Raw genomic sequence first — 115,343 nt, forward strand, 5'->3', positions numbered from 1 at the left:
TCTGTTTGCGAAAGTTGTTCTTTTTTCAACTCAAGCTGTTTTTTTAAGAGCTCAATAATTTCCCCTTTTTTTAATAGATTAGTAAGCTCCAGATATTTTGCTGATGGAGCAGATACGAAAGTTGATTTAGGTACCTGAGCTGTGGGAGATATTGGAGGTGTGTTAGATGGCTTAGAGCCACTAGGTTTGGACGGTACGCGATTTCTCATCGTTCCAAAATTAGAAAGGTCAATTTTAATATCGGGTGGAAGTTTACGTGGTGGCTCATAGCCTTTTGGTGGTTTTGGTTTATAATTGTTGCTTGAATCGAGATTTCCTGACCCTATAGTAGGAACTGCAAAACGGCTATGACCTCCTCCTTGCTTAGTAAGAGTGTTACTTCTTGCTAAGTTTGTTGTTCCAAGAAAAGCACTAATCGCTATGATAATAATCAGCTTTTGCATATTTCACACCTTTTAATTTTCACATATTTAGAAAGACTGACCATTACATTATTAACTTCATAAATCAGTTTATGAGATTCCGTTGTCTCCTCGCTTGATTTTGGCAGGGATTGTTTTATTAATTAGGCACACGGTTCCTATCATTGGGCTGTTTTAGCTTTGGTGCTAATGCACAAGCCGATAAAAGGTTTGCAATCAAAATTATAAGAATGATTAACTTCATTTTGATATGACTCTTTTTACTGTTATATACATTCTGATATTTGTTGTCATTATTATAATTTTGACACTAAAGTAAAGTGTATAGTTTACGATAATTTATCTTTTCTTAATTTCATTTTTTAATTTATGAAAATAGCTCAATTTCAGTGCGAATATTTTTTACTTTAGGATTGGATATTCTTGTTATTTTGTCATATGGATATTAAGGGCGTCTGTTACGGGAACCATTGCTTTTTATCTCATCTAGTTTTTATGTCTCCATAGATGTCCAAATGTAATGCCTTTTGCGAGAGAATTGGCCATGCTTGATAGTTTGAGTAACAGCATGATGGATATAATGGACAAGATGAGAGCTCCTCCAAACATGTATGCTACATTCTGGTCGTAGTCGAGTTTCATATCACTCAAATAGTTTGCAAAGATATTCATCATCAGATTAAATACAGTTGCTAAGAGTAGAAAGAGGATTATATAATTGGCGACTTGGATTATCCATTGCTCGAAAAGGCGATGAGTTGGTTGCCAGAGTAGAGCAATAATGAAGATTGGTCCCAATCCTACGAGAAGTGTAATAGCGATTTTTGTCAGAAGGACGAGACCCCCACCGATTGCTACGACGAGGCTTGTTGCTAGCAAGATGAGGATTCCTAAGAGACTGTAAAGCAGTCCATTGGACTCGAAGAAGACGGTTTCTTGGAAAAGACGTCCTGCATATTGAAATCCTTTGGTTGCTGCTTTGTCAAGTAAATTCATTAATTGTGTATCATTGAGTGGATTTGTTATGAGCGCTTTTGATAACTCATAGGGCATTTGTGTTATTAAATTTGTGATTTCTGGTTGATAAAGTCCTGTGGTAAGAGCTATTGAAGTAATAATACTTATCCGTAGGAAACGGTTTACGAATCCGGAGAGAGGCATATCGATAGCGCCCCGGATGATGAGCCATCCGTAGATGATGAAAGCGATTGTGATACCGATTGATACAAAGGGTGTAATTGTAACAATTGCTTTTGAGGAAATATCCGTGACATATGTTTTTGTTATCTGATCAATTTTATTGAAAAGTTGCGTGAACACTGTAAAGTCCATGGAATTCCTCTTTAACGAATTTTCAACTTTTTATATGCTTTTTGAGCATTTTTCGTTGAATTTTTTTAAGGATAAAATGAAACTTCGTAGACCTTTTCGATCTATGAGAGAGAATTGAGTATTACGCATTAACTTTTTCTTTTTACGAGCATACAGGAAAAATAATATACAAAATATTGCTACAAAAAGCTTTACCTAATGAATCTTATGGTAGGCATGTTCGTGTTTTTACTATTCAAAATTTTTATGTTATGTTTATCTTTCTGTTGTTTGATAAGTGTATGTTCAGCATTGCGTAAATGTGTAACCATTTGTAGTTTTGCTGTTTCATTTTGTAGCATAGCAAGCATTCCAATTATATGTGCTTGTAACTCGGCAATACTTTTTAGATCTTTTGTTGTCGTGATCTCGTTTAATAGTTCTTCAATTTGCTGAAAACGATTGTTTGCTTCTTGAAAAGTTTTTAAACTTACGGCTTTATCAGTGATGGCTGCATATTGGATACGCTTGTTGATAAAACTGCTAGATTCATGGATAGTGACAGGAATTTCTTCTTCTTTTAAAATATTTTCAAGTGATGTAGATAGAGCAGAAGTTTTATTTCTATTGTAGAGATTCTCTGGATTTTTGAGAAAAAAGCTACTGTGATCTGTTTGTACATTTTTAAGTTTTTTAGTGTCGAATTTTTGGCTTCCCGTTATAGACTCGTGTATCTTTTTTACTTCCTCAAGGTGTTTTTTTAGCATATCGAGAAGTTGGGCATCAGGTGGCGCTTTCTTTTGCTGTGGAGTTTTTTTAGACTTTGATGTATTTGAAGATGAACTTCCAAAAAAATTGGGCCACTTCGTTGGAACGGATGCCGATAAATCCGCCGACCCAGCGCCCCAAACCCAAGCCATCGCTGGGTTTGAAACCCCTAAAGTTATTACAACTACTATTGAAATGACCTTTTTTTTCATGTTTCCCTCCTGTCATTTTTTGCGTGCTGTAAGAAAATTGGTAACCATATTGCCGGATCATCACCAACTTCTGCGATAATGCTTTCGGCTAACTCTGCGTTATCAGGCGTTCCTGATAACACTAAGAGCTCGTCACTAAAGTCGTGTTCGATGGTTTTTCCATCGCGTGTTAGATGGAATTTACCAAGATTCAGTTCTGCAAGCGCAGATTGATCACCCTGCTTAATGAGGAATTGGCGACTAAACTCACCAAGTCCTTTAACGAGTTCAAATTCGGCATCTGTTAGTTTAAAGCCTTTTGTATAATCTTCATAATTTGCTTTGGGATTGGCTAGAAAAATGTAAGTTGCACACTGTTGAATGAGTGTTTTGGCAATATTACTTTCCAAGGCATCGCTAGGCTCTTGTGTTGCATAAACAAAAATACCATTTTGTTTACGGATGGTCTTTTGTTTATTTTTGGCTAAATCTTCAAAGTACGGATCTTGCAAAGGCTTCCAAAACTCGTCAAAGATATACATAAACCGCTGTCCGCTAATCATGCCTTCTGTGCGGTAAAGCAAATACATCATCACTGGAGTGCGAGTTTCAAAATTATCTAAGAATTCCGTGATATCAAAGCCGTAAATTTGATGTGTTGAGAGATCAAGAGCATCATGGGGATTATCAAACAACCACCCATAATCACCACCTTCACACCATTTTAGTAAGCGAGCATGAACAGATGGGTGAGCATTATAATCACTTAAACGTGGATTTGGTAAAAATTGTACTAGAAAGGACAAACGACGGAGTGATCGGTCAATGTTAGCACTCATAACAGACATAACTGCTTTGTTAATTTCTTCTTCGTCGTGATGCGTGACTTCACCACCAGCTTCTGCCAATTTTTTAACAAATTGTTTCAGAAAAATAAGATTTTCTTGTGTGGGTGGGAGTTGGAAAGGATTGAAACCACTTTTTCTGCCTGGCTTGAATGTTAAATATTTTCCACCCATCGCCCGAATGGCAATTTCCATGCCACGATCTTTATCAAAAACAACAGTTGTCGGCTTAAATTTTTGTGCTTGTGCTAACAAAAAGCCGAGTAACACGGTTTTACCGGAACCAGATTGTCCGATAAGTGCGGTATTACCAAGTAAACGTTTATCTGTCGAGTCCTCTTCAAGTTTGGAGGCATGAAAGTTGAAATAAAGCGGTGTTTTACTGGTTGTTTTAAGAATTGTGACGGCTGGTCCCCATGGGTTGCCAGTGGGTTTTCCTGACATAAAATTATGAAAAGATGAAAATGACAAAAAGTTCAATGATGTAATCGGAGCAGGACGTGGTCTCCATTTCCAATTGCCAGGAAGTTGTGCCCAATAGCCAGCCTCTATCGCTAAGTCTACAGGTTTGGGCAGTACCGCAACGTCTAGTAATGCTGCACTTGCTTTGGCCATATGGTCGCGAACTTGTTGAATTGTATCACCATAGATCGTCAATGTGCAGTGATGTTCTCCCATGACAAAATGCCCACTGATAAGCTGGTTTAGTGCTTCGTCAATTTGTTCAATTTGGCTCGTTGCCACATCTCGTGCATCAATAAGATTACGCTGATGCCGTTGTAAATAGTCTTTAGCAGCATGTCGGGAGAGCACTGAAAAGCTCTGCGTCAATACGAACTCGAAGTCACTTTCCAACAAAACATTTAATTGTCCTGGTTTGGTTGTTGCATCATATTCTTTAATTTCAAGCATTCCAAATCGACGCATTCCACTGGTTGTTCGCAGTTCACCAAGAGCGCCCCATTTTGAGAAAAAAGGTCGATTGACAGACATATAGTCAGCAAAACGGTCATGGCAAATTGGCATAGGGCGATATTCACCATTGACAAGCATTCCAAGGAATTCAAGTGCAGAAGAATAAGCATGCCCATTTTTTTCATAAGCACCAAGAAGTTCTGCACCGTAACGGTTTAAAGATTGGCCTAAAGTACGATTGATGTCATTGAGTTCTTTGATACATGTGTCTTGTCGCATCTTTTTTTGATCAAGCGTTTCACGTTCATGTTTAGAAAAGAACGACATAATTTTATCCGCTATCGGTTGAAAAATGACAGTCAGATATAAATCATTGACCATCAAATTATAACCAGTAAAGCTTTGTCGATATTTTTCATCAAGTTGATAGCAAAACATTTGATCAAATGTTGAATCAGGATATTCATAAACACGGCGGCGCACAATATGCGTCCAAAATGATAAATTGGCTGATGCAAGACCCCGTAGAGTATTGTTAAGCTCTTTTATCCATTGAAAAATATCTTCTTCTGAAGCGCTTTGATGCGAACGCCCATCAATTTTCCAAATTGACAAATATTCCGCATTTTTAGTAGAAATAATCGTATCTGTAATATGATGTGAATAAGGCAGAAACAGGCTTACAGGTGTCTCTGATGCAAGGCGTTTGCTGCTTTCAACAGCTGTCATGTTTATCTCCTTTTACTATAATCAGAGGGACTATAACTTGATGCGCCCCAAAAACCTTTGTTGCGATTGCGAAATTTAGTATCGATCCATAACCACCAGATACGAAACGCCTTATCATCGTTTTTAGTAATTTGCACCATAATAAACCATAATGGAGGTGCTATAATCCACAAAAAGATACTTACTGTCATAGCAATAACAGCAACCCCCATAACCATAACGATAAATGGCATCATGGGGACACCCCATATCGTTGGAACACGTGTTGCTCCCTTGAATAGGGGGAATTCTTTTTTTTCTTGCGATTTCATGGAATGTTCTCGTCACTGGAGGTGAAATAATATGTGGCTAATATAAAAAGCTGCACCAGCAATAATGACACTGAATGCCCATCGCATAAATGTAGCTCTTGCGATAATACGAAATATATAAATAAGCAAAAGTAATAAAAGAATGATAGCAGCAACGATAGGAATAATTATACTTAATCCATATTGCATCCCTATGAAAACATCTAAACTCTTTGTTTCCGTCTGAGCATATGCAGATTGAGTTATTAATAACATAATCAAAGTTATAAAAATAGCACTAATCTTACATATTTTTGATTGAAGCGTATTTAATTGTTTCATATCTTTTATCCCCTTTTAATTAAAGTTGCTATAAATAATATTCCTTTTTCCGTAGTGTGAGCGATATTATTACTGGTACAAATCTATAATCAACGAACATTAAAAACATTACGTATTATACTAATTTATGCTTGACCTGTAAATAGCAGTTTAGCAAGTTGGGTTGCCGAGCCAGCAATGACAACGCCGATTGCCCACCGTACAAACGTATCTTTTCCTATGTAGCGGCCTGCGTAACCAATTGCTAAGCACAAAAGTATCACGGCAGCAGCAACAGGAATAATGTGATCAATAAGATCTTTTTTTAGAGCAGTCAGAGCTTTTTCAGCAGGAGCTAATTGCGCATTTGCATATGCAGACTGTGTTATAAAAAATGTAATTATAGCTGTAGAAATTACTATGATTTTGTTGTTATTTTGTGTTTGGAGATTAATTAATTTTCGCATATTTTACTTTCATTAAATTTTTATGAATATTTTATACTTTTTAAAATAAACAAATTGGTATCTTTATATGTTACAAATAGCAAGTATAAACTCTTACTTTAAAAACATTATGTGTTATATAAGCTTATTATTTACCTGTAAATAACAGTGTAGAAAGTTGTGTTGCTGAGCCAGCGATGACAACGCCAATCGCCCACCGTACAAACGTATCTTTTCCAATGTAGCGCCCTGCATAGGCAATTGCTAAACACAAAAGTATAACAGCAGCGGCGAGAGGGATAATCGCTTTTAAGTCATTTTGGAGTGCATCTAACGCCTTTTTTGCAGGATCTAATTTTACATTTGCATATACGGGATTCGTTATAAAAAAGGCACTTAGAGCTGCAGAAATTACGATAATTTTGTTATTATTTTTTAATTTGAGATTAATTAATTTTTTCATATTTTACTCTTATCAATACTTTGTATATTCTTAATATAAACGAAATATCACATAATATGTTTAAATTTATCAAACATAAACTCTCACATTAGAGACATTATGTCTTATAAAGACTCACACTTGCCCCTTGAATAACAGGCTCGCAAGTTGGGTTGCTGAGCCAGCGACGATAACACCGATTGCCCACCGTACAAATGTATCTTTTCCGATGTAACGTCCAGCATAACCAATTGCTAAGCATAAAAGAATAACGGCAGCAGCAACAGGAATAATATTAGTAGTAAGATCTGTTTGCAGAGTTTTTAAAGCATCTTCAGCTTTTAGTTTTGCATACGCAGGATGTACTATAAAAAATAAACTTATAGCCGAAGAAATTGCTGTGATTCTATTGTTATTTTTTAATCGGAAATCAATTAATTTTTTCATATTTTACTCTTAATTAATGCTCTTATTAATACTTTGTATTTATTATTATAAAACATATGAGATTTTTATATGTGTATAATAATTAGATATAAAACCTTATGATAAAAATATTATGCATTATATAGACTTACGCTTGCCCCTTGAATAACAGGCTCGCAAGTTGGGTTGCTGAGCCAGCGACGACAACGCCAATCGCCCAGCGTACAAATGTATCCTTTTCTATGTAGCGGCCTGCGTAACCAATTGCTAAGCATAATAGTATAACAGCAGCAGCGACAGGAATAATATTAGTATTAAGATCTTTTTGGAGTTCTTCTAAAGCTGTTTTTGCAGGAGCTAAACCGTTTGCTTGGGCCCATACGGGATGTGTTATAAAAAATACAGTTATAGCTGCAGAAAGTGTGATGATTTTGTTATTGTTCTTTGATTCGAAACTAATTAGTTTTTGCATATTTCTCTCACTAAGATTATAGATAACATTTTGTATTATAGCTATCATCTTTAATTTTAATTAACTGCACCTGTGAATAAAAGCTTAGCAAGCTGGGTTGCTGAGCCAGCGACAACAACACCGATTGCCCATCGTATAAATGTATCCTTTTCGATGTAACGCCCTGCATAGAGAATGGCTAGGCATAAAAGTATAACAGCAGCAGCAACAGGAATAATATTAGTAGTAAGATCTGTTTGTAGAGCTGTTAAAGCTTTGTTTGCATGTTCTATTGCTGCACATGCAGGATTTCTCATAAAAAATATAGTTACAGCAGCAGAAATTGCTGCAACTTTGTTATTACTTTTTGGCTGAAGGTTAATTAATTTTCGCATATTTCTCTCATTAAGATTTTAAATAACATTTTGTATTATAGCTGTCATCTTTAATTTTAACTAACTACACCTTTGAATAACAGTTAAGCAAGCTGGGTTGCTGAGCCAGCGACAACAACGCCGATTGCCCATCGTATAAATGTATCTTTTCCGATGTAGCGTCCAGCATAGAGAATGGCTAGGCATAAAAGTATAACAGCAGCAGCAACAGGAATAATATTTTTAACAAGATCATCTTGCAAAGTGTCTAGAGCTTGTTTTGCATTTTTTAATTGCACTGCATATGCAGGATTGCTAATAAAAAGTACAGTTAAAGCTGCAGAAATTATTATAATTTCATTATTATTTTTCTGGAAATTAGTTAATTTTCTCATATTTAGCTTCATTGATTTATCATAAATATTTTTTCTACGAAATAAGAAACAATTTCATTGATGCATAATGAAAGCATTGAAATCCAAAGTTTCTTTTACAAAAAATATTTCTTATTCCAAAAGATTTATCAGTTAGGTTTAAATAATAAATCGGCAAGTTCAGCTGCTGAGCCCGCGATAACGACACCAATTGCCCACCGTACGAATGTGTCTTTTCCGATGTAGCGTCCTGCATAACCAATTGCTAAGCATAATAGTATAACAGCAGCAGCGAGAGGGATAAGCAACTTTAAGTCATCACGGAGTTTTTCTAAAGCACCTTTTGCAGTTGTTAATTGTTGAGCATACACAGGATTGGACATAAAAAATACAGTTAAAGCTGCAGAGGTTTTAGTAGCTTTATTCCGAATTATTGTTTGAAGAACTTTTGATTTTTTCATATTGTTTATCTCAATTTAGATTTCGCTTTAGGATAAAAAGATATTTTATACAGCATGACTTTTTTATTACGCGCTTTTGAATAACATATTTGCAAGTTCAGCTGCTGAACCAGCGATAACGACACCAATTGCCCACCGTACGAATGTATCTTTTCCGATGTAGCGCCCTGCATAACCAATTGCTAAGCACAAAAGTATCACGGCAGCAGCAATGGGGATAATCGTTTTTAAGTCTGTTTGGAGTCCCTCTAAAGCAGTTTTTGCATTTGTTAATTTTGCTTGAGCATACGCAGAATTGCTCATAAAAAATACAGTTAAAGCTGCAGAGGCTTTAGTAGCTTTATTCCAAATTATTGTTTGAAGAATTTTTGATTGTTTCATATTGTTCAACCTTATCAAATTGTATTTGGCGCAAGTAGTTTTTCCATGAAATAGGGATAATTTCATTGAATTGATGTGGAATAAAAGTATTAAAGTCTAAAATTCTTTTTTCATGAAAGAAATACTTCGTGTTTAATAGGATTTATCAGGTGTTTTTAAATAACAAATTAGCAAGCTCAGCTGCTGAACCAGCGATAACGACACCAATTGCCCACCGTACGAATGTATCTTTTCCGATGTAGCGCCCTGCATAACCAATTGCTAAGCACAAAAGTATCACGGCAGCAGCAATGGGGATAATCGTTTTTAAGTCTTTTTGGAGCGCTTTTAAAGCGTTGTCTGCAGGAGTTAAAACTACTGCTTGGGCTAACACAGGATTGGCCATATAAAATACAGTTAAAGCTGCAGAGGCTTTAGTAGTTTTATTCCAAATTATTGTTTGAAGAGTTTTTAATTGTTTCATATTGCTTATTCCAATTTAGATTACAGTTAGTATAAATAAACTCTTTTTTCGATATAGTTTTTATTGTGCTAAATAAAAATACAGAAATCTAAGTTTCTTATTTCATGAAAGAAACATTTTATGTTTAAATAGATTTATCAGTTGGATTTAAATAATAAATTGGCAAGTTCAGCTGCTGAACCAGCGATAACAACACCGATTGCCCACCGTACAAATGTGTCTTTTCCGATGTAGCGCCCTGCATAACCAATTGCTAAGCACAAAAGTATCACGGCAGCAGCAATAGGGATAATCGTTTTTAAATCTGTTTGGAGTCCCTCTAAAGCTTTTTTTGCAGGAGCTAAACCCGCTGTTTGGGCGGATACAGGATTGGTCATAAAAAATACAGTTAAAGCTGCAGAAAACGCAGCAATTTTATTACGAGCTGTTGTGTGAAGAATATTTAATTGTTTCATGTTCTTTATCCTGATTAAGATTAAAACTCCCACAAATGACCCCTCTTTCATGAAGAAACTTAAAGAGATATTTTGGATCAGCCCAAGTTCTTAGTTTTCCTCTTTGTGTAAGTAATGTATATTTATTTGGCTTTCCGGTAATTGGATCATCAGAAATAAATGTGAAATACCATTCTCTTTCTGAAAGCATCACGACTGTAATCTCACGTGCTGCTTTTTGACTAAATGCCATATCAACGCTGTTTTGTTCTATCATTTTCATTATCTTTGCCCTCAATTAGAAGAGATTTTGTTCAATCTTACTAATTAGAGCTTTAACATTTTCTTATCTACCTTTCATTATAATATCCTATCAAAATTCTAGGTTTTCGTGAAAATATCAGTCATCACTCAGTGATCTTCTCGATGAAGAAAAATCTTCAGCTGAAAAAGCATCTCTGGCGCTACTTTCTTTATGTGTAAATGCATCTTCTTCTCCTTTTGAAGAGAGAGAAAGAGAATCTACTTTAGTTGTCTGTTCTGGTTCTTCTTTTTTAAGCTTTACAGGCTCCTGCAAGTCTTCATTTCCTCGTACAGCAGCTTTTACTCCAATATATGAAGTAACTTTTTGCATACGGGTGTGGCTTGAGTTTTCTGTATTGTAAAAATTCAGCACAGACTGCAAAGTCGCTTTTTCAAAGACGCACTTTGATGTTGTTTGTTCATAGCAGTAAGTTAAAGCGCTTTGTGCAGCTGTAAGATTTCTGCAAAAATCAAATGCATCAAAAAGAGAAAACAATTTCACATTTCCAACACCAATTTGCCCTAAAATTATGTTAAAATTATGTTCACTCTGTTCAGCTGTTGCGATTGTTTCCTTAAGCTGAGATGATTGATAGAAGAAGTTATCTTTATCATCTGTTACATAGACATTGTCCCGCGCTTTTTGTTTGGCGATAACTGAAAATACTATGGGGGGCGTATTGGATATGTATGCAGCAGCAAAAAATGTGAAATCTGGAACAATCATTAGCAATACACCTTATTACGAAGAATTTTATTAATACAAATGCTAATTCTGTGTTGTGCTTTTTCTCGTTGTCTTTTGATTTTATAAATTTGCAGAATGAGATTGTTTAGCTTAGAATATTCCTTGTGATTATTGCTTTGTTTTCTTCTAAGAATATTTCTAATATATGCGAATATCCAACCAACAAGATAAAAGTGTGGAATAAAATAGAGCACATTACGCCAACCAATATTATTCGAATCACGAAGAAAGGCGCTGCTTTTAAAAAATAATAATCTTTGATACTGTATTGAAGCTGCTTGTTTTATATAATCCTCTAGTTGCAAAAATCTTTTCAAAAAAAATTTATACGAAGTAAAAAGCCGTTGTGTATGAGGGGAGGTTTTCTTGTCATAATGAACTACACTATCATTATACAGAGAGGGCTTGTTCTTTGTTGCATATTGCCATAACTTATAGAGTGACGATTTATATTTACTTTTGACTACTGATTCATAAGATTCAGAGAGGTGTGATGGCGCTTGAGCACTGCATTTAGTAGTTTCAGCAATTGAACTGAAAAAAGATGCAGTGGTGGTAACTGATATACCAATAAACAGCTCTTTGTGGTCCAAAGCACATCTCCGTCAAAGTGATATATGTATCGTAATTTTAATTTCGATAATAAATAGACAGAAATTGTCTATAATTGTGTTTAAAATATGGCAAGAAAAGATTCTTTTTTGCAAGGGGAGTAATTAAGGTGAATGATCTCAAAAATATGAATTTTGATGAACTACAAGAGATGCGTACACAAATCGATGTGGAATTAAAAAAACGGCAAGCAAAGGAAAAGCAAAATGCGCGACGAAAAATTCTTGAAATTGCTAATGCCCATGGAATTGATATCGCTGATCTTGTGAGCAAAGAGCGCCATTATAGAAATCCCAATAACCAATGGGAATTATGGAATGGGCGTGGACGTAGACCTAAGTGGATTAAAGAGTGGTTGGAGAATGGGTATACACTTGATGAACTCGAAGTAACGTAACACGTGTGCGATCTTTACAAGATAAGGGAATACCAAGGAATGTAAATGCAAGAAGTATGCTCTTTTGGGTAATTTAATTGTATAAACATACTGAACGAATATATTAAAGTATTGAGTTACCAAATACAATGATAGGGAGCGTGAACAATTTATTTAAATGCAAAAGGTCTTGTTGTCATAATCTGGCAAGCATAATGATGATGCCAGATTGGAATATTGTAATTGCTTTTGGCATGTGAGAGAGGGGGGATATTTTACTTCTTTTTATCGTTTCATTAACGTTGCTCTTTTTAGTCTATGTAAATAAATAGTTTTATTGATTATTTACAAAAATGGTCGAAATGAGAATAATTTATTGCATAGGGATTTTAACTCAATATGTAAAATGATAATTTTATCAATTAATATGTTAATAAATTAGCATACTTATATTTTTGAAATACTGTTCTGTAGAACAAGCCTGATGTTATAGATTTTGTTTGGTCTTTTTTCTGTGAGATTATATATGAGGCATTTACTTTATTTATCGTTCGTTTAGTTGAGATGAGTGAGTATGTAGAAAAATGGAAAATTTCTATGGCTGTTATGGGTTTTATAGAATTTATGACATATTTCTGAGCGTTTGTGATTAAAATTCATTTATGAGCGTTTATGAATAATGAATAAAGAGTGTATTTGAAAATAAAAGGATTGGATCATTTCTATTGCGGTTTATCTTCTTTTATGGTGTGAAATAGGGGGTATGCAGGTTTACAATTGTGTGTGATGGTATAGAGTGCGGAACACTTTGTTATATATCGGAATATTTTTTCTAAAATTGTGTGGTATTCCACAATAAGTTAAAGAGTTTGTCTGAGAAGCAGAATGCCCCAAACGGAATACATTTATGTTTCCAATTTACGCGCTTTTTTAAAAGAAAATTTTTCAATGCAACTAAGCTTATTTTATGGCGCTTCTCATGAATAGTATAACGTAAAAGCCCCTATGATCATATAAAATTCATTGTACACCACCATTTTTACTTCAATAAAAAGTATAAGCCGGCGTCCTTATACACTTTACTCGCCTCCAATATTGCTAAAGTCCTTAGTTCTTGAGAGAGGGAGGCTTTTGTCGCTTTGTTTAATTGTTTTATTTATACGACACTTTCGCTTGTGATGTGCAAGCGAATGATTTTGATTGCTTCAACATGAGAGAGATTTGAAATAAGGGTATTTTATGATCTTTAGATTTCTCACTCAATATGAGAACAATGAACTTATTATTATAAATAAAAGTGTTGTGTGCTAAAAAGTCTTGTTTATTTTATTATGCCGTGAAATGGCTTCTTTTAAGGTGTGGTGATATAAAGCAACAACCTCTTTGAGATATTAAACGTTTTTTTCAGTGCGTAGTGAATACTCTCATAATGTAGCTTGCTTGTCGAGTTTTATGTTAAGTGAAATATGGGAGGAGGAAGTCAAGAAAAAATTACTCGACAGGAATCCGGTTTGTAAACAGATTGGATGAGATAGGAATTTTTTGTTCTTTGAAGGAGGAAGGGAAAGGTTGTAAAATAGTATGAATTTTTTCTTAAAGTGGGAAGCCGCGTAGAAGACGTGGGGCATTTGGAGAGAGTCCGGCAGCTTCTTGAATGAAGTATTTTTTTATTTTTGGTGCTTGATTAATGATTCCAAGGCCGGTATCGCGGAGCATCCGTAAAAGAAGGCTATCATTAGAAAAGAGTTTATTAAGCCAATCATTGCTTAAAGCCATACGGACAATTTCAAAACGTCTCCAGCTTTGATAGCGCTCTAAAGCCGTGAGGGAGCCAATGTCAAGACCTAGTCGTGCTGTTTCAATAATCACTTCAGCCAGCGCAGCGCTATCGCGTAATCCTAAATTGAGTCCTTGTCCTGCAATGGGGTGGATGGTATGGGCGGCATCGCCAACGAGAGCAAAACGTGGTTTAACGCATTGACGTGTTAAAGAAAGGCTCAAAGGAAAAGCTTGACGTTCGCCATTCCAAGAGAGTTTGCCTAATCGATGGCCAATACGTCTTTCGAGTTCTGTTTCAAAAATAAGTGCATCCGCTTTGAGATAATATTGCGCAGTTTTATGATCTTCATTCCACACAATGGCGGATCGGTTGCCTTTAAGAGGGAGAAGAGCAAAAGGACCGGCAGGTAAAAAATGTTGAATTGCTTGACCATTATGGGGTTTTTCATGTTCAACTGTGCAGATGATTGCTGTTTGTTTATAGGGATGAGAAAAGTTTTTAAGATCTGCTTTTTGGCGTAATTTCGAATGGGCTCCGTCAGCTGCAATAAGCAATTTTGTTTGCCAAACCTCTTCATTATTTAAAGTGACGGTTGTATGTTGGTCTTCTTGATGAAAATCAATGACACGGGTGTTTGTAATAACAGGGATATTGAGACCTTTGACACGTTTTTTTAAAGTGTTGATGAGTTCTCTATGCTCTACCATGGCAGCAAAGGGCTCGCCGGGATTAATGTCGCCTTCAAAGGTTAAAAGAGTGGGTTTGACAGGATCATTTGTGCTTGTATCTGTGATGATCATTGAATGAATGGGTTGCGCATAGAGTTTTATAGATTCCCAACATTGTAATTGTTTTAACATACGAATAGAAGCAGCAGCAAGGGCAATGGTTCGTATGTTAGAAGCAGGGGGATCTCCTTGTGGAGCAGCATCAACGATTTTTATTTTCAGATTAGGGGCTGTTTGCTTGAGTGCTATCGCTAGGGCTAAACCGACAGCCGCTCCTCCTGCAATGAGCAGATCACATTGTTTAGTTTTATGAGATTTAATTTTTTTATTGGGTTGTACGTCTTTATTGCGATTAGAACACACAATACTTCTTCCATTGTTTATAGTTTGCTTTCTTTTAAAAAGAATATCTTTTTACATTGCCTAAAATATCTTAACTTTTACTTTTCTCTCTGCTTTACAAAAACGAGGTTTCTTTTTAGCGCCAATCTGATGACAGATTGGTTTTTCAGAGTTTTTCTGCTTAATCATTTATGTGATTCATCTTACAGATTTATCGGATAAGCTTTTTTAAATATCTTCTTCAATTCTTTTTACACTTGGTTGATAAAAAAGAAAACTAAAAATAAACAAAGATGGTCGTGTATTTTTTAAGTTGTGTGAGTTACTTCAGTATGCTTGTCCTGAAGGGGGACATTTCGTTAGTATGATAGATAAAAATAGATAAAAAATTGTGGTCATTCGTGATGGTTAAAACAGTATTCATATTTCGCCGTTATCATGATGTAGCGTAAAAAATATTATTTGTTTAAGAAGGTGCCTATAGCACCCATGTAACACTTTACACATAAGGTGTTTTTTGGTTGATCGTGTGATAAATATTCAGGGAGAGCTTTTTGTGCGCCTTATGAAGGATTATCTCTTAGGGTGGTGGTATATGAATGATATGAAGTGGTTAGAAGGTAGAACGCGCTAGATAAGAAGTCGGATTGTTTACAGGCTATTTGTTTACAAATTGGTACAGAGTTTAAGCTTCATCCTTTTTTAAGAGAGAGAGGGAGTTATAACTCTTTAAAATATAAAATTTTTGTATTTGGAATTGATAGATGCACCGAAGTTCTTCTCCTTATGATTCATTAGAAGTGCGAAATTCTCAAGGTTCGCGTCTTATTGAGATGTTTTTACGTCAGATAGGAGTATTTATTGGGCTCGGGCTTTTGGGCTTTATTATTTTTTGTGTGTTTGCTTTGGCGACGTGGAATGTTGCGGACCCATCTTTAACTCATGCAAGTACAAATGAGGTTACAAACCTTATGGGGTGGATGGGGGCAATTTTTTCAGATTTTATTATGCAGTTTTTTGGCTTGGCAAGTCTTTCTGTTTTGTTGCCACCGTTATTTTGGTCTTTTCTCTTGTTGGCGCAAAAGAATATCTACAATTTGACTTTACGCTTTTTTTTATGGGTGCTATCAACGATTTGTTTTTTAATTGCTTTTGCTCTTATGTCACCTATTGCTTCTTTTACTTATTGGCCATTGCCAATGGGATTGGGAGGGGTTTTAGGAGATAAAGTTTTAAGTGTTGCTTCTTCAGTCTTTCCTCTTTTTCTTTCTCCTCCTTACACGGTGTTTTTCAGTGTTGTTTTTATTCTTTTAGGTTTTTTCACCGCTGCTTTTGCTGGTAATGTAATATGGCGGCGTCGAACAAAGAAAAGAAAAGAAAAAAGCATTCCAAAAGACGAAATCGTTAATCCAGTCTTTGAGTTGGAAGAAGATACGGAATATGCCGCAGAGGAGGATCGTGAAAATCATGGTTTTTTTGCGACAACTTGTGGCGCTCTTTTGCATCTTTTTTATTTTTTACAAGCGCGTTTTTTTCGTTTATTCTGTTTCAAAAGGCGTTTTCAGAGTAAAGGGCAAGGAAAGCCATTTGATCGGATTGAGCCAACTTTTTTAGGTGAAAAAGTAAAGTGTGAGGAAAATCAAAATAAAGCCTATGTTTCTCCTGTTAAAAATCGAAAGTCTTTAACAGCTTCTTCAAAGGGTGGTTTTGTTCTTCCTCTTGTAGATTATCTTTCGGTTCCACCACCGTCTGTTAAGGATGCAAAACTTTCTCCTGCTGTTTTAAGAGCAAATTCTCAGGAGCTTGAAGGGGTTTTGTTAGATTTTGGAGTCAAAGGAAAAATTATAGATGCTTGTCCTGGACCGGTGGTAACTTTGTACGAATTTGAACCGGCTGCAGGCATTAAGTCCTCCCGTATCATTGGTTTGGCAGATGATATTGCACGCTCGATGTGTGCGATTTCGGCGCGTGTTGCGGTGGTTCCAGGACGTAATGTTATTGGAATAGAATTGCCTAATGCAAAGCGTGAGATGGTTTATTTACGAGAAATGTTGCAGGCGCAAGAATTTATTGACAGCAAAGCCAAGCTAGGACTTGCTTTGGGTAAGACAATCGGGGGGGAAGCTGTTGTTGCAGATTTAGCAAAAATGCCCCATCTTTTGGTTGCTGGTACAACAGGATCGGGAAAGTCTGTTGCTATCAATACAATGATTTTATCATTGCTTTATCGTATGACACCTGAACAATGTCGTCTCATTATGGTGGACCCGAAAATGCTTGAGCTTTCGGTTTATGATGGCATTCCCCATTTATTAACACCCGTGGTGACGGATCCTAAAAAAGCCGTGATTGCTTTAAAGTGGGCTGTTCGTGAAATGGAAGAACGCTATAGTAAAATGTCAAAACTAGGCGTTCGTAATATTGATGGGTTTAATGCACGTCTTAGGGAAGCTGCAAGTCAGGGAGAGACAATGGTTCGGACAATTCAAGTTGGATTTGATCGTGAGACTGGTGAGCCTCTTTATGAAACGGAAACACTTGATTTTAGTCCTATGCCCTATATTGTTGTCATTATTGATGAAATGGCTGATTTGATGATGGTTGCTGGTAAAGATATTGAAGGAGCGGTTCAACGTTTAGCACAAATGGCACGTGCTGCCGGTATCCATGTAATTATGGCGACACAGCGTCCTTCTGTCGATGTTATTACTGGGACGATCAAAGCCAATTTTCCTACACGTATTTCTTTTTCTGTGAGTTCAAAAATTGATAGCCGAACAATTTTAGGCGAACAGGGGGCCGAGCAATTATTGGGACAAGGAGATATGCTCTTTATGATGGGAGGAGGACGTATTCAGCGTGTGCATGGGCCTTTTGTTGCGGATGATGAAGTGGAGCAGGTTGTTGCGCATCTCAAAGCGCAAGCACGACCGGATTATTTAGAAACAATTACGCAAGAAGTTGAAGAGGATGGTGCTGATGTTTCTTTGTCTTCTCCTTCAGAAGATGATCCCTATAGTCAAGCTGTTGCTATTGTGCTTCGTGATCGTAAGGCTTCGACCTCTTATATTCAACGCCGTTTAGGCATTGGTTATAACCGCGCTGCGACATTGATTGAGAGGATGGAAGAAGAAGGTATTATTAGTCCAGCAAATCACGCAGGGAAACGAGAAATTTTAGTGCCTGCTGAAGAAGAGCGCTTTTGAAAAATCTTTATAGTTGTTTTTTATAATACCTTGTAAAACAAGTGTTTATCCTATTGTATCGTAGAAAGTCTGCATTTTCATATACCAGCTCTCAATTTGCGATAGCTCTTTGGTACTTGAGACTCCTTATAAGGGGATTCTTTATCTTATATAACTTTTATCCATACACCAACCTTGTTTGTAACGTGCAAGCAAATGATTTGAATTGATTCAATATGAGAGAGTATGTGATGAGAGAATCTTATTGTCTTTGGCGTTATGATTTAAGTTAAAAAGATAAATTATTATAAATCAATATCTTGGTATAAAATAATGTTATTGCGAGTATAGGGGTGTAAAAGCATGTAAGACTTGATATTTTAGTGTCTTTTTAAGTGCGTTCTAAATATTTAGGGCAAGGCTGATCTGTCGAGTCTTAATATAAATGAATTATATGGGGTGGGAAGCTAAGTGAAATTTGCTAAACTCCAAACTGTTTACAGAGTGGTTCGGATGAAGATTTTTATTCTTTTGGGTGGGAAGGAAGTCAAAAAAGCATTTTTGACACTTAAAAGAGCTTTCAGGTTCGCGAGTAATATGTTTAGTCCTTAATCCATTATGTATTGACTATAATTTATGTTGCTTCATAGATTAGGGGTGGGAAAGAATATATTATGCGTTTAGAAAATCAGCAGAAAAGCAGGAAAATTTGATGATTTCGGAAACTTAAACGCAGACTGGTTATTTGGAAACGATACCGCAAGAAATAAAAAAGGATGTTTCTTTAGTTTTTTCTTTAGCAGATGATTCCTATTGTCAAGCTGTTGCTATTATGCTTCGTGATCGTAAGGCTTCAACTTCTTATATTCAATGTTGTTTAGGCATTGGTTATAATCGTGCCGCCACATTGATCGAAAGGATGGAAGAAGAAGGCACCATTAGTCCAGCTAATGATATGGGTAAGCGAAAAGTTTTGGAGACTGTCGAAGAAGAATACTTTTAAAAATCTTTTGATATTTTTTTCAAACAATATCTTTATCTTATAAAGAAGGGTATTTATTCGTCGTTGATCACTTAAGTTATGAATTATAAAGTCAATTAAGTATTGCTTGGGAGCATTTTTTATGAAAACGTCTTTTTTACTGCAAAGAAGAGTCTTTGGGTTGGTGGGAATTATTATCTTTTGGTGTTTAACTGTTCCTGCTTTTTCGCAAGCCTCTAATAAAGTGGCAAAGGCGCAGAATGTTGTGAACCATTTTGCGGCAATCAAAACAATGACAGGTGATTTTATTCAATTTAGTCCAAAGGGAAAGATGTCTCAAGGAACGTTTTATCTAGAGCGTCCAGGGAAAATTCGTTTTATTTACAAGAAAATGCCTTTACAGATTATTGCAGATGGTCAATTTGTGGGCATTAACAATCGGGCTTTGAATACTTGGAACTTTTCACAACTTTCGCAAACGCCAATGAAATTTCTGTTGGATGATAAAATTGATGTATCTTCTGGGCGCTTGTTCGCATTTCGCGAAGATCCAGGGGCCGTGACGATTGTTCTGCGTGATCAGACGATTGGGGCAGGGCAAATAAGGATGGTTTTTGATTCTAAAGGCTCTGCTTTGCGACAGTGGACAATTGTTGACCAACAAAATTTGGAAACTACTGTGCAGATTATGAATGTGCGGACAGACGTCCGGTTCGCTAATGGGATGTTCACACTTCCTTCGAAGAAATGAAGAAAGAGTGTTACGTCATTGGGATTAAAACAAATGTTCTTTCGTATTGCGACTTGGAATATTAATTCTATTCGTTTGCGTCTTGCACAGGTTTTTCAGTATTTGGAACTCTTTTCCGCAGATGTTTTGTGTCTACAGGAAACAAAATGTCCAGATGCTTTATTTCCAGTGGAGGCTTTTGAAGCAGCGGGTTATAAGCATATCGCATTGAGTGGACAAAAATCTTATAACGGGGTGGCTATTGTTTCTCGTTTGCCTTTTAAAAAGGTAGAAAAGCGTTTTTTTTGCCAAAACCAAGATTGCCGTTATATCTCAGTTATTGTGGAAGCCCATGGGAGAAGCTTGCGGATTCATAATTTTTATGTTCCTGCTGGGGGAGATATCCCTGATGCTGATGTGAATGAAAAGTTTCGTCATAAGCTTGATTTTTTAGAAGAAATGTCCTCCATTCGTGCGGATCAAGGCGATGGTCTTTCTTCTCTTTTGGTGGGAGATTTAAATATTGCTCCTTTGGCAGAGGATGTTTGGTCTCATCAGCAATTGTTGAAGGTTGTAAGCCATACTCCCATTGAAACCGAGCGTTTACAGGATTTGTGTTGTCAAGGTGGATGGGTTGATCTGATGCGGTTGCATATTCCTGTTCCTACCAAGCTTTACACATGGTGGAGTTATCGTGCTCGCGATTGGGCATTTACTGATTATGGGCGGCGGCTTGACCATGTTTGGTCTTCTCAAGATTTAGCCCCTTTTGTTGTAGATCTTTCGATTTTTCGTGATGCGCGCGGATGGGAACGTCCTTCAGATCATATTCCTGTGCAAACTGTATTTGATTTTTCACGTCAAGTTTGAAATAAGAGGTAAATAAAGTATTAATATTAAATAATGATTCTGAAAGAATGCGGGAGACTGGATGTATATCAGAAATCTCAAATGGGGCGCTTCTCGTGGATTATTTTTTAGTGTCTTGTTGTGTTTGCTTTTGTCAGGATGTATGGTTGGTCCTAATTACCAGAAAACATCTTTTCGTGTTCCAGCAGTTTGGGGAGAAAAATCTGCACAGACTGCACGGCAGCCCGTTGCGCTTGCCGGATGGTGGCGGCATTTGAATGATCCTGTTCTAGATGCGTTAATGGATTACGCGATTTCTGGAAATAATAATGTTGCTGTTGCCAAAGCTCGGGTACGTGAGGCGCGTGCGGGTTTAGGACAGGTTGTGGGAACTCTTTTGCCAAATGTGTCCAATTCAATTTCAGGAACCCGTAGTCGTTCTGGACAGTCTGATGCATTGTTAAACCAGTATAGTAGTGGTTTTGATGCAAGCTGGGAGCTTGATTTTTTTGGTGGGCATAAACGTGCGGTTGAAGCAGCGCGTTATGGCCTTGATGCGGCTGTGGAAGATATGCGCGCTACCATGGTGACATTACTAGGAGATGTGGCAACAAATTATGTGCAAATGCGTGGCTGGCAACAAAAGTTGTTTATTGTGCGGCAAATTGCTGTATCACAACGTAAAACTTATGAACTGATGCGCGCTAGATTAACAGCTGGTGATGTTTCTGAGCTTGATGTTTCAAATGCGCAAGCACAAATGGCAAATACAGAAGCAGATATATCACAGATGGAAGCGAATTTAGCAATGAGCGTTCATCGCCTTTCTGTCTTAACTGGTCGTGTGCCTACGGCATTGAAGGATCTTTTACAAAAAAATGCTAAGCATGCAAAGATTCCACAACCACGCTGGCCGATACCAGCAGGAATTCCAGCCGATATTTTGTTAACACGTCCGGATTTACGACGGGCAGAGCGTCAATATGCGCAAGCGACAGCACGGATTGGTCAACGTGAAGCAGATCGTTATCCATCACTTACTTTAACAGGTAATATTTCGACAGCAGCAACGGCAATTGATCAATTATGGAAAAATTCAACGATTGGCTGGTCTTTTGGACCTGGTCTTCGTTTTCCTCTTTTTAATGGAGGTCAGGTCGAGGCTTCTATTGCGGTAGCGCGCGCGCAGCGTGATCAAGCTTTTATTACTTATCGAGCTGCTGTGTTGGAAGCTTTAGAAGATGTAGAAAATGCGCTTGTAAGATTAACGAAGGAACATCAACGCTTAGAAAAGCTAATCGTTGCGAATAAAGCTTCTCTTCATTCCTTAAAACTTTCACGGAACCTTTTTGAGAATGGAAATACTAGTTTTCTTGAATTGTTAAATGCTGATCGCTCTTATTATTCTGCACAAATGGCGCTTAAAGATAGCCGTGTTTCTTTGGTTACGCAATATATCACGTTGATGAAAGCATTGGGGGGGGGCTGGGATGGCGTTGTTGATGTATCGCGTCCAGAAGTCGTTGATAATGCACCTCGTTCGCGTGCAAAGGTAGGGAAATGAAAAAAAACTTACTCAAAAATTTCATTACAAAACACAAAAAACTTTCCTTCTTTTTAACTGCTATATTTCTCATTCTCTTGTTGTTATGGTTACGTTCTGTTTTTTTTGGAACATCTACTCCAACTTATATAACAGCGGTGGTGAAACGTGGGGATATTGAGGAAAGTGTTTTAGCTTCTGGTCTTGTACGTCCTTACCGGTTGGTGGCTGTTGGTGCGCGAGCAACAGGGCGTGTGGTGTCAATGCATGTTTCCCCTGGGAGTGTTGTGAAAGAAGGCGATCTCTTGGCAGAAATTGATCCTACAGATCAGGAAAATGATTTAAAAAGAAAAAAAGCAGCATTATCGCATTATTATGCGAGTTTGATAGAACAAGAAGCCTATCTTTCTCTTGCACAGAAAAATTTAGAGCGTCAGAAAAAAATGATTGAAACACGTGCGGTTTCACGTGCGAACCTCGATGAGGCTACGACACAGGTGAAAATACGCGAGGCGCAAATTGAACAACTTCGTCAGCAGATTGTGCAAGCACAAATTGATGTGGAGAGTGCAGAGGTTAATTTAGGTTATACACGCATCACTGCCCCTTCAGCGGGAACGGTTTTGGCAACAGTTGTGGAAGAAGGGCAGAATGTGAATGCGGTTCAGTCGGCGCCAACGATTGTTATTTTGGGTGATTTATCAAAGATGACGATCAAGGCGCAAATCTCAGAAGCAGATGTTCTTAAAGTCCGAGCTGGACAACCACTTTATTTTACAGTTCTAGGTAATTCACAGCGTCGTTATGAAGGCGTTTTAGAAAAAGTAGAGCCGGCTCCTGAAGCAATTCGTGCTGATGTGAGTATTAATCCTGGTATGGTGAGTGGTTCTAGTGCTTTAATATCATCGGCTATCTATTACAATGGAATTCTACATGTTGATAATGCGGACAATTTTTTGCGAACCTATATGACTGCTCAAGTTCATATTATCTTAGGGCGCGCGCAGAATGTCTTGTTGGTTCCAAGTGATGCTTTACGCGATGAGACAAGAGAGCGTAAAGCATGGGTTTCTGTTTTGGTGGGGGAAAATAAGGTGGTTACTAAACAGGTGAGCGTTGGGTTGAATAATAAGGTTATGGCAGAGATTGTTTCAGGACTTAACGAGGGTGATGTCGTCGTCACTAGTTCGTCTGATGGAGTGATGCCAGAGTCTTCTCACATGCACAGCGAAGACGAGAGTTAAAGCATGAGCACAAATCAAGCAGATGCTGTCTTCGTCTTGGAAAATATTGTGCGCAAATTTCCTGCGGGCGAAGCGTTTGTTACCGTTTTGAAAAACATCAATCTTACCATTAAACGTGGTGAAATGGTGGCAATTGTAGGTGCTTCCGGTTCAGGTAAATCGACCTTGATGAATATTTTAGGCTGTCTTGATCGTCCAACTTCTGGTCGTTATTGGATCTCTGGTAAAGAAACAGCTTCCCTTTCTGCGGATGAATTGTCGGCTTTGCGACGTAATCATTTTGGTTTTATTTTTCAGCGTTACCATTTGTTGAATGAATTGACAGCTCTTGGTAATGTTGAAATTCCGGCTATTTATGCGGGATGTGCCGTGGAAGCAAGGAAACAGCGGGCACAGGATCTTTTAACGCGTTTGGGCATGGGTGATCGGATAAATCATCGTCCAAATCAGCTTTCTGGTGGTCAGCAACAACGTGTTTCTATTGCTCGGGCGCTCATGAATAATGCGGAGGTCATTCTTGCAGATGAACCAACTGGTGCATTGGACAAAAAGAGTGGGCAAGAAGTATTGCATATTTTGGATGAACTTCATCAAGAGGGGCGTACCATTATCATTGTAACCCATGATATGCAGGTGGCTGAAAGAGCAGAGCGTATTATCGAAATCAGTGATGGGGAAATTATTGCTGATAAGCAGTCAAGGGTTGCAAAAACAAAAGTTGGTGGAAAATCTTTTCAGGAACAACAAAATCTAAAAGGCCAACAAAAACTGGGCTTTTTTCGTTCTTTTGTTGAGCGATTCCGTGAGGCGTTTGTGATGGCTCTGTTGGCAATGAATGCACATCGCATGCGGACTTTTCTAACAATGCTTGGGGTGATTATCGGTATTGGGGCGATTATTGCTATGGTGGCTTTAGGGAATGGTACACGAGAGAAAATTCTGGAAAATTTTAAAAGTTTGGGTACTAATACATTAACCATTTTTCCTGGTAAAAGTTTTTCTGATCCACAAGCAGAAAAAATAACCAGTTTGGTTGAAGCTGATGCAGAAGCCTTGTCTGGATTACCTTATGTTTCTGGTGTGACACCACAGATTTCAGCAAGCTCGAAAGTGCGTTTTGGTGCAGTTGAAGTCAATGCCATTATTGCGGGGGTGGGAGAACAATTTTTTCAGACACAGGGGCTCAAAGTTTTCAAAGGACAGTTTTTTGATCAAAAAAGTGTCCATGATCGGGCGGTTGATCTCGTGATCGAGAAAGAAGCATTGTCTGTTCTTTTCCCCCATAGCCATGAAAGCCCCCTTGGAAAGGTGGTGAATGTGGGTAATGTTCCTGCGCGTATTATTGGTGTTGTTGATTCGCAAAATAATGCAAGTGGAGATACATCAAATACTTTACAGCTTTATTTACCCTATACAACAGTGCAGACGCGTTTTCTTGGTACAACAGAAGTTCGTGCAATTATTGTTAGGATTGCTGATGATATTGATTCATATTTAGCGGAGACCATGATAAAACGTTTTCTCATTATGCGGCATGGCGGGGAGGATTTTTTCATTAGAAATTCTGAATTTTTCCGTGAACGTGTTATGGAGAGTACAAATATTTTAACACTTTTAATTTCTTCAATTGCAGCTATTTCCCTGGTTGTGGGGGGTATAGGGGTGATGAATATTATGTTGGTCACTGTTTCTGAGCGGATCAATGAAATCGGCGTGCGTATGGCAGTTGGTGCACGGCAAAGTGATATTTTACAGCAATTTCTCATTGAAGCGATTTTGGTTTGTGTGATTGGTGGTGGTTTGGGAATCTTGCTTGGACTTTCTATAGGTGGCTTGTTTCTTCTGTTTAAGGCACCTATTCATTTGGTTTATACTATTGAATCGATCATTATGTCTCTTACTTTTTCAACCCTCATAGGAATATGTTTTGGCTTTTCTCCAGCGCGGCAAGCTTCACGGCTTGACCCTGTTGTCGCCCTTTCACGCGATTAAGCTTTATCAATTGGGGCATGTTTGTTCGTGATGCTTTCCACTTGGATGAAGCATTTATGAAGCGAAACATGAATGGAAAAAGTTTAGCATTATTTGCTGCTCTATTTTAGAAAACGCTTTGTTCATTAAGTGGAGCGTACCACTAGAGGTGAACGTTTTATAAGGCACCCCATCATGTGAGATATGGTAGGCATATAAGCCTTCTTGAGGCATTAAATGTTTTGAGAATGCATGATGAATATTTTAAATCTTTCTTGTCGAGTCTTATGGAAGTAAATCCTATTAAGGAGAAATTAAATAGAACCCGTTAGAATGAGATTGCTTGCAGACTGAATTTTGTTAAAAATTCTCGTCTTCTGAGATGTGAAGAGGAGGACAAATAAAATATACTGCGCGACGATTCTTAAGATTTAACCTAAAAAGAGGCGGGGGAAGTGAATAGTATATCTGCTAACAAACAAAAGAACAAAAAAGAAGGTTGATGCCAAAAACAGCTTAAACCTCCGTTCTTCCAAAAAAATGAACTGGTATCGAGATAGTTGAGCAGTTTAAGAGGTTTCGTTTAGTCTTTTTAAGATTTTCGGAAAAGAGGTTATGAGGATTTCTCACTTTTAGTTTTGCAGAAGGTGGTGCAAATTATAGGTGTTTAGGTTTATGCAAATAAATTATGATCGTGCTCAAGTTTTAAAATGTGACCTAAGACACAGCCATTTTCTGTTCCTTTATGCGAGTAACTTAGCTTTCTTTAGAATATTTTGTTTAAGGCATCGCTTTTTTCTGCCTTATCTCATGATTTTGGAGCTGAAGGATAAACAAGCCATTTGAGTTTCTAGGGTAAGGATGCCGTCAGATACTCGGTAGGGGGCGCGTGATCTTAAGAACTAATACCGTGAGATGCGGGTTTGATTTCATGAGTTTGGTGAGGACGACAAAAAGTTTGAGAGGCGGATGGCTTCTTATGTTGAATGATGTATGAATGAAAGGGGCTTTCATTTATTGAAAAAGAATAAGCTCATATTCAGCAGATGTGAGATGAAGTAAGAGCATCGTAATACCAAGCTGCAGTTATGCTGCTAAAGAACATAATGGCGCTAGTGATGAGCAATGGTATGTCTAGTTGGTATGGTATTCTTCCTCCTGCTACAAGTTCGATACAGAGCGCCATTGTGTTGCACATTAACACTCTTGTTTTAAAGAAACATTTCTCAAGGTATCCAAGCCTATTTTGCGACGCTGTTCATGGTAAATCTATTGAGCACCTCCATCTTTACGCTTATGAAGTAATAAGCCGGCACCATCATTATATTTGCCAGCTCGTGGGTGTTGCGATAGACCTTGCATTAAGGCGGCGGTTCATAAGAGCCATTTTTAGTCATTTCTTGTACAGTTTTTCTCCACACACTCATCCCGCTTGTGATGTGCAAGCAGGTGGTTTTGATTGATTCAAGATAAACAGATTTGAAATGAGAAAATCTTACGTTATTCAGAGTTCTAATTTAATATGAATGACGCTATATTATCATTATAAATCAATATATTGTACATATAAAAAAGAATTCTAAAACCACCCGCTATAAAGTATAAGAAGCGAATAATTAGTCTACGAAAGAACAAAAGAAAAAGAAATATTTCAAAAATCAATATTTTGAATATCACGACTAATATTTTGCGTATTATAGTGAAATTATATGCATGATCGTTCGTAAAATGCGCTGTTTTGTGTGTGGAGTTTCTTCCTTGGTGTCTTGTGTGTTCGCAGGTGTCCTATCCATTTCCTCCTCTCATTCTTAAGCTAAATCCTAAAATTATTGCGCACTTTATTGTGTATTCTTAACAAAAGGCAAAAAATATTTTCAAAATCATCACGCCTTACCGTTTATTTCCATAGGGATATAGACATCAATAAATGCATCATATGATTTGGGGGATACTCAAAAAGATCAAAAGATTCTCTCTTGTTGATTTAATTAAGCATAGAAGAAATATCTTAAAATCAAGCAATTTTAAGCTTTTTTTAAGTTTTTTGGGTAGAACAAGAGGCATTAATGAATAGGTCTAGATTCGATAATTGAAGATGTTTTTAATAGAGAGAAAAGCATGACGACGCTGCAATCGCTTTTACAGAGCTATCGTGATGAAGCGCGTACCGAACGAGATAAAGGTACATATTTTGAGCGTTTTGCTCTTGCTTATCTGACACATGATCCTCTTCAGTCTGGGTGTTATGAGAAGGTTCAAACCTTTAAAGATTGGGCTCATGAAAATGATTGGGATGGTCGTGATACTGGTATCGATCTTGTGGCAAAGCTTCGTGATGGAGGGGGTTTTGCGGCAATCCAATGTAAATTTTATGATGCAGCCTATCGGATTAGAAAAGCAGATATTGATAGTTTTATTTCGGCATCAGGGAAAGCTCCATTCAAGCGGCGTGTTATTATAGATAGTACTGAAAGTACTTGGAGTGATAACGCTGAAACAATGATACGGGGGCAGGATATTCCTGTTATACGGATTAATCTTTCCGATATACAACAAAGTCCGATCCGTTGGGAAACTTTTGCAGCCCAGGGCAAAGTTGTTTTGGAGGATAAAAAGAAAATCCGTCCACATCAATTGGAAGCATTGCGTGATGTGCGTGCTGGGCTTGCTCAAGCAGATCGGGGGAAGCTTATTATGGCTTGTGGTACTGGTAAGACATTTACCAGTCTTAAAATTGCTGAGGATTTGGCGGGTGAAGGCAAGTTTGTTTTGTTTCTTGTTCCTTCCTTGGCACTGATGTCACAGACGGTTCGTGAATGGACAACGGATGCAGGAATCGGATTGAGATCTTTTGCTGTTTGTTCCGATACACAAGTGGGAAAGCGTCGTAAAAATAGTGATGATGTTGCTGAAATTGATGTGTTTGATCTTGCTTTTCCGGCGACAACCGATGCTGCTAAACTTGCAGAACAGGTGGCGAAGAGTGTTGCAGATAAGATGATCGTGGTGTTTGCAACCTATCAATCTATTCAGGTGATTGCTGATGCTCAGAAAAACTATGGTTTGCCAACATTTGATCTTATCATTTGTGATGAAGCGCACCGTACAACAGGGGCAACGCTGGTGGGCGAGGATGAATCCAATTTTGTTAAGGTGCATTCCAATGATGTTATTCGTGCCAAGAAACGCCTTTATATGACAGCGACACCACGTATTTTTGGTGATAACGCAAAAAGTCGCGCGAATGAAGTTAATGCTGTTCTTGCTTCTATGGATGATGAAAAGCTTTTTGGTAAAACACTTTTTTATCGGGGTTTTTCATGGGCAGTACAAAATGATCTTTTAACAGATTATAAGGTTATTGTCTTAGCAATGGACGAAAAATTGGTCAGTTCCGCTGTTCAGAAGCGCCTTAGTGATAGCGATACTGAGCTTATTCTTGATGATGCAACAAAGATTATTGGCTGTTATAAGGCTTTGACAAAACAAAATATGAAGGCTGATGTTGGTGCGGATTTATATCCTATGCATCGTGCTTTAGCGTTTTGTAAAACTATTAAAAGTTCTGAACTTGTGCGTGATGAGTTTTCTACGGTTGTTAGAGAATATCTTGATTATACGAAAGAGGATACAGAAAATGAGCATTTTCTGAAGTGTGAAATTGAGCATGTTGATGGCACTTTTAATGCGAAGGATCGTGGTGCATTACTTGACTGGTTGAAAGCTGATAGTGGTGAGGATGTTTGTCGTATTTTGACCAATGCTCGGTGTTTGTCTGAGGGGGTGGATGTTCCGGCTCTTGATGCGATCATGTTTTTAAATCCACGCAAAAGCCAGATTGATGTTGTGCAAGCGGTTGGGCGGGTGATGCGTCGCTCTGAAGGTAAAAAGATGGGATATGTCATTTTGCCAATTGGTATTCCTCCTGATACTCCAGTGGAACAGGCTTTGAACAACAATGATAAATATCGGGTTATCTGGCAAATTTTAAATGCTTTGCGTGCGCATGATGATCGTTTTGATGCGACGATTAATAAGGCATCCCTCGGGCAAGATATCAGCAATGTGATTGAGATTATTGGTGTCACGCAGAGCACTGAGTTACAGGCTGTTACGGCTGTTGTAGACAATCTTCCGGTTCGCTCACAGCCTGCACGAGCGGGAATTGGAAGTCTGGAGCATGATTGCTTTCTTACAGAGCAGGTAAACGAGGAGCTTTCTTTCTGCGTAGATGAACTTTCTCGTGCGATTTTGGCAAAGATCGTTAAGAAATGTGGGACACGTGATTATTGGGAGGATTGGGCGAGCAATATTGCTGAAATTGCTAAGAATCATATCACGCGCTTAACAGGCATTCTGGCAGAGCCAAATACTGAGGCGCGTCAAGCCTTTGACAGGTTTGTGGCAGAACTGCGTGATGACTTAAATGATGCTGTTACAGAAGCTGATGCGATTGAGATGTTGGCACAGCATATTATCACGCGTCCTGTCTTTCAGGTGTTGTTTGAAGGCTATCAGTTCACACGTGAGAATCCTGTCTCGCGTGCTATGCAGCGTATGCTTGATGTGCTTGATGAGGCAAATCTTGATAAGGAATCCAAAGATCTGGAAAAATTTTACGCAAGTGTAAAATTACGAGCCAGTGGCATTACGGATCCAAAAGCAAAACAGAGGTTGATTGTAGAGCTTTATGATAAGTTTTTTCGTTATGCTTTTCCACGCACTGTAGAAAAATTAGGCATTGTTTATACCCCCGTCGAGGTTGTGGATTTTATTTTGCACTCTGTCAATGATGTATTAGAGCAAGAATTTGGGCAAACGCTTGGCTCATCGGGTGTGCACATCATGGATCCCTTTACTGGAACGGGTACTTTTATCACGCGGCTTTTACAATCGGGTCTGATAAAGCCAGAAGAAGTGAAACACAAATTTTGTCGTGAAATTCATGCCAATGAAATCGTGCTTTTAGCCTATTATATTGCAGCCATTAATATTGAGACGACCTATCATGGTCTGATGGGGGGCGATTATGTTCCGTTTGAGGGAATTTGTTTAACCGATACATTCCAGCTTTATGAGCAAGAAAAAGACCTGATCAGTGATTTGCTGGTGGATAACAGTACACGTCGGGCGCACCAGAAGGAACTGGATATTCGTGTTATTGTTGGCAACCCCCCTTATTCTTCTGGACAAAAAAGTGAAAACGACAATGCGCAGAATATTGGCTATCCTAAATTGGATCGTCGCATTCGTGAAACTTATGCTGCTCAATCCAAAGCAAGCAATGTTAATGGACTTTATGACAGTTATATTCGTGCCATTCGTTGGGCAAGTGACCGTATAAAAGACTGTGGTGTTATTGGTTTTGTGACAAATGCAGGTTTTATCAGTAGTTACTCTACGGATGGTTTACGAAAATGTTTAATCGAGGAATTTAGCAGCCTTTATATTTTCCATTTGCGGGGGAATCAACGAACTTCTGGAGAACTCTCTCGAAAGGAGGGGGGAAAGATTTTTGGTTCTGGGTCTCGCGCACCTATTGCGATTTCCATTTTGGTTAAAAATCCGGATGCACAACAGCATGGGAAAATATATTTTCGTGATATTGGAGATTATCTCACAGCAAAAGAAAAGCTCCGTGAACTTCAGAGGTTGGGGAGTATTGGTGGTATCACACGTGAACACAGCTGGCAGATGATTACACCTGATGAGCATGGCGATTGGCTGAATCAGCGCAATAATGATTTTGAAAAATTTCTAGCCTTAGGTGACAAGAAAGGCAGTGATAAAAGGCTCTTTGAAAATTTTTCTGGCGGTATACAAACTAGTCGTGATGCTTGGACATATAACTCAAGTCGTGAAGCTTTAGCAAAGAATATGAGCAATATGATTGCTTTTTATAACAGTGAAGTAGAGCGTTTTAATGCTGCGTATCTACATTCTGATCGCAAAGCACGTGCAAATGCTGTGAACGATTTTGTCAATACAGATTCTAGAAAGATTAGTTGGAGTAGTAGCCTTAAAGAAGAATTAATAAGGGGGAAAGCTTTTAAATTTAAAGATACGTATATTACTCAGAGCCTTTATCGTCCTTTTACACAACAGTGGCTCTATTACAATCGTGTTTTTAACCATAGAGTTTTACAAATGCCACGTATTTTTCCTCTGGAACAAGCGGCTGAAAATAAGGTGATACAAGTTACGGGAATTGGAGCAAGCAGTGGATTTTCTGTTCTGATGACTAAGAATTTATCTAATCTTCATGCAATGGATACTGGTCAATGTTTTCCACGGTATGTTTATGAAGATACTGTGTCCTTGAAAAATAAGGAGGGGGATCAGGTTCATTTGTTTGCAAATTTTGCAGAGGAAAGCAAAGAAACTGGTTTAGAGCGGCGTGATGCTCTTACGGACGAAGGGTTGGCTTATTTTAAGGCAGCTTATCCTGGCGAAATGATAACAAAGGATGATTTGTTTTATTATGTTTATGGGATTTTGCATTCTGAAGATTATCGTGCTCGTTATGCGCATAATCTGTCTAAACAATTGCCGCGTATTCCAACAGTTAAAAAGGTAGAGGATTTTTGGGCTTTTGTTACAGCGGGGCGAAAGCTTGGTGATTTGCATATGAATTATGAAGAGGTTGAACCCTATCCCGTTACCTATAAACAGGGTGATCCAAGAACTTGGGTGATTTCTGATGAGAAGAGTTTTTATCGTGTTGAAGCAATGAAATTTGCTGGTAAGCGTGGTGCTATTGACAAAAGCACCGTGGTTTATAATGCGAATATCACGATGCAGAATATTCCTCTTGAAGCTTATGAGTATGTGATCAATGGCAGGCCTGCTCTTGAATGGGTTATGGAGCGGCAGGTTGTCAAAACGGATAAAGCGAGTGGGATTGTGAATGATGCCAATCGCTATGCTGTTGAAACGGTGGGTAATCCAGCTTATCCATTGGAATTGTTTCAGCGGGTTATTACTGTAAGCTTGGAAACAATGAAAATTGTGCGCAACCTGCCAAAATTGGAAGTGAGAGAAACTGAAAAGGTTAAATTATCCATTGTGCGGTAAAATAGCGCTGTGTCGTAACAAACTGGCACTATCACACACCTTGTCAGCTCGTGGGTATTGCGACAGCCCTTGGCACTTGAGACACGTCCATAAGAGGCATGTCTTTCTTGTACAGTTTTACGCTGCGCAGGCTCTCTTCCTTTGTGATGTGCAAGTCCTATGTGATGTGCAAGAAAATGGTTTTGATTGATTCAATAGAGAACAGATTTGAAATGAGAGAATCTGATGATATTGAGAGCTCTCATTCAAGTTGAAGCGTAATAAATTTCATTATAAATCAATATATTGTATGTGATAAAGCACCTTAGGCAGTGAGGTCGCTAAAATTATGACGCATGAGCTTTAGCGGTAGTGATGAATATTCTCAGGCAGGGTTTTCTTGTCGAGCTTTATGTGAGTAAACCATATAAATGGGGAAGCTGAGTGGAACCTGTCCAGAGAAAGTGGATTGTTTACAAATCGTTGCTAATAAGAATCGTCGCCTTTTGAGATGTTGAGAGGAAATGACAATTCTCATGAAATCTGTCTTTTGAGGTGTTCTGATATTGAAGTGAGCAGGTGGAACGCGTTAGACAAGAAGCTGAGTTATTATTGTTTACAGATCAATAGAGTTTAAAAGTTTTCGTTCTTTTTGGGAGAGGAAACCAGACAAAAGGTGATCTTAGAGAGCGAAATGATTTCAAAAAAGATTGCGATAAAAAACGTAGGGTATTTGTCGCGGTGTGCGTTTTGAGCTTATTTCTATCTGTGATCTAAAATGCTCTTATGAAGATGCTTTTTAGAATAAGAGATTGTTACTAATATATTGACTTATAATGATAGTTTAACATTCTCTCTGTTGAATGAGAAATCTAAGTATTATAAATTTTCTCATTTTAAATCTATTAAAATTACTTCTTTGCATGTCATACGAGGTTGGTATGTTCGTGTTTAAGAAAGGCGTAATGCATGCCTCTTACCAATCATCCCAAGAGGTTTAAGAGCTATCGTAATACTTGGGAGGTGGCAAAATATAGGGTGAGGCGGTTTGCATTTTTTATGAAGGGTAAAGAGGGTGGTGTCAATAGATCTCCTATAATAAGTCGGGAGATCTTATAGTTGTCTGGGGACTCTATTTACAAGAGCTTATAATATTGGGATGGCATGTACAGATCCGCGCTGTGAGATATGTTTGGGATGTAAGAGATGTTTTGGGTGAACGTGCAAATACAGTGACACGTGCATTGGGATGTTCTGCGTTGTATGAGGGTAAGCTCTGTCGAGTTTTTATAGAGGCAACTCGTGTGGAAGGGTATGAAAGAAAGGTATGAAGAGGTCAGAAGATGGCAAGGTTTTTAAAAAGTCAGAAGGATAAAGATTAGAATGCGGTTCTGATATAGACTTGGAGCGTTTTAATATATTGGAATATAAGAATGCGGATTTGATTGATCTGTTGTATTGCACTTTCAGCATTGTTCTTTTTAACAGGATAGGCAATGAAATGGATATCAGGCATTAAATATTTAAGTTCTCGCATTGAGCGCCACACATGGTAATCATGGGTGACGATATAAAGGGTTTTATAGTGGTGTTTTTTGATCCAATCGGCGCTTTCTTTAGCATTTCCTCTGGTGTTAATCGCTTGATGCCCGATGTCAATACAACAGGAGATAAGCCGTGGGGTAATATGCATGTTGTACATGAGACTTTTCAGATTGGTTGTGGTGTTTACGCCACTGATGAGGAGACGTGAACCAAGCCCCCTTTGTAAGAGATTAAGTCCTGTCTCTATTCGGTTTTCTCCGCCTGTAAGCACGATAATGGCATCCGCTTTGGGGAGAGGTGTTGGGGGAGAGAGTCGTTCAGTTTTTTCAGAAAAAATAATAAAACCGCCCCAGAAAATTAAAACAATGATTGAAAGAGTAAGGGTTGTCGGTGGAAAATAGCGAAATAAAAGCCATGGAGACCAACTATTATAGTGGGTCCGTTTTGGAAGAGGACGTTCTAAATTGTTTTGCGTCAATGAGTTGAAAGTATTGTAAGTCATAAAATTAAAATAAACCGTTTTCACATTGATCAATTTTTTTCAGTTGCGCTAAAATAGTCATGCGGTTTGTAAGGGTGGTAAGAAAAGCAACGAAAATAATAAGAAAAATGATTTTTCCGTAGGGGATGGAACTTATGGAAAGATGTCCAAACAAAGCTGTTACTTGGCTAGCTTCTACTCTTCCCAAGTTATAATTCGTCCAGAGACAAAAGGCTGAAAATAGAAATATGCTTGTGAGACCACCATATAAAGCACCACGCAGCGCAGTTTTAAAAAAATGCCAGTCAAATTGGCGAGCAATGAAAAGAGTTTCAGTACCAAGGAAATATAAGACATTGATAATATGTGTATTTTCTGCCAATGCATTGCGGGTGGCAAAAATGATGGTGAGGATAAGAGAGCCTAAAACCAATGCTAAAATTGAAAAACCAATGAAAACAGTGGTGTGTGCCATGGTCGCAAAACGATGAACCCAAACACGGTGATCATCAAATTGACCTCCTGGAATTTGGGTTTTAATGGCGTGATTAATGGCTGAAAAATTGATTTTTTCATCCCCATTCAGGGTCACAATGATGAGGCGGGGAAGGGGTAGTTCATTGACATTGAAGCCTGTTCCAAGCCATGGCTCCAGTAACTTTTCTGTAGCTTTTTGGTCAACAATTTTTGCATCTTGTACACCAGAAAATGTTTTAACCAATTGTACGGCATCACGGAGTGCTTTGTTGATATCAACATTGTCAATGGGGCGTATTTGTATTGTTGCTTCATAGCTAATCTGATTACTCCAATTTTGGGCGGCACGTTGGACCAAATCAACACCGATTAAGGTGAGGCTTGAAAGAAATGTCATAATAGCAATCACGGCAACTAATGCTTTTCCAGAAATATTACCACTGGGAATAATCGCTGTTGTATTTTTTTTATTGCTTGTAAAAATGGGGAAAGACTTATTCATGAATCGTCATCCGTCCGTTATGGAGAAGCATACGCCGTGCTGCAACTTGTTCCATTAAGGCAATATCATGGGTAGCAATGATAACAGCCGTTCCAAAACGGTTTAATTCAATAAACAAACGGAGGAGGCGTTTTGCCAAGGGCGGATCGACATTTCCGGTGGGTTCATCGGCAAGTAGAATTTCAGGTTGATCAATGAGTGCGCGTGCAATGGCTACCCTTTGTTTTTCCCCACCGGAAAGAACCGGTGGTAAAACATGAATATGATCTCCAAGACCTACCCAACAGAGAAGATCTTCCACTTCACTGCGATAGGTTGCTTCTTCTTGTCCTTTAATGCGTAAAGGTAAGGAGACATTTTCATAAGTGGTCATGTGGTCGAGTAAACGAAAATCTTGAAAAACCACCCCAATACGTTGTCGCAGCGCAGGGAGCTCTTGTCGTTTGAGTAATGCTGTGTCTGTTCCAAAGAGATCAATATGACCGCGGGTGGGTTTGAGTGCCAAAAACATAAGACGCATCAGCGACGTTTTCCCTGCTCCAGAGGCACCTGTGAGAAATTGAAATGATCCAGGAGGAATATGAAAGCTAATATCACGAAGGACCTCAGGGCCCATTCCATAGCGTAGGCCGACATTTTCAAAATGAATCACTTTTTATTATTACTCCTGATTTTATATTGCATCATTTATTCTAAAAACTCTTACTTTCATTGCTTTAGATTTTTGTTGTAAGCTTGTTTATTTTAGATTTCATGGTTTTCAATATTTTTTATACACCCTCGTTATAGATAAATATTTTTGCTCAAGAATATTATCACTTATACTTTCTTTTTTTAGCCTTATTTATGATTTTAGCAGGAATTTCAAAGGGATTCTAGCATAAACATCAGAACTATTTTTCCTTCTTACTCAGAGGCTTTTTTTGCATTGAGTGGACATTGGGTGATTTTAAAAAGCTATGTTGCTCTTTTTATCTTACTTTCTTATTCTTGTTCGCATCCCAATCCTGAGGTTTTTGCTTAAATTATTTCTTACCTGTTATGAAAAAAAGCGTTTGTTGTTAGAATGATTGAGCTTCTCGTGAATTGTTTTATTTTTTATTCTCCTCGGTGGTTTTCGTAATAATGCTGAGATAATTTTAGCAAAAAAAAAACAAAAACCACCGTATGTTGTATTGCGTCGTGTTTTTTAGTTTTGCCGGTTGGCAATTAGATCTTCAACAACTTGTGGTTCGGCAAGGGTTGAAATATCTCCGAGAGTATCAAAATCGTTTTCAGCAATTTTTCGTAAAATACGTCTCATAATTTTCCCTGATCGCGTTTTGGGAAGCTGTGGAGCAAACTGAATTTTATCCAATATGGCAATAGAACCTATTTCTTGTCTCACATGCTTGATAAGGTCTTTTTGCAATTCTTCACTTGGCGCTGTTCCTTCCATGAGGGTCACAAAACTATAAATTCCTTGCCCTTTAATGGGATGCGGGTAACCCACAATAGCTGCTTCTGATACAGCGGGATGAGAAACAAGAGCCGATTCAATTTCAGCGGTTCCTAATCTGTGCCCCGAGACATTGAGAATGTCATCAACTCGTCCTGTGATCCAATAATAACCGTCGCTATCGCGCCTACAGCTATCGCCTGAAAAATATTTTCCTTTATAGGAGGAAAAATAAGTTTGAATAAAGCGTTCATGATCCTTATAAAGTGTGCGCATTTGTCCTGGCCATGAATCACTGATACAAAGAGTGCCTTCTGCTTCACCTTCTAAAACATTGCCTTGGGCATCAACAATTTGGGGTTGAACACCAAAGAAAGGACGTGTGGCCGATCCTGCTTTGAGGGGGGTTGCACCAGGCAAGGGTGTGATCATATGCCCTCCTGTTTCCGTTTGCCACCATGTATCGAGAATCGGACAACGGTCATTTCCAATTATATGATAAAACCATTCCCATGCTTCTGGGTTAATAGGTTCTCCTACTGTGCCTAAAAGACGCAACGATGTTCTGTCTGAGTGTTCAACAAACGAATTTCCTGCTCCCATTAAGGCGCGGATAGCTGTTGGTGCGGTGTAGAGTGTATTGACTTGATGCTTGTCGACAATTTCCCAGAATCTGCCTTTGTCAGGAAAGGTTGGTGTGCCTTCAAACATTAAAGTGGTCGCACCATTACATAAAGGTCCATAAACCAAGTAAGAATGGCCGGTTATCCAACCAATATCAGCCGTACACCAGTAAACTTCATCGGGGTGGTAATCAAAAACATATTGGTGAGTCATCGAGGCAAAAACAAGATAGCCTGCTGTGGTATGCAAAACACCTTTAGGTTTGCCGGTGGAGCCTGAAGTATAAAGAATAAAAAGTGGATCTTCAGCATTCATTGGTTCTGGTGGACAAGCTGTTTTGGTATGAGCTATCTCTTCGTGGTACCAAAAATCACGCCCCTCTACCCATTGAATGGGTCCACAAGTCCGCCGTATAACCATGACTTGGTCCACATGCACGTTTTGGCGTGCTGCTATCTCAATAGCATGATCAACATTGTCTTTTAAGTTGATCCGTTTGCCGCCACGCAAGCCGTGATCAGCGGTAATCATAAAGGTTGATTCACAATCGACAAGGCGTCCTGCTATTGCTTCAGCAGAAAAGCCTGCAAAAATAACCGAATGAACAGCACCAATGCGAGCACAAGCAAGCATGGCATAGGCTGCTTCGGGAATCATAGGAAGATAAATGGTTACTTTATCGCCTTTCTTAATGCCACGACTTTTCAAAAGATTAGCAAAACGACAAACATGTTCATAAAGCTCGTTATAGGTTATTTTTTTATCATGATAAGGATTATCTCCTTCCCAAATGAGCGCGATTTTGTCTCCATGGGTTTTCAGGTGGCGATCAATGCAATTATAGGTAACATTTGTTATCCCATCTTCGTACCATTGAATGGAGACATCTCCGTTAAAAGAAGTGTTTTTTACTTTTGTAAAAGGTTTAAACCATTCAATGCGTTGACCATGTTTGGCCCAGAAGCTTTCTGGATCATTGATGCTTTCTCGATACCATTGTTGATAAGTTTCCTCATCGAGTAAAGTATTTTTTTTGATCTCTTCTGATATTGGATAAATTTTTTCAGTCATGTTTCCCTCTTTTTATTGTTTGGAAAAATCTGCCTCTGTATTTTTGTATGGTTATATTTGTGGCAGAGTTTTCCCAAAAGCTTTTCATTATGAGGTTAGACTAAATGACAAAGATTAGAATAGTCAATTTTTAAATCTGATGTGATGATATTAAAGAGGGTATTCTATGTTTTTAGGATACTCAAATATAGCAAAACCTATTGCGGTATAGAGCTTTTTATAAACACACTAAGACATTTAAAAAATGTCTATTATAAAATATTTCTCAAAAGTTGATATAAACCAATATCGTTAAAGAAAAGACTCATAAGAAAGAATATTGAGCTTATTAATAATGATTTTTTTAGATAATCTTTCCAACTATAATAAATAAACTTATAATAAAAAAGATATATTAAACCAAAAAAAATGTTACTATAAGCGATTCAATAATTTTATGAGTAAAATCTGTCATTATAAATCATAACCACTCATTAATAGTATCGTTGCTACTTTATTCAGCGTGCTCGCAACTCATTCAATAAAGATTAATATAAACCGAAATATCTACGCAAAAAATTAGAAATAAAGAACATAATAAATGACGATAATGCCATTATAATAGACAATCTCCAACCTACGCCATTGAATATTTTAAAAGAAATGGCAATTATAGGAGTAATTATAATTAACATGCAAAACATTCTTACAATTTCATAATGAATATCCATTATAACAAAATCCTAGTTATAGTAATGAGATTAATAAATACTTATGAAAAAATTTGTTCAGTATACTCGAAACTCATCCGATAAATATTAATATAAACCGAAGTATCTACACAAACTATCAAAAATAAAAAACACAATAACTGACAATAAGGCTATTTTTATAGATAGTTTCCAACTGTAGCCACCAATTTTTTTTAAACCAATAGCATATATAGGGATAACGACAATGAGAATGCAAAACAGTCTTATGATTTCATAAAGAATATTCATTATAACAAAATCCTGATTATAAGAGGTGATCCGCAATAGATATCCCTGAAAAATATTTTATCCATAGATGTAGATACTTAACTTTGGTATATTCTTTCCAATATTTACAAAAATACTAATTTCAGAGATATCTTTGTCGCTATTCTCTATAAATTAGAACCAACATTCACGACCTTTTTCTATAAAGCCCAAAGATCATCTGCTAAGAATCCACCTGCGGCGCCTAAGAGTCTACCTGTAAATGCACCCGCTGGTCTTCCAGTTATACCACCTAGAATTGCTCTGCCTATTCCTCCATCAAAAGCTCCATGCCAACCCTCTTGCGCCTATGTGAGACATAAAATCATTAGTACTACATGTATTTCCATAAATGATAGGTGTTGAATCATGTATCGTATAAGTTAAACCTGAACCAAAATGTTTCAGTTTAATACTCCTAATATTATCTACATTAAAAATATTAATCATAATTATACATTTCAAATGTCTATCACGTATTTTTAGAGAAATTACAAATATAAACTTTAAAAATGGTGATAAAAATACTGTAATAAATAATAACTATATTGTATTAATACTTTTTTATATGTGAAATCTTCTTCTTAAGAAGATAATAATATTACTTATAAATTTTTAAAATATAAGTAATGACACCATGTTTTTCTTAATTAAAGTTTAAATTTAGAAAAATTGCGTGTATGAAAAGTTGAAGTTTTTCTCTTTGTTTAAGAGAACGACAAAGGAATAACGGCGAAGGAATATCGTTATTGAAATCGGTTTCATTACCATTGTTTTGCCTGCATGTATTATGCGCATATGCTTGGGATTAGTTCTTTTATTTTTCAGGCGGATATTGACTGTATTTACGCTTTGTAGAGCATAGAAAGCCTCTATGCTATCGTTGATCTTATAGATTGCTAGCATGTTGTTTAGCGCGGCTCTTGGTGCTCTATTGGGTATTTGAGATGTTTATTTTGCTCAAGTGACTTACATGAAAGAGTTTTGTTATTGTATTATGCAGCCATAAGCCTCTTTTGCCTGCTTTACGCCATTGGCATGCGGGGAAATTGTTTACGCATGTTGGAGAAGTTAAGAGAATGCGTGATTTTCAATGAAAATCATTGCGATAATCGTATTCAATATTCTTTTGCTATTAGTGATTTTGCGACAGTTTTTTCATTCATGCTCAACGCCCCTCTTATCATTTTGCTTTTATATAAGGATTTATTTTTTATGTTGCTTTTGCTGGAGAGGCGTTCAGAGGGGAGTAAAGTAGAGCCAATATGCGAGAATATGAGAGCCAAATTGTAATGCTATTTTGAAGCTATTGTACGTGTTGTGGATGTGCCGGTGAGAAATTTGAGAAGACCAGCTTTTTTGCTTATTTTGCTAACAGGATGAAAGAGGGACTGGAATCTTTTTTGCTAGAATTGCTCCTTTATTGAGATTGAAGGAAATATTTTTCTCATTTCTGCTGTTTTTGGCTTGTTCGTAGAATCTTCAATGGGAATTTATTGAAGGGGGAATAGATTTATATGAGGGGAAATTGCTTTACACAGGGCGTTTTCCAAATAAAGCGGAGCCAATGCGAAGGACATTAGAGCCAAACTGTAGAGCGGTTTTGAAATCACTGGACATACCCATGGAAAGCTTTGGAAGACCTGCTTGTTTTGCTAATTTTGCTAGAAGAGCGAAATAGGGACCGGGGTTTTCGTCGACAGGGGGGATGCCCATAAGTCCGATGATATCGAGTCTATAGTTGTTTTTGCATTGAGAAACAAAAGGGATCACTTCTTGGGGTGCAACACCACTTTTTTGCGGTTCTAACCCAATGTTGACTTGAACATAGCAGGGGAGATTCTTTTTTTGCTTTTGCATTTCTTCCATCAAAACTTTGGCTATTTTTTCACGATCAACCGTTTGAATAACATCAAAAATTTTGACAGCTTCAGCGGCTTTATTTGATTGTAGGGGACCGATGAGATGGAGTTTAATATTTTCAAATTGTTGACGTAAAGCAGGCCATTTTTGTGCTGCTTCTTGTACGCGGTTTTCTGCAAATAAAGATTGGCCTGCTTGCAAAAGGGGTCGTATATCAATAGCAGAAACAGTTTTTGAAACAGCGATAAGTTCAATTTCTTCTACAGGGCGTTGTAACTCTTGACATGTTTCAGCAATGTCTTTTTGAAGGTTTTGCCATGCTTCAATGGAAGGGGCATCGAGGGGCGTTTGTGTATTCATGTTTTTGTGCTTTACCTTTTTTGTTCAAGAGTTGGTCGTTTTTTTTAAAGTTTTATAAAATACTTAGGGAAATATTTCACGAAAATGTTGACGATGAGGTTAATCCATGGTCAAGCATAATAAAACAAGTTTTTGGTTCTGTTTTATTAAAAGAGTATAATGGGAATGACAATTGGACATTATAATATAGGCGAACGCTATAATCCACGTGCGAGAGAAAAAAAATGGCAAGAAATTTGGGATGAAAAGAAAATTTTTCAGACTCTTCAAGAAGATGCTCGTGAAAAATATTATGTTTTAGAAATGTTTCCTTATCCTTCTGGCCGTATTCACATGGGGCATGTGCGCAATTATGCCATGGGGGATGTGGTTGCACGCTATAAACGCGCCAAGGGGTTTAATGTGCTTCATCCCATGGGGTGGGATGCTTTTGGGATGCCGGCTGAAAATGCCGCTATGCAAAATAAAGTGCACCCTAAAACTTGGACCTATCAAAATATTGCGGTGATGCGTGGGCAATTAAAACAATTAGGGCTCTCGATAGATTGGACTCGGGAATTTGCGACTTGTGATGAGGAATATTACCACCGACAACAAATGTTGTTCCTTGATTTCTATCAAAAGGGGTTGGTAGCACGTAAAGTGGCTAAGGTGAATTGGGATCCTGTTGATCATACTGTTTTGGCCAATGAACAGGTTGTTGATGGGCGGGGATGGCGTTCTGGTGCGTTGGTTGAACAACGTGAGTTGACGCAGTGGTTTTTCAAAATTAGCGACTTTAGTGAAGATCTCTTGGCAGGGCTTGAAGAGCTGAACCAATGGCCGGAAAAAGTTCGCACCATGCAAAAAAACTGGATTGGAAAATCACAAGGTTTGCTGATTCGTTGGGCTTTAAAGTCGGCGGGTGATGCTGATGATGTTTGTGAGAAATTTGATGAGGTTGTTTGTTATTCAACGCGTCCTGATACACTGTTTGGCGCTTCCTTTTTGGCTCTGTCTGTTGATCATCCTATTGCACAAGCTTTGGCAAAAAAAGACAAAGCGTTGAGTGCTTTTATTGAAAATTGTCGGTGTGGGGGAACGACAACGGCAGCACTTGAAACAGCTGAAAAACAAGGGTTTCTCACGCCCCTTTTGGCTGTTCATCCTTTCGATTCAACAGTACATATTCCCGTTTATATCGCGAATTTTGTGCTTATGGACTATGGAACAGGGGTTGTTTTTGGTTGTCCAGCTCATGATCAGAGAGATTTCGATTTTGCGCGTAAATATGATCTTCCAATAAAACCCGTGGTTTTGCCAAAAGGAGAGCAAGCAGAAGATTTTGTCACACCTGAAACACCTTATACGGGTGATGGGGTGATGATCAATTCTAGTTTTTTGGATGGTTTGACACCCCGACAAGCTTTTGAAGAAGCTGCTAAAAAGCTTGAAAAACAAATGCTCAATGGGCAACCGCAAGGGAAGAAAACAGTGCAATTTCGTTTGCGTGATTGGGGGATTTCACGTCAACGTTATTGGGGGTGTCCCATTCCGATGATCCATTGTACAACTTGTGGGGTTGTTCCTGTTCCACGTGCCAATTTACCGGTTGTGTTGCCTGATGATGTTACTTTTGATCAACCAGGAAATCCTCTTGCACGACATGAAACATGGCAGAATGTTACTTGTCCTTCCTGTGGTCAACCTGCCAAACGCGAAACCGATACCATGGATACATTTGTTGACTCTTCTTGGTATTATGCACGCTTTACGGCTCCTTTTGCGCAGGAACCTGTCGACAAACAAGCAATCTCTGAATGGTTGCCTGTGCAACAATATATTGGTGGAATTGAGCATGCCATTTTGCATCTTCTTTATGCACGCTTTTTTATGCGTGCCATGAAATTGGTCGGTCATGTGACGGTAGATGAGCCTTTTAAGGGGCTTTTTACCCAAGGTATGGTGGTGCATGAAACCTATCGAGATGATCAAGGGTGGGTTTCTCCAGCAGAAATTTCGATTGTTGAAAAAGATGGAAAGCGGTGTGCTTATAAATTAACCGATCAAAGTGAAGTGACGATTGGTTTGATTGAGAAAATGTCAAAATCAAAAAAGAATGTCGTTGATCCTGATGATATTATTGCATCTTATGGCGCTGATACTGTGCGTTGGTTTGTGTTGTCAGATTCTCCTCCCGAGCGGGATGTCATTTGGACAGAATCTGGTGTTGAAGGTGCACATCGCTTTGTACAGCGTGTTTGGCGCCATGTGGCTGTGAGTGCTTCTATTTTAAAGGATGTGGCGCCTTGTGCAGGGCATCAGGGAGCGGCTTTGGAACTCTCAAAGGTCGCACATCGCACGCTCCACGCTGTAGAAGATGATTTGGAAAAATTCGCTTTTAATCGGGCTATTGCACGCCTTTATGAATTCTTGAATATTATGGCGCCGTTGTTAAATAGGATAGAAAGTGTTGACGATGAAATGAAAGCTTCTTTACGTCAAGCTATGGATTTTTTTCTTGCTATGATTGCACCCATGATGCCCCATTTAGCAGAAGAATGTCATGCTGCTTTAGGGGGAAAAAATTTAATATCTGCGCTTGCTTGGCCTATTTATGATCCCACGTTAACCGTTGCGGAATGCTATACTTTGCCAGTACAAATTAATGGTAAAAAACGCGGTGAGGTGAGCGTTGCAGCAACTGCTGATGAGGTGATGATTAAAGAAGCGGTTTTGGCGTTAGATTTTGTAAAGGCGCAGCTAATTGAAAAGCCTGTGAAAAAAATCATTGTTGTTCCACAAAGGATTGTGAATGTCGTTTTTTAGAAGTTCTATTCTTGTCATTTTAGCTGGTGTATTCACACTGTTGTGTGGATGCAAAGTTGAACCGCTTTACCGTCAAGAGTTGCAGAGTGCAATGACAATGGATTCTGCTTCTTATGGGAATCCTGCTTCTGGATACCCTTCTGGACAAGCTTCTTTGGGATTAGCGCAAAAGCTTGCTTCTATTGTTGTGGAAGAACCTTCGGATCGTTTTGGACAAATGGTGCGCAACCATCTGCTTTTTCTTTTGTATGGAAATGGTGCTAAACCTTCTCTACCTGCTTATCAATTGGCATTACAGATATCCGTCTTTACAAGAGAATCTATGCAGATAGAGGTTGATTTCGAGAAAAAGAGAAAGGGACGACCTTCTGTTGGAACTGTTATGAGCAGAGCTTCTTACACTTTGCAGGATATGAAAAATACTCTTGTTGCAAAAGGAACAGCAATGATGAATGCATCTTTTGAGCGACTTCGTCAAGAATATGCAACGCTGCAAGCAGAAGAAGATGCAAAAAAACGTGTTGCGGAAGAGTTGGCTGAACAGATCTTTTTGTTACTTTCAAAAGATCTTTCCAATAAAAATTCTAGATATTAAGCAATATTTTGTCCTGTTTTTTTCCAGTCGTCGAGGAATATTTGCAACCCTTTGTCGGTGAGAGGGTGTTTGACCAGTGCTTTTAAGATTGCTGGTGGAACTGTTGCAATGTCAGCACCACTGAGTGCTGCTTCTTTGACATGATTAACGGTGCGGATTGAAGCGGCCAAGATTTGTGTTTCAAAGTTATAGTTATCATAAATTGTGCGAATTTCATGAAGCAGTTCACTTCCATCATTTCCACAATCATCAAGTCTACCAATAAAAGGTGAAACGAATGTTGCGCCTGCTTTGGCGGCTAATAAGGCTTGATTGGCAGAAAAACAAAGGGTGAGATTTGTTTTTAGTCCTGCTGCTGTGAGGGCTTTACAGGCTTTTAATCCATCGAGTGTTAAAGGAAGCTTGATACAAATATTGTCGGCAATCTTTGCTAAAACAGCTGCTTCTTTCATCATGTTTTCAAATTCTGTTGCTGCAACTTCAGCAGAAACAGGTCCGCTAACGAGAGCACAAATTTCTTTTGTAACATCAAGAATATTGCGTCCTGATTTTAGGATAAGAGAGGGATTGGTTGTGACACCATCAACAAGGCTTAAATTCTGTAACTCTTGAATTTCTTCAATATTGGCGCTATCCACAAAAAATTTCATCTCTAACCTCTTCTTTTTAGCTTTATCCTATTTTTTGTTATGCGCTATTGTTGACTGCAAAAGCAAGAGAAAGAATTAATATCTGTGTAAAGAACAAGAATGCTATGGTGTTAATCATGTACCCGTTTTCGGTAAAGAAATATGATTTATCGTTTCCACACCTATTTCATAGTGTTGCTCGTGATAAGGCATAGAATTCATTGCGTACCAACATTTTTGCGTATTGGCATCTTTGCGTAGCGGTGTTTTTATATTTATGGAAATAAGCTAGCATTATCAAACACTTTGCTCATTTCCTATTTGCGATTGCTCTTGATATTTGAGAGTGCATCATAAGATACCTTCCTTTTTTAGGGGGTATGTTTAACTTTGTTTTTGATGAAAGCGGATGGATTTATTTTGTCGTAAAACACTGTTGAAGAACGCCTGTAAAATTTTACGCATGAAGGGTTTTTTTATGGTCAATTACATTGATTTATTCTGTGTTCTCCATTCTTCAACAATACGCTTTTGTGCTGCTTGTATTGTTGCTTGATTCTCAATCAAGCAGAAAGATGTATACACGTGTTTTCACGTTTTGGCACAAAGCCAAGGTGAATATTGTAACGGCTCCATTTGCAATATTATTCTCCCTATAATTAAAATCATGGGATACTCTTTCATCAATAAGGATTTACAAATGTTCCTCGATGGGGTTGAAATGAGAAAAATTCATCGTATTGAGGGTTTTATTACAATAGGTAAAATGATGATTATATCTTTATAAATCAGTTTGTTGAAGATAAATTGAGATATGAGGCGGTAAAAAAATAAAAGTGTGCGTTGGGAAGAAGTCATACTATGGGATCGCTTTGTTGAAGGATGCACTTAACCGATAGCATGTTGAATGCTTAATAGTGATGCGCTTTATTTGCACAGAAGAATGGCGCTGTTTTTTTTGCTATAGAGTTTTTTATTATAGACGATGAGATTGGTTCTTTTATTGGCACTTTGGTGATGAAATGAGTATTAAAAAGAATTTTTGTTAGAAAAGTGTTGTAATCGGGGGGATTGAATCCTGCAATGAATTTTATAAGAGTGTTTAAAGATTAAGGTTTAGGCCTGTTGGTGTTCAATAGGTCGTAGATTGGTTTAAAAGATGAATTCAAACATGATAGAGGAAAAGATTGTATCCGTATTGGTTCCTCTTCCTGTTGCTCACGCTTATAGTTATAAAGTTCCATCTTCTATGGAGGTGAACGTTGGTTCCTTTGTTCGGGTTCCGTTGATGGGGCGTGAGCTTTGCGGTTTTGTTGTGGACGTTGGAGAGCAGACAGCCGATGGGCAAAAGTCTGCTCCTGTGGCGCGTGAAAAATTACGCTCTCTGCTTCATGTTTTTGATTGTCCCCCATTAAAGGCAGAAATGATCACATTTTTGCGTTTTGTTAGTCGCTATACAATGGCACCTTTTGGTCTTGTAGCACGATTGGTTTTGTCGGTACCGGCTGCTTTAGAGCCGGAAGCGCAGATGCTGGGTTTGCGATATTGTGGTGGAAATGTAGAACGTCTCACACCAGCGCGATCACGGATTTTGGAATTGGTGCGTAATGAGAAGATATGGACACGTTCTGGTCTGGCACATGCGGCTGGAACTTCGGTTTCTGTTGTTGAAGGTTTAAAAGCGCTAGGAATTTTTGAAGATGTTAAGGTTCCTGCTCCTGATCTTGTGGCAATGCCTGATCCTGATTTTTGTCCCCCTCAGTTGCAGGGAGCGCAAAATGAAGCAGCAACATTATTGCGGGAAGGTGTTTTATCTTCTCAGTTTCAAGTTTTTTTGCTTGATGGTGTTACCGGATCAGGAAAGACGGAAGTTTATTTTGAAGCGGTCGCTCAAGCTTTCAAAGGGGGCAAGCAGGTTTTAATTTTATTGCCGGAAATTGCTTTAACTCAGCAGTTTTTAGATCGTTTTTATGCACGTTTTGGCGCTGCGGCAGCAGAATGGCATTCTGATCTGACGCCACGTCGTAGAGAACGCGTCTGGCGGCAAGTTGCAGAAGGGCGGGTGCGTGTCGTTGCGGGGGCTCGTTCGGCACTTTTTCTTCCCTTTCATGAGCTTGGCTTGATTGTTGTCGATGAAGAGCATGATAGCGCTTATAAACAAGAAGAGCGCATTTTTTATCATGCGCGTGATATGGCTGTTGCACGGGGCTCTTTTGAGCATTTTCCTGTTATTTTATCTTCAGCAACACCGTCGATTGAAAGCCAAGCCAATGTTTTAAAAGGGCGTTATCAAAAGGTGCATTTACCTTCCCGTTTTAAAGAAGTTGCACTTCCACAGTTGCGGGTGATTGATATGCGCCAAGGAGGAGTGCAAAAGGGGCGCTTTATTTCCTTTGCTCTTGAAAGGGCTTTAAAACAAACGCTTGATAAGGGCGAACAAGCTCTTCTTTTTCTTAATCGTCGTGGTTATGCACCTTTGACTTTATGCCGAATTTGCGGACATCGTTTTCATTGTACCGATTGTTCAAGTTGGTTGGTAGAACATCGTGCGCAAGGGCAACTGAAATGTCATCATTGTGGATATCATGAACCATTTCCTGAAGCCTGTCCTGAATGCGGAACCTTAGATCATCTTGTGGCTTGCGGACCAGGTGTGGAAAGAATTGCCGAAGAAACACAAATGCTTTTTCCTCAAGCGCGATCATTGATCCTCTCAACAGATCTCAAAGGAGGGATTGGGCAGTTGCGAAGCGAATTACAAGCCATTGCCAATGGCGATGTGGACATTATTATTGGAACACAGCTGGTTGCTAAAGGACATCATTTTCCCAAGCTCTCTCTGGTTGGTGTTATTGATGCTGATCTTGGTCTTGCCAATGGCGATTTACGCGCAAGTGAACGTACCTATCAGCTGCTTTCTCAAGTTACCGGAAGAGCAGGGCGTGTGGGATTGAAAAGTTTAGGATTATTGCAAACTTATCAACCAGATCATCCGGTCATCAAAGCCTTACTTGCATGCCAGCCAGAAGATTTTTACACACGTGAGATTGCAGCACGTCAGCATTATCATTTGCCTCCCTATGGGCGGCTTGCCTCTTTGATCGTGTCTGCACAACAGCGCCAAGCAGCAGAACATTATGCGCGCGCATTGCGTCAGGCAGCGCCACGGGAAAAAAATATCTCGGTTATGGGACCAGCAGAAGCGCCTTTGGCTTTGGTTCGGGGGCGTTATCGTTTTCGGCTTTTGCTGCAAGGACAGCGTTCTTTTGATATACAAGGGTTTATACGTGCAATGCTTAGCGGTACACCCAAAATGCCCAGTTCCGTTCGGGTTCAAATTGATATTGATCCGCAAAGTTTTTTCTAAAACCAGTATCGCATAAGTGAAGATCTCTTTGCTTAAGGTGCTTTACTTGAACTCTTATATTATTCAGAATAAGCATCCAGGCAGCAAAATATGATACATGTCCATTGCATTAAGTAGAGCCACGGGAAAAAATATCTTTGTTATAGAACCAGCAGAATCGCTTCTCTTCTTCGAGGGCACTATCATTTCGGCTTTCACTTCTTTTTTGTATGAGGGACAGTATCTTTTTGATAGGCGATTATAAGGGCTGAAAATGTTTAGCTGTACACCCAAAATACCCAATTCTATTCGAGTTCAAATTGATATTGATCTATGCTTCTTCTAAAATCAGTGCAATATAGTGCCATATAAAGTGAAGCTACGCGGGCTTAATGAAGGGCGTGATTTTGATAAAAAAATTTGAAAAGAGAGAATTTGTCGATATTTGAAGCTTATCCGGTATGAAAAATGATATATTATCATTATAAATCAAAGTTTTGTATATTTAAAGAGTGTGCTTACAAGAAAATATTACTTGGTGAAATTTTTTAAAAGGAGTGGGTATTTGAAGAAAAAAGAGCAATGTTTTCTTTAATTTTTAGGAGGATATTCATTGTTTTTTTCTTTCTTATCAGTTTGAAATAATAGACTTTTTCAATCGCAGCTGCATCTCATTAAAGGTCTTGTGGTGATAAAGGGAGTGTTTTTTAGAGAAGAAGTGTTTTGTTATGGTGGCAAGGGCATTTGAAGAAAAATCAAAGAGAGTGAAAAAATCGCTCAGAGAATGTCAAAAAGAAGCATAAAAAAACTGTGATGCCATCCTGTATATCTAAAAAAATGCTTTTCAAAAATATTTTGAATATTTTATTAAAATTTTTAAAAAGCAGCGATTTGTGGTGTTGCGAGTCGGCTATGTCTATGCTAGAAACCAAGTGATTTTTGTTCTAGGTTTTAAGAAAAAGATTCTTAAGATTGAGAATGTCTGTTTCATTTCATCTGATAACTATCAGAGAGTCGCTCAAGGGAAAGAGGCGGTATTTCGTGTCGGATTCATTTTCTCTCATACCGCTGCCGTTGGTAGATCAACGCTATGCGCAAGCGCTTTTTGATTGCGTTCAAGAAGCCGGAAACGTTGAAAAGGTTGAAAAGGCAGTAGAGGATCTTTTGCTTGTTTTGGAGCATAAGGATTTAAAATGCTTTGTGCTTAGTCCATTCTTTTCAGTTAAAGAGCAAATTAAGGTGATGCAATCTGTTTGTGCAAACATCAAATTTGCTGATAAAAACGCAGGGCAGGTCATTGGTAATTTTTTACGCGTTATTGCAATAAACCGTAGGCTTAGTGCCGTATTTGGTATTTTACGTGCTTTTCAGCATTGTGTTGCACGCGCTCGTAGGCAGGTTACTGCGCAAATTGTTTCTGCGTGCCCTTTAAGTTCTCAACAAAGACAAGAGTTGTGTGAGGCTTTGCAAGGTGTTGTTGGAGGAAAAGTCTTGCTGCACATCATTGTGGATCCAACAATTCTTGGTGGATTAATCGTTCGTGTGGGATCGTCTCAAATTGATACGTCTCTTCTCACAAAATTGTCTTCACTTAAGCTTGCATTGAAAAAAGAGGTCAGCTGATGGATATTAGACCATCTGAAATTTCAAAAATTCTAAAAGAGCAAATCAAAAACTTTGACCAAAAGGCTGAGGTTTCAGAAATTGGTTGGGTTCTCTCTGTAGGGGATGGTATTGCTCGCGTTTATGGTTTGGATAATGTCCAAGCAGGGGAAATGGTCGCCTTTCCAAACGGTGTGCGTGGTATGGCACTCAATTTGGAAGTTGATAATGTTGGTGTGGTCATTTTTGGCTCAGATCGTGATATTCGTGAAGGTGATTGTGTAAAGCGGCTAGGCGCTATCGTCGATGTTCCTGTGGGTCCCGCTTTGCTTGGGCGTGTGGTTGATGCGTTGGGAAACCCTATCGATGGGAAGGGGCCCATTAAAGCAACAGAGCGTCGTCGTGTCGATGTTAAGGCTCCTGGAATTATTCCGCGTCAGTCTGTCCATGAACCGATGTCGACCGGATTGAAAGCGATTGACGCACTCATCCCTATTGGACGGGGGCAGCGTGAATTGGTGATTGGTGATCGCCAAACAGGAAAAACAGCAATTTTGCTCGATACATTTTTAAACCAAAAACCTTTTCATGAGACAGGGGTTGGACGAGAGCAAGACAAAGTTTATTGTATTTATGTGGCTATCGGTCAAAAACGTTCGACGGTGGCACAATTCGTTAAAGTTTTAGAAGAACGTGGAGCGCTGGAATATTCTATTATTGTTGCAGCGACCGCTTCTGATCCAGCACCACTGCAATTTATTGCACCTCTTGCTGGGTGTGCTATGGGTGAGTATTTCCGTGATAATGGGCAACATGCTTTGATTGGTTATGATGACTTATCAAAACAGGCGGTGGCGTATCGTCAAATGTCTCTTTTATTGCGTCGTCCTCCAGGTCGTGAAGCTTATCCGGGAGATGTTTTCTATCTGCATTCGCGTCTTTTAGAGCGGGCTGCGAAGTTGAATGCGGAAAATGGATCTGGGTCGTTGACAGCTTTGCCGGTTATTGAAACGCAAGCAAATGATGTTTCTGCCTATATTCCTACAAATGTGATTTCGATTACTGATGGGCAAATTTTTCTAGAGACTAATTTGTTTTATCAAGGAATTCGTCCTGCTGTAAATGTTGGTCTTTCTGTATCGCGTGTTGGTTCTGCTGCACAAATTAAGGCAATGAAGCAAGTTGCTGGCTCGATTAAAGGTGAATTGGCGCAATATCGTGAAATGGCAGCTTTTGCGCAGTTTGGCTCTGATTTGGATGCGTCAACCCAGCGTCTGTTAAATCGGGGTGCGCGTTTGACAGAGCTGTTGAAGCAGCCGCAATTTTCTCCGCTCAAAACAGAAGAACAGGTGGTGGTTATTTTCGCGGGTGTGAATGGCTATCTTGATGCTTTGGCGGTTTCTGATGTTGCGCGGTTTGAGCAGGGACTTTTAGTGCTTTTGCGTAGTGATTATCAAGATCTCTTAAAGGCAATTGCTGAGCAAAAGCAAATAACAGATGAGCTGAAAGATAAGTTGATAACTGTTCTTGATACTTATGCGAAAAATTTCTCGTGATGAATTGATGGAATGCTTGAATGGCTTCACTAAAAGATCTTAGAGACCGTATCGCTTCGGTTAAAGCAACACAAAAGATTACCAAAGCTATGCAAATGGTTGCAGCGGCAAGGTTGCATCGTGCTCAAGAGGCAGCGCAGTCTGCACGTCCTTATGCGAAGAGAATGGCTGATATTTTGACCAGTGTTGCTGCTGATGTAGATGGTGTTGATGCGCCTACTCTTATGCGTGGTACGGGGCGCGATGATGTACATCTTTTGGTGGTGTGTACTGCTGAGCGCGGTTTGTGTGGTGCTTTTAATGTGCAAATTGCTCGTCGTGCACGTGAACAGATTAAGGCATTGTTGGCGGCTGATAAAATAGTAAAAATTATCACTGTGGGTAAAAAGGGCGCGGATATTTTATCGCGTGATTACAAAGGTTTGATAATTGACCATATCGATTTGCATGCTGTAAAGCGAATTGGTTTTGCAGAGGCAGTGATGATTAGTCAACGGATTGTTGATTTATTCAATGAAGGCGCTTTCGATGTCTGTACGCTGTTTTATTCTGAATTTGTTTCCGTAATTAATCAGCGTCCAACAGCTTTGGGTTTGATTCCAATGGTTGCTCCAAAAGCAGCTGTTGGGGCAATAGATGTTGTGGAGCAAACCGATCATAACACAGGTTCACAATCGATTGTTTATGAATATGAACCTGATGCTGCGTCTCTTTTAGAGGCCCTTGTACCACGTAATCTTTCGGTGCAAATCTTTCGGGCTTTGCTGGAAAATGTTGCTGGTGAAATGGGCGCCAAGATGACAGCTATGGATAATGCATCGCGCAATGCGGGTGAAATGATTAGTAAATTGACGGTGGCTTATAATCGTCAACGTCAAGCACAGATTACGACAGAATTGATCGAAATTATTGCGGGCGCTGAAGCGCTTTAAATGGAGAAGGTAAGAATTGATGGTAAAAGCAGTAACCTCAAGCAAAGGAACAGAAAAAGGTGAAAAAAAGAAACCAGCTGCTCGTTCCGGCGTGAAAAAAGCCGCTTCGAAATCTCAAGTGGATGTAAAGGCTTCCTCTGTACCTGCGCGTGATGCAGCTAAAGATACACCTGTAAAAAAAGATACATCCGCAAAAAAAGAAGAGCATGCAAAAGGCGCTGTTGGTGAAATCAAGCAGATTATTGGTGCTGTCGTTGATGTGCAATTTGAAGGTGAATTGCCAAATATTCTCAACGCTTTGGAAACAGAGAATTTAGGTAATCGCTTAGTATTAGAAGTTGCGCAGCATTTGGGTGAAAATACTGTGCGTACGATTGCTATGGATACGACTGATGGTTTGATGCGGGGCCAAAAGGTTGTGGATACAGGCACACAAATTAGCGTTCCTGTAGGAGAAGCAACGTTGGGACGTATTATGAATGTGATTGGGGAACCGGTGGATAATGTGGGACCAATCGCTTCAACCAAAACACGTTCTATTCACCAAGAGGCACCTGAATATGTTGAACAATCGACTGTTTCGGAAATTCTTGTCACCGGTATTAAAGTCGTGGATTTGTTAGCCCCTTATTCTAAAGGAGGTAAAATTGGCTTGTTTGGTGGTGCTGGTGTTGGAAAAACCGTTCTCATTATGGAGCTTATAAACAATATTGCAAAGGCACATGGTGGCTATTCTGTATTTGCTGGTGTGGGAGAACGTACACGTGAAGGAAATGATCTTTATTATGAAATGATCGAAAGCCGCGTGAATGTGAATCCAAAAGAGAATAATGGTTCAACGGAAGGGTCAAAGTGTGCCCTTGTTTACGGGCAAATGAATGAACCACCAGGAGCGCGTGCGCGTGTGGCTCTTTCAGGATTGACAATTGCAGAAAGTTTCCGTGATGAAGGACAAGATGTTCTCTTCTTTGTGGATAATATTTTCCGTTTCACGCAAGCAGGAGCTGAGGTGTCTGCTCTTTTAGGGCGTATTCCTTCTGCTGTGGGGTATCAGCCAACTTTGGCAACAGATATGGGGGCGTTGCAAGAACGTATTACTAGTACAAAAACAGGCTCTATTACTTCCGTTCAGGCAATTTATGTTCCGGCAGATGACTTGACGGATCCGGCGCCGGCAGCGTCTTTTGCTCATTTGGATGCAACAACTGTTCTTTCGCGCTCTATTGCGGAAAAGGGGATTTATCCAGCGGTTGATCCGCTTGACTCTTTCTCGCGTATGTTGGATCCATTGATTGTGGGGGAAGAGCATTACACGGTTGCTTGTCAAGTGCAAACCATTTTACAACGTTATAGAGCGCTTCAGGATATTATTGCTATTCTTGGAATGGATGAACTTTCTGAAGATGACAAATTGCTGGTGGGGCGGGCACGTAAAATTGAACGTTTCCTTTCGCAACCTTTCCATGTTGCGGAAGCCTTTACTGGTTCGCCGGGGAAACTCGTTCCTTTGGAAGAGACAATCAAAGGCTTTAAGGGGCTTTGTGCTGGCGATTACGATGATTTACCAGAAGCTGCTTTTTATATGGTTGGTTCGATTGATGAAGCACTTGAAAAAGGAAAGCGTCTCATGGCAGAGGCTTCTTAGTAAGAAGCTTCTTATTCAAGAGAAAACTGTCATGGGTATTTTTCGTTAAAAAGGACGAGTCGTTGGAGAAAACGGAGAGTCCTTATATCGGGTATTGTGGAGACTTTTGTGGAAAACAATAGAGAAGAGCATTTTTTATTTGAGCTTGTATCGCCTGAAAAAATTGTGTTTTCAGAGCAGGTAGTGTCTGTTGTTCTTCCTTCAGCCTCAGGTTATTTGACAGTTATGGCGCATTATGCGCCATTGGTGGCAAGTATTGTGTTGGGCAGTGTTCGTGTTCGCACCTCTGTGGGTGAAAAATTATTTGTTGTATGCGGGGGTGTTGCAAATATTACCTTTTCAGGCTGCTCTTTATTGGTAGAGCACGTTGTGGCTGTAGAGAATCTTTCTTTTGATGTATTAGAACAGCAGATTTTGCAGATTCAAGCGACGTTAGAAGGAGGGACAAGTGATGAGGACAATCATAAAATAGAGGCTTTTTTCCAGCAGTTGTCAGCTGATGGTGCTGTGTTGATAGAAGCGTAGCAGAGTATACAGGAAAAGATGACATGAGCGGAAAAAAGAGTACGGTTGTGTCTGCTAAAAGGAGTGCAAAACCTTTTCCTCATCCTGGTCGTGTCTTTGCGGGACCTTTGCCAAAGTGCTTTGTTTATATTTTTGCTTCTCTTATTTTGCAATGGGCTTATGGTTTAGGGGCTAATATTGTTCAGTCTAACATTGTCCATCTTACGGGTGATTTTCATGCAACTTTGGCCGAGACGACATGGCTGGTAGCGGCTTATATGGCGCCAAATGTGAGTGTAGCGATTATGTTGATCAAAATCCGCTATCAATTTGGGCTGCGCGCTTTTGCTGAATTATCAATTCTTGGCTTTGTTTTGGTTTGCGTGTTGCAGCTCTTTGTTACGGATTTGCGTTCTGCATTGATTATTCGCTTTTTTGCTGGGATTGCTGCTGCTCCTTTGGCTTCGCTTGCGCTGCTTTATATGATGGAGGCTTTTGCTCCAGCAAAGAAGTTTACTGTTGGTCTTAGTTTGAATTATATGAATGCGGCTTTAGCGGCACCTTTATCACGTTTGATTTCTCCTGATTTGCTGGAAAATGGTGGTTTTTCCAGTCTTTCCGCTCTGGAAATGGGGTTGGTTCTTATCAGCTTGGTCTGTATCTATACTTTGCCTCTTACTCCTGTTGTGCGTAGTAAGGTTATTCAAAAATTAGATTGGATAAGCTATGGTTTGATTGCTCTTGGTCTTGGATTAAATGCTGTGATCATGTCTGTTGGCATATTGTATTGGTGGTATGAAGCACCATGGATTGGTTGGGGGCTCGCACTTGCTATTTTCTCGTTGGCTATTGCTATTATTATTGAGCTTAATAGAGAAAAACCGTTGATTGATCTCCGTTGGATTTTCAGTAAAGAAATGGTCCAATCTGTTTTTATTTTATTTATTTTTCATGTTTTTTTATTGGAGCGGTCAAATTTGCCCGTAGGGTTTTTTAATCTTTTTGGTTTGCTCAATCGTGAGATGGCGCCCATGTATCTTGCGGTGACATTAGGGATTCTGTTAGGGGGGGCTGTTTGTGTCTTTTTTTTACGGGCGGGGCGTGAGGATTATTTTTATTTGTTGTCTTTGGGTTGTTTGGCGTTAGGAGCTTATTTAGATAGTCATGTAAACCATTTAACGCGCCCACAAGATATGATGTTGAGCCAAGGGTTGGTGAGTTTTAGTTATGCACTTTTTTTGCCTCCGGCTCTTTTCAAAGGGTTTGTGATCGCTGGTGAGCGAGGACCGCGTTACGTTTTAAGTTTTATTGCTGTTTTTTTGCTAACGCAAGTGACAGGGGGATTGATGGGGTCGGCTTTTTTTGGCAGCCTTCAGTTTTATTTTGCCCATAAGAACTTTGAGTCCTTAACACAAAATATTATTATTACTGATCCGCTTATTTCTGGTGAGATGAATACTTTATTTTCGCCTTCTTATGGTGTTTCTGTTCCCAATGGCTTGAGAAGTGAGCAGGGTACTTCTATGTTGATAGAGAAATTTAAGTTAACAGCAAATATTTTTGCTTATGATGACGTTTTTCGGCTTTATTTTTATATTTCAATGGTTGTATTCGTTATTTTTCTTGTCACAATGATTGTTAAGTCATGCTCTTTGCGTGCATTAGAAAAGTAGAGTAATGTCATAGAAAGAGGGGTGCAAAAAATGATAAAAAAATTACGGTCAAAAGCTACGATTGTTGCATTCCTATCGGGCATTACGGGTGTTTTGCTGATTTTGTGGGCTTGGAGGCTTCCTCCTTTTGTGAGTAACATTCAAATAACGGATAATGCTTCTATTAAGGGCAATGTTACTCTGGTTAGTTCACAGATCTCTGGGGTGATTGCACGGATTTATGTGCAAGATTATCAACGTGTTGAAAAGGGAATGCTGCTTTTTGAGCTCGATGATTCTCTTTTTCGGCAGCAGCTTGCACGGGCACAGGCTGTTCTCGATTCAAAAAATGCAAAACTGGCAAGTATTGAATTACAAGCACAGCTTTTGCAGGGCGAAATTAATACAGCAGAGGTGGAATTGGCGCGTTCACGAGCATTTTCCAATGTTGTTCCAGATAGTAAAAAGTTAGGTTTTGGTGATGCGGCAAGTTCTGTTTCTCGTCCTCTTTCACAACTCTTGACAGCTCTCGAAACAAAACGCCAATTGCAAAAACAATTGGATCTTGAACGGCAAAGTTTACAGTCAGAAGTTTCGGGAGCGAAGGTGAGTGTTGAGTTGGCAAAACTTAATCTCGATCATACAAAGATTTTATCTCCTAGAACAGGCTATGTTGGATTGGTTGGCGCTAGGGTAGGGCAATATGTTATGCCAGGGACACAATTGGTCTCTGTTATTTCTGATGATATTTGGATTATTGCTAATTATAAGGAAACGCAACTTTCTCAGATGCGTGTGGGACAACCGGTTGTTTTTTCTGTTGATGCATTGAACAACAAAAAGTTAACAGGGCGTGTGGTTCGTTTTGCACCTGCTACAGGCTCAGAATTTTCATTGTTAAAAACGGATACGACAATTGGTAATTTTATCAAAATTGCGCAACGTATTTCAGTACGGATTGCTTTAGATCCTGGGCAGGAAGGGATTGAAAAACTCATTCCTGGCATGTCCGTGGTTACCTATGTAGATACTTCGCAGCGAGTCGATTCTGGAGGATGAAATTTTGGGTTTTTTCAGTTTAATTTTTGCGTCATTTACTTATAGCAAGTGGTTGTTTACGTTGGAAGATTTCGTTTGGTTTGCTATACTACATGTTTTAAAGCTCTTAGGCTTCTTATACTTTTATGTCATGATGTAAAATAATGTTCCTTAGAATATTAAAGCGCATGCATCTTTACTCACTTCCATTTCTTTTGAACTAACTCAGTAGGGGGATGGAGTATTGGAAGCTTTGCCTGTGGTTTTGCACAACACTGTCCTTTGAGGTGTGGTATCATCGCATGTTTGGAAGATGGGGGTAGGGGGATGCCAGATAAAAAACTGGATTATAGACTGCTCGGATGGGTGGGAAACTTATCCTGTTGGGAGAGGGCATAAAGTTAGGAGGAAGATGTAAAGTTTATATTTTGTAAACCATAAAAAATGCCCGCTTTGAGTCGGGCATTAAAAGGGAAGGTTATTGGTTGTGTTATTAATTTTTACGGATCAGCAAGAAGCTTACTAAAACGGCTCCTGCTGCTAATGCGAGGGTTTTTTTAGGATTTTCTTTCGCTTTTTTCTTTAATTCTGTAGCATGTTCGTTGAGGTGATAAAGTGCGTGACGGCCTTTTTGTTTCCATGTATTAAACAGCTCAGAAATGTTTTCAAAGCTATCATTTTGAAAACTCCAATGATTTACGGGGACCAGCTCTCTTTTTAATTGTGCTATACGTTTTTTAATTTTAGCATTTTTTCTATGGGGTGAAAATAGACACATTTATTGACTCCTTCATGTGTTAAATTGTTGTGTGACAGTTGGAATTGTGTTTGGGGTTTTGCTATAACGGCTTGAAAATTGAAAGGTTGCATTGATAATGCCGTGCGTGGGTGAGATGAGAATTAAAAGTTTGGGTTTAATGAGGCATTTCTTAATGTACTCGAGTTCATTTCGTGATGGTGTTTGTTAAGGATGTAAGGTAAAAATTTTTACAAAATGGTGTAAGATTCATTCATAAAAATGGTGGGCGATGTCTTCATTTTTTTGTTTGTTTAAAGTGTTGGGATAGCTTTTGGCACTTGAAATAGTTTATAAGGAGTTTTTATCTACCTATTCTCTTGTGGCTGTAGGGAGTGGTATTGATTGATTCAATTAAGAAGATTTAAAATGAGGAAATCTTACGATATTTGGGTTTTCCATTCAAATTTGTAAAAAATAGATTATTATAAATCAATATATTGGATTAATTTGGCGATGTCTTTCATGCATTTTTAAAAATGGCGCTTTGATGGGTGTTATTTGTTGTGTTGTAAAACACTGTTTTGTGATGACATTGATGTCAGGTATCGGCATGCAACTTAAAAATACAGTATTGTCTCTGTTTTGTTTCAGTTTCTTTTTGAAGCAACCAAGTGTAGAAGTATAAACTTGAACAGAAGTAGTAGAACTTATCCGGTACGTCTATAGAATGAATACACCTATGAGTTGTATTGCATCAGTGTTAGTAGGTCGAACCTTTTGAGAGCAATCTGTTAAGATTGGTGGGCGGTGTAATTTTCGTCCTTTGAAGCGCGGAGGAAATCAATGTAAATAATGATTGATAGCGCAGGTTTTAAAAATTTGAGGACTTGATGAGTACGACCTATTTTTTATCTAAACCACTTGAGCGTCGTCGATCTGTTGGTGTTGCTGTTGGTGATGTGATCATTGGGGGGCAGAGCCCGATAGTTGTACAGTCGATGACCAATACAGATACCGCTGATGTTGATGCAACTGTTTCTCAAGTAGCTGCTCTTTGGCAAGCTGGCTCACAATTGGTTCGAATTACTGTTGATCGCGATGAAGCGGCGGCGGCTGTACCAAAAATACGGGAGCGATTGGAGAGGTTAGGATTTTTTGTACCATTGGTTGGGGATTTTCATTATATTGGTCATAAGCTTTTATCTGAGCATCCTGCGTGTGCTGAAGCGCTTGCAAAATATCGCATCAATCCTGGAAATGTTGGTTTTGGCGCAAAAAAAGATCGTCAATTTGCAGAAATTATTGAGATTGCTTGTCGGTATCATAAACCTATTCGCATTGGCGTGAATTGGGGCTCTCTTGATAATGCGTTGTTAACACGGCTTATGAATGAAAATGCACAGCAAGAAAATCCTTTATCGGTTGCTGAAGTGATGCGGGAAACTGTTGTGCAGTCGGCTTTGCTTTCGGCTACTTTAGCAGAAGAGTTAGGGTTGGGGCGTGATAAAATTATTCTTTCTGCTAAAGTGAGTGATGTCCAAGATCTTATTGCTGTTTATACCACCTTGGCGGCGCGTTGTGATTATGCTCTTCATTTGGGGTTAACGGAAGCTGGGATGGGAACAAAGGGCATTGTTGCTTCTTCGGTGGCTTTGGGTATTTTATTACAGCAAGGGATTGGCGATACGATACGAATTTCCTTAACACCAAAACCTGGTGGTGATCGGACACGAGAAGTAAAGGTGGGGCAAGAACTTTTGCAAGTGATGGGTTTTCGGCAATTTTTGCCTGTTGTTGCGGCTTGTCCTGGTTGTGGGCGCACAACCTCAACGGTCTTTCAACAATTGGCGCAAAAAATTGAAGCAGATTTATACAAAAATATGCCTGTTTGGCGTAAAAAATACCCTGGCGTTGAAAGTTTGAAGGTTGCTGTGATGGGATGTATCGTCAATGGACCGGGGGAGTCAAAGCATGCGGATATTGGAATCTCTTTGCCTGGAGTGGGGGAAAGTCCTGCGGCACCTGTTTTTATTGAGGGACAAAAGGTAAAAACTTTGCGGGGTGATCACATTGCTGAAGAATTTGAAGCGCTTTTGAGTGATTATATTCATACACGCTTTGGGCAAGGTTGAGGTAAAAATCGCATAAGGTTGAAGTAAAAAGGGTGTGTCGTTTTTTTTAAAACAAGCTGTCTTCAATGTGAAGAGGGTGCTGTTGTATGCTGCTTTAGCTATGGTCAATACTGTTGTTGGTTGCTTATTATTTTAGGTAAAACCAGATGATATGCCTGTTTTAGAATCAGAAGCTTATGAAGGATATTAATGAGTTTGAGTGTGTTAAGACTATTAAGCAAAACGATATGAATACTTTAAATGGATCCGTAAATGTTGTTGCTGGTTTTTTGGCTGCTCTTGAGACAGTAAAATATTTAACGGATTCTTCAAATATCAAATTATAGAAAGAACATTGTTTATTGATTTTTCAGGCATTTTCCCAGCATTTTTTGGGGTATCAAATTGATAGGATTGGAAATCCTTATAGCGATTATAGTCCTATTTGTCGTAAAATGTAAGCTTTTATATTGATATAAAATGATGTATACGGGTGCCTTTTTTGGCGTTATTGGGGGAGTGCATGACAAGTATATTAGCGTTTGGCTTTTTATTTAACGGTATAAGGATTTTAACTGGCGCCTTTATTGTCTTTTATATGCTTGAAAAAGGCTTAACGCTTATTGATATAGGTGTCATTAAGTCGTTTCAGGCTTTTATTATGATGGTTACCGATATTCCTCTGGGATATTTTGCTGATCGAAAAAGTTATAAAATATCGATCGTTTTGGCAGCGGCTTTTGCTGCCACATGGCTCTTTCTCATGGGATTTTCTACAAGCTTTTATGGTTTTCTTTTGGCAGAAACTTTTAATGCCTTATCGCTGACATTAATTGCTGGAGCCTATAATGCTTTACTTGTTCAATATGCAAAAGAAAAATTGACATCCACTAAAAAAGTGCTTGGTTCCAGCTCTCAATATAATTACATCGGCATGTTTATATTCAGTTTAATCGGGGCATATTTTGCTGATTATTCTAGCCAATATATATGGTATATCGCGGCGTTTTTAATGTTGATGACGACACTATTTGGTTTGTTTTTTCTTGATGACTTGAAGGGGGAGAAAAAACCAAATAAAGCGAATTCTCTCATTTGTGAAGCTAAGGAGATGTTATCTATTTTTATTAAAGTTCCTTATATCTCTTTATGCTTTTATTTTTCATTGATTTTTTTCAATATATTCTCGCAGTATTGGCAGTGGATATTTAAAGATCATAATATTAATGTCACTTATTTTGATCTTGGTGTGACATTTTCATTGATATTGCTCTCTCAGCTCTTGGCTAGTTTTCTCTTTACAAAACTAAGTGAAAGAGTGAATTTTATTTTACTGTTGTTTCTTTCGGCTTTACTGATTTCTACAGTCGCTTTCTTTGAACCAAGAAAAGAAATGGCTGTCATTTTAGTCTGTATGATTTTTTATCTCATTAAGTATACATATCTTCGTGTAGAAGTTATCTTGCACGATAGTATTAGTGATCATTTCAGGGCTACATATGAATCTTTCTTGTCAACCGTTGGGAGATTTAGCTTATTGGTATTTTTTTTACATGTGTGCGTATATGGTCAATATATTTGGCTTTTTCTCACTCGTTTATATTTTTGCTATTTATTTATTGATTTACTTGTTGGCGGTATTTTTTTTTTAGAAGGAACTCTCAAAAAAGTTCAGTGAAAATATTAACTTATTACGATACGTATTTTATAGGGTTTCATAGTGGGGCAAGGCTTTTATTTATTAAGGCGCATCGTTGTTTTTGCATGTTGAATGAGAAAGCTGAATAGTCTCAGTTATTCTTATTTAAAATCTATGTATGTTGAAGCAATCAAAGTCATCTGCTTGTACGTTATAAGTGGGCGTGGCATAATAATCGTTAAAAGGGAAATAAAAATGCTGCTCATGAATATTGCACAAAGAGTTGCTGATAAGATTGGACGCTGATAAAGAAAATGATTGTGCCAGATTATATGCTTATTAAGGAATGGTGATGAAGCAGTTTTCCCCATTTTCATTGGTTCCTTGCTGCTAACCCTTTATCTCATTAGAGCTAATTTAAGCAGTCGGACAATTTATAGCCTGTTCAAATAGGCTTTCCTCATGACGGATTTTATTGTTGATATATTTAACGCGTTTTATTGCTGTTTTCTTTAAAATATCAATCATCTTGTTGAGATAATTTTTTTACGTTGTACATTCTCATTTTTGAGTATTTTCTCTTTGATTGTGGCGTTAGCTCTGTATTTTCTGATGTTAGAAAATACTCTTAATCCAGATAATAAACTTATCTATGGAAACTTTGAATGACAGCCCCCTCTTTGAGAGGGAATAAAACCAAGTACAGAAATATTGTTGAGTACAATTTGCTATAAATAAGCCACAAGAAACCAGCATATATTGATATATTTGATAGGAATCTGTTAAGCCGTACAAATTATGGTCATTAAAAGGTAAAGCGATGAAATCGTTATCCATAACGCATATTGTAACATTTATAACTCTTTTTTTTGTATCTGTGTTGTTGGGATGTACGCGCGTAGATAGTCTAGAGTAGTATAATAAACTTTACGAAGAATATATAAGTGAAAATTACGGCGCTTTTGAACATTTTCAAAAGCAGGAACAAGCAAGAAATTTCGTCTATAGCCGTGGCTATCAGAATATCGTACCAAAGTTTGACATTATACGGCATCGTCACATACTGATTGTTTTATGTGGACGTTTTGTTAATTTATTGCGTGGTGATTATAATGAATGGATATCAGCAGATATGTTACTCAATGTCATAAGCAGTTTGCGTAATGACTATAACTAGAGAGAAAACGATTTTATTTGGGCCTATAATATGTCTATGAATGCTACCGACCCCATGATTGATTACGCGAAAAAGTTTCTTAATTCTTCAAGTGAAAATGGCATGAGTTTCAAAACACAAATGATTGATCTCGTGTCGAGTATGAGGACCGGTGATGATGAAAATGTTAAACAAATAGCGCGTTTTTGCATAGAGCTAAACACGATATATGACATGATGAAACCAAGAAGAATTTACAAATGACATTGAATGGATAATGAGAAAAATTCTCTCGAAGGATATTCAATGGCTATAATACTCTTGATAATCGCGGCATTTTCTTGGCCATGTTGCATGTTTTTTTATTATGGCTTCAAAAGGTGGACATATTTTCCAGCTTTTACAACAGGCATAGGTTCACTTACAATGATGCTTTTCATCTTAATAAGAAAATTGCATTTAAAGGAGGAAATTTGCACTTGGATTGAAAAAACTACTTATCACAAATTAGATTGCGCTATTATATATAATAATAAGGACTTTTTTTATCTTTCTGTTGCAATGATCATTCTCTGTTTAATCTTATCAATTTTCTTTTTATGTGATGAATTGAATAAACGAGATAAAGAGCGTGATGAATTAAAGTTGTACAGTGATCATGATTATTATTCAATTGAAGTTATTACACACTTTTGTAAATAAAAATGTTTCTGCTTTTGAAGGAGCATGCCGACACAATTATTCACTTTGCTAGCCCCTAATGTTGCGGACAGCCCTTGGCTTTTAAGACGGTTCATAAGAGGCAGTTTTTAGTCTTTTCTTTGATGTTTTGCCCCACACGGCTTTTCCCGCTTGTGACGTGCAAGCAAGTGATTTTGATTGATTTAACATACACAGATTTGAAATGAGAGAATCTTACGGTATTCAGGGTTCTTATTCAAGTTAAAAACCGCAAATTATCATTATAAATCAATGTATTATATATTTCTTGCTAAGAAAAGAGAGATCGGTAATAATATTTTTTTGGTCTTTCGTTCTATTGAAATTAATGGCTTTATTTATCCTGTTATGCCGTAACATACTGTCATTTGAGGGGTGGTGAAGGTAGCCTGTTTGATACATTAAGTATTTTAAGAAGTGCATGGTGAATATTCTTAAGTCTGTTTATCGAGTCTTTAGTTTAAGTGAATCGCATGCGTGGAAAGCGAGAGAAACCTACTCGGTAGGAAACTAGACTGTTTACAGAGTAGATTAGGTTAAAAGACTTTGTTCTTTGAGGGTGGCATAAAAATCAAAATAGCCATTATGTTCATTTTTTTCTGATATTTTAAATACGAGCTTCAAAAAAATGATGCCTAAACTAAACAACGAGCACTTTTGTAAAAGTGTTTTTAGAGAGCAAGTAATACACGAGTGAATTTACAGAATGTGACCATATTTGATCTTTTACAACAAGATAGCGTGGAAAGGCATAAAAATTACGACTCTTTACTGAGGGCAGTGTACTCCTAGGGTTGGCAATAAACAACAGATGACTTTGATAAGGCTACAAAGCCAATCGGCATTTTTATTGTTTTTTGCGGGTTTATAAAATGCCTGGTTTTATACTTATTCTGTTTATTTTTTGCCTTATCGTTAGAAGATTAAAGATATAAAGGAGAAAATGAGTTTTCCTCTTTCCGGTTGTTTTTTATTCGGCTTTAAAGCATCCACTGTAATATCTTTTAAAACATGGTGATTACGCATTTTCACATTTTGTTTCTTTCAGTCTTTAATGGAAGGCATTTTTTATGCAAAATAGGATACCCAGAATGCATTTGTGTTATAAATTTACGCGGCTTGTTTTAATGAAATTCCTCTTAAGATTTGTCGCACCCATTTCATGATAAGGACTATAATGGAGATTAATGGTAATGTTTCTTTGAAAAATCTATTATGCATTCAATAAATATGATGGTGTACACTATGTACAATAGGGCGGATGAAGTTTAATTTTGGCGTATTGCACTAAAGTGTGCTGCTTGTTGGAGGGGGAGTGCTTTAGCGCCAAAAGGATGTAAGAATGCTTCTGCTTTACTGATGAGTGTATCTCGCTTTTTTTGGGTTTCTTTAATGCCGTAAAGATGAACAAAAGTGGCTTTTTGTGCCGTTTCATCTTTTCCAGCCGTTTTTCCTAGGGTTTGCGTGTTGGCAGTGACATCAAGAAGGTCATCGGTTAATTGAAAGGCTAAACCAAGATAGGTCCCAAAATCAGTAAGTTTTTCAGTTAATTCTTTAGATGCATTGCCAATGATGGCACCTGCTTGGCAAGCAAAGCTTATCAGGGCTGCTGTTTTCATGTGTTGTAGAGTGATGATGTCAGTACTTTCTTGCGGTCTTTTTTCAGCTTCAAGGTCCAGCATTTGTCCACCTAACATACCGCCAAGTCCTGCCGATTGTGCAAGAGACGTGATCAGCTTGATTCTAATATCTGTAGATAGATTACTAGCTTTATGGGCAATGATTTCAAAGGCAAATGTTAAGAGGGCATTGCCTGCTAGAATTGCTGTTGCTTCATCAAATGCTACATGGACAGTGGGTTTTCCACGCCGGAGTATATCGTTATCCATAGCGGGAAGATCATCATGAATGAGCGAATAACAATGGATACATTCTAAGGCACACGCAACATCAAGAGAATGTTCTACAGGGACATCAAAAAGTGCAGCACTTTGAATTACAAGAAAAGGACGCAAGCGTTTTCCACCGTTCAGCACACCATAGCGCATGGCTTTGATTAAGTTTTTAGGGCGTGAAATTTCACCAGTTTGGATTTGATCACTTAACAGGGTATCAAGCCGCTTTTCAACGGTATTTCCATGTTTTGCAAGAAGGGTGGTAAATTCGTGCATTCTTGCTTCCTTTGTTTTTACAAAAATGAAATTATGAAGTTTAAAGAGAAAGGTTGTTGCTTTTTCTTGTTTTCATAAATTGGCGTCGTTTTTTATTAAAAATCAACTTCTCTTTTTATCTGTATCTCTACTGTATGCGCAAATCCCTTTTTAAACCAAATAAAAATTGAATGAAGGGCTTATAAAAAAGCTTTCATTGGTGTATAAAATTCTTAAATTTTGCAGTGTTTTTGATATTCATTTGATTATTGTGACACCATTTTTGATAACAGGAAGGTCATTTTTGGTAAGAGGAGGATCATTTTGACATTGCCTCTTCTTTTTTATCAGTGTATAATATCCTCGAATTTTATGGTGTTTTAAATGAAGCATTGTCATTTTTGACATTGCTTTTTCTGTTTTAATGGATTTGGAGTGTCTTTTTATGGCTGTACCTAAACGAAAAACCTCTCCAGCGAAGAGGGGCATGCGCCGTTCGGCTGATGCTCTGAAGGCGCCGACTTATATCGAAGATAAAAATTCTGGTGAATTACGTCGTCCTCATCACATTGATTTGAAAACGGGAATGTATCGTGGGCGTTCCGTTTTAGTGGTTAAAGACTGAGCGTTTTCTTTCTTTTCCAGAGGTCAACTTCTTTTATTTCATCGATCAATGCACGCTTGGGGCGTGCATTTTCGCTTTAAGATGAATGTTGAGGTTCCCTTGCGTCGTCTTCTATCGATGTGGAACAGGGAATGTATCGTGGGCGTTCTGTTTTAGTGGTTAAAACTTTAGCGTTTTCTTTCTTTTCCAGTGGTGGATTTCTTTTATTTCATTAGTGAATGCATTGGGTAAGATGCGTTTTTCACTTTTTCTTGAGAACATGTGTGGGATAAAGTTTTGCTGTAGAGAAATGATTCTATTGTGGGAGATGATTTTCTTGTTTTCTTGAGAGGCTATAAGGGATTGCTTGTATCAGTGTCTTTTATGATGACTTCGTTAAGAGCTTGGGTATTGATATAAGTTAGTTCAGTAATAGAATCATTTTGTATCGCACTTAATCTTTATTGACTATAGAGAGAATCCTATTAGACCGTAAAATATCATCGTTTAAGGCGGTTGATCTATGTAAGGATTTAAGCATACCGGTGTTTTCCGGTGTTTGTTATGAGAATATTTAAGGCAATGGTTTGTCTATAGACTTATATTGTGACATGTGATTCTCCTTAAAAAAATAGAGATCGACATCACATTGATTTATAAAGATCATTTGTTGTTTTGCGCCTTGAATGGAAGCTCTATCGTAGGATTTTCTCATTTCAAATTTTTCCCCATGTTGAATCAATGACAATCACTTGCTTTTCGGTCACAAGTGGGGCTGGCATGTGGGTAAAAACTCTATAAAAAAGGAAAAAATGTCTATAATGAATATTTTCAAATGTAAGAATTGTTGTAACATTGGGGTTAAGTGTATGCTGATATCAGCGTGCTTTCTTATGAGCAGAAAAGAGAAAACCGTTACAAGACAAAAGCTATACAGATTCAATAATCTTTAGTGCTTTTTATGATAAAAGTGCATGAGACTTTTCTATGAATATCACGCTGTCTTTTCATATTTTTGAACTAAGAATTGTCCATATATTTTTCGTATTTTTGTGAATATAAGGGATTTGTTGCGAACAGCTTGTAAAAATAAGTAAACTTAAAACCAGATATGTTATGTGTGGGGGTGAGCAAAGTATTTTATCAAAGCCGGTACGATTCTCCAGTTCATAGCTGGTTTATGAATGATTTTATAGTGTTTCTTACCTAAGTTTATGATTTTTTTGTTATCTGTTCATCACTAGACAACATATTGATTTATATATATAATTCATTGTTTTTCATATTGAATTAGAACCCCGAATAACGTAAGATTCACTTATTTCAAATCTCTCTATCTAGAATCAATCAAAACCACTCGTTTGCACGTCACAAGTGGGATGAGTGTGTGGATAAAATTTGTATAAGAAAGGACTAGAAATGGTTCTTATGAATCGTCTTAAGAGCCAAGGGCTGTCGTAACACCCACGAGCTGGAAAATATAATGATGGTACCGGCTTGCTTCTTCACAAACGTAAGAGATGGGGGTGGTCAATGGATTTACCGTTATACCTTTCACGGGGGCCGCGAAATGGGCTTGGGAGCGTTGCGAGATGTTTCTTTAAACAAGTCCGTGAATTGGCAATTGGGTGGGGTGCTGTTTTACGTGAGGGGCGTGATCCCATTAAAGAACGTGAGAAACAAAAGCGTGAGGCAATGCGCAATCTCCATTATTTAAAAAATATTGCTTTAGATGCTTTTGAAAGCCGTAAAGCTGAATTAAAAAATGATGGTGAGGCGTGTGATTGGTTTTTACACTGACGCCTTTATATTCTCCCCAAATTAGGTTGTCTGCCCGTTTCAGAGATTACGCAAACAGAGATACGCAATACCCTTGCCTCTATTTGGCATGCAAAAGCTGCAACAGCAGATAAAGCACTGAAGCGTCTTAATCGTTGTCTTAAGCATGCGGTTGCTTTGGGTTTGGATGTTGATTTACAAGCAAAAAAAGCACGCGCACTCTTAAGGTAAGCAACGCTATAAAACTATTAATAGACTAGCCATGGATTGGAAAGATGTTCCTGCCTTTTATCAGTTACTCTGTAAAACACAAAACATAACACGACTGGCTTTGCGTTTGCTTATCCTGACAGGCGTTCGTACTAATCCTTTGCGTCATATTCGTGAAGATCAGATTGAAGATGATAACTGGACAATTCCTGCTGAGAATATCCAATCTTTAGCGGTCTGTTTAAAATAGAGATTGAGACTTTTAAGAGTTCTATGAATCGTTCTAGATTTTTTGTGTCCGATTGGAGTAAGAATATTGCATATATTTCGTAATCTCTGAAATAAGAAACCTCATTTTGGAAAAATATGAAATTGAAAGGGGCAATGCTAACGTTCATTTTTATTGTTATTTTTTAAGTTAATTTTACAGCTTTCAAAAGTATTTGGAATGCCTTTTACAGAATGGAGATGATGGTTTTAGTTCATGCTTTTTTTATCGCGTTCTTTAATGGGGGGAATGCTTCTCATGCAAAATAGAGCGCCCAAGACAAAATATCTTATGTTGTACTGTCACGCATTTTTTTAAAGGAATATTTTTCAATATTTGTGGCATCCATTTTATGACGGCGTTTTTGAATGTTACAATGGTTTTGTAGAAGGGGGTCAATGGTAAAGTTTCGGTGTAGTGTATAAACGGCACTATGATCTTTACGCTTAATAAAAAAGCAAGCCCCGTCCTTACACATCTTGCCAGATTCCAATGTTGGTATATCCTTTGGTGTTTGAGACAGTGTCTCGCTCTTTTTGTACAGTTTTTACCCACAGATCAACTCCACTTGTGATTGACAAGCAAGTGATTTGATTGCTTCAACATGAGAGAAATTTGAAATGAGAAATCTTACCATATTCAAGATTCTAATTTAATAATGAATAATGCTAGATTATGATGATTAATCAGTTTATTATCTATGAAGAAAGAAAATGAGGAAGAGGAATTTGTCGAAAAGTTAGATTGTTTATAGATTGGCGCTGGTTAAGAAACTTTGTCCTTAAGGGCAGAGAGGATGTTAAAAAATAAAACCAGCTTTTCGCTGGTTTTATCGAAATATCATCATTATGATGAAAGAGTGTATTATGCAGCGTAGACAGCTTTACTGTTTTCATCTGTTTCTTCTCTCTCAGTTTTAAACTCGCGTTCCGGCTTGTTGGAGAGATGCATCTCTATGAGATTGATAGCTTCTGTTTCAGAAAGACTATTAATAACCGCAATTTCGCGGGCCATTCTTTCAAGAGCAGCTGTATAAAGTTGGCGCTCAGAGTAAGATTGTTCAGGCTGTAGATTAGAGCGGAAAAGATCACGGACCACTTCGGCGATACAAATAAGATCTCCTGAGTTGATTTTAGCATCATATTCTTGTGCACGACGTGACCACATGGTCCGTTTAACGCGTGCTTTTCCACGTAAAACTTTTAAGGCACGTTCGACAGAATCACTAGCAGATAATTTACGCATTCCAACGGAAAGGGCTTTTGCAATGGGGACTTTGACATCCATCTTATCTTTCGCGAAATGAATGACAAAAAGTTTTAATTTATGTCCTGCAACTTCTTGATCTTCAATCGCTATAATTTGTCCTACTCCATGCGTAGGGTAGACGATATATTCAGAGGTTGCAAATTCTTTGGTCTTGGAAGACGTTCCATGTTGGGATGCCATATTTTAGTTTACTCCCTTATGATCAACAAATGTATCGGAAAACAGGTTATAAACCTGAGGGTTGAGTTTTCTTTAACCAAGTATATTGTACCAATTAAGTGAGCATAAAAGCCGAGTACTTTTAAATCAAAAAAATACACCGCTTTACTATAACAAGCAAAGAAAAATACTTAGAAAGATGATCATGTTAAAATAACACTAACATCAAAATTTAAAAGAATCAATCATTTCGCTTAAGGATTTTTTATTTTTACAAGAGAAGTCTTTCAATCGTTGAAGGAGGAGAGTGTACACTTTATCATTACTCTTCGCCACTTCCTGGATTTTCTGAAAAATACTTTTCTAATTTATTTGGAACACCATCCATTTCTTTTGCTTGAGGAAGAGGATCTTTTTTGGTGGTTAGATTAGGCCATTTGTTTGCATAATGAAGATTGAGTTCTAACCACTTTTCTAATCCTGGTTCTGTATCAGGTAAAATCGCTTCTGCTGGGCATTCTGGCACGCAAACACCACAATCGATGCATTCATCGGGGTGAATAACAAGCATATTTTCCCCTTCATAAAAACAATCAACTGGGCAGACTTCAACGCAATCCGTATATTTGCAGTGAATGCAGTTGTCGGTTACTACGTGGGTCAAGATCAAACTCCATTTGTTACTTTAATTCTCTTTAGAGGAAAGTGTGTGCGTGTTTTTATGATTGGTGAGTTGATCGCGTAGTACAGCTAGTTTCGCAAAAGGTGAATCAGGATTAAGGCGCTTTTCTTTTTGAAAGGGCTTATGATTTGCATGTTTTCCTTGGGATTTGTGGAACTTATGAGAGCGTTTTGCTTGTGATGGTGCTTCTTGAGGGGAATTTTCATTTTTGTATTCCGCTTTTTTTACAGCGTTCTTCGATTTATTTTGCCACTTATTTCCTAATTTATCACGTTTTTTTTGTGCATGGTGGGGAAATTGATGCTTATAATGCCATAACAAAATAACTTTATCTTCTTCTGTAGAGCGAGGGGATTTGGCGAAATTCCCAACAGGTTCAGCTGCTGGTAAACGATTGGTTTTATGGAGATGTTTTTCAATACCAGAGGATGAAGTGTTTGGGAATGAGGTATTTTTTTCTTCTCGTGTTGTTTCTAAATCGCTTATTGTTTGCCATTGACTTCCAACGCATTCTGCTGCAGGAACATCTTGCATTGCCCTATTGACAGGGGAAGAGGCTTGGTGTGCAAAGAGATTTTGTTCAAAAACAGTATTGCTTATGCTGTACGATTGATAACCAAGTCCTTTGAGGATTTCTTCCATATCGTTTCCATTGGCCCCAAGAATGGACATCATGGCTGGTGTAACAAAAAAACTTTTGCCATCATAGGCTCCATCGGGTTTAGGATCACTTCCTTGTTTCCAATGAAGTGCGGGACGGATGAGATTGGCAAGACGTTCTAAAATATCAATCCGTACAGCACGTTGTCCTAAGATTCGGTAGCCGGCTAATTGATAAAATTGGCGGTTATAGGTAGGGTCAACAATTAAAGAGGTTCGACCAGCAGATAATGCTGAAAAAACTTCACCCAAACCAGTTTGATCTTGTCCCGCATTTTGAAGATTCCACAGGAGAGTAATGGCTTGAACCGGAGCAGGTTTAAGCATTCCGGCAACATAGATATGAAAAGCGCCAAAACGCACGCCTAGACGCCGAAGAACGGCACGTGATTCTTGCGCAAGGTTTTTGACAATGTCTAAGACTTCGCGGCGTGGTAAAATCCCTAAAGAGTTAAAAAGTTGTAAAGCAAGACTGTTTGTTGAATCCGTTAAATTATCAGCATTGCGCAAATCAAACAGGGGTTTTAAAGTCGTTTCAAAATGAAAGGTGACAAAGCGTTCTAATCGTTTCACAACGTTATTGCGGGATTCTCCCGTGAGTTGTTCATCTGCTAAAACAATCAGTTTTGGTTTAAAAAAATCTTCTGTTGCTACAAGTTGTCCTACGGGTTGACCAATCCAGCGCACAATTCCATCAGAACTGAGGGTAAAATCTCCATTTGCAGAAGCACAAAAACGTGTCGCGCGTTTGGAAAAAGCAAGAATCAAATTCTCATTCTCTGTTGAAATTTGCTTCTCAGCTATTTGATCGGTACTGTTTTTGTTGGCATAAAAACGAAAACCTTCAAATTTACCCCTTCCGTGTTTTTCAATGAGAATATCATCTTGAAGAATCTCATTCTGTTGAACAATCTTGCTATCCATGATCATTTTCTTTCTCAGTGTGACACTGGTCAAAAGCTTTTTGCGACAATTTCATAATGGTGCTCTTTCTTTAACACGTTTGTTGCGTTTGCTTCAATCACTCTTGTCATTTTTTGCTGTTTCTTTGCGCCTTTAAAACTTGAATGATTCTTTTTTCATTCAGTTTTCATTCAGTTTGGATGCTTTATATTTGCAAATTACACTTATTAGTTGTATTGTAAAGCTAAAAGCATAAATAAATTCTTCAATTTAAAAGGAAACGGAACCGGTTATCAAAAAACGGCATTTCTTTTGCATGATCACTTTATTTTTTTGCTGTTTTGTCATGAAAAGTGAAGAGAAAGTTTTTTCAAATATTTCATAGGCTAAAAGGCATATTGTAAAGGCATTTTGCAGGTGAAATTGTGTCTTATGTCAAGAAGTTTTACCATAACAGTAAAAAAACAATTGCGATTATAAAATTACACGTTAAAGTAGTGGTCACAGAAGTTAACAACTTTTGCGTTCTTTTTAAGCGAAGAACAATGATGTCGTTGCCAAATCAATTTTGATAATTTTAATCGCAAGGGGTTATTATGGGTAATCTTTCAAATGCTGTTTATAAAAGCAGCAAAAATTATAGCGATGCAGACAAAAGCTTAGGACGTAATATGATGCGTTCTGCTATGCAAGCACCTTATCTTGAACGACAAAAAGAGCATGATTTGGCTCTGCGGTGGAAAGACAAACGTGATGATGATGCCATGCATCAAATTGCAGCGGCTCATATGCGTTTAGTGATTGCTATTGCTAATCGCTTTAAACGTTTCAAAATGCCATTGGGGGATTTGGTACAAGAAGGGTATGTGGGACTATTGGAAGCAGCTGCACGTTTTGAACCTGATCGGGAAGTGCGTTTTTCAACATATGCAACGTGGTGGATACGCGCTTCTATTCAAGATTATATTTTGCGAAATTGGTCAATCGTTCGAGGGGGAACGAGTTCTTCGCAAAAAGCACTTTTCTTTAATCTTCGGCGTTTGCGTGCAAAACTGATACAAGATGATAGTGCTTTGTCAAAACAGGATATTTTTCGCACAATCGCTGAAAAACTCGGTGTTTCCGTGCGCGATGTTGAAACGATGGATTTTCGTTTTTCCAGTTCTGATAATTCCTTGAGTGTTTCTGTTTCTGAGAACAGTGATAATCCCATTGCTAAGATGGATGTTTTGGTGGATGAGAGTCCTCTTCCTGATGCTTTAATTGAGCAAGTCATTGATGGTCAACGGCGTACACAATGGCTTTACGATGCGTTGCAAATTCTCAACGAACGGGAGTTGGAAATTATTCGCTTTCGTCGCTTAAATGAAGAGGGGGCGACTCTCGAAGTTTTAGGTGAAAAGTTAGGAATCTCGAAAGAGCGCGTGCGTCAAATTGAAGCTAGGGCTTTGCAAAAATTGCGCTCTGCTCTCCTTACGGTTCATTCAGAAGACGCTTACGATATATAAGCAGTGAAAGGCTTTGGGGGGGGGAGGAAAGAGAATGTATTAAGTGGGGGCATATGAGAATATGATAAAGTCAGTTTTAGGGGGTGTTCATATTTGTTTAGGAATATGCCTCCTTGGGGGCGCTACTGATAAACAGAGGAAGATAGGGGGCTGTTAGTTGGAGGAAATATATATATCAAACGGAGACCTATAAAGGCATGATGAAGTTGGATTTTAAAGTGTTCCTCTTTATTTTCGAATATGCTTTAAGGGGGAGGGCGTGATACAGGCAGAAAAGAATCAAAACTGTAACGGATGAGAAGAAAGGCTTATTCTGTAATAATTTTCACTTTTGTACCTGCGGGTAAAGTTTGCGTTGGTGAGAGGGCGTTGAGGATGCGAAAGAGTTTTTCTTTATATGGTGTGTATTGCATTTTATCTGCAAGATTGGCAACGGTTTCTCCTTGTTTAACACGGACAACACGGATTTTTAAGGGCTGCAATTTTTTTAACTGTGAAGATGAAAGAGAATGAAAGCTTTGTAGCGTTTTTTGGGCAACCTCTGCAAAATTTCGAGAATTATATGGAGCGGCCGTCAAAAAACGAAAGATGTGGTTGTTGAATGGAATGACAACCACATCAAATTGCCATTGATCATTGGTAGCATAGGCCCGCGCTCCAAGTAAACTTTGGCTTTGGGATTCTTGGCGCATAAATTCTTGATTGGGGAGCCCTTGAATTGTGATGGGGCGGATAGATGATTGATCTAGACCGATAATCCAGCCGCTTTTCAAATAATCACTCGCAGATATTTCAGCAGGATGTGGAATAGCATCAAAACGAATCGCAATTTTATCTGGTCCACTGGCCCAAACAGTGTGTGCTGAATGTTCTATTGTAAAATTGTTTGGAACAGAAAAAGCTATGCGCAATTGTGGGTGAATAAATTGGTTGCCTCGTACAAAACCTGTATAAAAGCCTCCTCCAAAAATTATGCCATCAATGCTTTTGAGAAAAGAATCATGATCGGATATTTTACTATTCCCTTTACTGATTTTACGCGCTTTTTCTATCGCAAGCCGAATGCGTTGAGGGGTAGTTGGGTGGGAGGCTAAAAAATCTAGAGAGGCATTTTGGGTGCCAGAGATATTACGAAAAGCACTATAGGCTTCCATTGTTTGAAGAAAGCGTGGTGAAGCAAAAGGATCATATCCTGATTGTTGGAGCATTTCGAGCGCAAGGGAGTCAGCTTCCAGCTCTTGATTGCGGGAAAATTGCGCGAGTTGTTGCTTGTTTTGCATAGGGTTATGAAGTTTTTTGCCAATAGAAGAAAGAAGACGTGAAGACATGTGATTGGTCATCTTTAATTGGGCTTCTTTTTGCAGGCGTAAAATGCCATGATTGGCTCTGATATGTGCTATCTCATGGGCTAAAATGGCTGCAACTTCTGAAGAATCATTGGCTAATGCCAGCATACCACGAGTGATGTAGATCGAGCCGTTGGGGAGCGCAAAAGCATTGATAGTTTCTGAGTTTAAAATTGTTACAGAATAGTTTTGATGAGAACTATGGGATGCAACTGCTAGTTTACGGACAATCTTTGCTAAAAGGTGTTCAAGTTTTGCATCATGATAAGCGCCACCATACATTTGCAAAATACGTGGGTGTTGCAGAGCGCTTAATGTGACATAGATATTGTGGTTGTTGGTACGTTTGATCGTTTTAGAAGAAGTGGAAGAAAGCCTATCATTTTGAGAAAGTGGTGTATGACAAGCCGAAAGGAGAAACGTTAGACTTATGAAAGTTGCTTTATACAGGCAAGAGCGAAAAAGAAAATTGCGGTGAAAAATGGGGTGCGTTGGACCATGGTGCACATTATTTCTGCGGAGTAATTTGGCAAATTGCATTTGTATCTTTGTATCGTATGTTTCTTTAAGAAAGGCATTAGGGATAAGGATTCGTTTGGCTATATCATGCTTTTTGTTTATAAAAAATGACTCTCACTTATAAAAAGATGCACTGTAAAGAAAATTTTGTGAAAGGCAAAGTATGGCATGACAACATTTACGATATTATTAAATGGGGATGTTCATATCACTGATCGTTTGCTTAATCAAATTCAAAACAGTCGGGTGATTGCTGCGGATGGTGGTATGCGTCATGCGGCAACGCTTAATGTAACGCCTGAGTTGTGGTTAGGAGATTTTGATTCATCAGATGAGAATTTAATCCGCCAATATAATCATGTTCCGCGTGAAGTTTTTCCCTCTGATAAAGATATGACAGATAGTGCTCTGGCATGTGAAAGAGCGCTGCAAAAGGGTGCTAAAAAGCTTATTTTATGCGGTGCTTTGGGAGGGGAGCGAAGTGATCATAGCCTTTCTCATATGACGCAAGCGTTGATGATGGCTGAAAGGGGTATTTCAGTGTTGTTGACAAGCGGTTTGGAAGAAGGTTGGCCGGTTTTGCCAAAGCCTTGTTCATATGATTTGCCTAAAGGGTGTTTGTTTAGTCTTATCGGTTTTTCTGATTTAAAAGGTTTAACGCTTAAGGGAGTAAAATGGCCAATTTGTGACAAAAATGTGTCATTTGGCTCTTCTTTAACACTTTCTAACCGTATTTGTGGAACCTTTTCTTGCCATTTAGGTTCTGGAAAAGCTATATTGCTAGTGTCTGTACCTATTCCATAAAGCTCTTCCAATATATTTTGAATAAGGCAGGGGGGGGCCTAGTGATGAAGTGCCGACATAAACGATATATGTATTGATCTTGAGAAGGAAAGGTTTTGATATGTTAAAATCAATTTTTAAAGTGGCCGTTGTTGCAGCCATTGGTTTCAGTTCAGTCGCTTGTACTACAAATGATGAACGCGTTGCACGTTACGGCGTAGGAGGAGCAGCAATCGGTGCTTTGGCTGGAACTGCTATTGCTGGAAGTACGCCTGGAGCAGCACTTACCGGTGCAGCATTTGGTGCTTTGGCTGGAACAGTAACAGGTGCAGCTGCAAATCAAAGAAAACAACAAAGACAGGCATCACAATTGTGCACGTATCGTGGTCGTAGAGGGCATGTTTACCAAGCACCTTGTAGACAAAGAGTTCCTGTACGGCAATTGTGTGCTTACCGTGATGCAAGAGGGGTGATGTATCAAGCACCTTGTCCGCGCCGCGTTCGTTAATGGCGGTGCCGCTTCTGCGGCTTGACCGCATTTTCTTAAATTTTGGAAAAACGCCTTTGCTCAATCAAGCTTCTTTATCGGTTGAGCAGGGGGCGCGTATTGCGTTGGTTGGCCGTAATGGTTGTGGAAAATCAACCTTATTAAAAATTGCCGCAGGAATATTAGAACCTCATGGTGGCGAAATTTTTCGCCACCCGCGAGTAACGCTCCGTTATGTCTCACAAAATCCGGATTGTTCAGGATTTGAAGATATTAATGCTTATATGGAAGCGGGGCTGGATGATATATCTGATGTTCAGTGGATTAATACGCTTCGCACAAATTTAGGGTTTTCTGGGACGGAAAAATTGGAAACGCTTTCGGGAGGCGAAAAGCGGCGTGTTTCATTGTTACGGGCCATTGCTGCAAAACCCGATATTTTGTTCTTAGATGAACCAACCAATCATCTTGATTTACCAACCATTGAATGGCTGGAAGCTGTTTTGGCTTCTTTGCGTTCAGCGATTGTGGTGATTTCCCATGATCGGCGATTTTTAGAAAATGTTACGCGGTCAACGGTATGGCTTGATCGTGGCACAACCAAAAGACTGGAAAAGCGTTTTTCTGAGTTTGAAAATTGGCGTGATAAAGCACTGGAAGAAGAAGCCATCGAACAGCATAAATTGGGGCGCCAAATTGCTCGTGAAGAGCAATGGTTGCGTTATGGCGTGAGCGCACGGCGTAAGCGTAATGTACGGCGCTTAGGCGAATTAAAAGACTTAAGACAGCGTCATCAAACCTATAAAGGGCAGCCAGGAAATGCACTTTTGACAGCAGCAAAAAGTCATGATTCTGGGCAATTGGTGCTTGAAGCAAAGAAAATTTCAAAATCCTATGGTGATCGCATTATCGTGAAAGATTTCTCTTTGCGCATTCAGCGGGGTGATCGAATCGGTTTGGTAGGACCCAATGGAATCGGAAAGACAACGCTCCTTTCTGCATTAATTGGGCAAGAAGCCGTGGATAGTGGAACGGTGAGGCATGGCTATAACCTCTCTATGGCATTGCTTGATCAGCAACGTATTTTAAATGAAGAAGAAACTTTAGCGCATTATTTAATGGGGGGAAGAGGTGATACTCTTGTGATCAATGGGTTGGAGCGGCATGTGGTTTCTTATATGAAAGACTTTTTATTTTCACCGGAACAAGCACGCACTCCCCTTAAAGAATTTTCTGGGGGAGAAAGAGCACGCCTCATGCTTGCACGACTTCTTTCTCGTCCTGCAAACTTTTTGATTCTTGATGAACCGACCAATGATTTGGATATGGAAACTTTGGATTTGTTGCAAGAATTTATTGCTGATTTTGCGGGGACAGTATTGTTGGTCAGCCATGACAGAGACTTTTTAGATCGTACTGTAACGCATATGTTGGCACCTCAAGGTGATGGTCATTGGGTTTTGTATGCGGGCGGCTATAGTGATATGATGGCGCAAAACCAGCATGCTCTTCGCTTACAACGCAAAAGAACAGAATTATCGCAACGTAAAGCACCTTCAAAATCTCATGCGGGAGAGCTTTCAAAGCAGGACACATCAACAGATGATCGCTTGATAGGGCGGGAGAAAAAAACACGAGGTAAATTGTCTTATAAGCAGGTTTATGCATTGGAAAAATTGCCTGAAGAAATTGCTGTTTTACAGGACGAAATCAAAAAAATTGAGCAAGAACTCTCTGATCCAGCCCTTTATCGCAGTGATAAAGAGCGTTTTGAACGTTTATCAACAACGTTGGCAAAAAAGAAAAATACTTGCACACAAAAAGAAGAAGAATGGTTAGAACTTGAAATTTTACGCGAAGAAATGGAATCGTGTTCACGATAATGTTTCAGATATTAATATCTAAACATTTTAATTCGTATTGCATCATCGCTTTTCTTTAATTTGTTACAAGAGTTTGTCGCTGATTTAGCGGGAACAGTGTTGTTGACGAGTTATGGCAGAGACTTTTTAGATTGCACTGTAACATATAGCATCTCAAGGCGATGGTCATTGGGATTTGTATACGGGGGAGCAGTGATATGGTAGCGCAAAACAAGCATGCTCTGAGCTTACAAGGCAAAGAAACAAAACTATCTTTGCCGTAAGTTTTTTCAAAATTTCGTATATGGAAGTACGCCAATTCCCTTGCATACTTTGCCAGTCCCCAATGTTGCTACAGCGCCCCTTAGAACTTGAGAGCATTCATAAGAAATATTCCCCTGTCTTTACCTTATGCTTTAAACATACCACCCCCACTTATGACGGAAAAGCAAAAGATCCTCATTGATTCTAACGTAAGAAGTGTTGTGATGAGAAAAGCTTACTGTATTCGACATTATGATTTGAGTTTAAAAATGATGATTTGTTAAGATAAATCAACGTGTTATTGTGACATTGTCTAGGAGGAGAAAATGATGGCAATTAAAACAAAGCGAACAATTTCCACATTGATCGGTTTAGAAGATGCAGCTGAACTGTCTTCTTATTTCCTCCGTAATGCGAATCATCTGCGTCCTTTTGAACCTGTTAGATCTGATGGTTACCACAGCCTAACAGCTTGGGAAACACGAGCCAATGCATTTGCTTATGAAAGCGCACAGGGACAAGCATACCGATATGCTGTACGATTAAAAAATGAAAACACAGTCATCGGTGTTGTGAATTTTACAAATGTGGTTCGGGGTGTTTTTCAAGCCTGTCATCTTGGTTTTTCTCTTGATGAAAAACAACAAGGCAAAGGTCTCATGTTTGAGAGTTTATCGGCTCTAATACGCCATATCTTTCATGTTTATCATCTGCATAGAGTGATGGCAAATTATAGACCTGAGAACATAAAAAGCGAACGTTTATTAAAACGCCTTCATTTTGAAAAAGAAGGCTATGCCAAAGACTATTTGATGATTTCTGGAAAATGGAGAGATCACATTCTAACCTCTCGAATCAATGATCTTTATGAGTCCGTTAATAGATTCGAATAAAGTTTTGTTAAGGGTCTTTTTATCAAATGTGTAAATATGCTGCACTTTTCCCTATCCTAAAAGACGAAGATCCTTAACCACCTCTTCTTTTGTAAACGGTTCAGACTCTCGTTTAGCGGATTTCAACGGCTGACCGCTTTCATATGTTTCTTTTCGTAGATAAGAAATTGATTTATCATCATAACTCATTTTTTTAATTTGAAGAGAGTCCTCAATATCGGAAGACTTTCTCATTTCAAATTTATTGATGTTTAATCATAAAAAACACCTCTCTTGCACATCACAAACTGAGTTGGCATAGGTTGGCATACAAGTGAGGGTTTATGTGGATAAAAATTATTGAAGAACAAGAATAAAAATTCTCTGTATAAATCCTTTTAAATGTGAGGGCTGTTGCAATATTGTGTATTCTGTGACCGATAGTCTCGTTACAAGTTACACAAACGGCTTATTGTTGGGTGAAATTTTTATACATTCATTTGTTTTTTGCATTTTCTTTTCTTAAAAAAATTTCCAACGTTATCAATGGTTTTAATTCATACCAAGCGCATTTTTATAAAGTTCAATGATTGCTTCTTCTTCCATTCGTTCATGTTCTTCTTTTTTACGCAGCCGTATAATGCTTCGAACAGCTTTACTATCGAAACCAGAGCCTTTAAGTTCAGTGTAAACGTCTTTAATATCATCAGAAATGGTTTTTTTCTCTTCTTCTAGCCGTTCAATACGTTCGATAAAAGAGCGTAATTGGTTTACGGATATAGCGTGTGTTTGATCGGTTACTGTATCGTTCATTGTATTTTTCTCCAGGTTATATATTTTAAGTTGTTTTTCGACGACGAATTTATGTTAAAAAAGCTTGAAAATAAAAAGTAAATCAAGCTACACAGCTTTTTTACAAATTGACTTTAAATATTTTGTAAAATTTTTAAGATATATGCATTGATAAAAGGGCTATAAAAAGAAAAATATAAAAATATACGTTTTAGATTTGAAAAGCTTTAAAAAAAAGAAATGTGTAATTTGTTTTGAGAATTTGGCATTATAGAGGAAGTTTTGTGATTTTAAAAAAGCGATATTGGGTGTTTCAGAAAGGATTAAAAGTTTTTCTCTTGAGCATTTTGCTCTTGTTTCCCCTTGTTGTTTTTGCAAAAGCTGACTTTAGAGTTTGTAATACAACCCAACAGTCTGTAGGGGTTGCTCTTGGATATCGTACATTTTCAGGGTGGGTGAGCGAAGGCTGGTGGACGGTACCAGTGACGGAATGTAAAACTTTAATTGAGGGGCCTCTTGCTTCACGGTTTTATTATTTTTATGCGGAAGGGGCACAAAAAAAAGGGAACTGGGCAGGCTCTGTGACCATGTGTGTGCAAGATAGCCAATTTACTATTCAAGGGGTTCATGATTGTTTCCCTCGAGGATATCAAAAGGCTGAATTTAAAGAGATCGATACCGGAAATCAAACCAGTTGGATGGTACAGTTGACGGATGAGTCTTTGTTAAACAATTCAGTTATACCTTCTCTTTCAGGAAATTCTCCACCGTGAAACGTGCACGTAAAGTAAAAATTATTGCGACTCTTGGTCCTTCTTCTTTTTCTCGTTTGATGATTGAAAAGCTTTTTAGGGCAGGAGCAGACGTTTTTCGTCTTAATATGAGCCATACTGATCGTGATATGCTGGGTGATTTGGTCGAGTCTATACGAGAAGTTGAAAAAACAGTTCGACGTCCCATAGGTATTTTGGTGGATCTTCAGGGGCCAAAACTGCGTGTGGGGCGTTTTGCTAAGGGGCAAGAAGATTTGCGTGTTGGGCAAAGCTTTACATTAGATAATCGCGATGTTCTTGGCGATGCGCAGCGTGTTTTTTTCCCTCATGAGGATGTATTTGCGGCTGTTAAACCAGGGGACCGGTTGTTGATTGATGATGGAAGGGTGGAACTGCGCGCGCAAGTATGTGATGGTTATTCTGTCCAGTGTCGTGTGGTTTCTGGTACCCGTATTTCTGATCGAAAAGGTGTGAGTTTTCCCGATACAATTTTGCCTTTTGATTCGATGACGTCAAAAGATAAGGAGGATCTTCAGGCTCTTTTACAGCAGCCTGTTGATTGGGTTGCTCTTTCTTTTATTCAACGTCCAGAAGATATTATGGCGGTGCGTCAGTTGACGAAAAGTAAGGTGTCTTTGATGGCTAAAATCGAAAAGCCTCAAGCCTTGGAGCATATAGAGAAGATTATTGAAATTTCCGATGGTATTATGATTGCACGGGGTGATCTCGGTGTGGAAATGCCTCTGGAAAAGGTCCCTGCACTTCAGATGGAGTTGATAAAAGCTTGTCGTTTAGCTGGAAAACCGGTTGTGGTGGCAACACAAATGCTCGAATCAATGATCACATCTTCTGTTCCCACACGCGCAGAAGTGTCGGATGTTGCTACAGCAGTTTATGCAGGAACAGATGCGGTGATGTTGTCTGCTGAATCTGCTTCTGGTCGTTATCCTGAAGAAGCTGTGCTTATGATGGACCGAATCGCGCGACAAATCGAACAGGATCACACTTATGCCGCTCAGGTTGGAGCACAACATCCAGCACCAGAATCAACAGGAACGGATGCGATTTCTCTTGCTGCGCGTCAGATTGCTGAAACACTTGCTCTATCCGCTATCGTTGCCTATACGGCTTCAGGAACAACGGGGGTGCGCGCCTCTCGTGAACGCCCTAATAGACCGATTATTGCTTTATCGCCCATTGTGGAAACAGCAAGGCGTTTGGCTCTCGTTTGGGGGCTTCATTGTGTGGTCACGCAAGATGCTCGCAATTTAGAAGATATGGTTGATCGAGCAGCAGCCATTGCATTTCAGGAAGGCTTTTGCCAAGGAGGGGATCGTTTCCTTGTAACAGCCGGTGTTCCTCTTGGAACGCCCGGTGCGACAAATCTCTTGCGTATTGCTTCTGTCTCTCAAGATGGAACGAAAGGGATTTGAGCCGTTTACGCATGGTGTTTTTTCATGCGCCTTTGAACAGGCTTTAAAAACAACGGGTGTGCGCTTCTTGTGAATGCCTCCATAGACCCATTATTCTTTTATCTCCTATCGTAAGATAGCAAGGTGTTGCATTAGGTCGTCCAGTTTGGGGATGGAAGCAGATGCGGTGATGTTGTCTGTTGATTTTGTTTTAGTTCTGAGGAAACTGCTTTTACGGTAGGCATTTAATGGGAGCCCCCCTTTTATTTCATTGAGACAGATTGGGGATTGCTTTATTGATGTTTATACGAGCGAGATGTTTATTGATAATGAGAGTTCATTCTTTCGCTTTTTGGATAAGAGCCTTGAAATTTTTCCCATTTTAAACTTTTGCAAACAGAATTGAATAAAATTAAAATTATGTGCCTAAAAAATCGTACTGGTATGTTATGAGAAAAAGTGATGGGTGAATGTGTTTTTAAAATATGCTTTGTCGAAGCATTTGCAACATATTGATTTATAATGATAATTTATCGTTATTAAACTTGAATTAGAACCCCGAATTCCGTAAGATTTTCTTAAATTTATTTATGTTTTGTTAATCATAACTCTTTGTTTGTACATCACAAGCGGGTGGGTTTTATGGGAAAAAGCTGTACAAGAAAGGCGTCCCTCTTATGAATCGTTTTACGAGCCAAGGGGGCTATCGCAATATTGAGGTCTGACTATAATGATGATGCCGACTTGCTCTTTCTTTTATTAAGCTTGGAGATTTTGAGGGGTGGGGAGAGAAATATGGATTATTTGTTATAAGGATAAAAATAGCGGTAGAGGATGTTTTCAAGAGCTATTATTGTTGTTTATGATGTTTGAGGTTGTATGAGATTAACATACTCTTCGGGTTTGACTTTTTTCCTGCTCTAAAGGATGAAAATACTTAATTCACGCTGGTTTATAAATGATACGGTTCTTTTCGGTGGGTTTCATCGGATGGACATCTCAGGTGCAAAGACTCCATGGTGCTTATAGTATCAAATAGCGGTGTTTTACGGTATAATAGATAAGGTTATTTTTTAATATATATTGAATCTGCTTGATATTATCTAAGGGGCAAGGATTTTTGGGCATGCATTCATAGGGAACATGAATATAGCTCTTTTTTTCGAAGGGTGCTTTATTTGTTTGTTGCTGTTGTCATTTATATGATTTTTTTACAATGATGTTGATTTTGTTATCTTATTGCGCGGTTAAAAGACATCTCATTTGAAATGTGGTGATATAAGGCAGTCTCCTTGATGTAGGAAGCGTTTGTGCGGAGGTGAAATATTCAGGGTAGGGCTTTCTTGTTGAGGTTTAAGTTAATCCCATAAGTCGTGAGTAGCTGGAATCCTTCCTATAAAAAACCAGACTGTTTACACACTGGTGTGGGTTTAAGAATTTTTATCCTGTGAGATGTGGCGGACAAGTCAAATCTCTGGTTTATTATGCGCTGATGTACTTTTTAGAAATCTTCCTGTTCCTGTTCTTGTTCTTGAAGGTTTGTGCGGTTTTGATCATCTTTGAGCAATTGGTTTGTGAGATTTTCAATGCGTTGTGTGGTGTCACGCATAATTTTCCCCATGGTGCGGTCTCTTTCGTTGTGGAGTCGTAAAAGAGTATTGTAGTCTTCTTGTAATTTTTTATTTTCTCGTTTTATTTCTTCCATTTCATCAATAATCATTATGCCAGCCATAACCGATAAACGATGGTCGCCAATTTCACCAAAATTGTTCTTTAAATGTGTGATATATTGATCCAATTGAGCAGCAAGCGCAATAAGACGACGTTCTTGTCCTTTGTCACAAGCCATGCGATAAACTTTACCATCAATGGTAACGGAAACAGTTTCCATACATTCAAACCTTTATCTATCAATGACAACACGAATTGTTTCCATTGCTTTAATAAGACGTTTGGAAACTTCTTTGTTTACGGACTCTAAGCGTTCAATTTGGGCTTCAGCTTTGTCAAGCGCTTGGGCAAGATGGCTGCGGTCAGCATTCATTCGTTGGATTTCTTCTTCCCATTCGTTATTTTTATCAATAACGGCATTGCGGTTTATTATGGTGATCTCTAAAGTTCTAAGTGCCTTTTCTAGGTGCTCTAAAGCATCTTGTAGAACTGTAGTCTCTTGGTTCATTGCTTTTATCCTTTGGGTAATTGTATCCTTTATCAATGTGTTATGCAAAAACGAATCACTTTCACTCTTGTGTTGTGTGCATTTTATTTTTAAGTATGTAGGATATTTTAGCAAGCAAAGCAGGGGATAGATATAAATTAAAAGCTGGATTTTTTGCGCGTATTGGCATAAATGACATGGATATACAGAACGCGTGAGGGGAATGTTATTAATATTATTGAAGTGGTGGCAAAAAGTCTCACGCTAATGGTTAGAAAATAGTATTTCTTGAGAATTTTAAGAGAATACGGAAAAAGCAACAGAATAACGTATTTAACGAAATGGTCGAGTATTCATGACAAACACCCACCAACAGAATCAGATGGCCAATGCTATCCGTTTTCTTGCTATTGATGCGATTGAAAAAGCAAATTCTGGTCATCCGGGCTTGCCAATGGGAGCAGCCGATATTGCTACGGTTCTTTATACAAGATTCCTTGCTCATGACCCCAAAAAACCTCGCTGGCCTAACCGTGATCGTTTTGTGTTATCAGCAGGACATGGGTCTATGTTGCTTTATGCTCTCTTGTATCTTTCTGGTTATGAAGATATTGGCATTGAAGATCTCAAAAATTTTCGCCAATTAGGAGCAAAGCTTGCTGGGCATCCAGAATATGGGCATGTGGCAGGAATCGAAACAACGACTGGTCCTCTTGGACAAGGGTTGGCTAATGCTGTGGGGATGGCTCTTGGAGAGCGTTTGCAAAATGCTCGTTTTGGTGATCTTATCAACCATTACACTTATGCGTTGGTGGGCGATGGATGCCTTATGGAAGGGATATCTCAAGAAGCACTTTCCCTTGCTGGTCATTTGAAACTCAATAAGCTTATTGTGTTGTGGGACGATAATAATATTTCTATCGATGGAGAGATTTCCCTTGCTGACAGTACAGATCAGATTGCGCGTTTTAAGGCATCTGGTTGGGAGACACATAAAGTCAATGGGCATGATCAAGCAGCAATTGCGCGGGCTATTGAGGCGGCACAAAATTCCGATAAACCAACTTTGATCGCTTGTAAAACAACAATTGGCTTTGGAGCACCCAATAAAGCGGGTACCAATAAAGTTCACGGAGCCCCTTTGGGCGCACGAGAAATCACTGAAACCCGTATCGCGTTAGGGTGGGATGCTGAGCCTTTCGTTATTCCAGCCGATATTCTCGATAATTGGCGCTTGGCTAGTCTCAATGCTGCTAAAAAACGCCAAAAATGGGAAGAAAAATTTGCTGATCTTCCTGTCTCAGAGCGTGTGGAGTTTGAAAGATTGATGCGGGGCGATCTCGTGGGCGGATTTGATGGCGCTATTGATACTTATAAACAGAAATTGGTTGAAGAGCGCCCCGTTGTTGCTACGCGTAAAGCTTCGGAAATGGCTCTTGAAGTGATCAATGAAGTCGTTGTTGAGACTATTGGTGGTTCGGCTGATTTAACCGGATCTAATAATACAAAAAGTAGCCAGATGAAAAGTATCTCTGCTGAAGATTTTTCAGGGCGCTATCTGCATTATGGAATTCGCGAACATGCAATGGGAGCTGTGATGAATGGTCTTGCCCTTTATGGCGGCTTTATTCCTTATGGGGGAACCTTTTTATGCTTTTCTGACTATATGCGTCCCGCTATGCGGCTCTCTTCTCTCATGGGGTTGCGGGTGATTTATGTCATGACTCATGATTCTATTGGTCTTGGTGAGGATGGGCCGACGCATCAACCCGTGGAGCATTTGGCTTGCCTGCGTGCAATGCCTAATCATCTTGTGTTCCGCCCTGCTGATGCTATGGAGACAGTCGAGTGTTGGCAATTGGCTTTGAAAGCACGCGGGACGCCTTCTACCTTGGCTTTAAGTCGACAAAATCTACCGCTTTTGCGTCAAGAATATGAAGAAGAAAATCTCTGTATGCTCGGTGCTTATGAATTCCTAACAGCTAGCGATGATGCTCAAGTGACTCTGTTTGCTTCTGGTTCAGAATTGCAAATTGCAGTGGAGGCACATACGGTGTTAGAAGAAAAAGGCATCCCAACGCGTGTGGTTTCTGTGCCTTGTTTTGAACTTTTTTCTCAACAATCTCTCTCCTATCAGCGTGCTCTCATTGGAGATGCACCAATTAAAATTGCCATTGAAGCTGCTGTCGCCCAAGGATGGGATCGTTTTATTGGCTGTGATGGTGTGTTTATTGGTATGGAGGGCTTTGGGGCAAGTGGAACAATTGATGCCCTTTATGCGCATTTTGGTATTACTTGGGAAAATGTTGTTGCCACCGTTGAAAAAGAGCTGGAAAAGATCAAAGAGGAAAAGACAAAGTGACAGCTTGTGTTGTCATGAATGGGGTGATTGTAGGGCATCATATTCTGTGCAGTATTGTGGATGATCTTGTGCATTATTGTGGATAAGTGAGTGAGTGATCAAGATATTGACATTGTGGGAATTAATGATTTTGGATTGGTGAAATACCCATTTATTGTGTTTTAAATGTTGTGCTTAAAAAATTGATGAGGAAACATGTGAAATGACAGTTCGTGTTGCAATTAATGGGTTTGGTCGTATTGGTCGCAATATTTTACGTGCACTTGTGGAAAGTGGACGACAAGATGTTGAAGTGGTTGCAATTAATGATTTGGGATCGGTGGAAACAAATGCCCATTTATTACGCTATGATTCAGTTCATGGGCGTTTTCCTGGGATCGTTAAGGTGGTAGGGGATGCTATTGATGTGGGAGGTGGTTTAATCAAGGTATGCGCAGAGCGTGATCCTGCTCAATTGCCTTGGAAAGATTTGGATATCGATATTGCTTTGGAATGTACGGGTATTTTTACTGCGCGTGATAAAGCAAGTGCTCATTTAGATGCGGGGGCAAAGCGTGTTCTTATTTCTGCGCCTTCTGAAGGAGCAGATCTTACGGTTGTCTATGGGGTTAATCATCAATCTTTAAGCAGCGAGCATCGCGTTGTTTCAAATGCTTCTTGTACAACCAATTGTTTGGCGCCTGTTGCACAAGTTTTACACAACACGGTGGGCATTGAAAAGGGCTTTATGACAACAATCCATTCTTATACGGGTGATCAACCTGTGTTGGATACAATGCATCGGGACCTTTATCGTGCACGTGCGGCAGCTCTTTCTATGATTCCTACATCAACAGGAGCAGCAAAAGCTGTGGGACTGGTCTTGCCAGAATTAAAGGGGTTGCTTGATGGTGTATCGATTCGTGTTCCGACCCCTAATGTTTCTGTCGTTGATTTGACATTTATCGCTAAGCGTTCCACAACAATCGAAGAAATTAATACAGCTATTGCTACTGCTGCACAAGGTTCTTTGAAGGGCGTTTTGGACACGACAGAAGAAAAGCTCGTGAGTTGTGATTTTAATCATAATCCTCATTCAGCTATTTTCCACAATGATCAAACCAAAGTGATTGATGGTAAGCTCTGTCGCGTTCTGGTTTGGTATGATAATGAATGGGGCTTTTCTAACCGTATGAGTGATACTGCTGTAGCTTTTGCTCAGACAATATAAGAGGACCTCAGGGTCCTCTTTTTATAAGGAAAAGTCTCATTTTTGTGCAATTTTGAGAAAAACAGTTAGAGGCTGTTGTTCTCATGCGCTAGAGAGAAGAGGCTATTGAAACATTGATGATGTGTTTTGTTTTAATACTGTGTCAATACGTGCTTTTAAAAGATGAATGAAAGAGTAAACTTTTAAAAAGTAAGATCTGAACGAGATACCCTTTGAGAAAACGTTAGAAAACAGGAGATGTAAACTCTTTTTCCTAGAAGTAAAAGGAAGCTTTAATAGAGATCAAGTTGAGCCAGTGCATTTGTTTGCCACAATGGAATATGAAGATTAAGAGCAATGGTGGGCTTTTGTACATTTGACGATAAAAGCTTTGGATTTTTATTAAGCAAAGGGTGAGAGATAGGCTGTCGTGGATCTCTTGTAAAAGCAAAGAGGGGGATAAGTGGAAAGAAAAGTGGGCAGGGTTGTTGGATGCGTTTTTATTTGAAACAATGGAAAGTGAAGAGGAAGCAGTGATGGGGTTTCGTACACTTGATGATGTTGATGTTTTGGGCAAACGTGTTCTGGTGCGCGTAGATTTTAATGTTCCTATGGCACAGGGCAAAGTTTGTGACGAGACGCGTCTTGTACGGCATAAAGAGACACTCATTGAGCTACAAAAGTGTGGTGCTAAACTTATTCTGCTTTCTCATTGTGGTCGCCCCAAAGGAAAGGTAGAGCAAGAGTTTTCACTCCGTCCTGTTGTGCAAGTGCTGGAAAAGATCATTAATCAGCCGGTTGCTTTTGCTCCTGACTGTATCGGTTCGGCGGTGCAGGTTGCAGTTGAGTCATTACAAAATGGTGGTGTTTTACTGCTTGAAAATGTTCGTTTTTATGCTGGTGAAGAAAAGAATGATTGTTCTTTTGCAGAAGCTTTGGCTCATAATGGAGATCTCTATGTTAATGATGCTTTTTCAGTTTCTCATCGTGCCCATGCTTCGGTGGAGGGAATAACGCATTTATTGCCTTCTTATGCAGGACGCTCTTTGCAAGGTGAATTGCAGGCATTAGAAAAAGGACTTGGCAATCCAGCACGTCCTGTGGTTGCCCTTGTGGGAGGAGCAAAGGTTTCTAGTAAGCTTTTTGTGCTCAATCATTTGGTGGAAAAAGTTGACTCCTTAATTATTGGTGGGGGGATGGCTAACAGTTTTTTAGCTGCGCAAGGTATCCATGTAGGGAAATCACTGTGTGAACATGCATTGATGGAAACGATAAAAAAAATCATTAAAAAAGCGCAAGAGTGTCACTGTACGCTTCTGCTCCCTCAGGATGCTGTCGTTGGATTTCGTTTTGAAAAAGATGCACCGCATCGTCTTTATGACATTGAAGATATTCCACAAGATGGCATGATATTGGATATTGGGACGCGCTCTATTGCGCATATCAATGCTGCGATAGATGAAGCTGCTACTCTTGTGTGGAATGGACCCCTTGGTGTTTTTGAGATGTCTCCCTTTGATAAGGGAACCATTGCCGTTGCACGCCATGCAGCAGAACGTAGTTTGACGGGAAAGTTGGTTTCAATTGCGGGAGGGGGCGATACGGTTTTTGCCCTTAATCATGCCGGTGTTGCCAATGATTTTACTTATCTTTCGACTGCTGGAGGAGCTTTTTTGGAATGGATGGAAGGAAAGACCCTTCCTGGTATTCTTGCCCTCATGCAGGCTTAAAGGGCTTCTTTGAAGGGAAGGTTAAAGAAAAACTATACAGTCGTGTAGAGTGTTTTTGATAGTGTTGCGCATTTTTAGAAATTAAGACAAAATAAAGAGGAATTTTTTATGAATGAACGGCTTGAAGATATTTCACTTGCTTTGGTGCATGCGGGTAAAGGTATTTTGGCGGCAGATGAAAGTACGGCGACCATTGGAAAGCGTTTTGAAAGCATTGGTGTTGAATCCAATGAAGATAAGCGCCGTGCTTATCGTGAAATGCTTTTTAGTACAAAAGAAGCGATGGAAAACGCCATCTCTGGGGTTATTTTATTTGATGAAACCATTCGGCAAAAAGCATCAACTGGGAAAATGTTGACGGATCTTATTCGGGATTCAGGCGCTTTGCCAGGGATTAAAGTTGATACCGGTGCAAAACCCTTGGCTGCTTTTCCCCAAGAAACAATTACCGAAGGGTTGGATGGTCTTCGTGAGCGGCTAAAAGATTATTATGCTTTGGGAGCACGTTTTGCTAAATGGCGTGCGGTAATTGCTATTGATGAATACACTTTGCCAACAAGAGGCGCCATAAGACAAAATGCACAAGCTCTTGCACGCTATGCTGCCTTATGTCAGGAGTTCAATATTGTGCCCATTGTTGAGCCGGAAGTGTTGATGGATGGATCATCGTGTGGGCATTCAATTACACGCTGCTTTGAGGTGACACGCACTGTTTTGCAGGCTGTCTTTAAAGAATTGTTTGAAGCTCGTGTTCTTTTGGAGGGGATGATTTTAAAGCCCAATATGGTGATTGATGGAAAGGATGCACGCAAGGCTTCTGTTGAAGAAGTTGCTGAAAAGACCGTCCAAGTGCTTAAACAAACTGTTCCTGCTGCTGTTCCAGGAATTGCTTTTCTTTCTGGAGGGCAGTCTGATCAGGAAGCAACGGCGCATTTATCTGCTATGAATTCTTTGGGCGTATTGCCTTGGAAATTGACCTTTTCCTATGGACGCGCATTGCAAGCAGCTGCCTTAAAAGCATGGGCAGGAAAAGATGAGAATATTGCTGTTGCACAGAAGGCATTTCGTCATCGGGCTCGGATGAATCATCTTGCGGCTTTGGGACAATGGACAAAAGAACAAGAAAAAGCGTGCGCTTGAAGCACAAGCTCTGTTTTTAAATGCGGAGAGATTTTTCATATTTCTGCGTGATTTTTTGTGCCCTCATCATGATAAAAATGGCGGGGGCATTTTAGGCTTGAAAGCTTTCTCAGAGAGTTTTTTCCTTGGACCTTTTAAAAGTCTTTAATGGGTGCTATCAAGAGATAAAATTGCGGGAGAGGTGCAATTTCGAGAAGGGGAGACAATGCTAGGAAATTTGTGAATGCACAGCACTTTAGTATGGTGTCGTTCATGGGTGGGTACTTACTTTTTGCGTGAAAATCATAAAGCTCATACTGTATTGAAGAGTTTGATATTATGATATTTTTTCTTTTTCATGTTATCATTACTTGTCATCAGCAGAATTTATTTGATTGCAGTTTCAAAGGTGGATTAAGCGGGTAGATTAGAGAGTTGCGATTTCTGAGCGGATTGGAATACAGCTTATGAAGCTTTTCTGCGTCAGGATAGCTTCCTCTTCAATGGGGGTAGTTTTTCTATTGGCGAACGAATTGAATAACTCTTGCGAAAGAAAATAGATTTGCACCTCAATAAAACACCTATTTTTTCGTTAAAATGGATAAATTTTTCTTGTATTTTTTGATGATATAATTACAAATGTCTAACTTCATAGCATCTTGGCTTAAAACGGGGGGGGAGTTGTGGACGGTATATCTTCTAAAAATAACAGTATATCTTCTAAGAATACAAGCATCAAAAGAAAAAATCGATACGCAGAACAGAGCTTTTCTGCAATTATGATGCGAAAATTGTGCAATATGGTGCGTGGGGTATTCGAAGGGATCTTTGCAGTATTTACTTTCACAATTTTTCTTATCCTGTTCAACATACGTGGACCGGTTCATGCCATACTAAGCTTCTTTTCGGGTGCGAGTGGATTAGCGTGCTTTTTCTTTTTTGTCGGATACTACTTACAACGCCGCGAAGCAACAGCAGATGAAGCCGGTATATCGCTCACATTAATCTTAGCAATTGGTGAAGGCGTTTTTTCTATTTGCTGCATGTATGCTATGTGGGGTTACGACGCTCTCTTGTTCCGTTTAGCACCTCCTGGGTATGTTCTTATTCTCCCTGAATAAATAGAGTGCAATTCGTTTGCATACAAATAAAAATGAGAGGCTGTCTGCCTCTCAAATTCTTAATAATCGCTCTCCAAAATCATAACATCAAACCCGCTTTTAATGAAGGGACTAACAAGCCTTGGGTCCTTAAGCCTCAAGGCAACCCTTTACAAGGGCGGTGCGCCTAACGGCATCCTTGACCTTAAGACACTCAAATGGCTTATGAACAAACTCTCTTATTAAGCCACATCATCTTTTATTCTTCTCATGTGGTTCTGAAATCATGATATAAGGGGCAAGCTTCTCATCGTGCCTAAATGGTAACTTATCGTGTGTTAAATGGAAAAATGAGAAAAAGCATCTTTATGCAATATAATCCAATTATAATTTTTTGATTTGAAGGTAAAGGGTTTAAAGTTCTACAAGACTGATACGATAAAGGGGGGAAGTTGCCTATCTTAGAAACTAAGGCGTATTTTAGGTGCTCTTGATATAGTTACCAAATGGTTTTGAAGACTTATCCTTTTAGCTCTATTTATTAAAAGGTCATTTTGAGGGGGCTTGGCTAATGAATGTAAAGGAAAATTAGCACGTAATATTTCGCTTTGCTGGTATAGATGCTGAATGAGTTAATTATCTAGAGGATCACTGAAGAGGGAGCGCTAAAAAATGATGAAAATCCTCCGTACTTCGGTGAATTCGTGGTTGAAGATATAATCGTATAACTTGGCTTATCTGTTGCTAAAACAGCTGAACGGTTTGAAATGGTTAGGGTGTCAGTGCTGCATATGCTTGGCTCGCTATGCAAAAAAATTATGATTTGGTGCAAGCTTTAAAACATAAACACCTTAAAGATATATCCTCTTTGTACATGTTCTTATCATCGTTAAAATGCCTTCTTAAAGCACGACAGGGGGTGGCTATAAAATTGAGAGCTGTAAATATAAATGATGGCGTTGGTGGTGGTGTGAGAAGATGGTGTTCAATCGAAGTACTCTATCCTTATTTTTATGGGCTATGACTGGAAGAGCTAGCTGGAGAGACAATTTATGAGCAAAGAGAAAGTGTTTTGAGGTTGCGTGTCTGCAAGAGCAGAACAGTGGTCGTGGTGATATTTACAAACAATAAATTTGATAAAATTTTACGATTTTGCCAAAAGCCAGTTTATTATAAAAGCTGTTGCTTATACGCGCTCATACAAAAGTTATAAGAAGCCCAAAAGTGCTAAAAAAGTCTTTGCTCTTTTTTAATAAGACGGATCTGCAAACAATATTCAAAAAGTGTTCGTGTTTTTGAAAGAGCATAAAAGGATACTCTTGCAATAGAGAGAAGCGTATTTGTGAGTTACAATTTGTCATGATTTTCGGTAAACACTATTGTTTAGAGCGGTGAGAGAGGGCATGAAAAAATTTTAATATTCAGTTTTTTAAAGAGTGTGGTCAGTCTTTAGGATAGAGCTTGTGTCCCTAGAGCCTATCAAGTAAGCCCGCATAAAGGCTTCAAGAAAGCGAGCACCTATTATACTTTTTGCCAGCGGATACTCTTTTGTCAGCGCCCCAATGTTTTGACAGCCCTTAGAACGTAAAGGGGCAAGGGAGGTATTTCATTCCTTTCTTGTACCGTTTCACTTCACACGTCAATTCTGCTTGTGATGTGCAAGCCAAGAGATTTTGTTTGACTCACTATGAGGGTTTGACATGAGAAAATCCTATGGTATTCATGATCTTTCATGAAAAACAATGAATTATCCTTATAAATCAACGTGACAGTGCTGTTATGAAGAGAACTCCTTGCACATCTTAATAGCCCATAGCGATTTAACTGGGTATTATTTTATATTCTGTACACAGAAGTGTCTTTATAAAAATACTCCATCTTGCGCAGAAAAAAGAACAACCCGTTAAGACTTTAAAAGAAAAAAACTCAATTTTTTTCCCTCTTTTTTCCATGAGCCCTTAAATTAATAATTCTCTACCTGTAAAGCGCGGTATTCACGCCCAAGTACTGCTCTTGTATCAAGATCACTCACTCAGGTGAAAATTGCAATTTTGCGAGGTAAGCATAAACGCCATTTTTTGCCACAAGTTCGGCATGGGTTCCTTCTTCCACAAGGGCGCCTTTATCCATCACAAGAATGCGATCTGCTTTTAAAATTGTTGCCAAACGATGTGCAATGACCAAGGTTGTGCGGTTTTGCATCAACCCTTCTAAAGCGTCTTGCACCAACTTTTCACTGTTTGCATCCAAAGCCGATGTTGCTTCATCAAGCAGCAACAGGGGTGCATTTCTTAAAATTGCCCGCGCAATACCAATGCGTTGTTTTTGTCCCCCAGAAAGCATGGTACCGCGTTCTCCTACTTGCGTATCCAAGCCATCTGGTAAAGCTTGAATAAATTCAAGTGCATTAGCCGCTTTAGCGGCAGCAAGGATTTCCTCTTCATGGGTATTTTCAGTTCCAAAAATAATATTATCACGCAATGTTCCATCAAAAATGGCAACATCTTGTGGAACATAGGAAATTGCACTGCGTAAATCTTGTAAAGAAAGGCGATTAATTTCCATGCCATCCAACCGAATTGTTCCATTTGTCGGATCATAAAAACGAAGGATCAAAGAAAAAATGCTGCTTTTTCCTGCTCCAGAAGCCCCAACAAAAGCAACCGTTTCGCCTGCTTTTACAGAAAATGAAAGCGAGCGTAAAACCTTCTCTTGTGGTCTAGAAGGATAGGTAAAATCAACCTGATCAAAAACAAGTTCACCTCGAATAGGTTGCTCTAATGATAAAGGATTTTTAGGTGCTACAATAGTAGGTTGTTCTTGTAATAATTCGGCAAGCCGTTCAGCAGCGCCTGCTGCTTGGATTAATTCTGCCCCAAGTTCCGATAATTGCGCAAAAGTAGAAGCTCCAAAAACCGCATAAAGAACAAATTGCCCTAATGTCCCTCCTGTCATCGTTCCATTCAAAACATCGCGCGATCCAATCCATAAAACAGCAACCACACTGCTAAAAACCAAAAAAATTGCAAACCCCGTAAAAAAGGAGCGCAAGATTACAGAAGCACGTGCTGTTTGAAAAGCACGTTCTATCAATTGTGAAAAACGTATTGTAACGCGTTTTTCAGCGGTAAAAGCTTGCACAGTGCGAATAGCACTTACCTGCTCTGTAGCAACAGCATTGGCATCTGCGAGACGATCTTGCGCCGCGCGGGTACGAGAGCGAACTTTACGTCCAAAGACTACCAAGGGAATGGCCACAACAGGAATAGCTGCTAAAACCAACAAAGACAATTTAGCATTGGTGATCACCATCATTACGACGGCTCCGATCACGATAATCAGCTGACGCAAAGCGGTAGAGGCGGTAGAGCCCACAGCTAATTTTATTTGTGTGGTATCTGTTAGAAGCCTTGAAACAATCTCTCCTGAATGTGATCGATCAAAAAAAGCAGGAGAAAGTTTCATAATATGGACAAACACATCACGCCGTAAATCGGCAACAATCCGTTCTCCCAAGGTGATAACACAGTAATAACGGGCTGCTGAAGCAAATGCGAGAAACAAGGCTAAGATAAACAAAATTCCAAAGTAAAAATTGATATGTCCATGGCTTGAAGTAGAAAACCCATGATCAAACATTTGGCGGATAGCCACAGGCAAAGCTAATGTGACTAGAGCAGCAACAGATAATGCTAGAAAAGCAAAGATAAACAACCAACGATAGCGCAAAATATAGGGAACAAAAATTGCAAGCGAAGAGAATGAAGATTTTTTAGGGGAAGACTTTGTCGATTTTTCTGAACGAGAACGTAATGTCATAAAATTTTGCTCACTGTATTGGATTTGTAACACTTGATACAATGATGTATCTTGAACACTTGTTTTTTGATGCGTGCTCAGTTATAGGAATAAATACTTTAAATCAATGTATCAAAAAGACAAAGGAAGTGCACTTAAAAAAACAAGCAAGTGCTATTTCATTCTATAAACGCAAAAGGTTTGACGCATGAAAGCGAATATTCACCCCAACTATCATAAAATTACCGTTGTTATGACGGATGGAACCCAATATACGACGCGCTCTACTTGGGGAAAAGAAGGCGATACTCTTAATCTAGATATTGATCCAAGAACGCATCCGGCATGGACAGGTGGCTCCCAAACACTCGTAGATCGTGGTGGTCGTCTTTCTAAATTCAAAAATCGTTTTGGTAATATTGGCATGTAAAAGCCTCCTTTTTATGGGGAACAAGGGTTTTAAACAAATCGATTGCAAACGATGAGTTTTTTATCCTATCAAAGAGTGCACTTTAAATATTAATTCAAAAACGCATCCGACATAAACAGATGGGTCTTAAACACTTATAAATCATTGTGGTTGCGTTTTTAAATTCAAAAATCATTTTGAATATATGCATAAATCCTTTCTTCCCTAGAGTATAAAGACTTGAAATAAAATAATTGTAAACTTTTCTTCTTTTTTTGGAACTGAACATACCCATGGAGAGGAAATTTTGGCCACTTCTAAAGCTGCCAATGCATTTGAATTTATTCAAGCTTTACCAGATGGCTTGGATACGCAAGTAGAAGAACGTGGTACTATGCTTTCTGGGGGGCAAAAACAACGCATTTTTTAAGAAATGCAGCCCTCTTGTTGCAAGCTGGCACCGTCATTATATTTGCCAACTCGTGGATGTTGCTACAGCCCTTGGCACTTGAGATAATTTATTATAGGCATTTTAAGTTCTTTCTTAATAGTTTTTTATTCACGCGGGCTCTCTCCGCTTGGTACGTGCAAAAGACATGGTTTTGATTGGTTCACCATGGAACATGGTTTGAAATGAGAGAATCCTACGGTATTCGGGATTCTCATTCAACCTATAAAATAATGAATTATTATTATAAATCAAAATGTTGCTGCTTGATGAAGCAACATTTTCTTTAGATGCAAACAGTGAAAAGTTGGTGCAAGATACCTTAGAAGGATTGATGCAAAATCCTAAATCCTAGTCATTGCACATCGTTTGGCAACAATTTTAAAAGCAGATCGCATTCTTGTGATGGATAAAGGCGCCCTTGTGGAAGAAGGAACACACAACTCATTATAAAAAATAATGTTTATGCGCATTTGGCTCAACTGCAATTTTCATCTGAGTAAGTGATCTTGATACAAAAGCAGTATTTTTAAGGGCATAAACAGCACTCTTTTCAGACAGGCTTATCAATTTAAATCTCTCATGGAAAAAAGAAAAGCAAGCATTGAGGTGTTTTTCTTTTTTAACGGGCTGTTCTTTTTTTGCCTGAGATGAAGTATTTTTATAAAGACACTTCTGTGTATAGAATGTAAAACGATGCCACGTTAATCTCTATGAATAATTAAGGGGAGAGTTCTCTTCATAACAGCACTGTCACGTTGATTTATAATGATAACTCATTGTTTTTCATGAAAGATCATGAAAAACATAGGATTTTCTCATGCCAAATGTAGTTATATTAAATCAATCAAAACCATGTCTCTTGTATGTGGCAAGCAGAGAGAGCTCGCGTGAATAAAACACTTTAGAAAGAATAAGTCCTCTTTATGAATCGTCTCAAGTTTCAAGGGCTATCACAACGGGGGGCGCTGGCATAAGAGTATGATGGTGCTGGGCTACTTAAAGAAGAACTGCTAAATAGGCAGAGGCGCTTTTTATTGATGTTATAAAACAGTGCGAACAAAGCACGCAGTTTGTTTTGCTGTTTGGTTGAGTTAAGGTTTTTATTACTTTGAAAATCAATATTTCATGGATCATGCATTTTGAGGGCTTATAAGGCTTTTCTTTAAAGTACATAAATCATTAAAACAGCATTATTAAATACAAATTGTTTTATTTTACCAATAAAAACATCTATATTTTGTGTATTGTTTTTATTAAAATAGAATATGTAGTGATTTTCAAATCAGATATACACATAATGATGCAATATCGAGAAGTCGATAAAAGAGCTGCGTTAAATGTTGGTGAGGATAGAAGAAAGCAAGAATGAGTGATCACGATACTTTCATAGTTATAGTAGGAATAGTTATAATAGGGAGCATAATCTATAGTCTTTGGTTAGCAAATTATCAGAAAAAGCAATTAAGTGAACAACTTGAGCAATATGAGAAATTACTGCAGCTAAAAGATCGAGAGTGCGCGATATACCACGATATTATTGCACAATGGGAACAAAGGCTTGTTAAAAAAAACTCAAAAAATATCGCCAAAATGGATTAAACAATGGGATGAAGAAGCAAAGCATTGGGAAAGAGATTTACTGGAGATAAAAAATCCTGAACATTGGCTATCTTCTGAATCGAGCGGACAATGGCCTTTGATGGTAAAAGATATTTGTATGCAAGGATATGGAGAAGCGTGGTTTTTGTATGAAAAGGCGCTGACAAAAGAACTGACTGATGAACATATCAAAAAAATAAATGAATTAATGATGCGTCCAATTTTTAAAGAAACTTATCCTAAAGTTGTGCGATTCATGAGACAGAATGGTGTCACATTACGAAAGTTTGTGGACCCTTTGACGAAAAAAAAGCGCTATAAGCCTACAATGCTGTTGTTTCATTGGTGGTTATATATGATTGATGATATGATTACGGCTGAATATGAACAGCAACTACAAGACAAGGCTTCAGGATACTATGAAGAGTTAAAGTCTTTGGAAATTTATTATGAAGATATACCTAAATATACAGAATATGAAACGCTAGAAGAGATACTGTCTTGTTGGTATCTTAGTCTGCCTAGAGATGCTGAATTACTATGCATTTGTAAAAGAGAGCTTCTAGCATTATTGTATGATATTTCCAGTGCTTATAAAGCGGCAAGAAAAACTTTTATTTACTATAAGCAGCTTATTGATACGGTAAAAGAAGGATATATGGCCTTTGATAAGGATTGTCGTTACTCCACGGTTAGAAATGACATTGATGTTTGTAGAGAGAAAGATAAAGAAAAGAAAAAGGGGTTGCGTATTGCTAAAGAGACTCCAACATATGAAAAAGCCTATAAATTAGGAGTCATAGAATGGATGAAGTGGTCAAGTAAGAAATGTGATAATCAATGGATCTTTTGGAAAATGCTTGTCAAAATAGGAAATTCAAAAGAAAAATTAAAAATCATTTTTGGTGATGAAAAGGTAAATGCACTGGAAGAGGCTATCAAAAAAGATCAAGAACAGTTCGTGAGCGAATTTCAAGAAGCAATTCTCGAGAACAAAAATGTGCATTTTTATAAATCCCATGCCTATTTGATACATACTTTAGAATAATGCTGAAAAGAAGGAGAAGCTGATAACAATTGTATGAATTAATATATTAATGGAAATTGGCATAATTGCGTATTTTTGTGAAAAGAGAATAGAGGTATATGCCGCAGCTCTTACCAAAAAGGAGAGAGTGGGCTCTTCTAGAGTCAAGTTTTTGCGCGCAGTGTAAGAGTGATCTCTCAAGAGAAGTAGGAGAGGTTTTTGCCTCAGGTTCGATAATTGCTTTTTGGGGCGTTTGTTATGATGGGATTTGTTTTTATTGCCTTTTTCAGTTTGTTTGCAGGGGAATTTGAATAACAGAAACGTCAATAAGGTAAGCTATTGGGGATTGCTTTTGTGGGGGGTATAGCAAGTACATTTTTTGTTCGTGGTGATGTTTTTTGTCACTATCTAATCAGTTATTTCCTATCGTTTTCTGTAAAGAAAATTAAAAACTCTTTCTTCATGTGTTTGTTTAAGGTTCTAAGGGTTTTGTAAAAAACTGTAAGAATTAAATGCTTTTTTGAAGTTTTTTTTATAGTTTGATGCGAATGTGTTCATTTCCGGCAATGATATTTTTTTTGCGAAATATATCGCTGCTGCCTTCTTTATCAGTGACAAAAACACCGGTTTTGCGAAGCATCAGTATGCTGGTAGTTTTATCAAAAATGTGCAGGTTATCTCCCCAAAAACCATCGGTTTTTTCTGCGGCGACATAAGATAAACTCAAGAGCAGCGCCAAAACGGCGCAATCCAGTAACTTCCATCATTATATTGCGTAATTCAATAAGATAGGTTCCATGATTTGGGCGACCAAAATGAGGCATTCCCGTGGCAATGACACAATCTTCCAGTCTGCGTCGAGCAGAAACGCGACAGCGTCGGTTATTGAAAAAAGCACCATACCCGCGTTCTGCGGTGAAGAGTTCATCACTCACGGGATTGTAAATGACACCACCAACGATTTTTCCTTGGCTTTCTAAGGCAATGGAAACAGCAAAAAAAGGAATGCCATGGAGAAAATTTGTGGTGCCATCTCAAAGGGTCAACAATAAAACGGTGTTGTGAATCTTCTCCAATGATTTCTTCTGACACTTCCATCAGAAAACCAAATTTGGGGCGCGCTTTGCTTAATTCATTTAAAATAATTTTTTCCGCTTTGCGATCTGCTTGGCTGAGGTAATCTGCTGGATTTTTTTAGGCTTAAATGCCTTTTTTGAGGGTTTTTTCTAATTTTAGGCGAATGTGTTCATTGCCGGCAATGATATTTTTTTTGCGAAATATATTGTTGCCGCCTTCTTTATCGGTGACAAAACCACCGGCTTCACGAACCATCAATATTCCAGCAGCCATATCCCAAATTTGCAGGTTATCTTCCCAAAAGCCATCGGTTCTTCCAGCAGCCACATAAGCTAAATCAAGAGCAGCAGCACCAAAACGGCGAAGTCCGGCAACCTCTGCCATCACATTACGTAATTCAATAAGGTAGGTTCCATGATTTGGGCGACCAAAATGAGGCATTCCTGTGGCAATGACACAATCTTCTAGTCTGCGTCGAGCAGAAACGCGACAGCGGCGGTCATTGAAAAAAGCACCACACCCGCGTTCTGCGGTGAAGAGTTCATCATTCACGGGATTGTAAATGACACCACCAACGATTGTCCCTTGGCTTTCTAAGGCAATGGAAACAGCAAAAAAAGGAATGCCATGGAGAAAATTTGTAGTACCATCTAAAGGGTCAACAATAAAACGGTGTTGTGAATCTTCTCCAATGATTTCTTCAGACTCTTCCATCAGAAAACCAAATTTGGGGCGCGCCTTGCTTAGTTCATTGAAAATAATTTTTTCCGCTTTGCGATCTGCTTGGCTGACATAATCTGCTGGTCCTTTCAAAGACACTTGCAAATTTTGCACTTCACCGTAATCACGTACCAACGAGCGTCCTGCTTTCATTGCAGCTTGCACCATGACATTCATGACTGCAGAATGGGCCATTTTTTATTCCTTTATTTATCTTTTTCATTTGCGCGACGCAAATAAATCAACTCATTGGTGTCTACAATGATACGTTCACCAGCATTCATAAAGGGGGGAACAAGAATACGAATCCCGTTTTCAAGAATGGCGGGTTTATAAGAGGAGGTAACCGTTTGTCCTTTGATGGCAGGATCGGCTTCCGCAATTGTGACAGCAACTTGATCAGGAAGTGAGATGCCAATAGGCTTTTCTTGATAAAGTTCAACTGTGACAGTCATCCCATCTTGGAGAAACGCAGCACGTTCACCAACAAAATCCTTTTGAAGTTCAAGTTGTTCATAAGATTCTGAATCCATAAAGACCAAAGCATCCCCTTGTTGATAAAGAAATGTGAAATCCTTTTGTTCAAGGCGCACGCGTTCAACTGTCTCAGCAGCACGAAAGCGTTCATTAAGTTTTGTACCATCAATCAAATTTTTCATTTCAACTTGGTTAAATGCACCACCTTTTCCTGGTTTTACAGCGTTACATTTAACAGCAACCCATAAGCTTCCTTGATGTTCGATCACATTACCAGGGCGAATTTCATTGCCATTAATTTTCATCGTTTCTATCCAATTCTATTCTTGCAAAAAGAACTCTCTTGTTGTTTTTATGGCGCTTTTCTTTGCTGCCTTTAACAGTCAAGCTCTTTTGTTATTTTCGGGCTAAAATCCCTTTGATTAACCTTGCGGCTCTCTCATGGTCCTGTGTGCTCTTTATGGGCTTTCTCCTGCTTTTTGCAAAGAGAAAAGCTTAAGTAAAAAAGGACCTTTATGTATTTTTGCTTTTCAGTTCTTTGCAAGACCATAAAAAGCGCTCAGACGCAAGCTTTTTAAAAATTTGCACAAAAATTTTTTAGAATTTTTGGGGAAATTTATCCCGTTGTGTCGTAAAATATCATCATTGATGGCAATAATATAATTGATGGTAATGATATAAGTTCCCTAAAACCATGAGGTGTTTTTAATTAAGAATATGTGAATACGGAGTTTATTATGAGTGTCTCATGGGATAGAGCGTGGTGTGTGTTATCGCGGGGTGTTCGTTTGTATTCTTATCAGAGATCAGCTGTAAAAAGGCTTTTTTATCGAGGTTAGAACTCTAAATCTTTTGAGCAGCAGGTATTTTTCTGTACTTGATGCGATTTCATCATGAGAGTACGGGGGCTGTTGTTTTGTTAAGATATCAGCATAGAAAAAGACAAGTGGAGCATTTAGGATATCAGAAATTTCTTTTAAACGCCCTATGCTGACACGATTTAAGCCGTTTTCATATTTCTGGATTTGTTGGAAAGTGGCACCTAAATGTTGACCTAATGTTTTTTGAGACATTTTAAGCATTTTTCGTCTCAAACGAATTTTTTTGCCAATGAATTTGCCATTGAAAATGTCGTTATAAGGATTTTTACCAATACCCTAGAAAATGCTACACAGGATATAGAAAGCTATTCAGCCGCTTCAATCACAGATAAGCCAAGTTTTGCATTTATATCTTCGCGTAATAATTTGCTAGGGTATGGGGCATTTTCATTATTTTTAGTATTTTTCTTTCCTTAAATCTTAAAGCTATAACTTACACTATTTTGTATTGTTACAATCTATAATAAAATTTATCCACTCTGGCTAAAAATGAGGTTTTTTATTGAGGTGCAAATCTCTTTGCCTTTCGCAAGAGCTTTTAAGTCTTTACGTGTAAAATATAGAGAATGTTTACATTAAATAGCGGGTTCATTTGGGCTGAGTACTTATATGAGCACGTAGTTCTCCGTTCACACTATACTGAAAAAGAGACACTATAGTGCTACTATTTAATTTTATTCTATACCTCAAATTCACACCCATGTTTTGTTGCTTTTGAGGTTGATCTGTATAGATCACATTATATCCATTCCGTCGCAACAGATTGATAAATAAAGGAGTAAAGTTGTCTGCTGTATTATTTTTCTTTATAAGAAATGTGGTTGTAGCTGGTGGTAGAGGTCTCTTGATATAGCTAATAAATTTGTTAGCAACTAATTGTGCCTGACGCTTTGTAAGACTTTGATCAACATAATTTGATGAATAATTGCCTACAGATGCGCAACTAGCCACCAACACAACCGGTGACAGCAATAAATATTTTAACATCTTTAATTCCCCTTACTTATTGTTGCTCTTTATTTGCGAAGCTCCTCTTCCAGAAATAAGAGCAACTTTACGCATAGCTACTTAACAACATATTGGTATCTAATCAATCGGTTAATTAATCGATGAATAATGGTTTCAGCTGTAAAGGCTGCTTGAAGTGCTTCTGGTGGCGTATATTTTAATAAACAGCTGCTTTTAGTGATTATGATAAAAAAGCAATTTTTTGCGTTTGCATGTTAAGATCATATCCTCGATCACTATTATAAAATGATGCGTTAGGTGCTGTTCCAGATCGACCAAAAAAATTTTCAAGCATTGCTTTTTAAGGGCTATCTTTTTTTAAATACGTATGAATGTTTATTCTGTTTTTTTTAATACTATCGTTTGAGGTGTGGTGTTTGTAAGGCATCAAATTTTGTACATGTGATGTTTTTATGAGAGTGTGTGGTGAATATTTGAGGGAGAGCTTGTCGGGATAATTTTGTGAAATGAACCACATAAAATGGGAAGCTAAAAGAGTTCTGTCCTTTGAGGGGTGGGAGGCAAGTCAAGAATAGAGAGTGTAGCGCCCTATATTATGATGTTAAAAGCTTTCATTTTGATCAGAGAGTAATTGTAAAATGGCTCTTTGTTTTATCGAGGTTAGAACTCTAAATCTTTTTAAAAGTAGGTATTCCTCTGTACTTGATGCGATTTCATCATGAGAGTACGGGGGCTGTTGTTTTGTTAAGATATCTGCATAGAAAAAGACAAGTGGAACATTTAAGATATCGGCAATTTCTTTTAAACGCCCTGCGCTGACACGATTTAAGCCGTTTTCATATTTCTGGATTTGTTGGAAAGTAACACCTAAATGTTGACCTAATGTTTTTTGAGACATTTTTAGCATTTTTCGTCTCAAACGAATCTTTTTGCCAATGAAAATGTCGTTATCAAGATTTTTGGCTCGCATTTTAAAGCCCCCGCCGGTTGCGAGCGCCCTCGCGTTGGTATTCCGGGAGCTTGAAAATACTGAGTTCTAGTCAGCCTTTTTGCTTTTAGTGCTGAAAGCACTTGGACATAGCAAAATCTCCCGGAATCCCGGGATACCCGCAAAGTGGGTTCATCTTTACGCTAGAACTTAGGGTTTTCAAGGCCCCTTTTGGTCGTTGCGTATGCGACCAAAACATCTTTTAATTTATAAAGTAATTTCAGGAAATTTACAATAAAAATTAAAATAGCGTCTCTTAACGTGTCGTTTCTTAAAATGGAGGGGTGGCATGTTTTGCATTTAAGCAATAAAGTGTTCACAAGGGGGGCTTTGAATAGCGTACGCTATCGCGTGATGTTAGCTTGCATTCTCATCAGAGATCAGCTGTAAAAAGGCTTTCTGTTTTATCGAGGTTAGAACTCTAAATCTTTTGAGCAGCAGGTATTCTTCTGTACTTGATGCGATTTCATCATGAGAGTACGGGGGCTGTTGTTTTGCTGAGGTGTCCGCATAGAAAAAGACAAGTGGAACATTTAAGATATCGGCAATTTTTTTTAAACGCCCTGCGCTGACACGATTTAAGCCGTTTTCATATTTCTGGATTTGTTGGAAAGTAACACCTAAATGTTGACCTAATGTTTTTTGAGACATTTTTAGCATTTTTCGTCTCAAACGAATTTTTTTGCCAATGAAAATGTCGTTATCAAGATTTTTGGCTCGCATTTTAAAGCCCCCTCCGAGTGCGAGCGCCCTCGCATTGGTATTCCGGGAGTTAAAAACACTGAGTCCGAATCAGCATTTTGCTTTTAGTGCTTAAAGCACCTGGACATAGCAAAATCTCCCGGAATTCCGGGATACCCACAGAGTGGGTTCATTTTTATGTATCGGACCTTAGGGTTTTTAATCCCCGTTGATCGTTGCGTATACGATCAAAAATACCTTTAAATATGTAAAGTAATTTCGGAGGCTTGGCAATAAAAAATAGTTTTTTTATAAGAGACGGCGTGTTTTTCGTCCAAGCAAAAAGAATGAAAAAATAGAGCTTGCGGAATTTTCGGGATAGTCTAGCTCTTTTGCTTATTGGATATTGTTTGTTAAGCAAATGATACCAGTGCGTTTTCTTTACCAATGAAAATGTCGTTATCAAGATTTTTGGCTCGCATTTTAAAGCCCCCGCCGGTTGCGAGCGCCCTCGCGTTGGTATTCCGGGAGTCTAAAAACACTGACCTCGAATCAGCCTTTTTGCTTTTAGTGCTTAAAGCACCTGGACAGAGCAAAATCTCCCGGAATTTCTATAAATTTTATCTTTTTGAAGCAGAGAGGAGTATTTTAAAAAACAGGAAGGAGCTTTATTGCTTCTTTGTGCGCTTTTTCTAGTTGTGCCTTATCCATGCCTTGGAGCATTATTTCAAGATCAGGAGCTTGCATTTTTGCCTCCTTTGCAAGCATATACCATGCCGCTGCCATTATTGTATCGCCTTTTGTTCCTGTGCCATCTCGATAAAGCCTTGCAAGGGAAATCTGTGCTGGTGCAATCATGTTGACGGCATTTCTGTGAAGTAAATGAAAAGCACGCTGAAAATCTGTTTCTCCTCCACGCCCTTGTACAAGCCATTGTGCTAAATGAAGTTGAGCTTTTAAGTGGTTGTTTTGAGCTGCTACTTCCATGAGCTTGCGGGCATTGTGATCATCTTTTGGTCGTTTTAATGTGCCTAAGGAAAGAATTTTTGCAGCAGAAAAAGCCGCTTCAGCATCGCCAAGAGCAGCACCTTTTAAGTACCATTTTAAGGCTTGCTCTATTGCTTCATTTTCACGACTTTGGGAAGAAACACCGGGGAGAGCTTGTTTTTCCTGTGAGGCTTTATAAAGAAGCAGTTGTCCATAATAAAAATAGGCTTCCTTGACGCCTGCTTTGACAGCTTTTTGAATGAATTGCGCACCAAGTTCTTGATTTTGTTTTATAAAGTGACCATCAAACAACATAAGTCCATAGCGTAGTTGTGCTTGGGGTTCCCCCTGTTTTGCGGCGCGTTCAAACCATAAAGCAGCACGCGCACCGTCAATAGGAACAGCACATCCTTCCATATAAATTCGGGCAAGAAGAGTTTGTGCAAAAGGATCATTTTTTTCAGCACGTCGGAGTGCTTCACGAAAAGCTTTTAAATAATAACCTTGGATGTAATAGTCATAGGCTTGGTCATAGTCTCCAGCTTTTAAGGGCTGAAAAGGTTCTTGAGTGTTTGAAGCTTCTTGAATCGTATTGAAAGAGCTTTCAGAATTTGAGATTTCTTCAGTGTTTCCCGCTGAACTTACAGCAGAACTTGCAAGCCCAATCACGCCTAAGATAAGCAGCTTCACACTTCTCTTGATCATGGTGTTTTCTCCTCATTACCGATCAGAATTTTCACATTTTTTTTTCATCATTACAAGCCGTATAAGAATTTCATTTCTATATTACTTTTTATCTCTCAGTTTTTCGTCTTGGTTCAAGGTAGGGTTGGGTAAGTTAAAAAAGTAGCATAAATGTCGACGAGAGACAGACTGTTTAAAACAGTTCTGTTAAAAGTAATAATGATGAAGGGTTATCGTATGTAAAGATGCTTATCTTCTATTATATCAAGGGCTTCTCCTCTTAAAATGAAAAAATGCTTACAATGGAGGTTGCTTTTTAAAATACGTATGAATGCTTATGAATAGCGCACGCTATCCGTGTGATGTTAGCTTGCATTCTCATCAGAGATTAGCTGTAAAAAGGCTTTCTTTTTTACCGTTGTTAGAACTCTAAATCTTTTGAGCAGCAGGTATTCCTCTGTGCTTGATGCGATTTCATCATGGTGGTATGGGGACTGCTGTTTTGTAATGATATCCGCATAAAAAAAGGAAAGTGGAACATTCAAGATATCAGAAATTTCTTTTAATCGCCCTGCGCTGACACGATTTAAGCCGTTTTCATATTTCTGGATTTGTTGGAAAGTAACACCTAAATGTTGACCCAATGTTTTTTGAGACATTTTTAGCATTTTTCGTCTCAAACGAATTTTTTTGCCAATAAAAAGATCAATATTAAGATTTTGAGATTGCATTTTTCCCCGCCGGTTGCGAGCGCCCTCGCATGAGTATTCCGGGAGTTAAAAGCACTGAACTCAAATCAGCATTTTGCTTTTAGTGCTGAGAAGCACTTGGACATAGCAAAATCTCCCGGAATTCCGGGATACCCACAGGAGTGGGTAAATTCATGTTTGAGTTTTTCAGGCTTTTAATCCCTATTGGTCGTTGCGTATGCGACCAAAACATCTTTTAATTCATAAAGTAATTTCAAAAAATTTACAATAAAAATTAAAATAGTGTCTCTTAACGTGTCGTTTTTTAAAATGGAGGGGTGGTATGTTTTGCATTCAAGCAATAAAGTGTTACAAAGGGGACTTTGAATAGTGCACGCTATCGCGTTATATTAGCTTGCATTCTCTTCAGAGATCAGTTGTAAAAAGGCTTTCTTTTTTACCGTTGTGAGAGTTCTAAATCTTTTGAGCAGCAGATATTCCTCTGTGCTTGATGCGATTTCATCATGGTGGTATGCGGGCTGTTGTTTTGTAATGATATCGGCATAAAAAAAGGCAATGGGAACATTCAAAATATCAGAAATTTCCATTAAACGCCCTGCGCTGACACGATTTAAGCCGTTTTCATATTTCTGGATTGTTGGAAAGTGACACCTAAGTGCTGACCTAATGTTTTTTGAGACATCTTCAACATTTTTCGTCTCAAACGAATTTTTTTGCCAATGAAAATGTCGTTATCAAGATCTTTGGTTTGCATTTTAAAGCCCCCCCGCCGGTCGCGAGCGCCCTCGCATGAGTATTCCGGGAGCTTGAAAGTACTGAAATCTAATCAGCTTTTTTTGCTTTTAGTGCTTAAAGCACCTGGACATAGCAAAAACTCCCGGAATTCCGGGATACCCACAAAGTGGGGTAAATTCATGTTTAGATTTTCGGGCTTTCAAGACCCTCTTGGTCGTTGCGTATGCGACCAAAACATCTTTTAATTCATAAAGTAATTTCAGGAAATTTACAATAAAAATAGTTTTTTACTTACAAAATTTGTTTTTTAATGAGAGGCTATCTGCCTCTTAAACCTCTCTGGAATGATTACCAAAATCATGACAACAGCCCCCGTGTTTTTTGAGAGGGTTAAAAAGCCTTAAGTTTTAAGATCAAAAGAACTTTGGACGCTTAAAAGTTAAACATTTTCAATTCGCTAGTATTGACAACATAGCCAAGAGTAATTATCTTCAATATTCAGGAATAGAAAGGACATATGTTATAAAGATCACCCTTTCTCTGCTAATTTCAGAGTTCGAAACCGTTGAACAGGAAAGCAGTTACACTGCATGGCTGCGCGATAAGGTAGCGAGCAGTCTTGCAAATCCATATCCTCCTATTCCGCATGATGAGGTTATGGCTGAAATGGAAGTTATAATCAGTCAGCTTGAAGCTGAACAGGAAAAGTGATGCTTCCGGTTGTTTGGTTGTCTTCGGCGCGCGACGATTTGCGTCAGATTTTAACTTATATTGCTCGCGAAAATCCATCTGCTGCGCGCCGAATGAAAAGGTTTTTGGAAGCATCCGTACTGCCATTGGCTGAACATCTATATTTATACAGACAGAGTGAGAAGGTATTAGGATTACGAGAAATTGTAGCGCATCCAAATTACCTTATATTGTATCAAGTAGCTGCACATCAAATCGAAATTGTAGCTGTAGTACATGCCCGACGTGAATTTCCTATTTTTCTTTAATCTAATCAGAGGCTATCTGCCTCTTAAACCTTTCTGGAACGATTACCAAAATCATGACAACATCCCCGTGTTTATTAAAGGGACTAAAATGATTTCTTTCACGGTAATGAATACACACGCGGTCTCTTCACTAAAATTTGCACAATCGCTTGCTGTTTGAAGAAGGGTGGGGGGTGGATCGTTTCTTTGAGCCTATAGGATGTGTGTGTCTGTGGAATGTGGTGGGGTGTCTTTTGGTTTTGGGCGTGCGCTTTAAAAAATAAACATAAGCATTATTCAAATTTAACGTGATGCTGTAGCAAATTTTTTTGCATCTAAATTGTAGCCGGCTTCACATAGTCGATCAAAAAGATCCGGAAGTGTTTCTTTTACGTGTTTTTTAAAAGGAATGTATTTAAGCCCACCAAAATCTGAAGGGAGTTCAAGGTCTTGTTTTTTTAGAATAGCGACATTTTTGCGAGAAAGTGCAGCGGTTAACATGCCCATTTCAAAAATAACGTTTTGTCGTGCACGAAATTGTTCTTTTTTTTCCTTGTCAGATCTAGCATAGCCTATATCATCGGGAGTAAATAGCACAATACCAAATCCTATAGAATCGTTACAAGCTTCTTTTTCCAAAATTTCAATGAGGGTTAAACCATTACCACCAGTATTTTTTAAGATGTATGGTTCGAGACCAAGCCTGCGAAGAATAAGTTCAAGTTGCTCTAGAGCAATATGGTCATGGCCATGAACGATAAAGATTTTTTTATTTGAAGGATTGGAAGCAGTTTTTGAGGAAGGAATCGTTGATGTTTCTTCTAGATGCTTTGCTAAATCTTCTGTTAGCTTTTGTTTTATGTTTGCGCTGCCTTGAACTTGAAGTTTTCCTGTGCTTTTAAACCAATTAGTAGTGCCTCCTTCGGAGGTTTTGATCTGATATCCTTTAGAAGAATTAAGTGATAGAAACTTAGTTTCTATGATTTTATATCCAGCTGTTTTAACTATATCTTTAAGGTCTTCGAAGGTGCCGCTATATTTCACTGTTTATATTCTTTCAATATCGCTGGTTATTAATATAAAATGTTGATTTATTTTTATAACTATTTGAATTTAAATAGCTTTATGATTTCATTTTCTTATACAATGCACAAAAAGAGACGGTCACCTTCCATTCAATTGATTGAAACGTGGGAAAACTTGACTAAATGATGGGAAATTTTACTGCGTGATGAAGCGATCTGATTGAATTGTGAATAAACGAAACGAATTTTTCTCCTATTTATATATTCCATTATGTTCTCTATATAAGAAACACGAAAGTTAACGCTTTATTTATAAATTCTCCTCCTATATTACAAGGGGGTGTTTTCACATTTTTCTTGCATTGTTTTAAGCAGTATTAAGGGGTTGTCGTTCCCAAAAATCACTTCTTCTACAGCAATGAATTCACATCCAGTCTTTAAGACTTCATCAAAGGTTGAAAAATCGCTTCCTGCTTGGATAATGGCGGGGGTTTGCATAATTTCTGCCCACCATGTTGCTAACTGGAGATTGCGGGGGTGCGCTTGGGGTTTTTTATCAGCCCCGAGTTTTCCAAAGAACAGGTAATCAACACCTGTTTCCGCTGCAAGCATAGCACTATGGCGATTGCGTAGATTGCCAAAGCCTATGATTTTTTGTTCCTTTTGCTGATTTTTGAAGCTTTCAAGAGCGTTAAGATCATCTTCTATGTGTAATCCATCAGCCTTTATGCGCCCAGCAATGCGGCTGTCATCAGCGATGAGAAGGGCTGCGTCATGATGTTGAATATCTTCTGCGTAAGTTTGCGCTTGTTGTTGTAAAAAAGAGCCATCATCTTTCAACCTTTCAGAATCATAGAGGATGACGCATGCAAAAGACTTTGTTTGCAAAATTTGCTGCAAAAATGTGTGTGGGGTGTTGCGCCGAACATCAAGTGTTAAAATCAACTGAGGGAAAAGAGGTGGATCAATTGGTTTATTTTTTTGTTGTGTCATGTCAAATCCCTGTTTCTTAGAAAAAATAACGCTTAAAAATTAAAGTTTCATTCTATTATGCTTATTTGCGATGAAAGTGACCACCATTTTCACGTAATTTAAAGGATTTGTGGGTGTGTGGAAGCCTGTTTATGAGAAATGAGAGTGTTTTTAAGCATAATATGTCGCCTTTTTGTTGTGATACACGTATGGACGCTTTTCGTTCTTTTGCCTTTAAAAAACTTTTGCTTTTAAAAAAATAAACGCTTAAAATGAAACTTGACTCTTAAAAATTAAAATTTCATCCTGTTCATGCTTGTTGGCAATAAGGGTAAGCACCATTTTTATGGGACTTCAAGGGGGGTGCAACGTGTGGGAGTCCACTGATGAAATACCAAGGTATTCTTGAGCATAATACTCAACCTTCTCATCGTGATACACGCATTGATGTTTTTCGTTCTTTGGCCTTATTGACGATTTTCATCAACCATATTCCCAGAACGATCTATGAGTCTTTTACTCATAGAAACTTCGGTTTTTCTGATTGTGCAGAAGTGTTTGTTTTGCTTTCAGGGATTGCTCTTGGGTTAAGCTTTCATGGACGATTACAGCAAAAATCCTTTGCTTTTATTATCCGAAAACTTTGGTACAGAGCTCTGCAGCTCTATGGGGCATATCTTTTTACGACTTTTGTCACGTTAAGTCTTTTTTTTGCTGCCTTTTTATTATGGCGAACAGAAAAACTTTTATCGATGAACAATGTGGGACTCTTTTTTAAAGAGCCTGGTATCGCATTTTTGAGTACCTTAAGCTTTGGGCATCAATTGGGATATAATAATATTCTTCCTCTTTATATCGTTTTGATGTTTTTTGCGCCTTTTATCCTTTATTTGAGTTGTAAGCAGACAAAATGGCTGCTTTTGGGCTCCTTTACACTGTATCTTATCTGCGGATTTTATAAAATTGCTCCTCCTTCTTATCCTTTAAAGGGAAAGTGGTTTTTAAATCCTTTGTCTTGGCAATTCTTATTTGTCATAGGATTGACCAGTACTTTAGCGCTTAAACAAGGAAAAAAAATCGCTTTTCAGTCTTTTTGGATTGTTTGTGCGGCAGCGTATCTCTTGTTGGCGCTGTTATGGGTTCGCTTAAATTGGTGGGGCATTTTGGGGTGGCTTGGCTGGTCTTCCCCATTGTTGAACTTTAATAAAACCTTTTTAAGCTTGCCACGTTTACTCCATGTTCTTGCATTAGCCTTTCTCATTCTTTCTTTGCCGCGCATCAATAAATGGTTTTATGTCTCTCCAAAACATCCTTTAGCAATTTTAGGAAAACATAGTTTACCGGTCTTTGTAACGGGAACCATTTTTGCGATGTTTGGACAAATTATAAAAACAGTGATGACAGAAACGTTTTTTTCCGATACCCTCTTAATAATAACGGGTATTGCTTTGCAATTTGGAGTCGCTTATTATTGTGAAAAACGGCAATCTTGGCAGTGGTCCTTTTCAAGGAAAATGATCCGTTTATAAAAAATATTCCTGTAGTGTTTATTGGGCACGTTAACCTTAGTATAAAAAGTGCGTTGCGCAAAAAAATTAAAAGAGGTAGCAGTTTTAAAAAAAAAGCGTTCTACACAGCAACAAAAGAAACTTTTTAATACTCTGTTCGTTGAAGAGTGTGATTTTGTGCTGATACTTGGAGTATAAAAGCGTGAGTGTACATAAACGTCCATATGATGAACCTATTATCATGATTGAGCATAATGCTTTTGAAAATGCTTTTAATCGTCTCTATGAAGAAACAATGGCGCTGATTGAAAAAACCGCAGCGTATATTGACTCAGAAGGGAAATTAGTAGCACGCTCTCTTTCGGCAGAGGTTTCTGCAATCTATGCAAAAGAGGCTATGTATTTAAGTACACGACTTATGCAAATCGCTTCTCAACTCCTTCTTCTTCGCGCAGAGCGTGAAGGGGAAATGTCATCAGAACAAATAAAAAAAGAAATTGTAAAAGTGTCACTTCATACACCGACATTGGAACTTGAAACCCCGCATTGGCATGAATTGCCAGAAATTTTTCGCCAATTTGTTTCTCATTCATTGCGTTTAGAAGCGCGGATAACCTATATGCGTGCTGGGTGGGAAACTGCGGCCTCCTGTGCTCTAGAAGATGATAATCCAGTGGGAAAACAAATCGAATTGCTCAAAACAGCCTTTGGGCGTTCTTAGAGGTACTCCCTTGCTTTGTGCGAAGGGGAAATATCATCAGAACAAATAAAAAAAGAAATTGTAAAAGTGTCACTTCATACACCGACATTGGAACTTGAAACCCCTCATTGGCATGAATTGCCAGAAACTTTCCGTCAATTTGTTCTCATTCATTACGTTTAGAAGCGTGCATTTTGTTTCATTTAGAGATGCGGCTGTAGTTTAAGCGCTTTGGTCAATAAGCGGCGGCTGTACGTTTAAGCGATGATAATCCAGTGGGAAAATAAATTGAATTACTGAAAACAGCTTTTGGGCGTTCTGAGAAGAATAGCGCCTTGCTTCTTTCTTACGATATTTAGAGCAGTATACCCATTTTTTTTACAACCGAAATTTCACAATTAAAACTAATCTAGAGTGTTTTTTTCTGCCTAATTTCTATTTGGCGTAGAAATATCTTGAGCTTATAGCTTAGAGGGGGTGTATAAGT

Annotated in this window: 86 protein-coding genes and 10 pseudogenes; 46 read left to right on the plus strand and 50 right to left on the minus strand. The window is 38.6% G+C overall.

Annotated elements, in window-relative coordinates; genetic code table 11:
• The 20 genes and pseudogenes from ACFIK4_RS01885 to ACFIK4_RS01980 form a co-directional block, all read right to left on the minus strand.
• Positions 1-443 (minus strand): annotated as a pseudogene (locus tag ACFIK4_RS01885) (hypothetical protein); the annotation flags it as partial.
• 69 nt (positions 444-512) lie between these two features.
• Positions 513-666: pseudogene (locus ACFIK4_RS01890) on the minus strand (TrwH protein).
• Between the two features lie 242 nt (positions 667-908).
• On the minus strand, positions 909-1,754 hold the full coding sequence (locus ACFIK4_RS01895; protein WP_375674751.1) for a type IV secretion system protein: 846 nt from the start codon (positions 1,752-1,754) through the stop codon (positions 909-911).
• Positions 1,755-1,945: 191 nt separating this feature from the next.
• The gene (locus ACFIK4_RS01900; RefSeq protein ID WP_375613870.1) at positions 1,946-2,713 is read right to left on the minus strand and encodes a type IV secretion system protein; all 768 of its coding nucleotides are present in this window, start codon (positions 2,711-2,713) and stop codon (positions 1,946-1,948) included.
• Complete coding sequence (locus tag ACFIK4_RS01905) at positions 2,710-5,181, minus strand: VirB4 family type IV secretion/conjugal transfer ATPase (RefSeq protein ID WP_375613869.1); 2,472 nt, start codon at positions 5,179-5,181, stop codon at positions 2,710-2,712. Before ACFIK4_RS01905 ends, ACFIK4_RS01900 begins: the two co-directional genes overlap by 4 nt.
• A gap of 2 nt (positions 5,182-5,183) precedes the next feature.
• Complete coding sequence (locus ACFIK4_RS01910) at positions 5,184-5,492, minus strand: type IV secretion system protein VirB3 (protein WP_375613868.1); 309 nt, start codon at positions 5,490-5,492, stop codon at positions 5,184-5,186.
• A 12-nt stretch (positions 5,493-5,504) separates the two neighbouring features.
• Positions 5,505-5,813 (minus strand): conjugal transfer protein, encoded by a 309-nt coding sequence (locus tag ACFIK4_RS01915; RefSeq protein WP_375613867.1) that lies wholly within the window; start codon positions 5,811-5,813, stop codon positions 5,505-5,507.
• 125 nt (positions 5,814-5,938) lie between these two features.
• Positions 5,939-6,259, minus strand: a complete 321-nt coding sequence (gene trwL, locus ACFIK4_RS01920; RefSeq protein WP_375613866.1) for a VirB2 family type IV secretion system major pilin TrwL — start codon at positions 6,257-6,259, stop codon at positions 5,939-5,941.
• Between the two features lie 127 nt (positions 6,260-6,386).
• Positions 6,387-6,701, minus strand: coding sequence for a VirB2 family type IV secretion system major pilin TrwL (gene trwL / locus ACFIK4_RS01925; protein ID WP_375613865.1), 315 nt, complete (start codon positions 6,699-6,701; stop codon positions 6,387-6,389).
• A 114-nt stretch (positions 6,702-6,815) separates the two neighbouring features.
• Complete coding sequence (trwL, locus tag ACFIK4_RS01930) at positions 6,816-7,127, minus strand: VirB2 family type IV secretion system major pilin TrwL (RefSeq protein ID WP_375613864.1); 312 nt, start codon at positions 7,125-7,127, stop codon at positions 6,816-6,818.
• Between the two features lie 127 nt (positions 7,128-7,254).
• The gene (gene trwL, locus ACFIK4_RS01935; RefSeq protein ID WP_375613863.1) at positions 7,255-7,578 is read right to left on the minus strand and encodes a VirB2 family type IV secretion system major pilin TrwL; all 324 of its coding nucleotides are present in this window, start codon (positions 7,576-7,578) and stop codon (positions 7,255-7,257) included.
• 56 nt (positions 7,579-7,634) lie between these two features.
• On the minus strand, positions 7,635-7,952 hold the full coding sequence (gene trwL / locus ACFIK4_RS01940) for a VirB2 family type IV secretion system major pilin TrwL (protein ID WP_375674756.1): 318 nt from the start codon (positions 7,950-7,952) through the stop codon (positions 7,635-7,637).
• 83 nt (positions 7,953-8,035) lie between these two features.
• Positions 8,036-8,326: a VirB2 family type IV secretion system major pilin TrwL gene (trwL, locus tag ACFIK4_RS01945; RefSeq protein WP_375674758.1), complete on the minus strand. Its 291-nt coding sequence runs from the start codon at positions 8,324-8,326 to the stop codon at positions 8,036-8,038.
• A gap of 128 nt (positions 8,327-8,454) precedes the next feature.
• The gene (trwL, locus tag ACFIK4_RS01950; protein ID WP_375674760.1) at positions 8,455-8,766 is read right to left on the minus strand and encodes a VirB2 family type IV secretion system major pilin TrwL; all 312 of its coding nucleotides are present in this window, start codon (positions 8,764-8,766) and stop codon (positions 8,455-8,457) included.
• Positions 8,767-8,832: 66 nt separating this feature from the next.
• The gene (gene trwL, locus ACFIK4_RS01955) at positions 8,833-9,147 is read right to left on the minus strand and encodes a VirB2 family type IV secretion system major pilin TrwL (RefSeq protein ID WP_375674762.1); all 315 of its coding nucleotides are present in this window, start codon (positions 9,145-9,147) and stop codon (positions 8,833-8,835) included.
• Between the two features lie 145 nt (positions 9,148-9,292).
• Positions 9,293-9,610: a VirB2 family type IV secretion system major pilin TrwL gene (trwL, locus tag ACFIK4_RS01960; protein WP_375674764.1), complete on the minus strand. Its 318-nt coding sequence runs from the start codon at positions 9,608-9,610 to the stop codon at positions 9,293-9,295.
• 137 nt (positions 9,611-9,747) lie between these two features.
• Positions 9,748-10,065 (minus strand): VirB2 family type IV secretion system major pilin TrwL, encoded by a 318-nt coding sequence (trwL, locus tag ACFIK4_RS01965; protein WP_375613157.1) that lies wholly within the window; start codon positions 10,063-10,065, stop codon positions 9,748-9,750.
• Positions 10,028-10,327, minus strand: a complete 300-nt coding sequence (gene korA / locus ACFIK4_RS01970) for a KorA family transcriptional regulator (RefSeq protein WP_375613158.1) — start codon at positions 10,325-10,327, stop codon at positions 10,028-10,030. The genes trwL (ACFIK4_RS01965) and korA overlap by 38 nt, the downstream gene beginning before the upstream one ends.
• A gap of 117 nt (positions 10,328-10,444) precedes the next feature.
• On the minus strand, positions 10,445-11,074 hold the full coding sequence (locus tag ACFIK4_RS01975; RefSeq protein WP_375674767.1) for a TrwN protein: 630 nt from the start codon (positions 11,072-11,074) through the stop codon (positions 10,445-10,447).
• The gene (locus tag ACFIK4_RS01980; protein WP_375638245.1) at positions 11,074-11,688 is read right to left on the minus strand and encodes a hypothetical protein; all 615 of its coding nucleotides are present in this window, start codon (positions 11,686-11,688) and stop codon (positions 11,074-11,076) included. The genes ACFIK4_RS01975 and ACFIK4_RS01980 overlap by 1 nt, the downstream gene beginning before the upstream one ends.
• A gap of 128 nt (positions 11,689-11,816) precedes the next feature.
• On the opposite strand from ACFIK4_RS01980, the gene ACFIK4_RS01985 reads away from it, so the two are divergent.
• The gene (locus ACFIK4_RS01985; protein WP_015857007.1) at positions 11,817-12,104 is read left to right on the plus strand and encodes an H-NS family nucleoid-associated regulatory protein; all 288 of its coding nucleotides are present in this window, start codon (positions 11,817-11,819) and stop codon (positions 12,102-12,104) included.
• 1,572 nt (positions 12,105-13,676) lie between these two features.
• Here ACFIK4_RS01985 and ACFIK4_RS01990 read toward each other — a convergent pair.
• Entirely contained in the window at positions 13,677-14,954 is a 1,278-nt protein-coding gene (locus ACFIK4_RS01990) for a ubiquinone biosynthesis hydroxylase (RefSeq protein ID WP_375674769.1), read from the minus strand.
• 743 nt (positions 14,955-15,697) lie between these two features.
• On the opposite strand from ACFIK4_RS01990, the gene ACFIK4_RS01995 reads away from it, so the two are divergent.
• The 7 genes and pseudogenes from ACFIK4_RS01995 (at position 15,698) to ACFIK4_RS02025 (ending at position 25,458) form a co-directional block, all read left to right on the plus strand.
• On the plus strand, positions 15,698-18,139 hold the full coding sequence (locus ACFIK4_RS01995; protein WP_375674771.1) for a DNA translocase FtsK 4TM domain-containing protein: 2,442 nt from the start codon (positions 15,698-15,700) through the stop codon (positions 18,137-18,139).
• 721 nt (positions 18,140-18,860) lie between these two features.
• Positions 18,861-19,121, plus strand: a pseudogene (locus tag ACFIK4_RS02000) (DNA translocase FtsK); the annotation flags it as partial.
• A 121-nt stretch (positions 19,122-19,242) separates the two neighbouring features.
• Positions 19,243-19,851 (plus strand): outer membrane lipoprotein carrier protein LolA, encoded by a 609-nt coding sequence (locus ACFIK4_RS02005; protein ID WP_375649754.1) that lies wholly within the window; start codon positions 19,243-19,245, stop codon positions 19,849-19,851.
• A 33-nt stretch (positions 19,852-19,884) separates the two neighbouring features.
• Positions 19,885-20,700, plus strand: coding sequence for an exodeoxyribonuclease III (locus tag ACFIK4_RS02010; protein ID WP_375611707.1), 816 nt, complete (start codon positions 19,885-19,887; stop codon positions 20,698-20,700).
• A gap of 61 nt (positions 20,701-20,761) precedes the next feature.
• The gene (locus ACFIK4_RS02015; protein WP_375638249.1) at positions 20,762-22,243 is read left to right on the plus strand and encodes an efflux transporter outer membrane subunit; all 1,482 of its coding nucleotides are present in this window, start codon (positions 20,762-20,764) and stop codon (positions 22,241-22,243) included.
• A complete protein-coding gene (locus ACFIK4_RS02020) occupies positions 22,240-23,466 on the plus strand; it encodes an efflux RND transporter periplasmic adaptor subunit (RefSeq protein ID WP_375638250.1) in 1,227 nt (408 codons plus the stop codon). Before ACFIK4_RS02015 ends, ACFIK4_RS02020 begins: the two co-directional genes overlap by 4 nt.
• 3 nt (positions 23,467-23,469) lie before the next feature.
• Positions 23,470-25,458, plus strand: a complete 1,989-nt coding sequence (locus ACFIK4_RS02025; RefSeq protein ID WP_375674775.1) for a MacB family efflux pump subunit — start codon at positions 23,470-23,472, stop codon at positions 25,456-25,458.
• A 1,179-nt stretch (positions 25,459-26,637) separates the two neighbouring features.
• On the opposite strand, the pseudogene ACFIK4_RS02030 reads toward ACFIK4_RS02025, so the two are convergent.
• Positions 26,638-26,824, minus strand: a pseudogene (locus ACFIK4_RS02030) (integrase); the annotation flags it as partial.
• Between the two features lie 731 nt (positions 26,825-27,555).
• Between ACFIK4_RS02030 and ACFIK4_RS02035 the strand changes: the two are divergent.
• Positions 27,556-32,511 (plus strand): DEAD/DEAH box helicase, encoded by a 4,956-nt coding sequence (locus ACFIK4_RS02035; protein ID WP_375674777.1) that lies wholly within the window; start codon positions 27,556-27,558, stop codon positions 32,509-32,511.
• Between the two features lie 1,357 nt (positions 32,512-33,868).
• Here ACFIK4_RS02035 and ACFIK4_RS02040 read toward each other — a convergent pair.
• The 5 genes from ACFIK4_RS02040 to ACFIK4_RS02060 form a co-directional block, all read right to left on the minus strand.
• Positions 33,869-34,537 carry a YdcF family protein gene (locus ACFIK4_RS02040; RefSeq protein WP_375674779.1) on the minus strand — a complete coding sequence of 223 codons (669 nt, stop codon included), beginning with the start codon at positions 34,535-34,537 and terminating at the stop codon, positions 33,869-33,871.
• Positions 34,538-34,541: 4 nt separating this feature from the next.
• Complete coding sequence (locus tag ACFIK4_RS02045; RefSeq protein WP_375674781.1) at positions 34,542-35,495, minus strand: cell division protein FtsX; 954 nt, start codon at positions 35,493-35,495, stop codon at positions 34,542-34,544.
• Positions 35,488-36,147, minus strand: a complete 660-nt coding sequence (gene ftsE, locus ACFIK4_RS02050) for a cell division ATP-binding protein FtsE (RefSeq protein ID WP_273723097.1) — start codon at positions 36,145-36,147, stop codon at positions 35,488-35,490. The genes ACFIK4_RS02045 and ftsE overlap by 8 nt, the downstream gene beginning before the upstream one ends.
• 537 nt (positions 36,148-36,684) lie before the next feature.
• Positions 36,685-38,628 carry an acetate--CoA ligase gene (gene acs / locus ACFIK4_RS02055; RefSeq protein ID WP_375674783.1) on the minus strand — a complete coding sequence of 648 codons (1,944 nt, stop codon included), beginning with the start codon at positions 38,626-38,628 and terminating at the stop codon, positions 36,685-36,687.
• A 2,531-nt stretch (positions 38,629-41,159) separates the two neighbouring features.
• The gene (locus tag ACFIK4_RS02060) at positions 41,160-41,849 is read right to left on the minus strand and encodes a YggS family pyridoxal phosphate-dependent enzyme (protein WP_375632073.1); all 690 of its coding nucleotides are present in this window, start codon (positions 41,847-41,849) and stop codon (positions 41,160-41,162) included.
• A 165-nt stretch (positions 41,850-42,014) separates the two neighbouring features.
• Between ACFIK4_RS02060 and leuS the strand changes: the two genes are divergently transcribed.
• The gene (gene leuS, locus ACFIK4_RS02065) at positions 42,015-44,657 is read left to right on the plus strand and encodes a leucine--tRNA ligase (protein ID WP_375674856.1); all 2,643 of its coding nucleotides are present in this window, start codon (positions 42,015-42,017) and stop codon (positions 44,655-44,657) included.
• A complete protein-coding gene (lptE, locus tag ACFIK4_RS02070; RefSeq protein ID WP_375628707.1) occupies positions 44,644-45,252 on the plus strand; it encodes an LPS assembly lipoprotein LptE in 609 nt (202 codons plus the stop codon). Before leuS ends, lptE begins: the two co-directional genes overlap by 14 nt.
• Here lptE and fsa read toward each other — a convergent pair.
• Entirely contained in the window at positions 45,249-45,902 is a 654-nt protein-coding gene (gene fsa / locus ACFIK4_RS02075) for a fructose-6-phosphate aldolase (RefSeq protein WP_375668291.1), read from the minus strand. The genes lptE and fsa overlap by 4 nt on opposite strands.
• 1,150 nt (positions 45,903-47,052) lie before the next feature.
• Between fsa and ACFIK4_RS02080 the strand changes: the two genes are divergently transcribed.
• From ACFIK4_RS02080 to ACFIK4_RS02115, 8 genes are all read left to right on the plus strand, one after another.
• Complete coding sequence (locus tag ACFIK4_RS02080) at positions 47,053-49,248, plus strand: primosomal protein N' (RefSeq protein ID WP_375674786.1); 2,196 nt, start codon at positions 47,053-47,055, stop codon at positions 49,246-49,248.
• 1,020 nt (positions 49,249-50,268) lie between these two features.
• On the plus strand, positions 50,269-50,850 hold the full coding sequence (atpH, locus tag ACFIK4_RS02085) for an ATP synthase F1 subunit delta (RefSeq protein WP_375674788.1): 582 nt from the start codon (positions 50,269-50,271) through the stop codon (positions 50,848-50,850).
• Positions 50,850-52,385: a F0F1 ATP synthase subunit alpha gene (atpA, locus tag ACFIK4_RS02090; RefSeq protein ID WP_375674790.1), complete on the plus strand. Its 1,536-nt coding sequence runs from the start codon at positions 50,850-50,852 to the stop codon at positions 52,383-52,385. The genes atpH and atpA overlap by 1 nt, the downstream gene beginning before the upstream one ends.
• 20 nt (positions 52,386-52,405) lie before the next feature.
• Positions 52,406-53,317 (plus strand): F0F1 ATP synthase subunit gamma, encoded by a 912-nt coding sequence (locus ACFIK4_RS02095; RefSeq protein WP_375674792.1) that lies wholly within the window; start codon positions 52,406-52,408, stop codon positions 53,315-53,317.
• A gap of 19 nt (positions 53,318-53,336) precedes the next feature.
• Positions 53,337-54,962: a F0F1 ATP synthase subunit beta gene (atpD, locus tag ACFIK4_RS02100; protein WP_375638258.1), complete on the plus strand. Its 1,626-nt coding sequence runs from the start codon at positions 53,337-53,339 to the stop codon at positions 54,960-54,962.
• A gap of 108 nt (positions 54,963-55,070) precedes the next feature.
• Positions 55,071-55,487: a F0F1 ATP synthase subunit epsilon gene (locus ACFIK4_RS02105; RefSeq protein WP_375674794.1), complete on the plus strand. Its 417-nt coding sequence runs from the start codon at positions 55,071-55,073 to the stop codon at positions 55,485-55,487.
• A gap of 23 nt (positions 55,488-55,510) precedes the next feature.
• On the plus strand, positions 55,511-57,139 hold the full coding sequence (locus ACFIK4_RS02110; protein ID WP_375638260.1) for an MFS transporter: 1,629 nt from the start codon (positions 55,511-55,513) through the stop codon (positions 57,137-57,139).
• A gap of 30 nt (positions 57,140-57,169) precedes the next feature.
• On the plus strand, positions 57,170-58,177 hold the full coding sequence (locus tag ACFIK4_RS02115; protein ID WP_375674796.1) for an HlyD family secretion protein: 1,008 nt from the start codon (positions 57,170-57,172) through the stop codon (positions 58,175-58,177).
• Positions 58,178-58,649: 472 nt separating this feature from the next.
• Here ACFIK4_RS02115 and ACFIK4_RS02120 read toward each other — a convergent pair whose 3' ends face one another.
• The gene (locus tag ACFIK4_RS02120; protein WP_375636504.1) at positions 58,650-58,934 is read right to left on the minus strand and encodes a hypothetical protein; all 285 of its coding nucleotides are present in this window, start codon (positions 58,932-58,934) and stop codon (positions 58,650-58,652) included.
• 851 nt (positions 58,935-59,785) lie between these two features.
• Between ACFIK4_RS02120 and ispG the strand changes: the two genes are divergently transcribed.
• The 3 genes from ispG to ACFIK4_RS02135 all read left to right on the plus strand — a co-directional run bounded on the left by ispG (position 59,786) and on the right by ACFIK4_RS02135 (position 64,065).
• Complete coding sequence (ispG, locus tag ACFIK4_RS02125; protein WP_375633454.1) at positions 59,786-61,027, plus strand: flavodoxin-dependent (E)-4-hydroxy-3-methylbut-2-enyl-diphosphate synthase; 1,242 nt, start codon at positions 59,786-59,788, stop codon at positions 61,025-61,027.
• Positions 61,028-61,529: 502 nt separating this feature from the next.
• Complete coding sequence (locus tag ACFIK4_RS02130) at positions 61,530-62,684, plus strand: MFS transporter (protein ID WP_375674799.1); 1,155 nt, start codon at positions 61,530-61,532, stop codon at positions 62,682-62,684.
• A 1,168-nt stretch (positions 62,685-63,852) separates the two neighbouring features.
• The gene (locus ACFIK4_RS02135; protein ID WP_375674801.1) at positions 63,853-64,065 is read left to right on the plus strand and encodes a hypothetical protein; all 213 of its coding nucleotides are present in this window, start codon (positions 63,853-63,855) and stop codon (positions 64,063-64,065) included.
• 1,724 nt (positions 64,066-65,789) lie between these two features.
• On the opposite strand, the gene ACFIK4_RS02140 is transcribed toward ACFIK4_RS02135, so the two are convergent.
• Positions 65,790-66,692 (minus strand): polyprenyl synthetase family protein, encoded by a 903-nt coding sequence (locus ACFIK4_RS02140; protein ID WP_375632065.1) that lies wholly within the window; start codon positions 66,690-66,692, stop codon positions 65,790-65,792.
• Between the two features lie 424 nt (positions 66,693-67,116).
• Here ACFIK4_RS02140 and rpmF point away from each other — a divergent pair, with 424 nt between their 5' ends.
• Both rpmF and ACFIK4_RS02150 read left to right on the plus strand, forming a co-directional pair.
• A complete protein-coding gene (gene rpmF / locus ACFIK4_RS02145; RefSeq protein WP_005774555.1) occupies positions 67,117-67,296 on the plus strand; it encodes a 50S ribosomal protein L32 in 180 nt (59 codons plus the stop codon).
• Between the two features lie 1,476 nt (positions 67,297-68,772).
• Positions 68,773-69,490 (plus strand): annotated as a pseudogene (locus ACFIK4_RS02150) (tyrosine-type recombinase/integrase); the annotation flags it as partial.
• Between the two features lie 906 nt (positions 69,491-70,396).
• Here the strand turns inward: ACFIK4_RS02150 and ACFIK4_RS02155 are convergent.
• The 3 genes from ACFIK4_RS02155 to ACFIK4_RS02165 all read right to left on the minus strand — a co-directional run bounded on the left by ACFIK4_RS02155 (position 70,397) and on the right by ACFIK4_RS02165 (position 73,226).
• Entirely contained in the window at positions 70,397-70,981 is a 585-nt protein-coding gene (locus tag ACFIK4_RS02155; RefSeq protein ID WP_273790499.1) for a CarD family transcriptional regulator, read from the minus strand.
• Positions 70,982-71,282: 301 nt separating this feature from the next.
• Positions 71,283-71,624 carry a ferredoxin FdxA gene (gene fdxA, locus ACFIK4_RS02160; protein WP_015856977.1) on the minus strand — a complete coding sequence of 114 codons (342 nt, stop codon included), beginning with the start codon at positions 71,622-71,624 and terminating at the stop codon, positions 71,283-71,285.
• A 21-nt stretch (positions 71,625-71,645) separates the two neighbouring features.
• Entirely contained in the window at positions 71,646-73,226 is a 1,581-nt protein-coding gene (locus ACFIK4_RS02165; protein ID WP_375621010.1) for a hypothetical protein, read from the minus strand.
• A gap of 575 nt (positions 73,227-73,801) precedes the next feature.
• Between ACFIK4_RS02165 and ACFIK4_RS02170 the strand changes: the two genes are divergently transcribed.
• Positions 73,802-74,713, plus strand: coding sequence for an RNA polymerase factor sigma-32 (locus tag ACFIK4_RS02170; protein WP_375628693.1), 912 nt, complete (start codon positions 73,802-73,804; stop codon positions 74,711-74,713).
• A gap of 308 nt (positions 74,714-75,021) precedes the next feature.
• On the opposite strand, the gene ACFIK4_RS02175 is transcribed toward ACFIK4_RS02170, so the two are convergent.
• Positions 75,022-76,599, minus strand: coding sequence for a M48 family metalloprotease (locus ACFIK4_RS02175; protein WP_375674804.1), 1,578 nt, complete (start codon positions 76,597-76,599; stop codon positions 75,022-75,024).
• 147 nt (positions 76,600-76,746) lie between these two features.
• Here ACFIK4_RS02175 and ACFIK4_RS02180 point away from each other — a divergent pair, with 147 nt between their 5' ends.
• From ACFIK4_RS02180 to rimJ, 4 genes are all read left to right on the plus strand, one after another.
• Positions 76,747-77,382: a thiamine diphosphokinase gene (locus ACFIK4_RS02180; RefSeq protein ID WP_375613185.1), complete on the plus strand. Its 636-nt coding sequence runs from the start codon at positions 76,747-76,749 to the stop codon at positions 77,380-77,382.
• Positions 77,383-77,482: 100 nt separating this feature from the next.
• Positions 77,483-77,869, plus strand: coding sequence for a hypothetical protein (locus ACFIK4_RS02185; protein ID WP_375645924.1), 387 nt, complete (start codon positions 77,483-77,485; stop codon positions 77,867-77,869).
• Positions 77,869-79,731 carry an ABC-F family ATP-binding cassette domain-containing protein gene (locus tag ACFIK4_RS02190; RefSeq protein ID WP_375674858.1) on the plus strand — a complete coding sequence of 621 codons (1,863 nt, stop codon included), beginning with the start codon at positions 77,869-77,871 and terminating at the stop codon, positions 79,729-79,731. The genes ACFIK4_RS02185 and ACFIK4_RS02190 overlap by 1 nt, the downstream gene beginning before the upstream one ends.
• Positions 79,732-80,303: 572 nt before the next feature.
• Complete coding sequence (rimJ, locus tag ACFIK4_RS02195) at positions 80,304-80,867, plus strand: ribosomal protein S5-alanine N-acetyltransferase (protein WP_375628687.1); 564 nt, start codon at positions 80,304-80,306, stop codon at positions 80,865-80,867.
• A gap of 531 nt (positions 80,868-81,398) precedes the next feature.
• On the opposite strand, the gene ACFIK4_RS02200 is transcribed toward rimJ, so the two are convergent.
• Positions 81,399-81,659 (minus strand): DUF2312 domain-containing protein, encoded by a 261-nt coding sequence (locus tag ACFIK4_RS02200; protein ID WP_005774567.1) that lies wholly within the window; start codon positions 81,657-81,659, stop codon positions 81,399-81,401.
• 263 nt (positions 81,660-81,922) lie between these two features.
• Between ACFIK4_RS02200 and ACFIK4_RS02205 the strand changes: the two genes are divergently transcribed.
• Both ACFIK4_RS02205 and pyk read left to right on the plus strand, forming a co-directional pair.
• Positions 81,923-82,411 (plus strand): DUF1036 domain-containing protein, encoded by a 489-nt coding sequence (locus ACFIK4_RS02205; protein ID WP_273790491.1) that lies wholly within the window; start codon positions 81,923-81,925, stop codon positions 82,409-82,411.
• Complete coding sequence (gene pyk, locus ACFIK4_RS02210; RefSeq protein ID WP_375674806.1) at positions 82,408-83,844, plus strand: pyruvate kinase; 1,437 nt, start codon at positions 82,408-82,410, stop codon at positions 83,842-83,844. Before ACFIK4_RS02205 ends, pyk begins: the two co-directional genes overlap by 4 nt.
• A 1,480-nt stretch (positions 83,845-85,324) precedes the next feature.
• On the opposite strand, the gene ACFIK4_RS02215 is transcribed toward pyk, so the two are convergent.
• Positions 85,325-85,714 (minus strand): cell division protein ZapA, encoded by a 390-nt coding sequence (locus ACFIK4_RS02215; protein ID WP_375613188.1) that lies wholly within the window; start codon positions 85,712-85,714, stop codon positions 85,325-85,327.
• 12 nt (positions 85,715-85,726) lie between these two features.
• The gene (locus ACFIK4_RS02220) at positions 85,727-86,002 is read right to left on the minus strand and encodes a DUF4164 domain-containing protein (protein ID WP_005774573.1); all 276 of its coding nucleotides are present in this window, start codon (positions 86,000-86,002) and stop codon (positions 85,727-85,729) included.
• A gap of 334 nt (positions 86,003-86,336) precedes the next feature.
• Between ACFIK4_RS02220 and tkt the strand changes: the two genes are divergently transcribed.
• The 5 genes from tkt (at position 86,337) to ACFIK4_RS02245 (ending at position 93,502) form a co-directional block, all read left to right on the plus strand.
• Positions 86,337-88,343 (plus strand): transketolase, encoded by a 2,007-nt coding sequence (gene tkt / locus ACFIK4_RS02225; RefSeq protein WP_375674808.1) that lies wholly within the window; start codon positions 86,337-86,339, stop codon positions 88,341-88,343.
• A 202-nt stretch (positions 88,344-88,545) separates the two neighbouring features.
• Positions 88,546-89,553 carry a type I glyceraldehyde-3-phosphate dehydrogenase gene (gene gap, locus ACFIK4_RS02230; protein ID WP_375640596.1) on the plus strand — a complete coding sequence of 336 codons (1,008 nt, stop codon included), beginning with the start codon at positions 88,546-88,548 and terminating at the stop codon, positions 89,551-89,553.
• A 515-nt stretch (positions 89,554-90,068) separates the two neighbouring features.
• The gene (locus tag ACFIK4_RS02235; protein WP_375630978.1) at positions 90,069-91,262 is read left to right on the plus strand and encodes a phosphoglycerate kinase; all 1,194 of its coding nucleotides are present in this window, start codon (positions 90,069-90,071) and stop codon (positions 91,260-91,262) included.
• A 108-nt stretch (positions 91,263-91,370) separates the two neighbouring features.
• Positions 91,371-92,402 carry a class I fructose-bisphosphate aldolase gene (locus ACFIK4_RS02240; protein ID WP_375674811.1) on the plus strand — a complete coding sequence of 344 codons (1,032 nt, stop codon included), beginning with the start codon at positions 91,371-91,373 and terminating at the stop codon, positions 92,400-92,402.
• A gap of 662 nt (positions 92,403-93,064) precedes the next feature.
• Positions 93,065-93,502: a hypothetical protein gene (locus tag ACFIK4_RS02245; protein WP_375611741.1), complete on the plus strand. Its 438-nt coding sequence runs from the start codon at positions 93,065-93,067 to the stop codon at positions 93,500-93,502.
• A 2,007-nt stretch (positions 93,503-95,509) separates the two neighbouring features.
• Here the strand turns inward: ACFIK4_RS02245 and ACFIK4_RS02250 are convergent.
• Positions 95,510-97,300: an ABC transporter transmembrane domain-containing protein gene (locus ACFIK4_RS02250; RefSeq protein ID WP_375674813.1), complete on the minus strand. Its 1,791-nt coding sequence runs from the start codon at positions 97,298-97,300 to the stop codon at positions 95,510-95,512.
• Positions 97,301-97,487: 187 nt separating this feature from the next.
• On the opposite strand from ACFIK4_RS02250, the gene rpmE reads away from it, so the two are divergent.
• The 5 genes and pseudogenes from rpmE to ACFIK4_RS02275 all read left to right on the plus strand — a co-directional run bounded on the left by rpmE (position 97,488) and on the right by ACFIK4_RS02275 (position 100,786).
• Positions 97,488-97,709 carry a 50S ribosomal protein L31 gene (rpmE, locus tag ACFIK4_RS02255; protein WP_005774581.1) on the plus strand — a complete coding sequence of 74 codons (222 nt, stop codon included), beginning with the start codon at positions 97,488-97,490 and terminating at the stop codon, positions 97,707-97,709.
• A gap of 286 nt (positions 97,710-97,995) precedes the next feature.
• On the plus strand, positions 97,996-98,118 hold the full coding sequence (locus tag ACFIK4_RS02260; RefSeq protein ID WP_375611743.1) for a hypothetical protein: 123 nt from the start codon (positions 97,996-97,998) through the stop codon (positions 98,116-98,118).
• Positions 98,119-98,392: 274 nt separating this feature from the next.
• Positions 98,393-98,639: pseudogene (locus tag ACFIK4_RS02265) on the plus strand (ABC transporter); the annotation flags it as partial.
• A gap of 865 nt (positions 98,640-99,504) precedes the next feature.
• Complete coding sequence (locus tag ACFIK4_RS02270; protein WP_375674815.1) at positions 99,505-99,738, plus strand: hypothetical protein; 234 nt, start codon at positions 99,505-99,507, stop codon at positions 99,736-99,738.
• Complete coding sequence (locus ACFIK4_RS02275; protein WP_375674817.1) at positions 99,698-100,786, plus strand: hypothetical protein; 1,089 nt, start codon at positions 99,698-99,700, stop codon at positions 100,784-100,786. The genes ACFIK4_RS02270 and ACFIK4_RS02275 overlap by 41 nt, the downstream gene beginning before the upstream one ends.
• A gap of 494 nt (positions 100,787-101,280) precedes the next feature.
• Here the strand turns inward: ACFIK4_RS02275 and ACFIK4_RS02280 are convergent.
• The 10 genes and pseudogenes from ACFIK4_RS02280 to ACFIK4_RS02325 form a co-directional block, all read right to left on the minus strand.
• A pseudogene (locus ACFIK4_RS02280) lies at positions 101,281-101,959 on the minus strand (inositol monophosphatase family protein); the annotation flags it as partial.
• A gap of 6 nt (positions 101,960-101,965) precedes the next feature.
• Positions 101,966-102,757 (minus strand): inositol monophosphatase family protein, encoded by a 792-nt coding sequence (locus ACFIK4_RS02285; protein ID WP_375638271.1) that lies wholly within the window; start codon positions 102,755-102,757, stop codon positions 101,966-101,968.
• A gap of 11 nt (positions 102,758-102,768) precedes the next feature.
• Positions 102,769-103,344, minus strand: a complete 576-nt coding sequence (efp, locus tag ACFIK4_RS02290) for an elongation factor P (RefSeq protein WP_015856958.1) — start codon at positions 103,342-103,344, stop codon at positions 102,769-102,771.
• A gap of 430 nt (positions 103,345-103,774) precedes the next feature.
• A pseudogene (locus tag ACFIK4_RS02295) lies at positions 103,775-104,193 on the minus strand (helix-turn-helix domain-containing protein).
• Positions 104,194-104,508: 315 nt separating this feature from the next.
• Entirely contained in the window at positions 104,509-104,907 is a 399-nt protein-coding gene (locus tag ACFIK4_RS02300; RefSeq protein WP_375674819.1) for a hypothetical protein, read from the minus strand.
• Between the two features lie 583 nt (positions 104,908-105,490).
• The gene (locus ACFIK4_RS02305; RefSeq protein WP_375638272.1) at positions 105,491-105,859 is read right to left on the minus strand and encodes a helix-turn-helix domain-containing protein; all 369 of its coding nucleotides are present in this window, start codon (positions 105,857-105,859) and stop codon (positions 105,491-105,493) included.
• A gap of 375 nt (positions 105,860-106,234) precedes the next feature.
• Positions 106,235-106,600 (minus strand): helix-turn-helix domain-containing protein, encoded by a 366-nt coding sequence (locus ACFIK4_RS02310; protein ID WP_375674822.1) that lies wholly within the window; start codon positions 106,598-106,600, stop codon positions 106,235-106,237.
• A 606-nt stretch (positions 106,601-107,206) separates the two neighbouring features.
• Positions 107,207-108,250, minus strand: a complete 1,044-nt coding sequence (locus tag ACFIK4_RS02315) for a tetratricopeptide repeat protein (RefSeq protein ID WP_375674824.1) — start codon at positions 108,248-108,250, stop codon at positions 107,207-107,209.
• 344 nt (positions 108,251-108,594) lie between these two features.
• Positions 108,595-108,960: a helix-turn-helix domain-containing protein gene (locus tag ACFIK4_RS02320; protein WP_375674826.1), complete on the minus strand. Its 366-nt coding sequence runs from the start codon at positions 108,958-108,960 to the stop codon at positions 108,595-108,597.
• 368 nt (positions 108,961-109,328) lie between these two features.
• Positions 109,329-109,730, minus strand: a pseudogene (locus tag ACFIK4_RS02325) (helix-turn-helix domain-containing protein).
• Between the two features lie 490 nt (positions 109,731-110,220).
• Between ACFIK4_RS02325 and ACFIK4_RS02330 the strand changes: the two are divergent.
• A complete protein-coding gene (locus ACFIK4_RS02330; RefSeq protein WP_375674860.1) occupies positions 110,221-110,385 on the plus strand; it encodes an antitoxin in 165 nt (54 codons plus the stop codon).
• Entirely contained in the window at positions 110,385-110,672 is a 288-nt protein-coding gene (locus ACFIK4_RS02335) for a type II toxin-antitoxin system RelE/ParE family toxin (RefSeq protein WP_375674828.1), read from the plus strand. The genes ACFIK4_RS02330 and ACFIK4_RS02335 overlap by 1 nt, the downstream gene beginning before the upstream one ends.
• A 282-nt stretch (positions 110,673-110,954) precedes the next feature.
• Here ACFIK4_RS02335 and ACFIK4_RS02340 read toward each other — a convergent pair whose 3' ends face one another.
• Together ACFIK4_RS02340 and ACFIK4_RS02345 are read right to left on the minus strand one after the other, a co-directional pair.
• A complete protein-coding gene (locus ACFIK4_RS02340) occupies positions 110,955-111,695 on the minus strand; it encodes a TIR domain-containing protein (protein ID WP_375674830.1) in 741 nt (246 codons plus the stop codon).
• Between the two features lie 311 nt (positions 111,696-112,006).
• The gene (locus tag ACFIK4_RS02345) at positions 112,007-112,669 is read right to left on the minus strand and encodes a thiamine phosphate synthase (protein ID WP_375674832.1); all 663 of its coding nucleotides are present in this window, start codon (positions 112,667-112,669) and stop codon (positions 112,007-112,009) included.
• A 365-nt stretch (positions 112,670-113,034) separates the two neighbouring features.
• Here ACFIK4_RS02345 and ACFIK4_RS02350 point away from each other — a divergent pair, with 365 nt between their 5' ends.
• The 3 genes and pseudogenes from ACFIK4_RS02350 to ACFIK4_RS02360 form a co-directional block, all read left to right on the plus strand.
• The gene (locus ACFIK4_RS02350) at positions 113,035-114,177 is read left to right on the plus strand and encodes an OpgC family protein (protein ID WP_375674834.1); all 1,143 of its coding nucleotides are present in this window, start codon (positions 113,035-113,037) and stop codon (positions 114,175-114,177) included.
• A gap of 181 nt (positions 114,178-114,358) precedes the next feature.
• The gene (locus ACFIK4_RS02355; protein WP_375649927.1) at positions 114,359-114,877 is read left to right on the plus strand and encodes a DUF1465 family protein; all 519 of its coding nucleotides are present in this window, start codon (positions 114,359-114,361) and stop codon (positions 114,875-114,877) included.
• Positions 114,878-114,898: 21 nt separating this feature from the next.
• A pseudogene (locus ACFIK4_RS02360) lies at positions 114,899-115,044 on the plus strand (DUF1465 domain-containing protein); the annotation flags it as partial.
• Positions 115,045-115,343 lie beyond the last annotated feature (299 nt).

It is taken from the genome of Bartonella sp. AP9QHHD (genome assembly GCF_042195625.1).
In the GTDB taxonomy this organism is placed as follows: domain Bacteria; phylum Pseudomonadota; class Alphaproteobacteria; order Rhizobiales; family Rhizobiaceae; genus Bartonella.

What these genes read in the sequence shown, in the direction of transcription:
- ACFIK4_RS02130 (WP_375674799.1), top strand. Translation starts at nt 61,530, where the DNA reads ATGACAAGTATATTAGCGTTTGGCTTTTTATTTAACGGTATAAGGATT.
- ACFIK4_RS01905 (WP_375613869.1), bottom strand. Translation starts at nt 5,181, where the DNA reads ATGACAGCTGTTGAAAGCAGCAAACGCCTTGCATCAGAGACACCTGTA.
- trwL (WP_375613866.1), bottom strand. Translation starts at nt 6,259, where the DNA reads ATGCGAAAATTAATTAATCTCCAAACACAAAATAACAACAAAATCATA.
- ACFIK4_RS02270 (WP_375674815.1), top strand. Translation starts at nt 99,505, where the DNA reads ATGAGTGATCACGATACTTTCATAGTTATAGTAGGAATAGTTATAATA.
- ACFIK4_RS02110 (WP_375638260.1), top strand. Translation starts at nt 55,511, where the DNA reads ATGAGCGGAAAAAAGAGTACGGTTGTGTCTGCTAAAAGGAGTGCAAAA.
- acs (WP_375674783.1), bottom strand. Translation starts at nt 38,628, where the DNA reads ATGACTGAAAAAATTTATCCAATATCAGAAGAGATCAAAAAAAATACT.
- ACFIK4_RS02185 (WP_375645924.1), top strand. Translation starts at nt 77,483, where the DNA reads ATGTTAAAATCAATTTTTAAAGTGGCCGTTGTTGCAGCCATTGGTTTC.
- trwL (WP_375613863.1), bottom strand. Translation starts at nt 7,578, where the DNA reads ATGCAAAAACTAATTAGTTTCGAATCAAAGAACAATAACAAAATCATC.
- efp (WP_015856958.1), bottom strand. Translation starts at nt 103,344, where the DNA reads ATGAAAATTAATGGCAATGAAATTCGCCCTGGTAATGTGATCGAACAT.
- ACFIK4_RS02315 (WP_375674824.1), bottom strand. Translation starts at nt 108,250, where the DNA reads ATGATCAAGAGAAGTGTGAAGCTGCTTATCTTAGGCGTGATTGGGCTT.
- ACFIK4_RS02250 (WP_375674813.1), bottom strand. Translation starts at nt 97,300, where the DNA reads ATGACATTACGTTCTCGTTCAGAAAAATCGACAAAGTCTTCCCCTAAA.
- ACFIK4_RS01910 (WP_375613868.1), bottom strand. Translation starts at nt 5,492, where the DNA reads ATGAAATCGCAAGAAAAAAAAGAATTCCCCCTATTCAAGGGAGCAACA.
- ACFIK4_RS02285 (WP_375638271.1), bottom strand. Translation starts at nt 102,757, where the DNA reads ATGGCCCATTCTGCAGTCATGAATGTCATGGTGCAAGCTGCAATGAAA.
- ACFIK4_RS02345 (WP_375674832.1), bottom strand. Translation starts at nt 112,669, where the DNA reads ATGACACAACAAAAAAATAAACCAATTGATCCACCTCTTTTCCCTCAG.
- ACFIK4_RS02005 (WP_375649754.1), top strand. Translation starts at nt 19,243, where the DNA reads ATGAAAACGTCTTTTTTACTGCAAAGAAGAGTCTTTGGGTTGGTGGGA.
- ACFIK4_RS02095 (WP_375674792.1), top strand. Translation starts at nt 52,406, where the DNA reads ATGGCTTCACTAAAAGATCTTAGAGACCGTATCGCTTCGGTTAAAGCA.
- ACFIK4_RS02350 (WP_375674834.1), top strand. Translation starts at nt 113,035, where the DNA reads ATGAAATACCAAGGTATTCTTGAGCATAATACTCAACCTTCTCATCGT.
- ACFIK4_RS02035 (WP_375674777.1), top strand. Translation starts at nt 27,556, where the DNA reads ATGACGACGCTGCAATCGCTTTTACAGAGCTATCGTGATGAAGCGCGT.
- ACFIK4_RS01995 (WP_375674771.1), top strand. Translation starts at nt 15,698, where the DNA reads ATGCACCGAAGTTCTTCTCCTTATGATTCATTAGAAGTGCGAAATTCT.
- trwL (WP_375674760.1), bottom strand. Translation starts at nt 8,766, where the DNA reads ATGAAAAAATCAAAAGTTCTTCAAACAATAATTCGGAATAAAGCTACT.
- ACFIK4_RS02120 (WP_375636504.1), bottom strand. Translation starts at nt 58,934, where the DNA reads ATGTGTCTATTTTCACCCCATAGAAAAAATGCTAAAATTAAAAAACGT.
- rpmF (WP_005774555.1), top strand. Translation starts at nt 67,117, where the DNA reads ATGGCTGTACCTAAACGAAAAACCTCTCCAGCGAAGAGGGGCATGCGC.
- ispG (WP_375633454.1), top strand. Translation starts at nt 59,786, where the DNA reads ATGAGTACGACCTATTTTTTATCTAAACCACTTGAGCGTCGTCGATCT.
- ACFIK4_RS02335 (WP_375674828.1), top strand. Translation starts at nt 110,385, where the DNA reads ATGCTTCCGGTTGTTTGGTTGTCTTCGGCGCGCGACGATTTGCGTCAG.
- ACFIK4_RS02220 (WP_005774573.1), bottom strand. Translation starts at nt 86,002, where the DNA reads ATGAACCAAGAGACTACAGTTCTACAAGATGCTTTAGAGCACCTAGAA.
- ACFIK4_RS02235 (WP_375630978.1), top strand. Translation starts at nt 90,069, where the DNA reads ATGGGGTTTCGTACACTTGATGATGTTGATGTTTTGGGCAAACGTGTT.
- rimJ (WP_375628687.1), top strand. Translation starts at nt 80,304, where the DNA reads ATGGCAATTAAAACAAAGCGAACAATTTCCACATTGATCGGTTTAGAA.
- ACFIK4_RS02300 (WP_375674819.1), bottom strand. Translation starts at nt 104,907, where the DNA reads ATGTTAAAATATTTATTGCTGTCACCGGTTGTGTTGGTGGCTAGTTGC.
- ACFIK4_RS01975 (WP_375674767.1), bottom strand. Translation starts at nt 11,074, where the DNA reads ATGATTGTTCCAGATTTCACATTTTTTGCTGCTGCATACATATCCAAT.
- ACFIK4_RS02155 (WP_273790499.1), bottom strand. Translation starts at nt 70,981, where the DNA reads ATGGCATCCCAACATGGAACGTCTTCCAAGACCAAAGAATTTGCAACC.
- ACFIK4_RS02080 (WP_375674786.1), top strand. Translation starts at nt 47,053, where the DNA reads ATGATAGAGGAAAAGATTGTATCCGTATTGGTTCCTCTTCCTGTTGCT.
- atpA (WP_375674790.1), top strand. Translation starts at nt 50,850, where the DNA reads ATGGATATTAGACCATCTGAAATTTCAAAAATTCTAAAAGAGCAAATC.
- tkt (WP_375674808.1), top strand. Translation starts at nt 86,337, where the DNA reads ATGACAAACACCCACCAACAGAATCAGATGGCCAATGCTATCCGTTTT.
- ACFIK4_RS02190 (WP_375674858.1), top strand. Translation starts at nt 77,869, where the DNA reads ATGGCGGTGCCGCTTCTGCGGCTTGACCGCATTTTCTTAAATTTTGGA.
- ACFIK4_RS02020 (WP_375638250.1), top strand. Translation starts at nt 22,240, where the DNA reads ATGAAAAAAAACTTACTCAAAAATTTCATTACAAAACACAAAAAACTT.
- ACFIK4_RS02305 (WP_375638272.1), bottom strand. Translation starts at nt 105,859, where the DNA reads ATGCGAGCCAAAAATCTTGATAACGACATTTTCATTGGCAAAAAGATT.
- ACFIK4_RS02115 (WP_375674796.1), top strand. Translation starts at nt 57,170, where the DNA reads ATGATAAAAAAATTACGGTCAAAAGCTACGATTGTTGCATTCCTATCG.
- korA (WP_375613158.1), bottom strand. Translation starts at nt 10,327, where the DNA reads ATGAAAATGATAGAACAAAACAGCGTTGATATGGCATTTAGTCAAAAA.
- ACFIK4_RS01895 (WP_375674751.1), bottom strand. Translation starts at nt 1,754, where the DNA reads ATGGACTTTACAGTGTTCACGCAACTTTTCAATAAAATTGATCAGATA.
- ACFIK4_RS02135 (WP_375674801.1), top strand. Translation starts at nt 63,853, where the DNA reads ATGTCTATGAATGCTACCGACCCCATGATTGATTACGCGAAAAAGTTT.
- ACFIK4_RS02165 (WP_375621010.1), bottom strand. Translation starts at nt 73,226, where the DNA reads ATGGATAGCAAGATTGTTCAACAGAATGAGATTCTTCAAGATGATATT.
- trwL (WP_375674762.1), bottom strand. Translation starts at nt 9,147, where the DNA reads ATGAAACAATCAAAAATTCTTCAAACAATAATTTGGAATAAAGCTACT.
- atpD (WP_375638258.1), top strand. Translation starts at nt 53,337, where the DNA reads ATGGTAAAAGCAGTAACCTCAAGCAAAGGAACAGAAAAAGGTGAAAAA.
- ACFIK4_RS02010 (WP_375611707.1), top strand. Translation starts at nt 19,885, where the DNA reads ATGTTCTTTCGTATTGCGACTTGGAATATTAATTCTATTCGTTTGCGT.
- ACFIK4_RS02045 (WP_375674781.1), bottom strand. Translation starts at nt 35,495, where the DNA reads ATGAATAAGTCTTTCCCCATTTTTACAAGCAATAAAAAAAATACAACA.
- ACFIK4_RS02170 (WP_375628693.1), top strand. Translation starts at nt 73,802, where the DNA reads ATGGGTAATCTTTCAAATGCTGTTTATAAAAGCAGCAAAAATTATAGC.
- ACFIK4_RS01915 (WP_375613867.1), bottom strand. Translation starts at nt 5,813, where the DNA reads ATGAAACAATTAAATACGCTTCAATCAAAAATATGTAAGATTAGTGCT.
- ACFIK4_RS02060 (WP_375632073.1), bottom strand. Translation starts at nt 41,849, where the DNA reads ATGAATACACAAACGCCCCTCGATGCCCCTTCCATTGAAGCATGGCAA.
- trwL (WP_375674764.1), bottom strand. Translation starts at nt 9,610, where the DNA reads ATGAAACAATTAAAAACTCTTCAAACAATAATTTGGAATAAAACTACT.
- ACFIK4_RS02320 (WP_375674826.1), bottom strand. Translation starts at nt 108,960, where the DNA reads ATGCAATCTCAAAATCTTAATATTGATCTTTTTATTGGCAAAAAAATT.
- ACFIK4_RS02175 (WP_375674804.1), bottom strand. Translation starts at nt 76,599, where the DNA reads ATGCAATTTGCCAAATTACTCCGCAGAAATAATGTGCACCATGGTCCA.
- lptE (WP_375628707.1), top strand. Translation starts at nt 44,644, where the DNA reads ATGTCGTTTTTTAGAAGTTCTATTCTTGTCATTTTAGCTGGTGTATTC.
- ACFIK4_RS02015 (WP_375638249.1), top strand. Translation starts at nt 20,762, where the DNA reads ATGTATATCAGAAATCTCAAATGGGGCGCTTCTCGTGGATTATTTTTT.
- ACFIK4_RS02040 (WP_375674779.1), bottom strand. Translation starts at nt 34,537, where the DNA reads ATGACTTACAATACTTTCAACTCATTGACGCAAAACAATTTAGAACGT.
- trwL (WP_375613865.1), bottom strand. Translation starts at nt 6,701, where the DNA reads ATGAAAAAATTAATTAATCTCAAATTAAAAAATAATAACAAAATTATC.
- ACFIK4_RS01900 (WP_375613870.1), bottom strand. Translation starts at nt 2,713, where the DNA reads ATGAAAAAAAAGGTCATTTCAATAGTAGTTGTAATAACTTTAGGGGTT.
- ACFIK4_RS02180 (WP_375613185.1), top strand. Translation starts at nt 76,747, where the DNA reads ATGACAACATTTACGATATTATTAAATGGGGATGTTCATATCACTGAT.
- fsa (WP_375668291.1), bottom strand. Translation starts at nt 45,902, where the DNA reads ATGAAATTTTTTGTGGATAGCGCCAATATTGAAGAAATTCAAGAGTTA.
- rpmE (WP_005774581.1), top strand. Translation starts at nt 97,488, where the DNA reads ATGAAAGCGAATATTCACCCCAACTATCATAAAATTACCGTTGTTATG.
- gap (WP_375640596.1), top strand. Translation starts at nt 88,546, where the DNA reads ATGACAGTTCGTGTTGCAATTAATGGGTTTGGTCGTATTGGTCGCAAT.
- ACFIK4_RS02140 (WP_375632065.1), bottom strand. Translation starts at nt 66,692, where the DNA reads ATGCACGAATTTACCACCCTTCTTGCAAAACATGGAAATACCGTTGAA.
- ACFIK4_RS02310 (WP_375674822.1), bottom strand. Translation starts at nt 106,600, where the DNA reads ATGCGAGCCAAAAATCTTGATAACGACATTTTCATTGGCAAAAAAATT.
- trwL (WP_375674758.1), bottom strand. Translation starts at nt 8,326, where the DNA reads ATGAGAAAATTAACTAATTTCCAGAAAAATAATAATGAAATTATAATA.
- ACFIK4_RS02240 (WP_375674811.1), top strand. Translation starts at nt 91,371, where the DNA reads ATGAATGAACGGCTTGAAGATATTTCACTTGCTTTGGTGCATGCGGGT.
- trwL (WP_375613157.1), bottom strand. Translation starts at nt 10,065, where the DNA reads ATGAAACAATTAAATATTCTTCACACAACAGCTCGTAATAAAATTGCT.
- ACFIK4_RS02025 (WP_375674775.1), top strand. Translation starts at nt 23,470, where the DNA reads ATGAGCACAAATCAAGCAGATGCTGTCTTCGTCTTGGAAAATATTGTG.
- trwL (WP_375674756.1), bottom strand. Translation starts at nt 7,952, where the DNA reads ATGCGAAAATTAATTAACCTTCAGCCAAAAAGTAATAACAAAGTTGCA.
- ACFIK4_RS02200 (WP_005774567.1), bottom strand. Translation starts at nt 81,659, where the DNA reads ATGAACGATACAGTAACCGATCAAACACACGCTATATCCGTAAACCAA.
- ACFIK4_RS02215 (WP_375613188.1), bottom strand. Translation starts at nt 85,714, where the DNA reads ATGGAAACTGTTTCCGTTACCATTGATGGTAAAGTTTATCGCATGGCT.
- leuS (WP_375674856.1), top strand. Translation starts at nt 42,015, where the DNA reads ATGACAATTGGACATTATAATATAGGCGAACGCTATAATCCACGTGCG.
- trwL (WP_375613864.1), bottom strand. Translation starts at nt 7,127, where the DNA reads ATGAAAAAATTAATTGATTTCCGATTAAAAAATAACAATAGAATCACA.